Raw genomic sequence first — 112,312 nt, 5'->3', positions numbered from 1 at the left:
CGGGGCCGTGCAGACCGGCGCACTTACCGCCGATGCAGCTAAGAACCTGACCGCTGCCGACGATGTACGCGCGGTGCTGGCCGATACAGGGGTCGCCTTGGGGTCCGACGTGGGGCCGGAGGTTCTGGCCGCCGCGCAGCGCTATCGCGGTATGCAATCGACCGGACAATGGCTGATGATTGCGGCTGTGATAGTAATCGCCGTGGCGGGCCTGCTGATCGCGCTGTGGGCGACAACAACAACATTCCGCGCGCGCAATATGGTCGAACGCTTTGTCCTCAGCCTACTGATCCTTGCGGCGTCCTTGGCGATCCTCACGACGGTGGGCATCGTGTTCTCGATGCTGTTTGAATCGATCAACTTCTTTAAACTGCACCCGTGGCAGGATTTCTTCCTCGGCTCGAAATGGGCACCGAATTTCCGCGGTGACAGCGATCTGTCGATCCTGCCGCTGCTATGGGGCACGCTCTATATCTCGATCATTGCGCTGTTGGTGGCTGTGCCCATCGGGTTGTTCGCGGCGATCTATCTGTCGGAATACGCCAACAGCAACGTACGCGCCTTCGCCAAACCGCTGCTTGAGATCCTCGCCGGTATTCCAACCATTGTTTACGGTCTTTTCGCGCTGCTGACGGTGGGGCCGTTTCTGGTCAAACTGTTTGGCCGTGGCGAGGATGGCTACCTGGGGCTGGATTGGATGAGCGGCGCCACATCGGTGCTGACTGCCGGTTTGGTGATGGGCATCATGCTGATCCCGTTCGTATCCTCCCTCAGCGACGATATCATTAACGCCGTCCCTCAATCGCTGCGCGACGGGTCATTCGGGCTGGGTGCGACCCATTCCGAAACCATCCGTCAGGTCGTGCTGCCAGCGGCGCTGCCGGGCATTGTGGGCGCGATCTTGTTGGCGGCCAGCCGCGCGATTGGCGAAACCATGATCGTGGTGTTGGGGGCAGGGGCCATTGCCCGCGTATCGCCAAACCCGCTCGAGGCGATGACGACCATTACCACCCGCATTGTCAGCCAGTTGACCGGCGATACCGACTTTGCCAGCCCTGAAACCCTTGTTGCCTTTGCCCTTGGCCTGACACTGTTCGTGCTGACGCTGGGGCTGAATGTGCTGGCGCTTTATATCGTGCGCAAATACCGGGAGCAGTACGAATGACCGACATGTCAAATTCGACCACGCCGCCAAATTCACTGCTGCGCCAGGATGCGCGTACCACCAAACGCAACCGCGCCGAAACCCGGTTCAAGGCTTACGGCATCGCGGCGATTACGGTGGGCCTGCTGATGCTGGTGATCTTGCTGGTCACGATCATTGGCCGTGGCGCGGGCGCGTTTCAACAGACCTTCCTGACGCTGGATGTCCAATTGCTTGAGGCAAAGCTGGACAAAAAGGGCAACCGCGATCTGGCCGATATCAAAAAGGTATCAACCTTTGGATACGCCCCGCTGATGGCCGCCGCACTTGAGAAGAAGGTCGCAGACAGCGGTGTGACCACCGATCTGAAGCCCAAAGCAATGGCCGCTATCCTATCCAAAGACGCCGCCGCGCAATTGCGTAACTTTGTGCTGGCGAACACGGATCTGATCGGCACGTCGGTTGAGTTTAGGTTCCTGACCAACAGCCGTGTGGATGGTTATCTCAAAGGCCGCGTAACCCGCGCCAGCATCGCCAACGACAAAAACATCAGCGCTGAACAGCTTGATCTGGTCGATGCGCTGATTGCCGATGGATCGCTCGAAAAGCGCTTTAACCTTGCGTTCATCACAGGTGCGGACGCGTCCGATGCCCGACCAGAAGCCGCCGGTATGGGCGTGTCGATGATCGGATCGCTTTTCATGATGCTGGTGGTGCTGGCGCTGGCGCTGCCCATTGGGGTCGCCGCGTCGATCTACCTTGAGGAATTCGCCCCCAAGAACTGGATCACCGACGTGATCGAGGTCAACATCTCGAACCTAGCCGCTGTGCCGTCTATCGTGTTCGGTATCTTGGGTCTGGCCGTCTTCATCAACTACATGCATTTGCCAAACTCGGCCCCGCTGGTGGGTGGTTTGGTGCTGACGCTGATGACCTTGCCAACGATTATCATCTCGACCCGAGCCTCGCTCAAATCTGTGCCGCCCAGCATCCGTGATGCGGCGTTGGGGGTTGGGGCGTCCAAGATGCAGTCGGTGTTCCACCACGTGCTGCCCTTGGCCGCGCCGGGTATTCTGACGGGCACAATCATCGGTCTGGCACAGGCCTTGGGTGAAACCGCGCCGTTGCTGTTGATCGGTATGGTCGGCTTTATCGCGTCAAACCCGCCTGACGGGATCGCGTCGGGGTTGATGGACCCGAACTCGGCCATGCCTGCGCAGATCTACGAATGGGCCAAACGCGCCGACCCGGCATTCTATGAACGGGCTTGGGGTGGTATCATTATCCTGCTGGTGTTCCTGATCACCATGAATGCCATCGCTGTCATGCTGCGGCGCAGGTTCGAGCGGCGCTGGTAAGAATGGACGGTAAGGCAATGAAAGATCATATTATTTCGGAGATGGACGTGACCACAGATAAGATCAAAATCTCGGCCCGTAACGTGCAGGTCTATTACGGTGACAACCACGCGATCAAGGATGTCTCGGTCGAAATCCAAGACAAAACCGTCACCGCCTTTATCGGGCCGTCGGGCTGTGGCAAATCAACTTTCTTGCGTTGTATCAATAGGATGAACGACACAATTGATATCTGCCGCGTCGAAGGGGACATCCTGATTGACGGCGAAGACATCTATGACAGCAGCGTTGATCCTGTACAGTTGCGCGCCAAGGTCGGGATGGTGTTTCAAAAGCCGAACCCGTTCCCGAAATCGATTTATGACAACGTTGCCTATGGCCCGCGCATCCACGGGTTGTCCCGCAACAAAAGCGAGCTGGACGATATTGTTGAGCGTGCGCTGAAACGTGCCGCGATCTGGAACGAGGTCAAGGACCGCCTGAATGCCCCCGGCACAGGCCTGTCGGGGGGCCAGCAGCAACGTTTGTGTATTGCCCGCGCCATTGCGACCGAACCCGAAGTGCTGCTGATGGACGAACCCTGTTCCGCGCTTGATCCGATCGCCACCGCGCAGGTCGAAGAGCTGATCGACGAGTTGCGTCAGGATTATTCGGTCGTGATCGTCACACACTCCATGCAGCAGGCCGCGCGGGTCAGCCAGAAAACCGCGTTTTTCCACTTGGGCAACTTGGTTGAATACGGCGAAACAGACAAGATTTTCACGTCGCCCGAGGACCCTCGGACGGAAAGCTATATCACAGGCCGGATTGGATAATATCATGTCAGATCAACATATTGCATCAGCTTTTGACCGTGATCTGGAAAGCGTTCAGGCGCAGATCATGAAAATGGGTGGGATGGTCGAAGACGCCATTCGCCTTGCCGCGCAATCCCTTGAGGCCCGCGATGAAGAACTGGCCGCACAGGTGCGTGACGGCGACAAGGCGATTGATGCGCTGGAAGAACTGATTAACGAACGCGCTGCTCGCGTCATCGCATTGCGTGCGCCAACGGCAATTGATTTGCGTCTGATCCTAAGTGTGATCAAGATCAGCGCCAGCCTGGAACGCATTGGCGACTATGCGAAAAATATGGCCAAGCGGAACACCGTACTGGCCCAGCTGCCCGAGGTTAGCGACAGCACGGGCGCGATCCGGCGGATGTGCAAAACCGTCGAGGCGATGCTCAAGGACGCATTGGACAGCTATGTGCAGCGCGACGCCGAGCTGGCAATGGACGTCATCGCCCGCGACAAAGACGTAGACCAAATGTACAACGCGCTGTTCCGCGAATTCCTGACCTTTATGATGGAAGACCCGCGCAACATTACATCCTGTATGCACCTGCATTTCATTGCAAAAAACGTGGAACGCATGGGTGATCTGGTGACGTCGATTGCCGAACAGGTCGTGTATCTGGTCACCGGCACGCAACCGGACGAGGACAGGCCCAAGGCCGACGATACCTCGACCAAGCTAAAGGGGTAAACGCATGTCTGTGGCGCATCCTCAGATATTGTTGGTTGAAGACGAACCGGCACAGCGTGAAATTCTGGCCTATAACCTGACATCCGAAGGGTTCGAGGTGCGGCGTGCCGAAAACGGCGAAGAAGCGATGCTGCTGGTCGCCGAAGCCTTGCCCGATCTGGTGATCCTGGACTGGATGATGCCGCTGCTGAGCGGGATCGAAGTGTGCCGCCAGTTGAAAACCCGCGAGGACACGCGCCATATCCCCGTGATCATGCTGTCCGCCCGGTCCGAGGAGGTCGACACCGTGCGCGGCCTTGAAACCGGCGCAGATGACTATGTGGTCAAGCCGTATTCCATGCGTGAATTGATGGCCCGTGTCCGCACCCAACTGCGCCGCGTGCGCCCGGCAAGCGGGGGCACGTCGCTTAGCTTTGATGACATTACTCTTGATCCCGAAACCCACCGTGTGAACCGCGCCAAGCAGGCGTTGAAGCTGGGGCCGACGGAATACCGGTTGCTGGTGACATTGCTGGAACGTCCGGGCCGTGTGTTCAGCCGCGATCAGTTGCTCGATCACGTTTGGGGCCGCGACATCTATGTCGACACCCGCACCGTTGACGTCCACATCGCACGTCTGCGCAAAGCGTTGACCCAGCATGGTGGCGAAGATCCGATCCGTACGGTCCGCGGTGCAGGTTATGCATTAGGTTAGTGGCTTATAGCGTTGATTTTAAACTAAAATAACTGATATCGAGAGCCATGTTGAAAGTTGATGTGTAGCATCATCTTTGCGCTTCAAGTGATTGAAATATAACAATATATCTGTTTTCTTCGGCGCGGGCCAAACCACAGCCCCTCCGACTTGATCCCGATCAACTCCGATGCCCACCATCACACGTACCCTGCGGATATATACGTATTAGAGGAGATTGATGATGATCGGACTCATTAGAATTTTGACGGCCTGCGCCGCGATGGTGATGGCGAGCCAAACAATGGCAGAGACCACAGATCGCACGTTTGGCGGTGATATATTCCGGGCAGGCGAAAGCACGACACCGTTCCAGGCGGGGCGCGACGTGTTCGCAACGGGCGCAACCGTCACCTTGCAGGGCGAGATTGCCGAGGACGCACATGCCGTCGGGTTTGACGTGGACGCGGATGCCGCAACGGGTGGCGATCTGTATCTCATGGGCTTTTCCGTCAGCCTACGGGGCAGTGTCGCGGGCGATTTAACCGCATCGGGTTTCAGCGTCAGGACCGCCCCCGACGCCGAGGTTGCTGGCAATGCGCGTTTGACCGGGGCGAAGGTCACGATAGAAGGGCCAGTCGGCGGCGCGGTTATGGCTGTCGGCGGTACGGTAACGCTGGATGCGCAGGTCGATGGCGACGTTTTCCTGACGGGAGAGACCTTGGTGTTCGGCAAGGATGCCCGCATCGGCGGCGCGCTGACCTATTCCGCACCGACCCGCATGGACATTCCCGAAAGCGTGGTATCGGCCGACCGCATTAAATTCGAACCCTATCACCGCAGCGATGTGATGAAAGACGCGCAAGAGATGTGGTCTGATTGGGAATACCCGGTTCTGCCGACCTTTATGTCGGTGCTTGGGGCGTTTCTGGTCACCGTGGGCTTCTTTGTGGTGATCGGTGCGCTGTTTCTGGCGCTTGTGCCCAACCGCGTACGGCATCTGCGCCGCAAGATCGAAGCACGACCGGGCAAGGCGCTGCTGTTTGGCGCCATGGGGCTGTCTATCTTGTTCGGGCTGGTCCCGATCAGCGCCTTGACGGTGATTGGTCTGCCGCTCGTGCCGATTGTGCTGCTTGGTTTGGTGGCGATCTGGACGCTGGGTTACATTTTGGGGGCTTATGCGTTGACGATGCGCGTCTTGCACAGCTTTGGATCAGACGAGAACCCGAAAATCTGGGTGCGGCTGGTGGCGCTTGTGATCGGCGTTACGGTGGCGTCACTGTTGAACTTCATTCCCGTGCTGGGGTGGATGGCCAACTTTGCACTCGTGTTGCTGGGGATCGGCGGCATGTCGATGGCGCTATTCGACCGGATGAACAGCGATGCCGGCCCGGTTCTGGATACGCCGCAGTGATAGGGGGCTGGCGCTGATTGCCGCCCGCAAAAAGCGAATGACCGCTGACTAAGCTGTCAGCGGTCATTACGGATAGGATCGGGAAATATGGGGGCAGGAGGGTCTTAGTCGTCGGTTTGTGACGCATCCAGCAGCGCTTCCATATCCAGGACCAGCACGGTTTGAGGTGTCTCAAGCGAGATGATCCCATCCTTGCGCAGAATGCTGAACGTGCGGCTGACCGTTTCAACGGTGAGGCCTAGGAAATCGGCGATGTCAGCGCGGCTCATGGGTAGGGAAAACGTGGTGAAGTTGCCACGTGGTGATCCGGTCCGGTTGGAAATCGCCAAAAGGAAAGACGCGACTTTCTCGGATGCGGATTTACGGGCAAGCATCATGAAATGGTCTTGCATGGCGCTGATTTCGCGCAGCGCCGCGTGCAAAAGACGTTGATGTGTCTCGGGGTCGCCTGCGCCGGTTTCCAAGGTCGACCGGCGGTGTGCCACGATCTCGGCTGTGGCGACCACGTCGCAATCTGTGTGATGCGCATCGCCGTTGGGAAAACCGATGATATCGCCGGGCAAGCCAAAGGCGATAACCTGCCGGCGGCCGTTCTCAAGCACCCGTGTCAGGCGCAAAACCCCTGTTTTTACTTCGTAGACGTGGTTGGCTGTGTCGCCCTCGTGAAACAGGTGCGTGCCGGTTGCATAGCTTCTTTGCTGCTGCTGTGGTGCTGGTGCCTGAAATACTAGGCTAGGTGCCAATGTCTGATTTGCCGCAGTAGATTCGCTTGAAAGTGTTACGTACATGTTGCATTCCCCAATTTGCTTAGGGGTACTTTCTCAAGTATTGGTCGCAGCAAGACGCGCATCACTGTATCAAATTGTAACTGATTGTATCCTGACGCGGCTTCCACTTATGCGGGTGGAAATTTATGACGCTGTCAGTATGATCGTCGTAGGAGATGATTGGAGCCATGGCGCAGCAAAGAATCCTTGTCGTCGATGACGATGCCAAAATTCGTACGCTCCTTCGGCGCTGTCTGGAGGGGGACGGATATATTGTGGACGAGGCGATGACATCGCAAGACGTTCGCGATGCCTTTGCAACCGACATGCCCGATCTGGTGACCCTTGATCTGAACCTCGGCGACGAAGACGGCCTGAACGTCGCCCGGGAAATACGCCGCGATCACGAAGTTCCGATTATTATGGTGACAGGAAAGGACGACGTGATTGATCGCGTTGTCGGGTTGGAGCTGGGCGCCGATGACTATCTGACCAAACCGTTTCACGTGCGCGAAGTGTTGGCGCGGGTGCATTCGGTTTTACGCCGCGCTGAACGGCACGCGCCTGTGGCGGTTGAACCTGCCCCTAAAACAACGTCAAACGACGGGTTGCTTGATCTGGACGGTTTGAAAATCGGGCTGGACCAGATGCTATTGATCGACCGGACGGGGCAGCATTGCGAGCTGACGACCGCCGATTTCAAACTGTTGGCGGCCTTTTTGGACAATCCGCAAAAACCGCTGTCACGTGACAGGCTGATGGATTTGATCGGCGGGCATGACTGGGCACCGTTGGATCGGACCATCGACAATCAGGTGGCCCGCCTGCGCAAAAAGATCGAACGCGACGTGTCGCGGCCGGTGCTGATTAAAACAGTGCGCGGGATCGGCTATATGCTGACAGCGCGCGCGGTTGATCAGGGTTGCGTGTCTTCAAACACCGCCTGAAGCGCTTGGGCCAGTTCGGCCTGACGGTAGGGTTTGCGCAGGATCGCGGTTTCGGCACCGATGTCTTCCGCGCGCAGCACGCCCTCGAAAAAACCTGATGTCATCAACACCCGCAGATCCGGCTTTTCCGCAGCGATCCGCTGGGCAAGGTCATGGCCGGTCATTTTCCCGGGCATGACCAAATCGGTGAACACCAGATCGATATCGTCGCGCTCTTGCAAGATGGCCCATGCCGCATCGGCGGTTTCGGCCGTGACACACCGGAAGCCAAAGGCCAGCAGGCGGGCCTTGGACAGACGCATCACCCGAACATCGTCCTCGACCAAGAGGATCAGCCGGTCCGCACCGATACCTTCATAGGCTTGGTCGTTGTCTTTATTGGCGACCTCTTTGGTATCGGCATCCATTGAGGCGGGGAAATACAGGCTGATTGTGGTGCCTTGGCCCAGCTCGCTGTAAATCGTGACGTGACCTGCGGATTGTTTGACGAAACCATAGACCATCGACAGCCCAAGACCGGTGCCTTCGCCGGTTGGTTTCGTGGTAAAGAACGGCTCCATCGCGCGGTTGCGGGTTTCGGGCGACATGCCTTCGCCGGTGTCGCTGACAGACAGGCGAACATAGCTGCCGGTTTCGATGCCGATCTCCTGCGCGATATAGGAATCGTCCAGCACGACATTCCGGGTCTCGAAAAACACCTTGCCGCCCTCGGGCATCGCATCCTGCGCATTCAAGGCCATGTTCAGAACGGCGGTTTGCAGCTGTGTCGCATCGGCGCGGGTGTGCCATAAATCGCTGGCCAGCGCGGCCTCGACACTCACATGTGCCCCGATTGTCCGCCTGAGCATGGAAACTGCTTTGGACACTTCATCGTTCATCGCGATGGTCTCAAGCTTGAGACTGGTGGTGCGGGCAAAGACCATCAGCCGTGATGTCAGGTCTGCGCCCAGCTCTGCCGCCTCAAGGGCGTCGGTGATCATGGCGCGGCTTTTCTCGCGGGTTTCGTCCATCTCTAGCAGCTCGAGGTTGCCGATCACAACGGCCAGCAAGTTATTGAAATCATGTGCAATACCGCCGGTCATTTGCCCGATTGCGTCCATGCGTTGGGATCGTGCGGCGGCTTCCTCGGCGGCGCGTCTGCGCGATTGGTCATGCAGAATACCGACAAAGGCAACTTCGCCCGCGATATCCGCGCGCCCGACTGACAGATGCAGCGGAAAGGTGGTGCCGTCCGCGCGTATCCCTTCGACATCGCGGCCCAGCCCGATGATCCGTTTTTCGCCCGTCTCAAGGTGGTGACGCAGGAAACCGTCATGTCGCACGGCCATGTCCTGCGGCATCAGGACCTTCACATTCTGACCAGTCAGGTCTTCGACCGTATGACCGAACAGGTTCGCAGCGGCCTTGTTCAGGCGCAAAATTTTGCCCGATTGATCCGAGATCAGAATGGCGTCAACTGCCGCATCAAGTAGTGCAAGCAGGACAGCGCCGTCGTCCTCAATTTCCATCTGTTCACTTCCGCGTCAAAAACATGGGCCGATTATATCCGAAAATACCGGACCAGTTTTTCACACATATGCGGGGTGCGCTACCTAATATCCCGCGAAACGTTCAACAGGGCCATCATATTTGAAAGCGTGATCACCCCGACAAGCCCATGCGCCCCCACAACCAGAAATTTGCGCCGTCCGGTTTTCTGGATCAGCTTGATCAAATCCAAGGCCATCATATCATAGGGCACCGTGTTTTCTTGCGATGTCGGCTCTACCACGTCTTCGACGATGGTGGTGGTCCAGTGTTCGCGATCGATCTTGTGGACAATCTGCGTATCGACGTACCCCAACAGCGTGCCGCTTTCGACAACCGGGGCAAAGCTGATCGAATGCTTGAGGAAAACCCGGTTTACCAGTTCCGAAAGGGACAGGCTGGGGTCAGCGGTCCATGGGTCTTGGGTCATCAGGCTGGCCACTGTGCGGCCGTCCAAGGCGATGTTGGTTTCAACCTGGGTGAGCGTCGCACGTGACGTTGCAAGCAAGAACAGCGCGATCAGGACGGGCCAGAGCCCCGAGACCGCCGAGCCCGAAAACACAGCATAAAGGCCAAGCGCCATAAGCCCGTAGGCAAAAAAGGTCGAGATCGTGACCGCCGTGCGGGTCGAGGCCAGCAAATCGCCAGACCGCGCCCAAAGCCACGCGCGCAAGACGCGACCGCCGTCCATGGGAAAGGCGGGCAACAGATTAAACAGCGCAAGGACCAAGTTTATGATGGCCAGATAGGACAGGACCGATTGCACCGTATCCGGTAGCCCGACGAAAAATGCCAACAGCTCGGTAAACCAAAAGGCCAGTGCAATGGCGACGCTGGCCGCGGGACCGGCGATGGCGATCCAGAATTCCGTATTGCCACTTAGGGGCTCTGTCTGCATCTCTGCAACGCCGCCGAAGAGAAACAAGGTGATCCCCGACACCCGAACGCCGAACCGCCGGGCAACGACGGCATGGGCCAATTCATGCAGCAGTAACGAGCCAAACAGCCCCAGCATCGCGATGACCGAGATGGTCAATACCGTCGGTTGGTCGACGTCGGGCAATTGGCTGGGGAAATAACTCGTTGAAAGGCTCCAGACCATCAACGCGGCGATCAGCACCCAACTGGCGTCGATCTTGATATCAAACCCGCGCAGTTGCGCGATCTTTATGGCGTTACCCCACATAAATTTTCCCGTCGGACTTTTGGTTTCGGTCACGCATGAACCGGCCAGCCGCAGCGTGTTTCGTGCTTATGGTCGCACCGCTTGATCGCTGTTTGCGCCTTGTGCTTTTGGTCATGCTGCCGTCCTCCTCGCATTGTTTCCCCCTTTGCTAGTTTGATTTCTCAAAAACGGGTTGATGAAGATCAATGCGACGGTGGTTACCAGCCAACGCACGCGAAAATGTGATCAGGCATAGGGGCATAGCGGGCAGGGGGCGTGAGATACGAGCCGCTTATAGAATGGGGGCGGGGTTCGTGGCATGTGCCATCAGTTGTGCCATGGCGGCGGACGCGATGCGGGACAACACGCCATCCGCGCGGCTGGTCAGGATGATTGGAACGCGTGCGCCCACCACGACCCCGCCTGCATCTGCCCCGGCCAGATAGATCAACTGCTTTGCAATCATGTTTCCGGAATTCAGATCAGGCACAATCAGCACATTGGCCTGTCCAGCGACATCGGAAATGATCCCCTTGGCCTCTGCAGCGGCTTTGGAAATGGCATTATCGAATGCAAGCGGCCCGTCCAGCAACCCGCCGGTAATCTGGCCTCGATCCGCCATCTTGCACAAGGCCGCCGCGTCGACGGTCGAGGGTAGGCTGGAGGTCACAGTCTCGACCGCTGACAGCAGGGCGACTTTGGGCAGGTCAATGCCCAGTGCAATGGCAAGGTCGATTGCATTTTGGACGATGTCGCGTTTGGCCGACAGATCGGGAAATATATTGATCGCCGCGTCGCTGATCAGCAAAAGCTTGGGATAGGTCGGCACATCCAGCGCGAAAATATGGCTCATCCGGCGTTCGGTACGCAGACCTGTCACCTTGTCCAAGGCGGGTTTCAGCAGCTCATCTGTGTGGATCTTACCCTTCATCAACATATCAACTTTGCCGGCGCGGGCCAGCGCCACGGCCTGTTCGGCGGCGGCATGGCTGTGGGGCACGTCGATGATTTCAATACCGGTCAAGTCGCAGCCCGCATCCTGTGCTGCCGCTTCGATCTTGGCTTGAGGCCCCACCAGAACCGGGATGATGATACCTTTCTCTCCTGCCTCAAGCGCGCCTTTCAAAGACGCGGCATCACAGGGGTGAACAACGGCAGTACGCACCGGCGCAAGCGAAGATGTTGCTTTGATCAGGTCCGCAAACCTGCTTCCGCGCTCGTGCAGATGCACCTCTGGCAGCACAACGCGGGGGCGGCGGACTTTGGCGGTGGGGGCCACGACGATTGCTTCACCCTCGATCACGGTTTCGCCGTTTTGATTGGTGCACAGGCAGGCCAGCGTCACGTGATGCTGCGCGGCGTCTTTCGCCGTAACTGTCACGCGGATCGTCACGGTGTCACCCAGCCCGACGGGGCGCAGGAATTTCAAATTCTGGTTAAGGTAGATGGTTCCCGGGCCAGGCAGTTCCGTGCCTAAAACCGCAGAAATCAGCGCGCCGCCCCACATCCCATGCGCGATGACTTTGTGGAACATGTCGGAATGGGCGTACTCCTGATCCACATGCGCAGGGTTCACATCGCCCGACATGACCGCAAACAGTTCGATATCCGCAGGCTTCAGCGTCCGGGTCAATTTGGCGCTTTCCCCCAGCTTGATCTCGTCGAAGGTGCGGTTTTCGATAAACTGCATCAAAGCGTCCCTTTGGGGGCTGTCATTCGCATCGGGTATTACTCCTGAAAAACATAGGTGCCGGGGGCGTCGCACAGGGCGGTATAGCTGCCGTCGGGGGTGCCCATCGGGGGCGGCGGTACCGGATCGCCGGATTTGTCGCCCAGCCACGTCACAAGTGCGGGCCACCACGATCCGTCCACAACATCGGCCTCGGCATACCACCGGTCAGGGTCGTGATAGGGCGCGTCCTTGTGTTTGGCGCGCATGCGGTAGTGGCGGTGCGGGTGGCCGGGTTCGGATACGATGCCCGCGTTATGCCCGCCATTGGTCAGAACAAAAGTAACATCGGTATCGGACAGAAGATTGAATTTATAAACCGAATGCCAAGGCGCGACATGATCGCGTTCAGTACCCACCATAAAGACCGGTGCGCGAATGTCCGTAATCGCAACGTTATTACCACCGGCCAGAAACCGCCCCTCTGCCAGGTCGTTGTTGAGAAACAGTTGGCGTAGGTATTGCGAATGCATCTTGTACGGCATGCGCGTCGCATCCGCATTCCACGCCATCAGATCGTTCATCTCGGACCGGCCGCCCATCAGATAGTCATGGATCACCCGCGACCAGATCAAATCGTTCGAGCGTAAAAGCTGGAATGCACCGGCCATCTGTTTGGTATCAAGATAGCCTTTGTCCCACATCATATCATCAAGATAGGCCAGTTGGCTGTCATTGATGAACAGCGTCAATTCACCTGCTTGGGTGAAATCAACCTGCGCTGCCAAAAGCGTGAGGCTTTTTAGCCGCGCATCATTGTCACGTGCCATCGCCGCCGCCGCAATCGACAAGAGCGTGCCACCCAGACAATACCCGACGGCATGAATGTGCTCGCCGCCCGTTATGGTATCGACCGCATTAACGGCCTCCATCACACCGCTGGACAGGTAATCATCCATGCCCAGATCGCGATCAGCGCCATCAGGGTTGCGCCACGAGATCATGAAAACCGTGAACCCCTGCGCCGTCAGATAGCGGACAAAGGAGTTTTCCGCGCTTAGATCAAGGATGTAGTATTTCATGATCCACGCAGGGACGATCAGAATGGGTTCTGGCCGGACCTTATCGGTTGTCGGGGCATATTGGATCAGTTCGATCAGCCGGTTGCGGTACACGACTTTTCCGGGGGAGGTCGCCAAATTCTCACCGACCTTAAAGTCCTCAAGGCCCACAGGCTTTTCGCCGCTGTTGGCCCGCGTCGCATCCTCAAGGAAATTCTGCCAGCCGCGCACCAGGTTCATCCCGCCTTCGCTTGCGGTTTTTGCCAGCACCTCGGGGTTGGTCAGGGCAAAGTTCGAGGGGGAGAAAACATCGAGAATCTGGCGCGTGACAAAGGTCACCACGTCTTCATGCTGGCGGGTGACCCCGGCCACGCCAGTTGTCGCGTTCTGCCACCATTGTTGGTTCAGCAAAAACCCCTGCGAGATCATGTTGAACGGCCATTGTTGCCACGCTTCGTCCTTGAACCGTTTGTCCTGCGGCAGCGGCGTGATGCAGGTTTCGGTGGTATTGGGGTTCTGGGCGCAACGGGCGGCGTGGGTGGTGAAACGCCATATTTTCTTGCCGGCTTTCTCAAGCAGCTCAAGCTGTTTGCCGGGGGCCGAGGACAGATGCAAAGCCCAGTCTGCATATGCAGCAGCAAGCGCGATAGGGGATATGCCGCCGGTAAAGCGCGCCTGAGCGGCCTTTAGCCCCTTGTCCAACGCTTGTTCCATCGTCGTGTGGATATGCGAGCGGCGCTCCAAATCCGGATCGGAATAGGAGGTCGGCTCCGTCCGGGGGCTGGGGCGCGGTGCCACGGGTGTTTCATTATGAAGTGCGGCGACATTTGCCATCTTCCTGCCCTTTCCAACCAACGTGAACCTGTCAGTCGAATACACCTGATCCGCCGGTATGAAATTGACCTGCGTCAATCCTCAACGCGTTATTTTGCCGGCTTAGGAAAGGGTCGGGTCAGGGGGCGTGATGCGCAAGGCCCGCAGGGCATTCAGAATAACGGCCACGTCAATCACCTCTTGGATCAGCGCGCCTTGGACGGGTGTCAGATATCCAAAGGCCGCAGCGATCATGCCGATGACCGATAGTCCGATCCCCGCAACCACGCTTTGCAGGGCAATGCCACGGGACCGGCCCGCGATATCCATCCCCATGGCCAACCGATCCACACGGTCGATCAGCAGCACCACATCCGCCGCCTCGGCCGAGGCGGCAGCCCCGCGCGCGCCCATGGCCACGCCCACATCAGCGGCGGCAAGGGCAGGGGCGTCGTTCACGCCGTCGCCAACCATCATCACCGGCCCGTTCTTGCGTTCGGTCAGCACCAGCAGCACTTTTTGTTCAGGTGTGAGATCGGCCCTAATCGCGTCGAGCCCCAAATCCTTGGTCACTTGTTCCGCCACTGCGGCCCGGTCGCCAGTGGCAAGCATGATCCGGCCAACCCCGATCCGGCGCAGGCTGGCTAGCATGGCCGCAATGCCCTCGCGCAGCGGGTCGGCCATCACCAGATGCCCCGCCATCGCGCCGTCCACGGCCACAGCAACGACAACCGATCCCGCCGTGCGTGACAGGTCGCTGCTGCTTGTTGCGCCCACCTGATGCGTCACAAACCCGTCGCCACCGACGATGACATCGCGCCCGTCGATACGGCCCGAAAGGCCTTCGCCCGGTACCTCAATCACCTGTGACGGAAAGGGGAGCGTGAGGTTGCGTGCTTTTGCAGCGGCAACGATGGCCTGCGCCACGGGATGGGTCGAGGTCTGGTCAAGCGCTGCGGCAAGGCCGAGTATGTCATCCTCGGAAATGTCGGTGTGGGTTTGAATGGCGACGATGCGGGGCCGCCCGTCGGTCAAGGTGCCGGTTTTATCCAAGATCAGCGTTTGAATGCGCGCCATCTTTTCCAGCACGCCGGACCCTTTGATTAGAACCCCGAAATGCGCGGCGCGTGACAGCCCCGCGACCAATGCCACCGGCACAGCAAGGATCAGCGGGCAGGGCGTCGCGATCACCAGCACGGCCACGGCGCGGATCGGATCACCGGTGAACCACCACGCGGCAAAGGCGATTGCGACCGTCACCACCAGAAAGCCAAGCGACCAACGATCAGCCAGCCGCGCCATGGGCGCTTTGGATCGTTGGGCTTCCTCTACCAGCCGCATGATGCCTGCATAGGTGCTTTCGCTGGCGCGGTGTGTCGCTGTCAGCTCGAACGGTTCGCCCGCGTTGGTGGACCCGCTGAGCGCCGGATCGCCGCGCGACAGTTTTGCTGGCAAGGACTCCCCAGTAAGGGCGGATGTGTCGACAAAAGCGACATCAGAGGCGACCGTGCCGTCGACCGCCACCGTGTCGCCCTTGCGGATCAGCAGCAGATCACCCGGTTCGATTTCATCCAAAGGAATTTCTTCGAGGTTGCCGTTTTTATGGCGCGTGGCCGTGCGCGGGACCCGCGACAGCAGGTCGTGCATCTCGCGGCGCGCACGGCCTTGAGCGAAGATTTCCAGAAAGGTGCCGCCGGAATACATCACCGCGACAACAGCCGCCGCGAGGGTTTCGCCAAAAGCGAGGGCGGCGGACATCGACAGCGCCGCGACAATGTCCAGCCCGACGTCACCGCGTGACAAGCTGCGCAAAATCTCGACCAACAGGGCGACCAGAACCGGCACCACACCGATGACCCAAAACAGCGTCGCCAAATCGCTTTTGCCAAACAGATAAAAGGCAATGCCCAAGACGAGCCCCGAAACAGCGCAGACCAGCAACGCAATTTTCACGAGGTCATCGGTTGCGCGTTTCATATTGCTCTGGTCCTTGGTCAAAGTAATCGGTCGGTACAGCAAAACGGGGTGCCGGACTGAATATACTCCGCCACCCCGATCGGGCATACTGTTATCGTATGGCCCCAGTTGATTGAGGCCAAGCGGTTCAGGTTTTCCGGTGCTTTTTCAACGCGTCCTTGAAGGCCGCTTGGGCCTTTGCATTGGCGGCATCAAACGCCGACCGAGATTCATTCAAAGCGGAGCGTAAGGCGGCCCATGATGCTTTGCCCGCATCGCCCATGTTCTCAAGCTTGGCCCCGGCGTTCTGGGCAATATGATCCGCTTTGGCGACGGCTGCGTCGACCTCGGCATCGCGTTCTGCCTTGAAATCGGCAGCGGCTTGCTTGATCCGCTCTGCGGCATCGCTCCAGGCTTTTTGCTGGGCTTCGGCCTGTGCTTTAAAGGTGTCTTCGATGGCCTCCGTCTTTTCGCCCACGTTCTTCCAATAGGCCTCTACGTCGTCCTCAAACGCTTCCCATTCGGCTTCAAGCTTCGCGCTGGTTTGATCCCATGTTTTCGCGTCGTCTTTGTACTCTGCCTTCAGCTTTTTCTTAAACGCATCGCGGTGTTTTTTCATGTCCTTTATCGCCTGTTCGGCGGTCTTGCGGGTGTCTTTTTTGACGTCTTCGGCAGTGTTTTCAAAGACTTTCAACACCGCTTCCATCTCGTCGAGGCGGCTTTTGACCCATTCTTCATAGGGGAAAATGTCGTTCTTCTTTTTCATGTCACTCTCCTAGAGCATGCCTTGGAATTACTTGCCGTGGGCAGAAACCTGATGTCCAAGGCGGGTTGATATTCTGACAGATCGGTTGGCCCGACTTAAGTGAGATCGCCAAAGGCCTTGCTGACCGCGATGGGGATCATCACCAGAGTCCAGCCCGAGATCATGATGCTGATCCCGGCAAGCGTGCCCAAAGCCCAAAGTGCGGCGGACGGCATCTGCCAAATCAGTACGGCCCCCAAAACGGCGGTGATCAGACCGTCAAACAAAAGCCATCCCCAGCCTGAAAGCGGCCGCATGCGAAAGGAAAGGACAGTCTTGATGACCCCTTCGGCCAGAAACATGGCCGCAAGGATGATTGTGAGGACAAACACCCCTTCGAGAGGGAAGAGCAGCAAATACAAACCGGCGATCAGCCACACCGCAGCGATGAGAAGGCCAAGGATGACCCCGCTCCATTTGGGATAGCTGAACGCGCCTATGGTTTGTGCGATGCTGGCAATAATCAGCATAGTGGCGGTCATCCAGACAACACCCAAGGTACTGATCAAGGGAAAGACGATGGCCGCAAAGCCCACCAGTATCATCACGACACCAAGGGCAATCATCACGTTGCGACCGCGTTTGATGCCGTCAGCGAATGGGAGGTCGTCGGCAGAGTTCATAGTCATGGAAAGTCTCCAAAGTTGCACGTGGGGGCATTTGCGCTATCGCAACCGGGACAGCGGAACGGCCCTTCGGAAATTGGTTAGGGGTTGGGTCGGTACGCTTTGGCACCCAAGTTAACAGGTATCCGATTCGTGCTACTTCAGATTGATGCACATCAATCGTCGGCGGCGTGACTTGACGCCGATCAAGTCGGGGCTGGTGCCGGCGCGGTAGTTTGGGCCAATCTTAAGCAAAGGAAACACCATGCCGCCTGAAAATCCCCGTCCGCCGTCCGACACGCCGCCGAAAGAAGTACCTGCGCCGAATGATCCTGAACCGGCGGCAGAACCGCCGCAGCCTACAGGGCCACAAGATCCAGATCAAAACCCGACCCCGACCGAGGTGCCGCAGCCAGATACGCCGGCCGAGGACCCGGAATATGATCCCTTTGATAACGGAAACTTCCCCGTCTAGGGATCGAGAACGGGATGATCTAGAAACCGACTAAAAGCGGGCCGCTATAGTTTTTGCGGCCCGCTTTGACGGTCTTGGGGGATGCGTCGTCTAAACGGCTTAATGCGCCAAAAATACCGGCAGGTCGGTCTGTTCGATCATCGACCGTGTTGTGCCACCCAGAACGGCCTGAACCATCCGCGCGTGGCCATAGGCCCCCATGACCACAAGGTCGGCCCCGAATTCCTGTGCGCGGTCCTGGATGCATTTCTCAACCGACAGCTTACCGTTTGGGTACTGCGAAACGGTGACGTTGCAGCCATGGTGGCTAAGCCATGCGGCGACATCTGTGCCGGGGTCTTGGCCGTCTCCTTGGGCGGTCATCAGCGGGTCGATGCTGGCAATCACGACTTCTTTTGCGGCCATCAGATAGGGCAGGGCCGCATGCACGGCACTTGCCGCCGCTTCGCTGTCATCCCATGCCACGAAAACACGCGCGATCTTGTCGGCGGTGGACCCGTTGATGCGAAGCCCGATTGGCGAATGGAACAAGACGCCCGATGCCGCCTCACGCAGGAAGTCTGGCGTGTCGCGCAGGTTTGCGGCCAGATAGGCCTCGTCACATACCCTTGCGACCCGTGCGACGGCGTGTTTTGCGTCCGCTGTGGCACAGATCACCGATTGGACATCGCCCGGTACGTTGCTTTTGGCCAGCAGCGCTTCGACTTCTTGCACGCGGTCTTGTTGCGTTTGCTGCACCTCGGCGACCAGTTCGGCCCAATTGTCCGGAACGGCACCGGCACCGTACGGGGATACATAAACCGGAATGAACGGCGATGCGCCCAAGATCAGGCAGATCAAACGGTTGTCTTGCACGGCGGCGGCTTCGGCGGCCTCGGTGATCAGGGTGTCGGGGGTGTTGATATCCATCACATATAATATCGTGCGGCGCTTCATATTATTCTCCATCCATAAAATGCGCCCGGGCAAGGGGCGGGGGCAGTGATCTATAGGCTAACATCAGCCGAAGCGGGTAAAATGACACAGATCAAACGGTGACCGAAATTTCATGACACTATAAAATCCAAAGCTATCAATTGGACGATTGGCAAATGGAATTCAAAGATTACTACAAGGTGCTTGGCGTCGAGCGCAGCGCAACGGATGACGAGATCAAAAAGGCGTTCCGCAAGGGGGCGCGCAAATACCACCCTGATATCAATCCCGATGCGGAATCCGAGGCAAAGTTTAAGGACGTGAACGAGGCCTATGAGGTTTTGAAAGACCCCGAACGCCGCGCGGCCTATGACCAACTGGGCAAAGAGCCACCGCAATCGCAAGGCCGCTATCAGCCGCCCCCCGGTTGGGACAACGATTTCGAGTTTTCTGGCGGCGGCCCGCAGAGCGACGAAGGGTTCAGCGATTTCTTTGAAAACCTATTTCGCAGGGGCTCTGGCCCAGCGGGCGGCATGGGTATGGGATCGGGTCGGGGTGCAGACAGCCACGGACGTATCGAAATCTCGATCGAGGATGCCTATAGCGGTGCCGATCGTACATTGAGCCTGAGATCGCCGGTTGTCGGGCCGAACGGAACTGTGACCATGCAGGACCGCAAAATCTCGGTGCATGTGCCCAAGGGGATTTCAGCAGGGGAGCATATTCGGCTGGCCGGCCAAGGGTCGCCGGGTGCAAAGGCGGCAGGTGATCTGTTTCTTGAGGTCGCCTTTGCACCGCATCCGATTTTCCGGGCCGATGGCAAAGACCTGTACCTTGATCTGCCCATCGCCCCATGGGAGGCCGCATTGGGCGGTCACGTGGTCATGCCCACCCCCGGCGGCAAGGTCGATTTGCGCATCCCCAAAAACGCACGATCCGGCCAGAAAATGCGGCTGAAGGGCAAGGGTCTGCCCGGCACCCCGGCGGGCAACATCTATGCCACTTTGAAAATCGTAAATCCAAAGGTTGAAACGGAAGAGGCGCGCGCGTTCTTCGAGAAAATGGCCAAAGAGATGGCCTTTGATCCGCGGGCCGGTCTTGGAGGGAAATGAAATGAAAAAGACAACAATGAAGCCTGATGTTGTTGATGCGCTGTCATTGCCTGACCTATGTCGATTTTGTCAGGCTGACGAAACCTGGGTGATTGAACTGGTCGAACATGGGGTGATTGACCCCATGGGCAGCAGCAGCGGGAACTGGCGCTTTGTCGGGGCAAGCATTGCCCGTGCGAAAAAGGCCAGACGGCTAAATCGTGACTTGGGTATCAATATTGCAGGGGTCGCGTTGGTGCTGGATCTGCTTGAGGAACGCGACGCGATCATGCGTCGCCTTGCACGGCACGAGCCGATTTGATTGGTATTGGTCACCGGGTGACATCGTACTCTTGTGCTCTATGTCCCCGTGTGACCGGGGCGACCGCCGCCCGATTAGCAATCAATCCAAAGCCAGACGAAAGCCGCACATGACCAATCCCGAAAACGAAATCCCCGTTTTTGAAATGACGGATCAGCATTGGCAGTCGCTTGGCAAATCGGGGGCAGGGCACAAGCATCGCTATGGTCACGGCGCTGTCGTTTCCGGCCCCTTTGGCCAAGGTGGGGCCGCTCGGTTGGCCGCGCGCGGGGCATTGCGGATCGGGGCGGGGCTGGTCAGTATCGTGTGTCGCGCTGATGCGGTGGCGGAACATGTGGCACAGCTAAACGCGATTATGGTTAAACCCTATGCAGATGACGCCGGTTTTCAGGATCATCTGAGCGCGATCAAGCCGCAAGCGATCTGCATCGGCCCCAATTTCGGCCTGTCATCTGCCAGCAAAACGCTACTGGGGCAGGCGCTGACCCTGGGGCTGCCGATGTGCATCGATGCCGACGCGATTACACTGATATCCGACACCTCAAATCCGCTGCCCGAGATTTCGAACCGGCAAAGCGTTATGACCCCGCACGAGGGCGAGCTGCGCCGTTTCATCCCCAATGCGTTCGACGAAACATCCAACCGCGTGACCCTCGCGCAACGCGCCGCTGAAAAAGCCGGTTGTGTGGTGTTGTTCAAAGGGCCGGATACTGTCATCGCGGCACCAGATCATGCGCCCGTCATCGTATCGTCCGCGCCGTTTCAACACAGCAGCTGGCTGGCAACCGCCGGATCGGGGGATGTGTTGGCGGGGTTTATCACTGGTTTGCTGGCCCGTGGCTTTGACGCGTTTGACGCGGCCTGCATCGCCGCCGCGCTGCATTTTCGTTGTGCTGAGGCATTTGGCCCCGGTTTGATTGCGGAAGACCTGCCTGAAATGCTGCCTAAACTGCTGCGTTGACCTAGATCAATCCGCGCTGTGCTTCGTCGTCTAATCTGATCGAAACACAGGTGATGTAATATGGTGATAACACACGAATGGCGCGCGGCATTTCCGGATTTGGCGGGCATCTCTGACCATGTGTCGGCCCAGCTAGACCGCCATGCCCATATGATACGGCGGCCCTCTGGGGCGGCGCTATCGGGCGCGGATGACGCTGGCGAAAACCTGCTGCTTGTTGTGACGGGTACCGTTCGGGTGCAGCTGTATTCTGACGCGGGTCGGGAAACTGTATCCTATCACATTCAGGCCGGCGAAAGCTGCGTTCTGACGACGGCCTGTTTGCTGGCCTATCGTGGAAATTCCGCCCATGCTATCGCCGAAACCGATGTCGAGGCGGTCCTGATCCCCAGCCGTATCTTTGACGCGCTGATGTCAGAGTCCAAGGCATTCAGGGCCTTTGTTTTCGCGTCATATTCCCGACGTATGACAGACCTGATGGTGCGAAAGCACGACCGCCCCGTCAGAGATCGACCAACCCACATCCACTAACCCCCTTAGAAATGGAGAGTATCATGAACGCCAATCTTGGAAATCTGGACCGTGTCATCAGGATCATTCTTGGTCTTGCGCTGATCGTTGCGCCGCTTTTGAACATCCCCGCCGTCTGGAGCAGTACAGTGCTTTCATACGGCAGCATGGCCGTTGGGCTTGTTCTCGTTGTCACCGGGCTTTTCCGGTTCTGCCCGCTTTACCGTATCTTTGGCATCTCTACCTGCAAGCTATAGCAGGGGTGCGGCGGCCACATTAACGGCGCCCGTAAAAGGGTGATCACATACATATCGAGGATGAAACATGCTTGACCACGCTCATTACGCCCGCTTGATCAAGGCGCGCCTGCAAGAATTAGATGCCCGTATGCACGAGGTCGATGACGAGCTGGGAGAGCCCAAATCGCCGGATATGAACGACCAATCGATCGACCTTGAGGATGACGAGGTGCTGGAAGGCATCGGGATGGCGGCACAAAAGGAAGTTGCGCTGCTCAACCTCGCTTTGGAGCGGATCAAAGACGGCAGCTATGGCATTTGCAAGGAATGCGGCGCGCAGATTTCGGAGGCGCGCTTGGCCGCTGTTCTGTATGCGCCGCTTTGCAAGGACTGCGCTGCAAATCACTAGCCGTTCGGCACCCGGTCACATAGTCAATTGCATCGGCCTGTCTGCGCTTTGTTCCAAAGAATGCTTGCGGAGCAAAGCGAAAAGACATGGCACCCGTCACCACGATAACTTAGGGTTAATGCTATGACTGAACCCGCCGACGCGCCTGTGAAAACGATCAGCAGCTCGATCTCCGAGGGGACATTGACCCTTTCGGGGCGCTTGCTGATCGACACAATGCTTCAGCTTAAGGGTTACAGCTCAAGCGCGATGCCTGAATCGGTTCATTACATTGATATTACGGAGCTATCCCAGCTTGATACCGCTGGTGCATGGTTTCTGCTGGACCACAAGAAACGGGCGGCCCAGCATAACATATCGCTTGAGATTACGGGCGCGTCCGATGCGCAGGCGCAATTGATCAAGACGGTTGAAAAGAACATGCCGCCGGATGATTTGGCACCGGCAAAACCCATTACAATTGCCGATCGGTTCGAGGCGTATGGCCGTAAGGTCGTGCGCGCCTTGCGCATGACGGTCGAGCTGATCTCGTTTCTGGGGCAGGTCATTGCGACATTGGGCGGCATCATCCGGCACCCCAGCCGCCTGCGTCTGACATCGGTGGTGCATCACTGTCAGGAAATCGGCGTAAGCGCGGTGCCCATCGTGGCGTTGATGGCATTTCTGATCGGGGTCGTGCTGGCCTTTCAGGGGTCGGCACAGCTGCGCCAATTCGGTGCCGAGGTGTTTGTCGTTGATCTGATTGCCATTTCGATCCTGCGTGAACTTGGCATTCTGTTAACCGCGATCATTGTGGCGGGCCGGTCCGGGTCGGCGTTCACGGCGTCGATTGGTTCGATGAAAATGCGCGAAGAGATCGATGCCATGCGCACCCTTGGCCTTGATCCGGTGACGATCCTTGTGGTGCCGCGCGTGCTGGCGCTGATGCTGATGCTGCCGGCATTGGGGTTCATCGCAGATATCTCTGGCCTGATCGGGGGCGCGCTGATGTCATGGATCGAGTTGGGCGTGTCGCCTGCGGTTTTCCAGACGCGTTTGGTCAACAACACCGACGTCTGGCATTTTAGCGTCGGCATGATCAAAGCGCCGTTTTTTGCGCTGATCATCGGCATTATCGGCTGTTACGAGGGCATGAAAGTGGGCGGCGACGCGGAATCACTGGGGCGGCTGACGTCGGCTTCGGTGGTGCTTTCGATCTTTATGGTTATCGTGATGGACGCGTTATTTTCGGTCTTTTTCGCGGTGGTGGGTGTATGATGGATACGGTGAACGATCCAATTATCAGCGTGCGCGGACTGGTGACGCGGTTCGGAACGCATACGGTGCATGACGGTCTGGACCTGGATGTGAAACAGGGCGAGATCATTGGCGTTGTGGGCGGGTCTGGTACCGGTAAATCCGTGCTGCTGCGGGCCATCGTCGGGTTGTTGGAACCCAACGCGGGCCAGATCGAGGTGTTCGGCCAAAGCGTGCGATCAACCTCTGACGCAGAGTTCCGTGCCTTGCGTCGTCGGTGGGGCGTGATGTTTCAGGACGGGGCGTTGTTTTCGTCGCTGACCGTGCGCCAGAATGTCGAGGCACCGATGCGCGAACAGCTGGCCTTGCCGGATGACGTGCGTGAAACCTTGGCCGGTATCAAGGTCCGCATGGTCGGGTTGCCCGAAAACGCGATGGCGAAATACCCGTCAGAGCTGTCGGGCGGGATGCGCAAACGTGCCGGTTTTGCGCGCGCCATCGCCATGGACCCTGAAATTGTCTTTCTGGATGAACCCACCGCAGGGCTTGACCCGATTGGGGCGGCGGCCTTTGATATCTTGATCAAACAATTGCAGGCCTCGCTGGGGCTGACGGTGTTTTTGGTGACGCATGATTTGGACAGTTTGCATGCGATCTGTGACCGCATCGCTGTATTGGCCGATCAAAAAGTACTGGCCGTAGGAACAATGGAAGAAATGATGCAGGTTGATCACCCTTGGGTGCATGAATATTTCCACGGTCCGCGCGCGCGGGCGGCTTTGTCTTCTGCCCAGAAAGAAGGGGCACACTGATGGAAACCCGCGCGAATTATATCCTGATCGGGATATTCACCCTGCTTTCGATCCTTGGCACCTTGGCGTTTTTCGTCTGGTTGGCCAGTGTTCAAATCAACAAGCAATACCAAACCTACGGCATTCTGTTCGACAACGTGTCGGGGCTGGATGCGTCGGGCGACGTTCTGTTCAACGGTATCTCGGTCGGCAAGGTCGTCGGTTTGCAGATAGCCGCACAGGACCCTTCCAAGGTGTTCACCACCATCGAGATCGAAGGCGACGTGCCGATCCGGTCTGATACGGTGGCGCAACTGCAATCGCAGGGGGTCACAGGTGTCGCTTATATCTCGCTTTCGGGGGGGACACCCACGGCACCGCCGCTTGTCGCCAATGCGGATGGTTGGTTGATGATCCCCTCGCGCCGGTCCACCGTGCAAACGCTGGTGGAAGACGGGCCCGATCTTTTGGTCGAGGCGAAGAAGTTGCTAGAGCAGTTTCAAAACCTCGCCGGTCCGGAAAACCAAGAGCATGTGACCAACATCCTGCGCAATATCGACACTTCGTCTGGCCGTCTGGATCAGGCGCTAGGCGATTTTTCACAGATCACCGGCACCGTGCGCGATGCGACCGACCAGATCACCCAATTCACCAACCGCCTTGATACCATCGGTGCCGCCGTCACGACCACGCTTGAGCAAGCCGACAGCACGCTTGAGGCAGCCACAGTTGCGTTTGGCACGGCGGATAAGGCGCTGACGGGGTCGGTGGGGGCCATCGACAGCGCCAAAGAAACCTTTGATCAGGCCAAAGCCATTCTGACGCAGCAGGTTCCCGAAATCCTGGCACTGGTGTCTGAGGCAACAGCGCAGGCGAATGCAGCGATTGCGGATGTGCAGCAACGCACGGGCACCACGCTCGACGGGTTTTCCGAGACCGCAGCCCTTTTGAACGCGCGGCTGGTCGAGCTTGAGGCCTCGCTTGAAGGGGCCAATACTGCCTTTACCGCCGTGACCGAAGCATCAAACAGTTTTGATCATCTTGTGGATGGCGATGGGACGCAGCTGGTGGCCGAGGCGCGGGTGGTGCTGGCCGATGCAAAAACTGCCATCGACGGGATAAACGCGGTAATTGCGAATGATGTGCCGGTGATCACGGCCGATATCCGCAGCGGCGTTGCCACGGCGAACCAAGCCATCGAAGACCTTGCCGCGCAGTTGACCGGCTTTACCGACCGATTGGGCCCGATGGCCGATGATGTGCAGGCGGCGATCCGGACTGCCAACACGCTGTTCACCCAAGCGCAAACGAGCCTGACCAATCTGGATACGACGCTTGGCGTCGCCAATGGCGCGCTTGGATCGGCGCAAACAACCTTTGACGCGGCGACGGTGGTTTTGAACACCGATCTGGAACCGATGATGACCGACATCCGGACGGCGGCGGATGAGATCAGCCGCGCCGTAACGGACGTGACCCGCGACATGCCCGCCATCACATCCGAGCTGCGTGCGCTGATTGCCCGCAGCGATGCGGTGGCCCGCCAGATACAGACCGCCGTGGCAAACGCCACCCCCGGCATCGGCGATTTTGCCAATAAAGGTCTGCCGGAACTCACAAGGCTCGCCAGCGAGGCGCGCACGTTAATCGACACATTGGGCAGTCTTGCGCGCCGCATTGAACGCGATCCAGCCCGCTTTATCTTGGACGGCCGTGTCCCTGAATACAGGAGATAGATCTATGCAAACCATGACCCGCCGCGCCGCCCTGTTCGGGGCGCTGTCCACGCTAAGCGGCTGTGCTGCAATATCGTCGATCAACAGCGCTGCCGCACCGCTGGATACCTATGACCTGCGCCCCGCCGCCGGATCAACAAGCGGTGGCCGCAGATCACGCACTTTATTGGTGGCCAAGCCGCAAGCGTCTGCGGCGCTGGCCACGGACCGTATCATGATCAAACCCGACGCGGTGTCGGTCACCTATCTGCCCGATGCCCGTTGGGTCGATGAAGTACCGGCTGTTGTGCAATCCTTGTTGATCCGCAGCATATCTGAAACGGGCCGCATCGCATATGTCGGGCGCAGCGACGCGGGGCCGATCCCGGACAAAGCGTTGCTGGTGCGCATCGACGCTTTCGAGGTCAACGCATTGGAAAACGGTGTGTTTAGCGTCACTGTTGACCTTGATCTGACGTTGATCAACGACAGCAATCAACGTGTTGTCGCATCGCGTCGGTTCTCGCAGACGGATTTGGTTGCCTCTGACGAGGTCACTGAAATTGTGGCTGCATTTCAGAACGTGCTGAACGATCTTTTGCCAGAGATGTCGGATTGGGCAATCGCGAGGACTTGAGCGGACTGCCGCTGAGGTCTGCGCAGGGTAGGGGTGCCGCCCACCTGCGCGCGTGGTTGATATGGATCAATGTTGTACAGAAAATCGCCGTCTAGATTGAACTCAAATCCAGCATTGCGCAGAAGGACAAGTTCATGACCGCGACCAAAGACGCAGATCACCACACCACCGTCATCAAAATCCCCGAGGCTGTTGGCGTTTTCGACAGTTTTGAAGACCTGCAAAAGGCATTCTATGATCTGAGGATGGTTGGGTTCAGCCGATACGACATCAGCCTGCTTGGCGCAGAGGACACATTGAAGGAAAAGCTGGGCACCGCCTATTGGCGCTCGCCCGAGTTGGAGGACGACCCCGACGCCCCCCGCGCGGCATTCGTATCCGAGGAAGCAATCGGCGAGCTTGAGGGCGGTATCGCCGGCGGGTTTTTCTTTCTAGGATCATATGTCGCCATGGCGGCGATGCTCACGGCGGCCAGTACTTTGGCGGCGTCCATCGCTGCAATCGCCATTGGCGGCGTCCCTGCTGCTATCGTCGGCGCGCTGCTGGCCCGGCGTGTGGGACAGCACCACAAAGACTATTACGCGAAACAGATCGAACACGGCGGTATCTTGTTGTGGGTTCGGGTAAAAGACAAAGAGCACGAGGAGCTGGCCACCAAGATCATGAAAGAACATTCCGGACGGGATGTGCATGTTCACGGGTGGAGCGAGTAAACTTCCGGCGGAAAGCTCTCCGATCTTAGGTGTGCTACGCTATCTCGCACGTCATCTATGCCGGTCCCAGTTGCATCTGTACCATAGCTGCATTCGCGCTATGCTGGGGCAGGGATTTGGGGACCGTCCGGGAAAATGCGTTTAGAAAAGCCTTCGTGGGTCGATAAGCTGGTGGCGGAGGAAACGGCACGCCAAGAGTTGACGGCAGTGTTAAATGCCAAGGGTAATGTGCAGCAATTCACCCTTGGGGATGCCCTGAAATGTAGCCAGAAAAGCTGGGTTTTTCGGGCCAAGATTAACGGCGAAGAAGCGGTTATAAAACGCTTCTTTGACAGTGACGCGCCACAAACCATCCGTCGGCTTAAAGACGAGCTGGATTTTCTTGAGCGGTCATTCGACGACATCCGCTATCAGGCGAACCGATGTCTATATGCTTGGCCGCAGGACGGCATTGCAGTGCTTAGCTTTGCCCCCGGGAAACGGCTGGGCGACCAGATTGCGCAGGCGTCTGGTGAGGAGCGGCGACAGCTGGTGAAGCAGAGCGGTAAGTGGCTCCGCCGGTATTGTTCGCTCCGCCAAAGGGACAGCCGTTTCGGACCTGCATTCTGGGTGAAAAAGCTAGCGTCGGTTAAGACAGATCGCATTGCGTCACCACCGGATCGACTGCTTTTGGACCGGTTGCTTGCGTCCATTCGGCGCCAGGTTGACGGGGTCAGAGGGGTACCGGTTGTTCAGGCAGCTACCCATGGCGATTTCGTCGGCATAAACGCGCATTATCATCAGGGAACGATCTATGGCGTTGATATTCAAGGGGAAAGCTGGCTAGCTGTGGCTAAGGACGTGGCGCGGTTTCTGGTCTGGTTGCAAATTCACGCGCCCAGTCCGGCGGGTGGGCATCGTTATGGCATATCATTGGACTTTATTGATCCGTTTCAGGAAAGCGGTGTTTTGAACGTGAATGAATACGAAACGACGCTGCCGTTCCTGATTGGCGAACAATTATATGGCCGCTTTGTCGAAGGGTATGAGCACCAAGATATTCGCGACAAGACGCGCGCCGCGATTGAGATGTATTTGGAGCGATAACGGCGCTGCATTCTGAACATTCTTTGTGTCGACGATGGATTAGATTGACAACTGGTATGACCAGATACTAGTCATGAGAAATGTCTAGAGAAATCAACACCCCCAGCCGTGAAGGCATGCGCTTATCTGCTGATAAACTGCTTGTGGCGTGGTATGCGGACGACTTCACTGGTGCCGCGGCGACGATGGAAGTGTTGAACTTTGCCGGTATCAAAACGGCGCTGTTTCTGGAGGTGCCGACGGTCCAGCAACTTGACCAATTTCCGGGTCTTCAGGGCTTTGGTGTCGCGTCAACGGCGCGGGCGCAAACACCAGATTGGATGGATCGGCATCTGCCTTTGGCCTTTGACCGGATCAAGGCGTTAGAGCCCGAGATTGTTCACTACAAGGTCTGTTCAACACTGGATTCCGCACCGCATATCGGATCGATTGGCAAAGCCATTGAACTGGGCGCGGCGTGTTTCGATAGCCGGTCGATCCCCGTGCTTGTCGCGGCCCCGAAAATGCGCAGGTACCAGTGTTTCGGGCAGCTTTTCGCGGGGATGGGCGATCAGACGTTTCGTCTGGATCAGCACCCGGTCATGGCCCGCCATCCCGTCTCACCAATGCAAGAACCCGATGTTGCTGCACATATTCTAATGCAGTCGGATCGTCTGAACGCAGAGCTGATACCGTTCAATGAGATGACTGCGTCATTGACTTATGCGCCCCAAAAGCGCGGACAGGCGGACGGGTCGACGCTTGTTTCAATTGACAGCGTGAACGACGACACGGATGCTGCTGCGGGGCGGATAATCTGGGAAAACCGCCGTGCGATGCCGTTCGTCGTTGGATCCCAAGGGATCGAATATGCGCTGGTCGAGCACTGGCAGCGAACGGGAGTTCTTGAACCGATTGCGCCGCCGTCGGGCATTGGGAAAGCCGCTGCAATGATGTGTGTGTCAGGCTCGGTCTCGCCCACCACGGCCAGTCAGATTGAATGGTCCAAACAGAACGGGTTTGAATGCATCGCCCTTGATGCGACGCAGCTGTGTTACGATGAGGCTGCAACCGACCGCGAGATTGCGCGTGTGATAAAGGCGTCTAAACACGCCCTGTCCCAAGGGCGTGATCCGTTGGTCTATTCTGCGGCAGGTCCGGATGATCCGATGGTGGGTCAGCTGATCGAAGCCGTATCACAATCGCGCCTGAGTATGAGCGACGTTAACCAGAAGATCGGCAAAACCTTGGGCCGTATCCTCAAGCAGGTCTTAACAGATTGCGGCGTTCGACGGGCTGTTGTGTCGGGCGGCGATACCTCGGGCAGTGTGACGCAGCAGCTTGGTATCTTCGCGCTGACAGCACTGGCCCCGACCATTCCGGGGGCATCAATTTGCCGGGTGCATTCAACCAATGCATTCGACGGGTTAGAGCTGGCGTTGAAGGGCGGGCAAATGGGATCGGAAGACTATTTCGGATGGGTCCGCGATGGCGGGGGGCCGCGGCAGTGAATAACCAAGGGCCGAGGATATGATGAACAGCGACTGGATCCACGTCACCTACCGGCTTGAAACCTCGGGCGATGTTGGTGCTCTGGCCGAGAAAATCGCGTCAGATCAGTCCACTGGCACCTTTACGGAGCTTCCGGGAGAGACCGAGGCCGTGCGCAAACGCTGTGCTGCTCGGGTGGTGAAACTGACCCCGCTGGAATCTGCTGAACAGCCGTCGCTGCCAGATGCACCGGGGCAGGGGCCTTATAACCGCGCGGATGCGGTGATCGCCTATCCGCTCGAGGCCGTCTCAACGGATATCGCCGCGCTGATGACGATCACCATTGGCGGTGTCTTTGCCGTGCGGGGGTTAAGCGGCGTCCGGGTGATGGATATCGATCTGCCCCAAGCATGGGATTGTCATCCAGGACCGCAGTTCGGGATTGCCGGGTCCCGCCGTTTGACCGGCGTTGAAAAAGGGCCGATTATCGCGTCGATTATCAAGCCGTCGCTCGGGCTGCTGCCGACCGAGACTGCGCAGGTGGTGCAATTGCTCTGTGACGCGGGTGTCGATTTTATCAAAGACGATGAAAAGCTGATGAACCCCGGCTATTCCTCTGTCGCGGATCGGGTAAAGGCGATTATGCCGGTCATCAAAAACCACCAGCAAAAGACCGGTAAGAAGGTCATGTATGCCTTTGGAATCTCGGCTGCGGACCCTGATACAATGATGCGAAATCATGATCTGGTGCTTGACGCCGGTGGCAACGCGGCGGTGATCAACATCAACTCCATCGGCTATGGCGGGATGTCATTTCTGCGCAAACGATCGCAGCTTTGTCTGCACGCGCACCGCAACGGTTGGGATATTCTGACCCGCCACCCCGGCTTGGGGATGGAGTTTCGGGCCTATCAGAAAATATGGCGCTTGCTGGGGGTCGATCAGTTTCAAATCAATGGCATAGGTGCCAAATATTGGGAGCCGGACGAGAGTTTCGTAAAGTCCTTTGACGACGTTACAACGCCGATTTTCCGCGAGGAGGATTGCGCGCTGCCAGTTGTTTGTTCGGGCCAATGGGGCGGGCAGGCGGTTGAGACCTACCGGCGCACCGGGCGGAGCCTTGATCTGATGTATCTGGGCGGCGGCGGCATCCATGGGCACCCCATGGGCGCAGCTGCAGGTGTCAAAGCGATCAAGCAGGCTTGGCAAGCCGCCGAGCAAGACGTCGCGCTTGATACCTATGCGAAAGACCACCCCGAACTTGCCGCAGCGCTTGCCAAATGGGGCTGATCGGTCGGGCGGGTTTGGCCTGTTATACGCCTTTGAGCGACCATTGTTGTGCGGGACGTGACCGAGTGCTGTCAGATTCCTTGCATTGATCGAGAAAGCATAATAATTATGTGGTCATACCAGTTGAATCAGTCTGCTGGGACCGGAGAACACATAAATGAAATGGGTCGGCACCAGTTGGAAGATGAACAAGACGCTGCCCGAGGCAGTGGCTTTCGCATCAAAGCTTGGTCAGGCCGACATTGATGCAGATCCAGCCATCCAGCGCTTTGTCATCCCGCCGTTCACCACGCTGCGCGAGGTCAGGCGCGTCTTGGAAGGGACATCGGTCAAGGTCGGCGCGCAAAATATGCATTGGGCGGATAAAGGCGCGTGGACCGGTGAAATTTCGCCGCCGATGTTGAGGGATTGCGGGGCGGATATGGTCGAGCTGGGCCATTCAGAGCGCCGCAGCTTCTTTGGCGAAACGGATGAATTCGTGGGTCGCAAGACTGCCGCTGCGGTGAAAAATGACCTTATCCCATTGATTTGTATTGGGGAAACGCTGGACCAGCGCAATGCGGGGGAGGGGCCTGAGGTCCTTGAACATCAGGTCCGTGCGGCATTGGGCCTTATCCCCGAAGCCAAGAAGAATGCGACCATCCTTTTTGCCTATGAACCTGTTTGGGCGATCGGAGAAAACGGAATTCCCGCCAGCGCGGCATATGCGAACGACCGCCATGCCGAGATCATTGCCGTCGCCGAAAACGTATTGGGCCGCAGGGTCCCGTGTTTATACGGCGGGTCGGTTAACCCGGATAACTGCGTCGAACTGCTGAAATGCCCCAATATCGACGGGTTGTTCATCGGTCGTTCCGCTTGGGATGTCGATGGATATCTGGACATTCTGCAACGCTGCGCTGCTGCGCAACATAGTTAGGAGAGACGTCATGAAAATTGCAGTCGCGGGTGACAGCGCTGGTGAACCACTGGCCATTGCCTTGGCCGAATATCTGTCAGACCGTTTCGAGGTGTCCGAGATTTCGCGTACTGAGAGCGGGCCAGACGACTATTATGCGAACCTTGCGGCGCGGGTTGCGTCGCAGGTGGTCAATGGAACCTATGACCGGGCGATCCTGTGCTGTGGCACCGGTATCGGCGTTTGTATCGCGGCGAACAAGGTGCCGGGCATCCGCGCGGCCTTGGTCAGCGATAGCTATTCGGCCGCGAAAGCCGCTACGTCGAATAACGCACAGATCATAACGCTGGGCGCACGCACGGTCGCCGTTGAATTGGCCAAGACAATCGTCGATGCGTATCTTGAGAAAGAGTTCGATCCCGCAGGGGCATCTGCGCAAAATGTCGAAGCAATCAACGCGCTTGGCGCGCAATACACAGCCGGTTGAAACAAGAGTTAGGGCGCGGCTTAAGGATATATACGTAATACTTATAATTGGTATTATGTAATATATTGATGCGCTGTGATCGCGCTAGCGACGTGATGCTATACATCTACATCCGATCTGAACTGCCTGATATTGTTTGCAAAATTCCCGGCGCACCGTTTCAGCTTTGGAACCGTTCGACACAATCAACCGCGGCTATTACCACGCCCCGTCTTTACCTATCTTGATCTGCTGCCCATAGTTCACAGTAACAGCGCCAATCCAATCTTCCATCCGTATTGGTGCATTTAAGGATATATGGCAGCCGTCTTGAAAGGACTTGAAATGGTCACGTTGAAAATGTCGTCGGCGCAGATGGTACAGGCTGCGCGCGCCCGGATTAAGGAGGTCGAAACCCCCGATCTGATTGCCATGTTAGAGGATCCTGGCGTTGTGATCGTTGATTTGCGCGACATCCGCGAACGCCAGCGCAGCGGTTATATTCCGGGCAGTTTTCATGCGCCGCGCGGTATGATCGAATTCTGGATCGACCCCGACAGCCCCTATTTCAAACCGATCTTCGGCGAGGATAAGGCGTTTGTGTTTCACTGCGCCTCGGGCTGGCGGTCGGCCATCACCACGGCGACTTTGCAAGACATGGGGTTTGAGGCCGCGCATCTGAAAGAAGGGTTTTCAACCTGGAAGGATCACGGCGGGCCTGTCGAGTTCCCTGAAAAGAAAGACTAAACAGGCATTGGCGGCTGTGCTAGACCAGCGGGACCACGACAAAAGGCACGGTATATGACATCTATTTTGATCCTGAACGGACCGAATTTGAACCTTTTAGGCACGCGCCAGCCCGAGGTTTACGGGGCAACGACCTTGGCGGATGTCGAAGCGCTGTGCCGCAGCCATGCTGATACACTGGGCCTGAAGATCGGGTTTGAGCAGTCAAACCACGAGGGTGCGATGATCGATCACATCCATGCGGCCAAGGGCAGCCATGCGGGCATTATCCTGAACGCGGGTGCCTATACCCATACGTCGATTGCGCTGATGGATGCGATTTCATCGGTTGAACTGCCCGTGGTCGAAGTGCACCTGAGCAATATTCACGCCAGAGAAGCATATCGGCACAAATCCTATATCGCACCTGTAGCGGTGGGTCAGATTTGCGGATTTGGCGCGCAGGGGTATGTGCTGGCACTTGATGCTATCAAGGCGCATCTAAGCAGCTAAGTCACTAATTTAAAATGAAAAAGGCGGAAACGCATCCGCGCCCCGCCCCTAGATCTTGCTATTGGATCGCTTAGCCTTTGGCGGCTTTTGCAACTTCAGCAGCAAAGTCTTCTTTGACGACTTCGATGCCTTCGCCAACTTCCAAACGTACGAAACCGGTGATGGTTGCGCCGGCTTCTTTTGCAGCGGCACCCACGGTCAGGTCTGGGTTCACAACAAACGCTTGGTTCAGCAATGTCACTTCGGACATGTACTTTTGCATGCGGCCAACGATCATTTTCTCGATCACGGCGTCAGGCTTGCCGGATTCGCGTGCGATATCCATTTGAACCTGCTTTTCTTTCTCGACCACGGCTGGGTCAAGATCGGCTTCGGACAGGGCTGCTGGGTTGATCGCTGCGATGTGCATTGCGATCTGTTTGCCAAGCGCTTCGTCGCCGCCGGTCATTGCGACCAGAACACCGATTTTGCCCATGCCAGGTGCCGCTGCGTTGTGCACATAGGATACAACGATATCGCCATCCAGGGACTGCATGCGGCGTACCGACATGTTTTCACCGATTGTCGCGATTGCGTCTGTGATAACGGTCGAAACGGGCTTGCCGCCCATGTCGGCTGCGTTCAGCGCGTCGATGTCGGACACGTTTACAGCGACGTCGGCAATGCCGGAAACCATTTTCTGGAAGTCGGCGTTCTTGCCAACAAAATCGGTCTCGGAGTTTACTTCGACTGCAACACCGTGGCCGCCTTCGACTTTAACTGCGACCAGACCTTCTGCGGCGGTACGACCGGATTTTTTGGCGGCTTTGGCCAGACCTTTGGTGCGCAGCCAGTCAACGGCGGCTTCCATGTCACCGTCGTTTTCCGTCAGCGCCTTTTTGGCGTCCATCATGCCGGCACCGGTGGTGTCGCGCAGTTCTTTGACCATGGATGCTGTGATTGCCATCGCTTTGGTTCTCCTTGAATTGGGATGATATGAGGGGCAGGTTTAGCCTGCACTCATGTCTCAAAAATGTAACGGTTTGACGACAGGCAGGGGTATGTCCCCTGCCCGCCTTTTAGCTTTGCCGCTTAGGACTTTGCCGCTTCGACAGTTTCCTGCTTGGATTCGATATCCAAAGGTGCGTCGGCGCTCATTGCGTCGTTGGAAACAGTTTCGGTGGATGCTGCGCCAACTTCAACGCCGCCACCGATCAATGCTTCTTCCTCGGGTGCTTCTTCCATTGCACCAAGGTCAACACCGGCTGCACCAAGCTGAGCGGACATGCCGTCAAGTGCTGCACGTGCTGCAAGGTCGCAATACAGGCCGATGGCGCGTGCCGCGTCGTCGTTGCCCGGGATGATGTAGTCGATGCCATCTGGCGAGCAGTTGGTGTCAACAACGGCGATCACAGGGATCCCCAGTTTGTTGGCTTCGGCGACTGCCAGTGCTTCTTTTTTCACGTCGATGACAAAGATCAGGTCAGGACGGCCGCCCATTTCGCGGATACCACCAAGGGATGCTTCCAGTTTGAACTGGTCACGCTCCATGCCAAGACGCTCTTTCTTGGTCAGGCCGGTAAAGCCGTTTTCGGATTGCTCGTCGATGGATTTCAGACGCTGGATCGACTTGGAAACAGTCTGCCAGTTGGTCAATGTGCCACCCAACCAACGGTGGTTCATGTAATACTGTGCGCATTTCTCAGCGGCATCGGCGATAGGCTGTGCGGCCTGACGCTTGGTACCAACGAAAAGAATGCTGCCGCCTTTGGCGACGGTGTCACGGATGACTTGCAGGGCCTGGTCCAGCATTGGAACAGTCTGTGTCAAATCCATGATGTGGATGCCGTTACGCGCGCCATAGATGTATGGACCCATACGTGGGTTCCAACGCTGCGTTTGGTGGCCGAAGTGTACGCCTGCTTCAAGCAGTTGGCGCATGGAGAACTCTGGAAGAGCCATGTCTTTATACCTTTCCGGTTTTGCCTCGTCGGGGGTCTCGATCCCGTGTTGGGACCAACCGGCGGACATTCAAGGATTTCTCCCTCAAAGGCCCAACCCCGACTGCGGGTTTAAGTAGCGCGCGTATAGGACGGATTTTCAGGATGTACAAGGGGTGTTTCTGACCGACCCACCGTCAATAACCGGCCATCCTGTCGAAAAAAGGGAAATCGATAAAAACCCTCTCGCAGAAGTTGATGCGCGATAATGTTTGCTGTTATGGGGTCATTATTGCGCCACTTCACCGCCTGATTTTGCCATCCATATTGCTAAGGGAGCTTATTTCTTTTGGACGATCCCATCCCGCTATCTTTTCGCGAGACCGCTGCATCCAAAACGGAGCCGATGATCGAGGCGTTCGCCCGTGATGTTCAAAATATCCTTGGAGAGCAAGGGTATTTGATCAATGATCGACTGCAAATGCTGCTGGTTGCGGCACGCGATGCCCTGCGCATGGAAGATGTCTGCATTACACAAATCAAGAAAAAGCGGGTGCGCATTCTGTGCGCCACGCCGTCGGATATTTGGCCACAATCTGTGCCGCTCAAGGAAATTGACCTTTATGCGACGGGTCAGATGATCCGGCAAAGAACGCTGATCGCGGCCGAGGCTGACAAAGCGACCCCGATTACAAAAGCAGTCGACCTAAGCGGCCGCCCCCCCGCGCGCTATATCGGGGTGCCGATTTTGTTTGATGGCACGGTTTGGGGCACGGTCGAAATGTCAGGCAGTGCGCAGCCCGATGGTTTCAAGCCGGACGAAATCACAGCAGCCGTTTTTCTGGCGGCCGTTCTGTCGGTGCCGCTGGCGCTGTTGTCTTAGGCGTTGCTGCCCAACAGATCGGTCTGATGCCCCTCGCGGACAATGCGTTCGCAGGTCAGGGCAAGCGTTTTGCGATCCGCAAAGTCAGACACCTTGAGCGGCGGATGATAGCGCGTGATCACCATGCCGTGGTCCTTGGCCGCGAGGGTCGCCAGCAGATGCGCGCCAAAGGACATGTCACCCCACCAGCCATAGAACCGGTCGTCTGATCCATCCGGCGTGCTATAGGTCACGCTGACCGGCTGTATCCAGATTACATCGCGCAGTTGTGGTGCCATGAAGGCTTGAAACAACGTTGTTTTAAAGGGCAGAACCCGCTGCCCGTCGGTGCTGGTGCCTTCTGGGAAGAACAGCAAACGGTGATTGTGCAAAAGCCGCTGTTGAAACAATTCGGTTTGTTCGCGCGCGCGCTTTGGGTTGCGTTCAATGAAAACCGTGCCGGTGGCGCGGGCCAACCAGCCGATACCGGGCCAGCCGGCCACTTCGGATTTGGCCACGAAATAGATACGCTGGCTGGCGTTGAGCGAAAAAATATCCAGCCAGCTGGCGTGGTTTGCGACCACGGCACCGGGGTGCTGCATAGCGGTGCCGATGCGGCGGCGGCGCAACCCGATGATCCAGAACGCCGTGCGGCAGACCGCTTGGGTAATATGGGGCGATACCGGCCTGCCCTGCCCACACAAGGGCCGTTCAATCAGCCGGATCAGCATCAAGATGATCAAGCCGATGGCGACAAGCAGCGCGAGCGCCACACCGCGCACCAACACGCGCAGCCAGCCCACCGGGCCGATGCGGTGCACCATCAACGTCTCCGAGCCGTCCCAACGGGGGTTCATTTGATTGCTCCGCTATAAATGCGCGCTTGGCGGTCGTTCAGCTTGGCGGTGTCCATGATCAGGCAGACATCTGTGGTGTTAAACGCGTGATCAATAAACGCGCCGTCCCCGACGCAACCCCCAAGGCGCAAATATGCTTTGATCAGGCCGGGCACCTGGACCATGGCGCTGCGGCGGTCCAGCTCTTCGGCGGGTATGATGTTCATGTTCTGATAGGCATCCTGACGGGCGCGCACCCGTAATTCGGGCGGCGCAAGGTGGTTTCGATGCAGCAGCGACAACGGTTGCGCCAGCGCTGAAATATCTGTCCCGTGAAAGCTGGCCACCCCGAACAATATCTCGATCTGATGCTGCGCGACATAGGTAGCAAGCCCGGACCACAGATGATGCAGGGCCATCCCGCGGCGGTAATCCGGATGCAAACACGAGCGCCCCAATTCCAGCAACCGCCGGCCCGAGCGTTTGAGCAGGGTCAGGTCATATTCCGTCTCGGAATAGAAACCCCCTGCCCTTTCTGCCGCCTCGGCCTGCAAAAGCCGGTAAACGCCCACAACCCGATCGGTTTTCTTGCACGTCAGGATCAGGTGATCGACAAAGCCGTCAAACTCGTCTTTCTCAAGCTGTTGATCATGGTCAACCATGGCCCCGCTGGCCCCTAGCTCCGCCACAAATACATCATAACGCAAGCGCTGCGCCGCGCGCAGATCAGCCGGTGTTTGGGCCAGCTTCAGCTCAAAATCTGCGGCGGTTCCAAAGGTCAATGGGGCTTCCTTGGTCGTGGTTGATGGCGGGGATCGGACAGAGTGGTTTCCGGCGGGGTCAGATGCTGTTAACCTTTTGCTAACCTGGAACTGTCACCAAAGACAGGCGTCAAACCGACCCGGAAACTATCTATGACCATTTTGCCTTCGCTGCGAAAGTTAACTGTCACTTTGCCAGCTATGTTACTTTGGACCTGTCCGACACCCCAGTTTGGATGTTCCGGGTGCCGTACCAACATGCCGGGCGTCAAAATGGCATTCAGATCATCCATGGGGTTTCCTTTAGCAGGGGTGGCAACGCATGCCTAATTCAGAGATCGAGCTTGCAGCATTGGTGGGCAGCCGCATTTGTCATGATTTGATATCGCCCATTGGCGCGGTCAACAATGGGCTGGAACTGCTTTCGATGGCCGCTGACGGATCAACCGCGGAAATGGAGCTGATTGACGAGAGCGTTTGCAGTGCCAGCGCGCGCATCCGGTTTTTTCGGGTGGCGTTCGGGGTGGCCGGAAATCAGACGATTGGTGTGTCTGAGGCCAAAGGTATTTTGGACGACTATCATCAAACCACCCGTTGGGATGTGATCTGGACCCTAAACGAGGCGCAACAGCGTCCGGATATACGGATGTGTTTTCTGGCGCTGCTGTGCATGGAAACGGGCATGCCCTATGGCGGCACCGTTACGGTCAGGTCGTCAGGCAGCAAATGGGTTCTGACCGGACAGGCTGAAAAGCTTAACATTGATGCAGAATTATGGTCGGTGCTGGCCACCGGGCAATCGGCGATCAAGCTGCGGCCCTCGCAGGTCCAATTTGGCTTGCTGCCCATCATCGCGCGCGAAGCGGGCAAGCAGGTGACCTCACAAATCCTCGAAAACGAGATTACATTGTCGTTCTAAACCACCCCCGTTTCAGGGTGCCTTAGCTGCGAACGGTACCATCCCCGCGCACGAGGTATTTAAAGCTGGTCAGCTGCTCGGCCCCGACAGGGCCGCGCGCGTGCATTTTACCTGTGGCAATCCCGATCTCGGCCCCCATGCCAAATTCCCCGCCATCAGCAAACTGCGTGGACGCGTTATGCATCAAAATGGCTGAATCCAAACGGGTCATGAATTTGGTCGCCACCGCATCGTCTTCGGTGATGATACAGTCCGTGTGGTTGGAGCCGAATTCACGGATATGCGCGATGGCCCCGTCGACATCTGGTACGGTTTTCGCGGCGATGATCATGTCCAGATACTCGTGACCCCAGTCGTCATCGGTGGCGGGCACTGTGCCCTCAATCTCGGACAGGGGTGCGGCGGCGCGGACTTCGACACCGGCGTCGATCAACGCTTTGATCACGCCCTTGCCAATGGTACGCGCGACTTTTTCGTGGATCAGCAGACATTCAGCCGATCCGCAAATACCGGTCCGGCGGGTTTTTGCGTTCAACACGACCTTTAGAACCTTTTCGGGATCGGCAGCCTCGTCGATATAGATGTGCACGATCCCTTCGAGATGGGCAAAAACCGGCACGCGGGCCTCGCGCTGGACAAGGCCGACCAGCCCCTTGCCACCACGGGGGACGATCACGTCAATCGTGTCGGTCATGGTCAACATTTCGCTTACAGCGGCACGGTTACGGGTTGGGACAAGCTGGATCGCATCCTTGGGCAGGCCAGCGGCCTCAAGCCCTTGTTGCAAGGCCGCGTGAATAGCGCGCGAGGAATGAAAGCTTTCCGAGCCGCCGCGCAGAATGACGGCATTCCCGGCCTTGAGGCACAAGGCACCGGCGTCAGCGGTCACATTGGGGCGCGATTCATAGATCACGCCGATCACACCCAAAGGCGTGCGCACACGTTGAATGTGCAGGCCCGAGGGTTGGTCCCATTCTGTCAGAACCTCGCCAACTGGGTCTTTTTGCGCCGCAATACTGCGCAAGCTGTCGGTGATCGCTTTGATCCGTCCCTCGTCCAGCAAAAGACGGTCCATCATCGCGTCAGACAGGCCCTTGTCCCGGCCAAATTCCATGTCTTGCGCGTTGGCGGCCAAGATATCAGCGCGCGCGTCCCACATGGCATCGGCGGCGTTTTCAAGGGCGGTTTGTTTCTGCTCGGCGGTGGCAAAGCCAAGGGTCGCGGCGGCTGCTTTGGCACGTTGGCCAATGTCTGCCATCAACGCGGGAATGTCAGATGTCTGTGTCATGTCCAAGGTCATTATTTCAGATCACTTTTATTAAATTCGGTTACAGCACTACCTAAAGCCTTCGGCGAGGATTTTAAACCATTTGGAACTCAAGAGAGTGCTAGATCATCCCGGTGGATCAGGGCTGCGCGGCCCGGAGAGCCCAAAAGCTCTTCTATTTCAGTGCTTTGGTGGCCTTTGATAATCTGCGCCTCGTGAGAGGAATAACGCGTAAGCCCGTATCCAATGGTGTGCCCGTCCGGCGTTAGGATCGAAATGCTATCGCCCCGCGCAAAGGGGCCCTGCACCGACGTGACGCCAGCGGGCAGCAGGGATTTGCCCCGTGACATGGCGGCCACGGCACCGGCATCAAGGGTCACACTGCCGCGCGGTTTCATCGCGGTGATCCAAAGCTTGCGGGCGGTTTGCGGGTCGGACTGCGCGGTAAACCATGTGGCATTCGCACCGTTTTCCAACGCAAATAACGGCCGCAGGGGCGACCCTTCGGAGATGGCCATGGCGCAGCCCGCGGCGGTCGCGGTTTTGGCGGCCATCAGCTTGGTTTTCATACCGCCCTTGGACAGACCTGATCCTGCATCGCCGGCCTGCGCCTCGATCTCGGGGGTGATTGTCGTGACGGTTTCATAGCGGATGGCGGTCGGGTCGTCGTTGGGGTTTGCCGAATAGAACCCATCCACATCCGACAGCAAGATCAGCTGGTCGGCCCCCACGGTCACCGCGATTTGCGCGGCAAGGCGGTCGTTATCACCAAAGCGGATTTCGTCGGTGGCGACAGTATCGTTTTCATTGACGATGGGCACGGCACCAAGGGACAGCAGTTGCTCCAGCGTGGCGCGGCTGTTCAGATAGCGGCGACGATCGGCGCTGTCTTCGAGGGTGACCAACACCTGTGCTGTGGTTATGCCGTGGGGTTCAAGCGCCTCTTCATAGGCGCGGGCAAGGCGGATCTGGCCAACGGCGGCGGCCGCTTGGGATTGTTCCAGCGCCAGCGTGGTTGCGGGCAGGCCCAGCACACCGCGCCCCAACGCGATGGAGCCTGAGGAGACCAGCACGACGTCTTTGCCCTGCCCCTTGAGCCATGCCACGTCCTGGGCCAGCGAGCGTAACCAATCGGCGCGAAGCTTGCCTGTTGCCCGGTCCACCAATAGGGCCGAGCCGATTTTAACAACAATACGTTTGCCGTCGCTTAGGGAGCCCAAGGCGCTTCTTCCTCGACGGGGCGGAACCGCAGGCGGTCATCGTCGATCTGTCCGCGCAAGGCACGCAACACATCGGTCACGCCTTCGCGGGCAACGCCGGACATCATCATCACGTCGCCACCGCAGGCTTCTTCCAATTCAGCACGGGCGGCTTCACGTTCTTCTTCGTCCAAGGCGTCGATCTTGTTCAGCACGGTCACACGCGGTTTGTTGGCCAGATCACCGCCGTATTTTTCAAGCTCGGTGATGATGGTTTGGTAATCCTCGGCAATGGTGGCAGAGGTGCCGTCGATCAAATGCAGCAGCACGGCGCAGCGTTCCACGTGGCCCAAGAACAGATCACCAAGGCCGCGTCCTTCGGAGGCCCCTTCGATCAGGCCGGGGATGTCGGCGACCACAAATTCGGTGTTATCCACGCCCACAACGCCCAAATTCGGGTGCAGGGTCGTAAACGGATAGTCGGCGATTTTCGGACGCGCGTTTGAGGTTGCAGCCAGAAACGTGGATTTGCCCGCGTTCGGCAGGCCCAGCAGGCCCACATCGGCGATCAGTTTCAGGCGTAGCCAGATCGTGCGTTCAACGCCTTCTTGGCCGGGGTTGGCGCGACGGGGGGCTTGGTTGGTCGCGGATTTGAAGTGCAGGTTGCCCCAGCCGCCATTGCCGCCACGGGCCAGTTCAACGCGCTGGCCCAGTTCGGTCATGTCGGCGAGAACGGTTTCTTGGTCTTCGTCCAGCAATTCAGTGCCGACGGGGACGCGCAGGATGATATCATCGCCGTCTTTGCCGGTGCGTTGTTTGCCCATGCCGGGCTGGCCGTTGCGGGCAAAAAAGTGCTGCTGATAGCGAAAATCGATCAGCGTGTTCAGACCATCCACAGCTTCGGCCCAGACAGAACCGCCGCCGCCGCCGTCACCGCCATCAGGGCCACCATATTCGATGTATTTCTCGCGGCGGAACGACACACAACCGCCCCCGCCTGCGCCAGAGCGGATGTAAACTTTGCACAGGTCGAGAAACTTCATTTCAGGGGCCTTTCCGGGGCGCGGCAGATCACAGTTTGATGCTATATGTCCATGTAGGTACGCAGGTCTCGCGTGCCAGACAATAGCTTTCGGCAGTCCCAAGATAGCGGAAACCTGCATTGGTTAATACTTTGGCCGAGGCCGGGTTGTCACGAAAAACAGAGGCAAACATGTTGGTGTTACCAAGCGGGTTGGCCTGAACCAGCGCTTGCACGGCCTCGGACGCCAGATGGGTGTTCCAGAACGCGGGCGCCACCCAATAGCCGACCTCGGATTGGTCGCGGTCCATTTTAACAAGAGAAATGATCCCCATCACTTCGGAGCCGCCGGTTTTCAGCCCGTCCATAACCCACACGTCTTCGACACGCTCATCGCTGGTGGCGCGTTTGATATAGGCCTCGATCACGCCGGGGGGCAGCGGATGCGGGATGGACACGGTGTTCATCGCCACACGCGGATCGCTGGCGTAAAGTTCGATCAGACCCAGATCAGAGCGGCGCACAGGGCGCAGGTCAAAGCGTTCCGTTTCAATTACGGGCTGTGCGGGTAGTTTTAGAATTTCCACCGTCATGTTCCTCCTCCGAACAATACGAATAGGACGGATGCAACCGTTAACGCGGCCAAGGTCCACATCAGGTATTTTTCCCAGATGGTGCCGGCGACGGTCTTTGCAATACCTGCCCCGGCAAGTGTCCAAAGCGGATGCAAGACGACCTGACAGCATAGCAACACGGCGGCGACTGTCGCGGTGGCAGCCAAGGTCGGCGTGCCGGGGGTAACAAATGCGGTAAAGCTGCCGACGATCATCGCCCATGCTTTGGGGTTGAGGGGATGAACAATCAGTCCGGCGGCAAATCCGGGGGCGCTGGCCGTCTCGTGCCCCTGCCCCAACCGCAGGTTCGCGACTTTCCATGCCAGCCAGATGATATAGGCGGCCGAGGCGAATTTCAGCAGCGTAAACAACATTGGCGCACGTTCGGCCAGTTGCATCAGGCCAAAGCCGATGGGCCAGATGATCAGTTGTTTGCCCAACACCACGCCTGCGACGAACGGCAGCGCCGCGCGAAAGCCAAAGCGCGCACCGGTGGCCATCATCGCCATATTGGCGGGGCCCGGTGTGCCCACCTGACTGACGGCAAATACCGCCAGTGATGCGATTGCGACGCTCATGAGGACGCCCCAACCGATATATCTGTCGCACGCGCCGCGATGCCAATGATCCGGGAAGAGCGTTGTGGCAGTGTCATCTGGGCCCTTCCTTTCTGGACAGGTAAATTAAACAATTGATTAACAGCAAAAAAGGACCGGCGTTTCCGCCGATCCCTGAATTTTTTCAAAACCCTTGTAGGTACGGCTTACTCTGCGGCTTCTGCCACTGGCAGGACCGAGATAAACGTGCGGTTTTTCAGACCCTTGTGGAACTGAACCTTACCGTCGACCTTGGCAAAGATGGTGTGATCTTTGCCCATGCCAACGCCTTCAGCTGGCCAGAATTTTGTGCCGCGCTGACGCACCAGAATGTTGCCGGGAATAACAGCTTCGCCGCCGTATTTCTTTACGCCAAGACGACGCCCTGCGGAGTCGCGACCGTTACGGGATGAACCGCCTGCTTTTTTATGTGCCATTGGTGTCTCTCCTTAGCCTTTTGCCAGTTCTTTGGCCTGTGCGATCCAGTCTTCACGACCCACACGACCTTTGAACGACAGTTTCTCTTCAATCGCTTCTACGTCTGCATCTGTCCACGCTGCGATTTGTGCAAATGTGGTGACGCCTTCGCCGTTCAGCTTGCCAACGATAACGGGGCCAACGCCTGAGATCTTGCTCAGATCGTCTGCGCCTTCAGCTGCTGCCGCTTTTTTGGCTGGCTTTGCTTTGGCTGCCTTCGCGGGCTTTTCAGCAGCAGGTGCTGCCTCTTTTTTCTCTGCCTTGGTTTTCTTCGCAGGCTTGGCTGCGTCAAACTTGGCGGCTGCGTTGGATTCGATGGCTGCAACGGCTGCTGCGCTTACCGAACCTGTGCCGATGGCTGCTTTTGCGCCGGACTTGCCTGCGCCAGATGCCATGATCTCGCCGATTTTAACCAGCGTCAGTTTTTGACGGTGGCCTTTGGTGCGCTTGGAGGAGTGCTTCCGGCGGCGCTTGACGAAGTGGATGACTTTCTCGCCCTTGATCTGGTCAACAACTTCGGCTTGAACGCCGGCATCGTCTACCATGGGGGAGCCAACAACAGGGCTGTCGCCGCCCAGCATCAGAACTTCGTTGAATTGGACTGTTTCGCCCGCGTCAGCAGCCAAACGTTCTACCCGAAGCATATCGCCGGATTGAACTTTGTACTGCTTGCCGCCTGTCTTGATGACCGCAAACATGCGTATTCCTTTTTCGCTTTCGCGTCCTGTGGTCCCCAGATCGGGAGTTTTCGGGCCTAAGCCCACCTCGGACAGCGCACCCCATTTCGGGATGATCATAAAATAATAAAGGCATCCGATACGGATACCTTTGGGTTGAGAGCTGCCAAATGCACCACCGCCGCCTTTATGTCAAGCGGCGAACCGGGGTTTTAGGGGCTAAAGCTCCTCTGCGACCATATTCAACGCGACAGCCCGACCCAAGGCATATGAAATCTCGGCGTAGGCCGCGCCATAGCCGTCAAACAGTGCCCGGTTCAGTGCCATACCAGCCTTGGTCTGCGCAAAGGTTATATAGTGGTCCAGTGCGTTATCCTCCAGCGGTGAATAGGCCATGAGCAAATAACCGTACAGCCAGCCGGTGGTGTCCTCGGCAATCTCGTCTTGTTGGCCCCCCACCTCGGCCAGCATTTCCTCTTGGGTCATATCCATGGCCCCGCCATCGGCCAGCCCGCGCAGGAACTGGTAGTTCGAATTCATCGCCGCGGTCACATTGCGGTCGATCATGTCGCCAGCCTCAATCAGCGCTGTAATTTGGGCCAAACGCGGATCATTACTGCCCTCAAGCTCGGCAAACCGGGTGCGGGCGGCGTTTTCAATCTCTTGATCTGTGATCGCGGCGCGGGCGGCATTTTCCAGCGCGATGATCTGTGCGCCTACGCCTGAGGCTAGAAAATCGATCGTCTGCTCGCGCATATCACCTTGCAGTTCGGCCTCAAGATAGCCGCGCAGCGTTTCGGTAATCCGCTGGGGGTTGTAAATTGCATCGACCTGCAACTGCCAGCCCGCACCGCCCTGCCCGCCTAACATGTCTTGGTTCAGGGTCTGGGCATAGTCCAACCCTTCGGCCTGCAATATCCGCGCAACCTCATCGACCTTGAGGACATCCATCAACACCTGCGCCCGCGCGTCCGCCCAAAGCGGTGCCGCCAACAGCCACAGCAGCGGCAGCCATAGCAGCGGCGTGATAAACAGCAGGCGCATCAAAGGTCCTGACTGGGCTGCATGCCCGCCAAACGCGCGGCGACCGCCTCGAACCGGTTGGCCATGATCTCATATTGCACGGCATTCATCAGGGCATAGACCTCTTGCATCTTGGGATGCTCCAGCGCCTGCGCATAGGCCAGCACCTCCTCGTCAGAGAACGCCTGATACGTATAGGCCGATGTTTCCAGAGTATTTTGCTGGATCGATGCGCGCATCTCGGCTTCTTGGCTGCGCAAAACCTCGCGCAGGTCTGGTTCTTCCATCTGCAAGCGGATCACCCCTGCCCCCGCTGCGGCCATCAAAAACCTGATCTGCACCTCCTGGATCGCCCGGATTGAACTGTCCTCGACATCGCTTGCCGCGTTCAATTGCTGCAACAACGCGACACGGTCCGGATTAACCCGCTGTAACCCCTCAAGGATCGCGCTGCCGTCCTCCGCCTTGGCCACGCTATCGTCATTCATATGCGATGCGTTTTCCGCCGCCACCAACCGTTGCCCCAGATCCGACGCATAAAACCCCGCCGCATGTTCCAACGCATCATCGCTTAGCGTTTGCGTGAGGATGTCAGAGCCCATCTGCAACATGACATCCGTATCAAACACCTCGCGCACCAGTCGCGACCATTCGGACCCGAAAGCATCGGCATCAATGCCCAGCATTTCAGGCGCGGAGTCCGCCGACAGCCGAATGCTTTCCAGCGCCACGCCGAATCCGGTCACCTCAAGAAACGCATCGACACGCTCCCGCTCTGCGGCATTTGCGGGGCCTGTAAAACCGGTCGTCCAGACGATGGCCGCCATGATCACCAAGTGACAAATTCTCTCAAGCGCCCGCATCACATGATCCTTGTGTTATTTTGCGCCTTTAATCTTAGGACAATTCAGACCGGCGGCAATGAAAATCCCCGTGACCCAGAATTATACCGCCGCCCCCCTTGTCACCCCGCCAAATCAGGACTAAACGAGCGCACCACACCGATGCGGAGAGGTGCCGGAGTGGTCGAACGGGGCGGTCTCGAAAACCGTTGAGCCTTCACGGGTTCCCAGGGTTCGAATCCCTGTCTCTCCGCCATTCACCCCTTTTTCCAAATGCCCTCTTATGGCGCTAACCTGCGTTCAGCAGATTTTGCAGCGCCAGCAGTTCGGGTTGGCGCAGGTCATGGCCGCCGTTGTGGACTTCGGTGTCAACTTGCGCGTCTTGGGCGGTGAACCAGTCAATCAAGCGTTGGCTTAGCGGCCATGGGCAGATGGGGTCGCGTTTGCCAGCGGTGATCAAAACCCGTTTCCCAGCAAGGCCCGCTGTGGCCGCAGGTTCCCACGGGATCAGCGGGTGCAGCAATCCGATCCGGTCGAACAAATCAGGTTGCACCATGGCGACCGAGGCGAGGATATTCGCGCCGTTCGAATAGCCAAAGCCATAGACCGGCGTGCCGGGGTGTTTTGCCTTATGGGCCGCGACATAGGCCGCCATGGCCTTGGTCCGCTGGGCCAGATCGTCCATGTCATAGACGCCCTCGCCCGTACGCCGAAAGAAACGTGCGGCACCCCCTTCGGACACATCCCCCCGGGGCGACACGACCCCTGCCCCCGGCACGATTGATTGGGCCAGATCAAAGAACTGGTGTTCGTCGCCGCCGGTGCCGTGGAAGGCAAAGATCAGCGGCGCACCAGCTGCGGGGGATTTTGTCAGTGCGTGATAGGTGTCGATGGACATGGCGCTCTCCTTATCCGTCAATCGCGGGCAGCAGGCTTTCGATCTGGGCGCGGTGCCCTTCGTAGCGGTCGGGCAGTTTCAGCGCCTGACCCAAGTGCGCGGTATCCTCGTCACGGTCAAAGCCGGGTTCGTTGGTGGCCACCTCGAACAGCACGCCGCCGGGGGTACGGAAGTAGATCGCCCAGAAATAATCGCGGTCGATCACCGGCGTCACCTGATAACCGGTGTCCATCAGCGCCTTGCGCACCTCAAGCTGTGCCGCGCGGTTTTCGACGGCAAAGGCGATGTGGTGGACGGACCCGGCACCCTGCCCCGCGGTTTTGGCCCCACGCAGTTCTTCGACGTCGATGGTATCGGCGGCGTTGCCGCCCTCGATCCGGTAACGTGTCACGCCGTCTGCGGTCTCGTCTTTTTGGTAGCCCATAAAGCTGAGCAGCTCACCGGTCGCTGCCGCATCGCGCAGGGTGAAACGCGCACCGTGAAAGCCCAATATCCCCGCGTCCTCCGGCACATCTGCACCTGTCCAGGGCGTGCGGTCACGCGTGTCGCTTTCCACCAGTGCAAAGCCATCGCCATCGGGCCCGTCAAACTGCAACCGGCTTTCGCCAAGGAATTTGTTTTCAGCCAGACCGCTGACGCCGTGGTTGCCCAACCGTTCTTTCCAGAATGGCAGCGCGCCCTTTGGTACGGCAAATTCGGTCGTGCCCACCTCGCCCGTGCCGCGACGCCCGCGGGGCATCTGGCCAAAGGGGAAATAGGTCATCACAGAGCCGGGCGTGCCGACCTCGTCACCGTAATACAGGTGATAGACGTCAGGCTGGTCGAAATTCACGGTCTTTTTCACGCGGCGCAGGCCAAGGGTTTGCGTGAAGAATCTGTTATTCTCTGCCGCGTCGGCCGCCATTGACGTGACGTGGTGCAGACCTTTGATTTGATTGATCATGGTATCGCCTTTCAAGTCGTCCATTTAACTTGCCCCAGATATAGCGTGGCCCATAATTATTATGAATGGATATTTTCTTGCATTCACTGTTGTGGATAATGCAATAATCGCGGATGCAAGATATCAAACCAATCCGCGTTTTTTTGAAGGTGGCCGAACTAAGCAGCTTTGCCGCTGCCGCCCGCAGCCTGAACATGACGCCCGCGTCGGTCACCCGCATCGTTGCCAAGCTTGAGGCGGATTTGGGTCAACAGCTTTTGGTGCGCACGACACGGCAAGTGGCGCTGACCAGCGCGGGGGCGATGGTGGCCGCGCGGTTTGGCCCCGTGATCGACAGCTTTGATCAGGTCGCAAGAGAGATCACAGGTGCGGTGCGGCCGGATCGGGGGCGGCTGTCAATCAATGTGCCGCTGTCACTGGGGATGCGGTTGCTGCCAGCGGTGATTGATCGGTTTCGTCTGGCCTATCCCAATATCATGGTGGACGTGACGCTGACCGACCGGCTGGTGGATGTGGTGCAGGAAAACTGTGACCTTGCCATTCGGGTGTCCGGCCCGCCCGGCGATAAATCTACGATCTGGCGCAAAATCTGCGAGGTGCCCCGCCACGCGGTCGCGGCGCCCAGCTTGCTTGAGCGGATGCAGCGGCCCGAGATGCCGGAGGACCTGAACCCTGATTTCTGTATGTCCTATTCCGCCTCTGGTAAGGCCGAAGAGTGGACGTTTCATAAGGACGGGCGGAAAAAGACCGTAACGGCGGGCACTGCCATTGCATCGAACAACGGGGATTTTTTGTATTCGCTCGCGAAATTGGGAAACGGCGTGACTGTCCTGCCGGATTTCATCGTCAATGACGGGATCAACGCTGGCGAAGTCGTTCCCTTGTTGTCCGATTGGGTGATCACGCCCCTTTGGTTGACGCTTTTTTACCCGCCCTATGATGTGCTGCCGCCTTTGGTGGCGACTTTTACGGATTTCTTCGAGGCACATCTGAGCGAAGCGCAAGAGTTCAGCTTTAGCAACGCGTGATTGGGCCGTGCCCAAGGTGGCTGACCGTCTTCCCCAATAGTGGGCTAGGAGCGGGTGACGCGGTTCTTGGCTGCAGGGGTAACACAAGGCTGTGATGCAGTCTTAGAATTGCCAATATCCTCATTTATGAACTGACTTGATGGTGAGAAAAGCGCTTGGAATTTTCCAGCATGTTAGCGCTTGCGGTACTGAGGAAACACTACCATAAGGCGAATTCTGCCGCCCCGATTCTTTGAGTATAAGAGGCTATAATGACCCGTATTACGGTAACGCATTTTACATCATCCACCGCCCCGGTGACTGCCCTATGCTAAAGCCCCCGGTCCCCGAAAATGAAACCGAAAGACTGGCCTATCTACACGGCTTGGGTCTTGATCTGTCGCTGCCCTTCGACGAAATCAATGGCCTGTGCAAAGTCGCGTCAACTTTGGCGGGGGCCCCTGTGGCTTTGGTGACGTTGATTGACGATGTTCACCAAAATATTCTGGCCGGGACCGGCCTTGGCGATGTTAAGCAAACCAGCAGAGATGTGTCTTTTTGCGCCCATGCGATCATGAACAGCGAACAGTTCGAGATCACCGACGCCACGGCCGATCCGCGGTTTTCCGACAATCCCTTTGTCGCGGGGCAACCGGGGTTCCGGTCTTATCTAGGGACCGTGCTTGAGCCCGAAGATGACATGCGTCTTGGTACATTATGCGTGCTGGATGTTGAGCCGAAAACCTATTCCGACGAGGTGAAAGAAGGCCTGTCGAAAATCGGCAAAGCGATCACCGCATTGATCGTATCCTACCGCGAGAAAATGGACGTCATTAACTACGCCCAAGAGCTCGCGACCCGAAATTCGGAAATGACCGACCTGACAACCTCGCTTCGCAGTTCGATGGAAAAACTGCTCGCTGCGGAAAATACCAAGAATGAATTCGTGTCGATCATTAGCCACGAATTGCGTACGCCGCTTACCTCGATCAAGGGGGCGCTTGGCTTGATGCGGAATGATCCGGATCAGACATGTTCCCCCAAAACCCAGCGTCTGATCAAGATCGCCAGCGAGAACAGCGACCGCTTGCTTGCATTGGTTGATGACATTCTAAAGCTGCAAAAGCAGGAGTTCGGCACGTCCCACTCCAGTTTCGCGCCCGTTAACCTAAGCGAGCTGATCGAAACCTCGGCAGAGGCGTATCGCAACTATGCCGCAGACCGGAACGTGACCTTGACCATGTCAGGCACCGGCCCGTCCTGTATTGTCAGCGGTGATCGACACCAGCTGGACCGTGTGTTGGCCAATATCCTGTCGAACGCATTCAAATTCTCAAAACCCGGCGGCAATGTCGAAATCAGCCTGCACTGCGATGCGGATGGCCCGCGGATTATGGTCAAAGACGACGGTATGGGCATTCCCGACGGGGCCAAGGAAAAGGTGTTCGGCCTGTTCACCCAAGTCGACGGTTCCGACACACGCTCGCAAAGTGGGACCGGGCTGGGGATGCATATTTGCAAGCAGATTTTAACCCAGCACAACGCGACCATCGACTATGAAAGCGAGCTTGGCGTTGGAACGGTGTTTGTGATCCGTTTTCCTGTACCGGAAAAGCAGGATCTGGCCGGATAAGCGGTTTCTATCCGCCCTCAAAAAGGCGTGATTGGAGCCACAGCAGCGACGGGTAAGACGCGATCCAGAACCATAAAAAGCGGTTCAATCCAAACAGCAACGCATTTGCCAAGTGGAATGTCGCGGCGACGGCCAGCGCTGCGATGAGGACCGTCGGGTTAATAAAGCTTAACGGAAACAGCACCTCAAAAAGCATGACAGCCCATGATGCCGCCCAGAGCAGCCGTGGACAGCCCGCCAAGCTGCGCAAGTTCTCAGCCGCAGGATAGGCCGAAAAGCTGAAAACATCCGCCAGCGCACGACCGCTGCGCCATTCGGGGTTCACGATCTTGACCTGCCCCGAGATGAAATAGGACAGGATGACCTGTATGCCCAGATAGCCAAATGCGGACTGCGCGGGTAATCCGTCGGGCAACCAACGCGACAGGCAAAGACAGTACAGGATCAACAATCCCATACGGTCACTGCCGCCGTTATATGGCCCCTGAAAGCGATTCAAAATCAAAAGGCTGTGGATGCAAAGCGCCATCAGCACCCCCGGGCTGTGGCAACCAGCAAGCAATGCAATGCTTAGCACCGCGCGGGGTAGAAACAGCAGCGGTGCCGCGTGCGCGCCAAATATATGTTCCGCCGATTGCTGCAAAAACGCGATGGCCAACAGGATTTCTGTCGCCCGCAACGCAAGTTCAAACGTCATCGCGCCACAAGACCGGCGGTTGGAAACGGGTCGGATTGAAACAGGATATCTTGGCAGATGCCCGTTTTATCGCGAGAGATGAAAACCAGGCGAAATTGGGCAGCGCTTGCGACATTGCCTTCTGCCCCGTGCGTGAGGTCCTCCAGAATCCGGCGGGTAATCTCATTGATGCTATGGGCGGTGGGGTTTTCCGTAATCCGTTCCGCGCAGCTGACCACGAACAGCGCGTCATTTCGGGATGCGTTCCAAAACAGCCGGACCAGCATCTGACGCGCGGTCACGGACTTGGGGCGCGGGCGAAGTTCCTGCCAATCGCCCACGGCGGCACCGCCCTTTGACAGCAAGGCCCATTGCACCCTTGGTGAGGGTTCGATCGTTTGGAAAAACCGCCATGATGGCAGCAAAACAGGCAAAATAAGCGACAGTGTTTTCAGCATGATCAGAGTTAACGGCCCGGCCATTAACATCACGTGAATTCGATCAACCGAGGTGAGGCCGCGCTTAGTGCACCGTTTCGGCCGTCAAGATCCGCGCTTCATGGGCGCGTAGCAACCGGCGGGCTGCGACATATTTGGACAGGCCGTCGGGTTTTTTAAGCTCGGGAAACAGGGCCACGATTTCATCGCGCTGATCTGCCAGAATACCGGCCATCGAATGCTCACCGGGTTGAAAGCTTTCTGCCCAAGCCCCATCGGCCAGCACGACCTCGTGATGGTCAAACAAGACGTGGATATAGCTGACCCGCTCGGGGCGGGTGCGTTCGACCCCGTCCAACCCGACCAGATGTTTGGCGGCCACCAACACTTCGCGTTCGCTAAACATCACCTCGGTCAGGTTTGAACTGACCAACATGCGGTGGTTCGGGCTGACCACCATATCCCATTGCGGCAGGCCGTTGCCCAAGGCCCCTGCCCGGATCAAAACCGGGTGAAAGTCGGGCTTTGCCGTAAGATCGGCACGGTTCAGGTTGCGGCGGCCGACCCAGCGGACCGGCTGAAAGCCGTTGTCGCGGGTGATCGCCTGATCGTCGATCTTGAGTTGCTGCACCGGAATTTCGCCGCGACGGGTCGCGATGCGGGTGCCGGGGGTAAAGCAGATCACGACCTCTTCGATCTCGGAATAAGTTGTGGTGCCCGTGCTATTGCCATGGGCATCGCGAAATTCGATCCTGCCGGATTCCGGCCCGTCTTTGATCAGCGTATAGCGCGACTTGTCGAGCCCGGTCAGATTAAGCACATCGTTATCAAGGCCATCAGAATCTTCGCCGCCGACAATCGTGTGGTTGCCGCCTGAGGTAAAGTTGATCAGGTCGGACCCCTGCCCGCCGTCAGCCAGATCATTGCCGCCGCCGACGGTCAGCGTGTCTTGGCCTTCGCCGCCAGACATCTGATCGCTGCCCGCGCCGCCGTCCAGACTGTCATCGCCGCCTTGACCCAGCAACGTGTCATCGCCCAAACCGCCCAAAAGCGTGTCATCACCGGCCTCGATCGGCACTTCGACCGGTTCATCAATCAGATCACCCGACAGGGTAAAGCCTGACCGTGTTGTGCGTGTTTCGAGGGTGAATTCAATGAACTCGCGGTTTTCAAACCGGCCGGAAAACCACGAATCCTGATCGTTCGGGTCGTTCTCTTGAGTGCCGGCCGCGGTGACGTTGCCGTTTTGGGTCGTCACGGTAAGCGCGGAATCGTCGCTGGTTGCAAAGGCGGTGAAACTGTCCGCATCCAGCGTCACGGATTCCTGATCGCCGGGGCTGTTTCTGTCCAGATCGTTGAATGTCGCGGTCGAGTTCAAGGCAACGGGCGATCCCGTTGCCGGGTCAAAGAATTCCAGCCGGAATGTCGCCGTTTCGCCGCCATAGCGGGTGCTGGACCCATTACCGGTGTTCAAGGCGATTTCGAACCCTTCGCCCCCGCTTAGGGTGACGGGCATGTCGGCGTTGGATGTGCGCACCAGAACCACGCGGGCCGACACCGATGTGCCGTCTGCCAACGTGGCGACATCACGGTACACGACATTATCGCCCGGCTTGGCAAAGCCGCTGGAATCGGTTTCCCGCTTGTCGAATGACAGCGTGACGGGCGTTGCGTCACTGCCGGGTGCCGTGCCGATGCCCCCATCGCCGAACAGCACGTCATTACCCGCCCCGCCGTCAATCAGGTCGTTTGCACCCTCACCGGACACGCGGTCATCGCCGCCACCAGTTTGTATCTGGTCGTCGTCAGCCGTGCCCTGAATCGTGTCAGAGCCCGACGTCCCATTTATCGTTGCCATCAAAGCAGCCTTTAAGTGTCGTAGCGTCATGAAAGGTTCAGCAGCGAACCCAGTTTTAAACGCAGTAGAATTTGACGGTTACCTACCTACAAAAACACGAGAGCAACACCCGGTTAGCGGAATTGTGACCACAATATGGCGGTCGCCAGCGTTGAGTGACGTAACGATTTTACTATTCAGGATGGTTTTCAGGCAGGATTTTGCCGACCCTCAACCGACGCGGGTTACACGGGGTAAAAGTATGCGCGCCAGATTCCCACAAACATCAAGATGCTGCCGATGTTCACCCATAGATGCCAGATGGCATAGCGCATCGGCATGGTCTTGCGCGCATAAAACGCCGTCCCCACCACATAGGCACCCGCCCCAGCGATAACGCACCAAAGCGTTTCAATTGGCACGTTTTCCATATCGGGCACCGCACAAAGGCCGATGGCCCCCAGCCCAAGATAGGATGCTGTCGACCAGCGTGATTTCACCTGCTTGTTGGTGATCTTGTTCCAAATGGCGACGACCGTCAGGCCCCAGCACAGACACAAAAGAAAGATCGTCCAGGGCGTGCCCGCCTGGACGAAAAACGGGGTAAAGGTGCCCGAGATGCTGGGATAAATGGCGGCGTGATCAATGCGGCGCAACTGTACGCGCTGCGCGTGCCACGGCAAAAAGTGATAGGCCCAAGAGGCCAGATTGGACGCCAAAGCGCTGAGCACGTAAACCCACACGGCAATGATCGGGGCGATGCCCAGTTCGGCTGTGGACTTGCTGATCAAGGCACCACCTGCCCCCAGAACCAGCACCAAGCCAAAGGCGTGCACAGCCATATCGGCGCGCCGGTGGAGCGGGTTGGAGCTGGGGAAAGTTGTTTCTGTCATGGGCGTCTCTGGCAAAGCTTGCAACGTCGTTAGCTGCCGCCTCGCCCAAAGTCTACCACGCCGGCACGTCAGCTTGGGCCCTTTTACGGTGCTGGCGCGGGTTTGCCTGCTAAAATGGCTTCGATCAGGATTTGAACGCGCAGCGCCTCGGCCAAGGTGGCCAGACGGTTTGGTTTGCCATCGATCAGCAGCACCAGATCATCCAATTGCGCGCGCAGGCTGGTTGCGCGCGGGTCGGCATATTCCTCGACTACGGGGGTGAAAGCGCCCCCCGTCGACACGTCATCAAGGTAGAATTCCGAAATGCGGCGGCTGGCCTTGGTCCCCTTGATGGTCAATTCCTGACGGTCTGGCTGTGCGCCGCCGACGCTGCCCATGATGGTGACGGGTGCACCAGTCGCCGATACCAATCGTGCGGCGACATGGGTTTCACATAATTCGCCACCCGCCGGATAATCAGGCTGCGCCCAGACCAGTTCGAGCGGCCCCAAGATGCGTTCGGAAAAGAACAGAAAATGCGAGATTACTTCGCGGGTCATACCGCCTTCGGCCCGAAAGCGCAGCCAATCGGCCGCCTGCTGCCACGCGCGGGGCCATGCGGCATAGGTCACGATGATATCGGCACCCGCCAATGCGCCCAGATCGCCCGCCTTGGCAGCGGCGTGCACATCGGTCAGCGCCGCACCGGCCGCTTGGGTGAAATTCACCGCAGCGGGCACCCCAAAGGCATCAATCTTAGCAACCAGATCGCGGCTTTCCGCGATGTCGATACCAAGGGGCTTTTCCAGAAACACAGCCTTGCCAGCCTCGGCGGCGGCCAAGGCATATGCTTTGCGCGGTACCGGCGGACAGGCAAGATAAACCAGATCGGCAGCGGCAATTGCGTCTTCGGCGGTTGCGGCCAGCGTCACATCGGGTGCGGCGGCCTTGGCCTTGCTGGTGGCCTCATCGCTTGGGTCCCAAACGGCGACAACCGAATAGGCGGGATGTTGTTGCATGTGTTCCAGCATGCGCTGACCCATAATGCCCAGACCGATGATTGCTGTTTTGATTGTCATGTCGTCCCTCGAAATTCAGATGCCCGTGCGCCCAATTCCTGTTGGGCTGTCAACGGCTTGTGTTGCCTTGCCTTAGCACAGGACCATCCCGATCCGCGAGGCGAAAACCCACCCCTTAAAATATGAAACCCCCGCATAGCGCCGGGCTATGCGGGGGTGAAATCTCTGGGGGTGTTCTATGCGCGGATTAGCGCAGAACGACGGCCTGTGCGGCAATATGGCGAATTTCGCCGCGCGCAATGCCGATATCGGCCAGGTCGCGGTCGCTCATTGCGGCCAGTTCGTTATATGTTTGACGTTCGGCGCGCTTTTGTGCGCGGTTGGCGCGAAAGCCTTCGATCAGGCCGTGCATTTTTGCAGCGACGTCAAAGCTTGGTGTGGTTGCTGTTGTATATGTATAGCTCATTTTTTCTTCTCATCTTCGGATTACGGTGGCCTATCCACCGCAACGGGTTGGTATCGCGTTTTGTTCCCAGTCTTAACGTAGGGACAAGTCGCATGAATTACGCAGGGATCGCCCCACGTGGTGTTTTCGCAAACAGACCGCGCAGTTTGGCGGATGCTTTGGTGGCGAGCGATGCGATGAACGCGCTGCGTTCTGCATTGGCACGCGCAAGGATCCGGTCAACTTCTGACGGTGTGGCGGTACGGTATGTGACGTTGGTAGTCATTTTCAGCTTTCCATTTCTGGGCTTCGTTGCCCGTGGACTGCATATGTGCCTGACCATGCAAAGGTGCAAACCATAGTCGATATGCAGTTTTTGCATGGCTTGCCGGGCGGCGGAATATTGCCGGATTTGGCCAGTGTTTAAGGCACAGAATGGCCACATACATGCCTTGGGATGGACAGAGTGGCACGGCTTGATTAAGCGGCCCGCGAGATGAAACTTCGCACCCTAATGGAGCAGTTAAATGGCCCAAAGCATCCCCACCCCCGTCAAGGCGGCACCCGCGCCCGCAAAACCCGTACAGCCGCAAACAACGCAGCCGGTTTTCACAGATTACGCCAGCATCTGATCTGTAATCTGATAGGTGACAGCGGATGTGGGACGCGGTAAACTTCACCACATGTCCGAACCCGTTTCCTCAATCCGTAATCTTGGCCCCGCTTTTGAGCAAAGCTTGGCCAAGGTTGGTGTACATACCGCCGACCAACTGCGCGATCTTGGCGCGGATGCAGCTTATGAAATGTTGCTGCGTGCCGGTCATCGCCCCCACTTTATCGGCTATTACGTGTTGGTAATGGGCCTACAGGGCCGTCCTTGGAATGATTGCAAAGGGGCCGAAAAGAAAGCCCTGCGCGTAAAGTTCGACGCGATGAAAGCGCGGGCCTTTGATCCCGCCCAGTCAGAGTTTGAACGCATGATGGATCAGATCGGCGTCAGAGAGCACAGCCCCTAGAATACTGCCACCACAGGAACCGGATTACCCCTTAACGCGTTGTCTTAGATAAACGAACGCTTACGAGGGCTCCTATGCCACTACATCCCACCACGGAAAATGATCTGGACCGCCTGCACAGGCTGGCCCGCCGGATGGATTATGCGTTTCGCATCCCGCTGCTTGGCGTACGTTTGGGGTGGGATTCAATCTTGGGTCTGGTACCCGGTGTCGGCGACGTTCTGGCCGTGGCCCCTGCCGGTTACATCATAAAAGAGGCACGCCGCATGGGGGCCAGCGCCCCGGTGTTGGGTCGGATGGGCGCGAATGTCGGGATCGACATGGTGATCGGTGCGATCCCGCTGGTCGGTGACCTGTTCGACATCGGGTGGAAAGCCAACACCCGCAACGTGGCTTTGCTGCGCGATCATCTGGCGGATCGAAGCTTGTTGGCAGCGGATGTCGAGGGGCAGCTGTCGTCCCATCACCCCACCATGCGGGGTTAAACAGCTGACACGAAAAAGGGTCGCAGTTTCCTGCGACCCTTTAAACAGCATCTCAAATGCAGGTGGGCTTAGCCGACCAGTTCAAGACCCGAGAAGAAGTAAGCGATTTCAACTTCGGCTGTCTCAGGTGCGTCCGACCCGTGAACCGAGTTTTCGCCAACTGATTCAGCAAATTCTGCGCGGATGGTGCCGGCCGCTGCGTCTGCAGGGTTGGTTGCGCCCATAACTTCGCGGTTTTTCGCGATGGCGTTTTCGCCTTCCAGAACTTGGGCAACGATTGGCGCAGAGGCCATGAATTCGCACAGTTCGTCATAGAAAGGACGCTCGGCGTGTACTTTGTAGAACTCGCCTGCTTGCGCTTTCGACAGGTGAATACGTTTGCTGGCAACAACGCGCAGGCCTGCGTCTTCGAATTTTTTAACGATTGCGCCGGTCAGGTTGCGGCGTGTTGCATCTGGTTTGATGATCGAGAATGTGCGCTCAAGGGCCATGATAGCTCTCCTATAGGGGTTAAATTGAGCGCTCCCTAACATGGGGATTGCCGCGTGAAAAGGCGCGATTGACGCCAAGGATCAGGTGAGCCGTTTACCACCGTGATATAGGTTCTTTCTTATAAGAGAAGGTCTAGTATCTGTTTCAATCCTTATCGAAAACCCAGCGACGATCAACTCAACAGCTTTAACCTCTTGGAAAACCAATACTTCATTTGTCACTAGGTGCTTTTTGTCTCCAAACTTCGGATCACCCAGTACAAAATGGCCATTCTTTTTTGCGGCAGGCCACTCTTTGCCTTTGTGTTTTCTATATATCATCAAATTCACCTCTAAAAATTCTGTCTATCCTTAGATACAGTTGACGACACCCCTTCAATAGTTCATCCGCAGCCCATGTTACGCATTTCAGAAATCAACTATTCCGTCGAAGGCCGCCCCTTGTTTGAGGAAGCCAGCGCTGTCATCCCCGAAGGTCATAAAGTGGGCCTCGTCGGCCGCAATGGCGCGGGAAAAACCACCTTGTTTCGCATTATTCGCGGGGAATTGGGGCTGGACGCGGGCGATATTTCGCTGCCGTCCCGCGCCAAGATCGGCGGCGTCGCGCAAGAGGTGCCATCGTCCGATGTGTCGCTGATTGACACGGTGCTTGCCGCGGATGTTGAACGCGCAGCCCTGATCGCAGAATCCGAGACGACCACAGACCCCGCCCGCATCGCCGAGGTGCAAACCCGCCTTGCCGACATCGATGCATGGTCCGCCGAAGGGCGCGCCGCCTCGATCCTCAAGGGGCTTGGTTTTGACGATCACGATCAGCAACAGCCCTGCTCCGCCTATTCCGGTGGCTGGCGTATGCGTGTGGCCTTGGCGGGCGTGTTGTTCGCCCAGCCCGATGTGCTGCTGCTTGATGAACCGACCAACTATCTCGACCTTGAAGGGGCGTTGTGGCTGGAAAACTATCTGGCCAAATACCCCCACACGGTGATCATCATTAGCCACGACCGTGGATTGCTGAACCGCGCCGTGGGCGGCATCTTGCACCTCGAAGACCGCAAGCTGACCTATTACCAAGGCAACTACGATCAATTCGCCAAAATGCGCGCCGAAAAACGCGCGCAACTGTCTGCCGCCGCGAAAAAGCAGCAGGCGCATAAGGCGCATATGCAGGCCTTTGTGGATCGCTTTAAGGCCAAGGCATCCAAGGCCAAGCAGGCGCAATCGCGGATGAAAGCCATCGAAAAGATGGTGACTATTACGCCGCCCGAGGAAGCCGCGCGCAAGGTCTTTACCTTCCCGCAGCCCGATGAATTGTCCCCGCCGATCATCAGCATCGAAGGTGGCTCTACCGGCTATACCGAAGGCAACCCTGTGTTGTCGCGCCTGAACCTGCGCATCGACCAAGATGACCGCATCGCGCTGTTGGGCCGGAACGGTCAGGGCAAATCGACCCTGTCGAAACTGCTCTCCAACCGTTTGGTGTTGTTCGAAGGCAAAGCGGTCAATTCGAACAAACTGCGCATCGGCTTCTTTGCCCAGCATCAGGTGGATGAGCTGATCATCAACGAAACGCCGTTGCAGCACATGATCACCGCGCGTCCCGGCGTGATGCAGTCGAAATTGCGTGCTCAGCTGGCAGGTTTCGGCCTTGGCCCCGACCAAGCCGATACCGAGGTTGGCCGCCTGTCCGGTGGTCAAAAGGCACGGCTTTCGCTGCTGCTTGCCACACTCGACGCGCCGCATCTGCTGATCCTCGATGAACCGACCAACCACCTTGATATCGAATCCCGCGAGGCGCTGGTAGAGGCGCTGACGCGCTATTCCGGCGCTGTGATCCTTGTCAGCCACGACATGCACCTGCTGTCGATGGTCGCGGATCGTCTGTGGCTGGTGTCCGATGGCACGGTCAAACCCTACGAAGACGACCTCGAGGCGTATCGCAAGATGCTGCTGACGGTCGAAAAGCCCGTGAGCAAGAACGCCAAGCCCGTCAAAGAGGCCCCAAAACCCAAGCGGGCCAACCGCGAAGACATCCTTGCCCTGCGGTCCGAAGTCCGCACAGCCGAGGCCCGCGTGACCAAAATTAACGACATGCGCGACAAGCTGGCCAAGAAACTTGCCGACCCTGCCCTTTACGAAAAGGAAAAAGTCGGCGAACTTGAAGTCTGGAACAAGAAATACGCCGAAGTCATGGCCGCACTTGAACGGGCGGAGTCGATCTGGATGGCTGCACTGGAAAAACTAGAAACCGCCTCAGCCTGACACTTAGATCCATTTTAGCCTAGCTTCTCTGGCTCAAAAATATCCCGGGGGTCCGGGGGCTGGCCCCCGGGAATACATATGATGACACTCGACATTGCCTTTATGATCACGGCGTTTGCCACGATGATCGTCATCATCGACCCCTTCGCGATCGGGCCGATGTTTCTGGCCCTGACCCCCGGCCTGTCCCATGCGCAACGCCGCCGTATCGCATGGCGTGGCGTGTTCATCGCCGGGCTGATCCTGCTGATCTTCGCAGCCTTCGGGGAGGCTGTGCTGGGTTTCATCGGCATCTCAATGCCCGCGTTTCGCGTGGCGGGTGGGATTTTGCTGTTCCTGACGGCGCTTGAAATGTTGTTTGACCGCCGCACAAAACGGCGCGAGAAAGCCACGACAGATCCTGACCACGAGGCCGACGATCATGACGATCCGTCGGTTTTCCCGCTGGCGATCCCATTGATTGCGGGCCCGGGTTCAATTGCGTCGGTCATCCTTCTGACCGGTGAAAAACCCGGCCTCGAAGGGTTCGTGACCGTGATGGGCATCACCTTTGCGGTGCTGGTCCTCATGGGGATCACGATGCAGGCCAGCGGCCATCTGGAACGCGTGTTGGGCAAGGTCGGGATCAACGTCATTACCCGGCTGCTGGGCATGCTGTTGGCCGCACTTTCGGTGCAATTCGTGCTTGAAGGTCTCAGCGCCTTTGGATTTGGGCCGGGTGCGGGCTGACAAACCCCGTCACACGCCCCATATTCCACCCAAGGAACAACGGAGCGTCCAATGGCAGAGTTTGAAACCGGTCGTCTGATCTATCTTTTGGTGCTTCTTGCGATGGTCGCAGGCTGGTTCTTTATGCAAGGCCGTGGCGAAGGGTTTAACAAAACCCTGCAACAGGCCGCGGTTTGGGGCATGATTTTTGTTGGTGCCGCGGCGGGCTATGGGCTGTGGGGCGACATCACCCGCAATTCAGGTGCGCCGCAACAAAGCTATGCAGGCGGCATCGGCACCGTCACCCTGCCCCGTGCCCGCGATGGTCATTATTACCTGACAGTCCAGATCAACGGCTCGCCGATCCGCTTTGTTGTCGACACCGGTGCCAGCGACATGGTGCTGACCCGCGAGGATGCACAGCGCGTCGGGCTGTCGCCTGATACGCTCAGCTACCTTGGCCGCGCCAATACCGCGAATGGCGAGGTGCGCACCGCCTTTGTGCGCCTGAACGAAGTGCAATTGGGCGATGTGCGTGATTTCGATGTCCCTGCCGTGGTGAATGACGGCGACATGCGGCAATCCCTGTTGGGGATGGGCTATCTACAACGCTGGGGCCGGATCGAGATTTCGAATAACGAACTGATCTTGACACGTTAAGGCCGGTCAGTAACCCACTCAGGTTTCTGCCTTTTTCTCCCAACGGCCGCTTTCTTCCGACCAGTATTGCGCCGACGCACCTGCTTCCTTTAGCGTCTTCCACTGCCCGCGTGCCTTGTTCAGGGCAAGCTCGTCCAGCCCGTCAAACAATATGCAAACCCGGTCGAGGGTTGAGACTTCTGCCGCCGTCACATCAGCGCCGTGGATCGAAAACACGCAAGTGGCCCCGTTTGGCGCTTCCGTTAGGGTGGTCAGCAAGACCGGCTGTTCCGCATCATGTGGGCCACCTGCCAATCCGTGCGGCAGGAACCCGTCATCGGGGCCTTGCCACAGGGCGGCATCCATTTGTGCCAATAAATCGGGGTCCGTGCCACGCACTGCCACGCGCCACCCTGCCCCTTGGGCTTTGCCCAACAGCATGGTTAACGTCTCGACCAAAGGTCGCTGTGTCAGATGATAGAAATACGCAGCACCCATCGGGTTACTCGCCCTCAAAATTGTCCGAAATCAACCGGTTCAACGATGCAACGCCCCAGCCTGTGGCCCCGATGGGCGACAAAGTTGTCTCGGTTTTCAGGGATGCCACACCGGCAATATCAAGGTGGATCCAAGGGGTCTCGTCTTTAACAAAACGCCCCAAAAACTGCGCCGCTGAAATGGCACCGCCGTCACGCCCGCCAATGTTTTTCATGTCGGCAATCCGGCTTTTCAGCAGCTTGTCATAGCCGGGGCCCATGGGCATGTGCCAAGCCCCTTCATTTTCTGCTGCGGCGGCCTTGAGAAATGCATTGCACAGCGTGTCATTGTTCGAAAACACACCTGCGTTTTCATGGCCAAGGCCAATCACAATGGCGCCTGTCAGTGTGGCCAGATCGATCATGCCAGCGGGTTTAAAGCGGTCCTGCGCGTACCACAGCACATCACAAAGCACCAAACGCCCCTCGGCGTCGGTGTTAATCACCTCGACGGTGTCGCCCTTCATGGTTTTGATCACATCGCCGGGGCGCGTCGCGGTGCCCGACGGCATGTTTTCAACGATACCGACAAGGCCGACAACATTGGCCTTTGCCTTGCGCAAGGCGACAGACCGCATGACCCCAGCCACCACACCGGCACCGCCCATATCCATGGTCATGTCTTCCATGCCAAGGCCGGGTTTCAGGCTAATACCGCCGGTGTCAAAGACCACGCCCTTGCCGACCAGCGCCAGCGGGGCTGCGTCTTTTTCGCCGCCGTTCCATTTCATAACAACAACATAGGACGGGCTGGCCGACCCTTGTCCAACGGACAGCAGCGTGCGCATCCCCAGTTTTTCCAGCGCGGCATCGTCCAGCACTTCGACTTCAAGCCCGATGTTTTCCATCTCGGCCAGACGGTTTGCAAATTCTGTTGTGGTCAGCACGTTGGCCGGTTCATTGGTCAGATCACGGGTCATAAAGGCCCCGTCGGCGATCGCCAGAAGCGGCTCAGCAGCCTCTTTTACATCGTCGGGGTTGCTGGCCATAATCGTGACCGTTCCCTTGCGCGGTTTCCCGTCGCTTTTGTTATCCTCAAAGCTGTAGTCGCGCATGGCAAGGCCAAAGCACAGTTCCGCCGATTTGCGCAGCCCACCTGTCAGCACCAGCAGATCCGCGTTTCCGCGCAGCTTGGCAAGGCTGGCCCCCGCTTTGCGCAGATCCGGAATATTGGCGTTGTTTGCCAGTTGGATCACGTCAACGGCCTCGGCGGTCATGCCGGTGGGATAGCCCATGCTCAGCACCTCACCGGGTTTCAGATCGGCGAATTTGGTCGTTTGGATCAGACGCTCCAGCGCGCCCTTGGTCAGTTTGTTGATCCGGCGGGCACCTGGGTTCATCTTGCCTTCGGCATCAATGGCGACGGCAACACGACCCGCGTGTCCCGCAATCTGGTCAATGTCAGTTTGGGCAAAGCTGATTGGGGTCAATGCGGTCATGATCGGCGTCCTTTTGATATGAATTACCCCAAGACCTAGCGCGCAGCCGCCGGTAAGGCCAGATAGCAGTTTTCGCCGACGAAAATTTGTTTTATCCTGCGTGCATAATATCAGCGAAAAAATGTCTAAGGGACGCAGTTTGTCTAAGTTTGACCGCTATATGTTGTCCCAGTTCCTGATCTTGTTCAGTTTCTTTGCGCTGATCCTGGTCGCGATTTTCTGGATCAACCGTGCAGTGATCTTGTTTGATCGCCTGATTGGCGACGGCCAGACGGCTTTGGTGTTTCTGGAATTCACCGTGTTGGGCCTGCCCAAGCTGATCACGACCGTGTTTCCCATCGCGGCATTCGCCGGGTCTGTCTATGTGATCAACCGCATGACCAGCGAATCCGAATTGACGGTGTTGCAGGCCACAGGCAGCGGACCATGGCGGTTGGCGCGGCCTGTGTTTGTCTACGGTATCTGTGTTGCGGTGATGTTATCGGTGCTAACCCATTTTCTGGTGCCCATGGCCAAAGCGCAGCTGACCCAACGCGAGGTCGAGATTTCGCAAAACGTATCAGCGCGGTTGCTGACCGAAGGTGAATTCCTGCATCCGTCATCCAAGGTGACGTTCTACACCCGGTTGATCGGGACGGATGGCGTGTTGCGTGATGTGTTTCTGTCAGACCGTCGCAACCCCGAAGAAGGCATGATCTATTCCGCATCCGAGGCCTATCTTGTGCGCAATGGCGATGGGACGACCTTGATCATGGTCGACGGTCTGGCGCAGCGGCTAAGCAGCGAGACCAACCAGCTTTCAACGGCGAAGTTTCGGGATTTCTCCTTTGATATCTCGGCCTTGGTCAGCAATAGCACCGAAGAATATACATCCGTCGATAGTATGGTGACCCCTGCGCTGTTTACCGATTGGACCGCCCTTGGTGATCGCGTCGATGTAACCCTAGGGACGATCGCCGAAGAATTCCACGCGCGGTTCGCCGCCCCGCTGTTTTGCATTGTGGCAGCGATGATCGGCTATGCCACATTGATCTTGGGCGGGTTTTCGCGGTTTGGGGTCTGGCGCGAGATCGTGATCGCCTTTGGTCTGCTTATCGCCATTGACGGTATTCGTGGCACGTTGGAAGGCGTGGTGCGCAGTGACCCCAGCCGCTGGCCGCTGATTTACCTGCCCAGTTTGATCGGTCTGATTTTGGTGCTGGCGATGATTTGGCAAACTGCGCATCCCGGCTGGCTGCGCCGGTTGCGTCGGGCAAAGGTGGCCGCATGATCCTGCATTTCTACTTCGCGCGCCGCTTTCTGACCGGCATTTTGTTGATTTCCACGGTGTTGTTTGCGCTGTTGGTGCTGGTCGACTTGGTCGAACAGACGCGCAAATTCAGCGGCTATGACATCGGTTGGGAACGCATTTTGGGGCTGACGTTGCTGAACACCCCCGAAACCATGAACCTGATCTTACCCTTGATTATGATCTTGGCGACGGTGGTTTTGTTTCTGTCGCTTGCGCGGTCATCGGAACTGGTTGTGACCCGTGCGTCGGGGCGGTCGGCGTTGACGGCATTGCAGGCCCCGGTCGTGGTGGCGTTTATCATAGGCGTCATGGCTGTTGGGATGTTGAACCCCATCGTGGCTGCAACGGCGAAACGCTATTTGCAGCTGTCTGAAAACATCCGCGCCGGTGGTGCCTCTGCCCTGTCGATCAGTGACGAAGGGTTGTGGTTGCGTCAGGGCGGCGAGATGGGGCAAACCGTGATCCGCGCGTGGCGGTCGAATGCCGATGCGTCGGTGCTGTATGATGTGACGTTTATTTCCTACGCCCCCGAAGGTGGCCCCGTTCGCCGGATCGAGGCATCAAGCGCCGCGCTCGAAGAAAATGCCTGGGTGCTAAGCGGTGCAAAATCATGGCCGCTTGAGGTTGGGGTGAACGCCGAGGGAAATGCTGAGTTTTTCGAGACCCTGACCTTGCCGTCGAACCTGACGCTGGACCGTATCCGCGAAAGCATCAGCGATCCGGGTGCCGTGTCGATCTATGATCTGCCCAAATTTATCAACCAGCTTGAACAGGCAGGGTTTTCGCCCCGCCGTCACAAGGTTTGGTTGCAGACCGAATTGGCGCGGCCGTTTTTCCTTATTGCGATGGTTCTGGTTGCGAGCGCATTCACCATGCGCCATACGAGGTTCGGAGGCACAGGCGTTGCCGTGTTGGCATCTGTTCTGTTGGGGTTCGGTTTGTATTTCATTCGCAGCTTTGCACAGATTTTGGGGGAAAACGGGCAAATTCCGGTTCTTCTGGCGGCTTGGGCACCACCGGTCGCGTCGATCCTATTGGCGCTCGGATTACTGCTCCATGCGGAGGATGGCTGAGATGCGGCGGTTTCTCTTGGCGCTTTGCTTGCTGCTGCCCCTCCCTGCCACTGCGCAAAATCCCGGTGAACGCCCTGCGGTTCTGGTGGCGGATGATCTGTTGATCACGCGCGATCGGGTGCTGATCGCACGCGGCAACGTCGAGGCGTTCCAAGGCAACACTCGTATTCAGGCCAAATCAATCAGCTATGATGAACAAACCGGCGCGCTGACTATCGAGGGGCCGATTGTGCTGACCGATGGCGGGGAAACCGTGATCTTGGCCGACGCAGCCCAATTGGATAGTGGTTTGCAAAACGGCTTGCTGACCGGCGCGCGTATGGTGATGAACCAACAGGTGCAATTGGCCGCGGTGCAGATTGATCGCGTCGATGGCCGCTATAGCCAGCTTTACAAAACGGCCGTAACCTCTTGTAAAATATGCGAAGATGGCGATGTTCCCCTGTGGCAAATTCGGGCGCGCAGGGTCATCCACGACGAGGTCGAACAACAGCTGTATTTTGATGATGCAACGTTTCACATCAGAAGCGTGCCGGTGTTTTATCTGCCCCGTTTGCGGATGCCCGACCCGACGCTAGACCGTGCAACCGGATTTTTGATGCCGTCGATACGCACGACCTCGCAGCTGGGCACCGGCCTGAAAATCCCCTATTTCATCAAGCTCGGCGATAGCCGTGATTTGACCCTGACCCCCTATCTGTCGTCTGCCACGCGGACCCTTGAATTCCGCTACCGGCAGGCGTTCGTCGGTGGATATATTTCGTTCGAAGGGGCTTATACCCGCGATGATGAACTCCCCGATACAGAGCGCGGCTATTTCGATTGGCAAGGCAGGTTTGATCTGCGGCGCGACTACCAGCTAAGCTTTGACATCAAGGTGGTCAGCGACGAGGGGTATTTCACCGAATACGGCTATCTGGACGAGGACCGGTTGCGCAGTGATATCACCGTCAGCCGGGCGCGGCGCGACAGCTATGTCCGGGCGAGCCTCTATAACTTTGAAACCCTGCGCGACGGCGAGATTAATTCGACCCTGCCAACCCTTGTGATTGACGGGGAATTTGAACGCCGCTTCTTTCCAAAATCCGTGGGCGGCGAGGTTCGCCTGTCGTTAGAAGCGCACAGCCATCAACGCAGCTCCACCGCTGATGTGATTGGCCGCGACGTGGCGCGGATCAACGGCAAGCTGGAGTATCTGCGCCGGTTCACCCACCAAAGCGGGCTGGTAACGAATGCCAGTGCTGGCTTGGGCTTTAACGCCTTTGACGTGACCCAAGACTCGAATTATTCGCAAAACCACACCGATCTGGTGCCAACCGCCTCTGTTGGTCTAAGCTATCCTATGATGCGGGCCGGGGCTGGCGGCGTGACGCAAATGTTGACGCCGCTGGCGCAGGTCGGTTGGACGGGCGGCGATCGTCTGGATATCCCGAACGAGGAAAGCACACGGGTCGAATTCGATCAGGGCAACCTGCTCTCCCTGTCGCGCTTTCCCAGCCCGGACCGGCAGGAACGCGGAACTGTCACGGCGGTGGGGTTGAATTGGTCGCGCTTTGATCCGCAAGGATGGGATACCCATATCGCCGCAGGTCAGGTGTTTCGATCAATCTTTGATAGTGATTTTACCAATACGTCGGGCCTGTCTGGCACCAAGTCGAATGTCCTGCTGGCCGGACAAATCCGCAACCAAGCGGGCATGTCGCTGACCGCGCGTACCTTGATCGATAATGATTTTGAGGTCTCCAAAGCCGAAGTGCGCGGCGATTGGGGGCTTGGAAACCTCACCCTTGGCGGCACCTATGTCTGGCTTGAAACCGATGCTGCCGAAGACCGGACCGAACCCGTGTCAGAGATATCGCTCGATGGGTCCTATGATTTTCGTAATCAATGGACCGCCAGCGCCGATTTCCGCTATGACGTTGAAAACAACCGCGCTGCGACGGCGGGCTTGGGCCTGACCTATAACAATGAATGCGTCAGCGTCGACCTTTCGGTGCGCCGGCGCTATACCTCATCAACAAGTGTTGAGCCCTCGACGGATATCGGGTTTAACATCGGCCTGCGGGGCTTTTCGGCCTCCAACGGAAAAGAAAGATATGTGCGATCATGTGGGATGTAACTAAGATGAACCTGAACCGTCTGACACACCGCGTTGCGATTGTTGGCCTCGCGGTTATGACCGCCGCTCCCGCGCTTGCGCAAGGTCTGTATGCGCCTGTGGCCAAGGTGAACCAATCCGTTGTGACCGAATATGAGGTCCAGCAGCGGCAACGGTTTTTGCAGCTTTTGAATGCGCCGGGGGCCACCCGCGAAGGGGTCATCGACGCCTTGATCGACGAACGTGTGCGCAACGAGGCCGTGGCCGACGCAGGCATCGAACTGACCCCCGAGGGGATCGATGAGAGCCTTGCGGAATTTGCAGGTCGCGCCAACCTAAGCACCGAGGAATTCACCAAAGCGCTTGGCCAATCCGGCGTGTCGCGTGAGACATTTCGCGACTTTGTGGTGAATTCCATCGGCTGGCGTGAACTGGTGCGGGCGCGTTATTCATCGCGGGTGCAGATCACCGATGCGGAAATCGACCGCGCGCTTGGCACCGCAAACAGCAGTGGCGTGCGTGTGCTCCTGTCCGAGATTATTATCCCGGCCCCACCCGAAAACGCCGCGCGTGTAACAGCGCTTGCTGAACAAATCTCGCAATCGCAATCAACGGCAGAGTTTTCTAACTATGCCACGCAATACTCTGCAACCGCCTCGCGCGGTCGTGGGGGTCGTCTGGGCTGGCAAGATCTGTCCTTGCTGCCGCCGACCTTGCAGCCGCTGATCCTTTCCCTTGCCCCGGGCGAAGTGACAGCACCCCTGCCGATCCCGAATGCCGTTGCCCTGTTCCAATTGCGCGATATCCAGGAAACCAGCAGCCCGACCAGCAGCTATTCGTCGATTGAATATGCCGCCTATTATCTGCCCGGCGGTCGTAGCCCCGAAACCTTGGCCCAAGCGGCCAAAATTCAGGCCCGCGTCGACACCTGCAACGACCTGTACGGAGAGGCCCTGGGCCAGCCCGAAGACGTGCTGGAACGCGCCACCAAGGCCCCCGGTGAAATCCCCCAAGACATCGCGATTGAGCTGTCCAAGCTTGATCCGGGCGAAGTGTCCACGGCGCTGACCCGTTCTGACGGTCAAACGCTGATGTTCCTGATGATGTGCAGCCGCACGGCCACCGCGAACCAAGAAGCAAGCCGCGAGGCCGTGATTAATGCGCTGCGTCAGGAACGTCTGGTGGGCTATGCGGATCAACTGCTTGATCAGCTCAAAGCCGACGCGCGTATCGTGCGCAAATGACCGGCGTACGGCCTGTCGTCATCTCGTGCGGTGAACCGGCAGGCATCGGGCCCGAAGTCGCCGCCCGCGCTTGGGCTGTGCTGGCGGGCGAAGTACCCATGGTCTGGCTCGGTGATCCGCGCCATTTGCCCGGCGACATTCCACACCGTGTGATCGAAAGCTGCGATCAGGCGCTGGAGGTATCCAGCGACGCGCTGCCCGTGCTGGCACATCCCTTTCCTGCGGATAACGTGCTGGGGCAAGCCAACCCCGCCAATGCCCAAGCCGTGATTGACGTGATTGCACGTGGCGTTGATTTGGTGCGCGCGGGCGACGCCTGCGCTCTGACAACGGCCCCCATCCACAAAAAAGCCCTGAAAGACGGCGCGAATTTCGCCTATCCGGGCCATACGGAATACCTTGCCGCCCTAGCCGGTGTCGATGACGTGGTGATGATGCTGGCCTCGGATCAGCTGCGCGTCGTGCCTGCGACGATCCACATCGCACTGGATCAGGTGCCGCATGTTCTGACGCCTGCCCACCTGCGCCGGGTGATCGAAATCACGGCGGCGGGTCTGAAAACCCAATTCGGCATCGCACAACCCAAAATCGCCATCTCCGGCCTAAACCCCCACGCGGGCGAAGGCGGCGCAATGGGCCGTCAGGAGGTCGACTGGATGAATGATCTGGTCGCTACCATGCAAGGCGAAGGCTACGACCTGCTTGGCCCCCTGCCCGCTGACACCATGTTCCACGCTGCCGCCCGTGCCCGCTACGACGCGGCGATTGCGATGTACCATGATCAGGCGCTGATCCCGATCAAGACACTTGATTTTGACCGCGGCGTAAATGTGACGCTGGGCCTGCCCTTCATCCGCACCTCGCCCGATCACGGCACCGCCTTTGACATTGCCGGCAAAGGCATCGCAAACCCCCCCAGCATGGTGGAGGCGATCCGCTTGGCCCATAAAATGGCGACGTCCTAATGCTTCTCTGGCTTTTAAATATCCTCGCCGAAGGCGAAATCACAACATGACCACAATCGATATGCTTCCGCCCCTGCGCGACGTCATCAACACCCATGATCTCAAGGCGCGTAAATCGCTGGGGCAGAACTTCCTGCTTGATCTCAACCTGACCGCCAAAATCGCGCGCCAAGCGGGTGATATGTCCGGCTGCGATGTGCTCGAGATCGGGCCCGGCCCCGGCGGGCTGACCCGCGGCCTGCTGGCCGAAGGGGCGCGGCGGGTGCTCGCCATCGAAAAAGACAAACGCTGCCTACCCGCCCTGAACGAGATCGCAGAGGCCTATCCCGGCCGTCTGACCGTGATCGAAGGCGACGCGCTCGAGATTGACCCGCTGGCCTATCTGACCCCGCCCATCCGGATCGCGGCGAACCTGCCCTATAATGTCGGCACGGAACTTTTGGTGCGCTGGCTGACCCCTGCTGAATGGCCGCCGTTCTGGGACAGCCTGACCTTGATGTTCCAACGCGAAGTGGCCGAACGGATCGTGGCCAAGCCCGGATCCAAAGCCTATGGCCGGTTGGCCTTGCTGGCGCAGTGGCGGGCGGACGCGCGGATCGTGATGAACCTCCCGCCCGAGGCTTTTACCCCGCCGCCAAAGGTCTCCTCTGCCGTGGTGCATTTAACCGCGCTTCCCGAGCCCCGCTTTCCCGCCGATCCCGCCGTGCTAAGCCGCGTTGTCGCGATGGCGTTTAACCAACGCCGCAAAATGTTGCGCTCGGCGCTCAAGGCGGCGGCGCCGGATATCGAGGATCGCCTGATCGCCGCTGGCATCAAACCAACCGAGCGGGCCGAACAAGTATCGCTAGAAGCTTTCTGCGCATTGGCCCGCGAGCTCGCCAAGCCTTAAACCCGCACAGCTGTCGCCCAAACGCAAAAGGCCCCGCAGAATGCGAGGCCTTTTTTTAATATACGTCAACCCGTTTATTCAGCCGCTTCGGTATGATCGCCACCCTCGGGTGCCTGACCGGATGTATCATCCGATTTTGCCTGGGGCTTGCGCCGGGGCGCGCGGCGTGGCTTGGGCTTGTTCTCGGGTGTTTCAACCAGATTGCTGCCGTCGTCCCCGCCCTGAGCCGCGCCGTCACCCTCAAGAAGGTCCGGCTGCTTTGCAGTGCGGTTGTTGCGGCGGCGTTTGGGCTGCTGGTCTTGGCTGTCTTGACCGTGCTGCTGGGACTGGTCATTGCCGCCCGTGTTTTGATTGCCGGCCTCGGCATCACCGTCATTGGATGGCACACCATTGGCCGCATCGCGTTCCTGACGCTCTGCCCGTTCGCGGTCGCGCTCGGCTTGGCGTTCGCGGTTCTGGCGCTCCTGCTCTTCCTGACGCTCGCGCTGCTGGCGTTCTTGCTCTTCGCGGCGCTGGTCCATTTCGCGCTGTGCCTCGGATAGCATGCGCAGGTAATGTTCTGCGTGCTGCTGAAAGTTTTCGGCGGCAACACGGTCATTGCTCAGCTGTGCGTCACGGGCCAACTGGTTATATTTTTCAATAACCTGCTGCGGCGTGCCGCGCACTTTGCCTTCTGGGCCAGAGCTGTCGAACACGCGGTTTACGACGTTGCCGCCACCTTGTGGTTGACGGTTGCGACTGTTCTTGGATCTGGAACGTGATCTTGAAGATTTCATGTAATTCGTTCAGCCTTGTTGTGCTGTGCTTCGAGAAAGCCGCCGGATGCATCTACATCCTTCAAAAGCGCGCCATACGATTTGTTGGGCTTAACGCCGCGCGGGACCGCCAATAAGCATCCACCGCTGCAACATGATTGAATAAGCACGGCTGTCAGGCGCGATCAAGCACAAACTGTCAAGAATGCGTGAGATCGCGTTTATTTTGCAGTTTCACGCCGGTGTGTCGGCCCAAAGAACACGGTCACGCCCATCCAGATCAGGCAAAATCCGCACCCGTCCCCATCCGGCGGCTTTGAAAATCTCTGCTACATCCGGCCCTTGCTGCCAGCCAATTTCGGCCAGCACGCGGCCTGTGGCGGTCAGATACCCTTGCGCTTGGGATGCAATCACGCGGTAGGCGCTTAACCCGTCCAGCCCGTCTGTCAGCGCCATTTCAGGCTCGTGCAGGCGCAATTCCGGCGATACCGCTGCCATCTCCGATTTTGCCAGATAGGGCGGGTTTGCCACGATCAGATCAAACCGGCCGTTCGCCGCCTCGAACCAATCGGATTGGCGAATGTCGGCCCGCGCGTGAACCCCATGCAGCACCGCATTGGCGCTGGCCTGCAAACAGGCCGATTCCGACAGGTCCAACCCGACGCCAGTTGCGTCCGGCCGCTCAGCCAGCAATGTCACCAGAATGCAGCCCGACCCGGTGCCAAGGTCCAGCACAGTGTCAAAAGGTTCAGACAAAGCCAGTTCGATCAGCGTTTCGGTTTCGGGTCGTGGATCCAATACATCACGGCTGACCTTGAAATCCCGACCGTAAAAAGCGCGCTGCCCGACCAGATGCGACACAGGCACACGCACCGCCCGTAACGCGATCAGGTTCTCATAGCGCTCTGCGATCTCCGGCGCGATCTCTTCTGGGGCAATCAAGGTGACGCGCGATGCGTCCACCGATGCCGCGTGGGCCAGCAACAGCCGTGCATCGCGGGCCGGATCGGGCACACCCGCTGCACGCAACCGTGCCGCCGCCGATGCCATGGCTTGCGCCGCCGTTGGTGCGCTCACTGACCCATCTCCGCCATCATTCGTGCTTGCGCATCCGCCGTCAGCGCGTCGATAATCTCGTCCAGATCGCCCTGCATAATGGCATCCAACCGGTACAGCGTCAGATTGATCCGGTGATCGGTCATCCGCCCTTGCGGGAAATTATACGTCCTGATCCGTTCCGACCGATCGCCTGATCCGACTTGAGCGGCCCGATCCGCCGACCGCGCGCTGTCCACGCGCTGACGCTCCGCATCATAAAGCCGCGCTTTTAGCACCTGCATCGCGATCTCGCGGTTGCGGTGCTGTGATTTCTCGGAAGAGGTCACAACAATGCCGGTCGGGATATGGGTGATCCGGACAGCGGAATCGGTGGTGTTGACGTGCTGGCCCCCTGCCCCCGAACTGCGCATCGTGTCGATCCGCAAGTCATTGGCGTCGATGTGAATATCCACATCTTCCGCCTCAGGCAGCACGGCGACCGTGGCCGCCGAGGTATGAATACGCCCGCCGCTTTCGGTCGTCGGCACCCGCTGCACGCGGTGCACGCCGGATTCGTATTTCAAACGGGCAAAGACGTTCTGCCCCTTGATATGGGCGACGACTTCCTTGACGCCCCCCAGCTCGGTCATCTGCTCTTCGATCAGATCGAATTTCCAACCCTGCGCCTCGGCATAGCGCTGGTACATCCGCAACAGATCGGCAGCAAACAGCGCGGCCTCGTCCCCGCCGGTGCCGGGGCGTATCTCAAGCATCGCAGGCTTGGCATCCGCTGCGTCCTTGGGCAGCAACGCCAATTGCAGGGCGTCTTCGGCCTTGGGCAGCGCGGCCTTCAGGCGTGGCAGCTCTTCCTCGGCCAGTTCCGCCATTTCGGGGTCTTTCAGCATGGCACGCGCGTCGTCCATGTCTTGCAGCAACTGACGGTATTCTTCGATCTGCTCGACCACGGGGCGCAGGTCGGCGTATTCCTTGGCCAGCTTGGCAAAATCGGCCCCGTCTGACCCAGAGGACATTGACGCCTCCAGAAACTGGAAACGTTGGGTGATTTGGGCAAGGCGGTCCATGGGGATCATCGGGTTTCTGTCGCTGATGATAGCGCTTTGGTCAAGGGCCGCTATGTGTTAATATGAAGGCTCATGAAACAGATTGCTCTGATATCGGGGCTGTTGTTCGGCCTGACGGCACAATCGGCACCCGCGCAAGCGACCTATCCCAGCGGTAAGGCGGTTGATTGCTACTGCACCAACGCCCAAGGCCGCCGCGTCGAGCTGGGCCAAACCATTTGCATGCAAATCGGCGACCGCTTGTTTCAGGCGCAATGCCAGATGTCGCTGAACGTGCCCATGTGGCGCGAGGTCGGGCAAGGCTGCCAGAGCTCAAGCTTAGACAGCGATGCCGATGGTGCCTAATATCTCGCGCAGCCGTTTGCCGTTCACACCCATATCGGACTTACCAAACCGCAATCGGCTATAGAATGTCGCACGGGTTTGATCGTCCGACAGCGCGGCAGTTGTGTAATCTGGAAACCCCCAAAGCAACGACCGCGTGACATAAATCTGCTGCCCGTCGGCCTGACCCAGCTTTTGCGTGCGCGGCTGCGCCATCATGGCCGTGTCAAAGGCCCCCAAAAGGGCATCCGTGTCGCCATCAACCTTTGCGACAACCTTGAACCCACCCTCCTTGGGGTATGTTCCGGGCGCATCTGCATTGGCATCCACCGTCCAGTTTGCAGCGTCACTTGGGACAAAGCGGATATAGGCCTGCAACCCTACGAACACCAAAACCACGGCCCAAAAGAAACTCATCATTCGCTTTGCTTTCATTTTGCCTTTTAAACTCCCCGCGGAGCGTCCGCCGGATCAGCGGTATGCAACACCGGGCAGGATGCACATTATTTCATACAGGATATTCGCGCCTGTCAGCGCTGTGTTGCCGCTCGTGTCATAGGGCGGTGATACCTCAACCAGATCGGCCCCAACGACGTTCAAACCTTTCAAAGCACGGATCAGTTCCAGCGCTTGCGGGGTGGTCAAACCGCCGATTTCGGGCGTGCCCGTCCCCGGTGCATAGGCGGGATCAAGGCTGTCGATATCATAGGTGACATAGACAGGCGCATCGCCAATATCACGTCTGATTTCAGCACCCAACGGTGACAGGCTGCGATGCCAGAGCTCTTGTGCGGGAAATTGTTGGAAGCCCCAACCCGTCGCTTCGGTGAAATCATCCGCGCCATATCCTGTGCCGCGCAAACCGATTTGATAGGTTTTATGGGGGTTTATAAGCCCTTCTTCATAGGCGCGGCGAAATACCGTGCCGTGGGTTTCACGTTCGCCGAACATGTCCTCGTTCACGTCAGCATGGGCATCCACATGCACCAGCGCCAAAGGCCCGTGCCGTTTGGCCATTGCGCGCAGGATTGGCAGCGTGATCGAATGATCCCCGCCGATGGCCAAGGGCATCGCGTCCGACCTTAAGATTTCGGTGTAACTGTCTTGAATAATTGACAAACTATCAGACAGCGAAAACGTATTAATGGCCAGATCACCGATATCCGCGACCTGAAGTGAATCAAACGGCGCCGCCCCGGTGCCCAGATTATAGGGCCGCAGCATCGCGCTTTCTGCGCGGACCTGTTTGGGGCCAAAGCGCGTGCCAGATCGCCACGACGTGCCAATATCCAGTGGAATACCCAAAACCGCGACGTCTAACCCCTTGAGGTCACTGGCAGAAGGCAGACGCATAAAAGTGTTGGGGCCTGAAAAACGGGCCAGATCATTGCCGCTGATAGGTTGATTTTTTACGCTCATTTGTTCCGCATTCTCCATCCCAGCAGGCAAAGGATCTCGGTCGCCACATGGGCACCTGCAATGGCTGTGGCCCCGGTTGTATCAAAAGGGGGTGACACTTCGACGATATCACCGCCGACGATATTGATCCCGGCCAGATCGCGCAACATGATGGCACATTGCGCGGATGTCAGGCCGCCCCAAACCGGTGTGCCGGTGCCGGGCGCAAAGGCCGGATCCAGCGCATCAATGTCAAAGGTTAGATAGCAAGGGCGGTCCCCAAGTATCTGTTTTATCTTGGCAACGGCGGCTTGGGGCCCCTTCTCGTGGACCTCGCGCGCGTCAATGGTGGTGACGCCCAGTGTGTCGGGGTTCGTGGTTCTGATCCCCACCTGCACGGATGTCGCCGGATCAACGATTCCGGATTTCACTGCCTTATAAAACATCGTGCCGTGGTCGATCCGGTCCATATCGTCGTCGGGCCATGTGTCGGAATGCGCATCGAATTGCAGCAGACTGATCGGTCCGTATTTTTCGGCGTAGGCTTTAAGGATCGGAAAGCTGATATAGTGATCGCCCCCCAGCACCACACTTGCCGCGCCTGCGTCCAATATCCCCTTGATATGGTTGGTCAAAGTGGCGGGGAACTGGCTGGTGTGGCCATAGTCAAACGCCATATCGCCATAGTCCGCGATGGCACATTCGCTCAATACATCGAAATCCCAGCCATAGGGCGGATCATAGGGTTGCAGGCTGGATGCCTCGCGGATCGCGCGGGGGCCAAGCCGCGTACCTGTGCGGTTGGTCACGGCCTGATCGAACGGCACGCCTGTCACGGCGATATCGACCCCTGTCAGGTCTTTGGTATAGCGGCGGCGCAGAAATGATGTCGCGCCACCAAACGCGTTTTCAAAGCTGGGCCCCTTTAGATCATCGCGGGTAAAGGCCTGATCTACCTGGGTTTTTGCGTCTTCGAGCGCCATTATTTACCCGCCGCCGGTTGTAGCTGTTCGACCAGTTGCACAAAGAACGATGCGCCCACGGGGGCCACATCATCGTTGAAGTTGAATTTGGGGTGGTGCAATCCGGCACCCTCGCCCGCGCCGAGGAAAAGATAGGCACCGGGGCGTTCTTCGAGCATATAGGCAAAGTCTTCGGCACCTGCGACACGGGGGAATTCGGCGTCGACACTTGCGTCGCCTGCAACGGTGCGCGCCACATCGGCGGCCAGCGCTGTCTGTTCGGGGGCGTTTTGCGTGCTGGGGTATCCAACCTCGTAATCCAGCGTGGCGGTCACGCCATAGCTTGCCGCTTGGCCTTGGATAATTTCTTCCATTCGGCTGCGGATCAGCGTCTGCACGTCCTTGTCAAAGGTCCGCACGGTGCCGTTGATCATTGCCGTGTCGGGGATGATATTGCTGGCCGACCCGGTGTGGATTTGCGTGACCGAAATCACCATTTCCTGCGCCGATGGCACATTGCGGCTGGTGATGGTCTGGATCGCTTGGACAATGCCGCAGGCGGCAACGACCGGATCGGCGGTTTCGTGCGGCATGGCACCATGGCCCCCGCGCCCGTTGATCTGGATGGTAAAGGAATCAACCGCCGCCATGATCGGCCCCGGCGTGGTAAAGAACGACCCGAACTCGGCCCCTGGCATATTGTGGATGCCGTAGACCTGCGCGATGTCGAAACGGTCCATCATGCCTTCGGCGCACATGACTTGGGCACCGCCGCCGTCTTCTTCGGCGGGTTGGAAAATCAGCGCCACGCGGCCCGCGAAATTGCGCGTCTCGGCCAGATATTTTGCGGCCCCCAGCAGCATGGCCGTGTGCCCGTCATGGCCACAAGCGTGCATTTTTCCGGGGTGTGTCGATGCATAGTCAACGCCGGTTTCTTCAAGGATCGGCAGCGCGTCAAAATCTGCGCGCAGGCCGATTGTCGGGCCATCGCTGCTGCCATTGATGATCGCCACAATGCCAGTTTGCGCGATGCCGTCGTGAATTTCGTCAGCGCCCAGTTCCTGCAACCGCTCTTTGATGAAGGCCGCTGTTTTGGGGCAGTCAAAGCCCAGTTCGGGTATCGTGTGCAGATGTCTGCGCCATTCGGTCATCAAGGGGGCAAAATCCGCGATACGGTTCACGACGGGCATTGGGTGGACTCCTGCATATATCTTGGTCAGGTTGCATCTGACACCAGACACACGGGGGCTGCAATGGCCGAGACATCGAAAGATGCACTGATCTTTGATCAAAGCGCAGGGATTGAGCGGCTTTTAGAAATCATGCGCCGCTTGCGTAATCCTGAAACCGGTTGCCCATGGGATATCGAACAGGATTTCGCCAGCATCGCGCCCTACACCATCGAAGAGGCCTATGAAGTCGCCGATGCGATTGAACGCGGCGACTGGCCCGAGTTGGAGGGCGAGTTGGGCGATCTGTTGCTGCAAACCGTCTATCACACGGCCATGGGCGAAGAAGACGGGCATTTCACCTTTCAATCGGTGGTGCGCCATATCAGCGACAAGATGGTCGCGCGGCATCCGCATGTCTTTGGCGATGAGTCGCGTGATAAATCGGCGGATCAGCAAACCGCCGACTGGGAAAAGATCAAAGCAGCCGAGCGTGCGGGCAAGGCTCAAGGTGGTGCGCTGGATGGGGTGGCCGTTGGCCTGCCGGCATTACTGCGCGCCTATAAGCTGCAAAAACGTGCGGCGCGTGTGGGGTTCGACTGGCCTGATACTGGCGATGTGGTCGCCAAGATAGCCGAGGAAGCCGCCGAACTGGTCGAAGCCCGCGATACCTTGACCCAAGCAGAGGTCGAGGAGGAATTCGGCGATCTGCTGTTTGTGATGGCCAATCTGGGCCGGCATCTGGGCCTTGATCCGGAGGCCGCCCTGCGCAGCGCCAACGCCAAATTCATCCGCCGTTTCGAGGGCGTCGAGACGCAGCTGGCGCAGATCGGCAAAACACCTGAGCAAAGCGATCTGGCCGAGATGGACGCGCTGTGGGATGCGGTAAAACAGGCGGAACGCAGCTAGATCAAGCGCTTGCACTGGACAAGCCCCGTCGCATCCGGCAAGGCTCGGACAACATGAAAGACAGGAGACACGCCATGACACCGCGCAAGATTATCATCGACACCGACCCCGGTCAGGACGATGCGGTGGCGATTTTGCTCGCACTGGCCAGCCCCGAAGACATCGAGGTTTTGGGGATCACCTGTGTCGCGGGCAATGTGCCGCTGGATCTGACCGTGCGAAATGCCCGGATTGTCTGCGAATTGGCGGGTAAGACCGACGTGAAAATCTTTGCCGGATGCGACCGCCCGCTGGGCCGTGAACTGGTCACGGCGGAACATGTGCATGGCAAAACCGGCCTTGATGGCCCCGTCCTGCCCGAACCGACGATGCCTATCGCCGACGGCCATGCGGTGGATTTCATTATCGATATGTTGCGCGAACACGCGCCCGGTACCGTAACCCTTTGCCCGCTGGGGCCGCTCACAAACATCGCGACAGCGCTGCAAAAGGCCCCTGATATCGCCAACCGTATTGCGAAAATTGTGCTGATGGGCGGCGGCTATTTCGAGGGCGGTAATATCACACCTGCAGCCGAGTTTAACATTTACGTCGACCCGCAAGCTGCTGATATTGTGTTTAAATCCGGCGCGCCGATTGTGGTCATGCCTCTGGATGTCACCCACAAGGCGCTGGTCACAACTGCCCGCAACGACGCGTTTCGCAACATCGGCAGCCCTGTGGGGATCGCCGTGGCCGAGATGACCGAATTCTTTGAACGCTTCGACAAGGAAAAATACGGCTCCGAAGGGGCACCGCTGCATGATCCCTGCGTGACCGCCTATCTGATCCGCCCCGATCTGTTCAAAGGCCGTCATATCAATGTCGAGATCGAGACAGAGTCAGAGCTGACCATGGGCATGACCGTCGCCGATTGGTGGGGAGTCACCGACCGCGCCGCGAACGCGACTTTCATGGGTGATCTGGATGCAGACGGGTTTTTCGGCCTGCTCACCGAACGTCTGGCCCGGTTGTGAGCGCCGCCTTTACCCTTGCCAAGCCCGAACATCTTGAGCAGTTGATCGGTTTGGTTGCGGCCTTTCACGCCGAGGCGGGGATCGAACAATCGGACGAGGACCGGCACAATGGCATTGCGCCGCTGCTCGACGGTATCCCCCATGGCATCGCCTATCTGATCGGCCCGCCCCGTGCGCCCATCGGATATGTCATCATCACCCTTGGCTGGTCGGTTGAATTTGGCGGGTTGGACGCCATCATTGACGAAATTTACGTGCGCCCCGGTGTGCGTGGTCGCGGCATCGCGTCCGAGGCGCTGTTGGCCCTGCCCAATGCCTTGTCCGGTGGTGGTGTAAAGGCCGTGCATCTTGAGGTCGACAAAGAGAACCTGATTGCACAGAAGCTGTACAGCCGCGCAGGGTTTCGGCCGCGCGATAACTATATGTTCATGACACGAAAGCTGTGATCGCACTGGCAAAGCGGCTTTTGATGGCTATATCTAAACCATGACATTCAGCGCCCCCTTCGATAACAGTTTTGCCGCGTTGCCGGCCGGCTTTTATACCCGCATCACCCCGACTCCTGTGGCCGACCCCAAGCTGTTGGCCTTTAACGCTGACTTGGCGAAAACGCTCGGGTTGGGCGATGCGGGGGAAGAGGATCTCGCCTTTACCTTTGGCGGGAATGAACTGCCGCAGGGCGCGGACCCGTTGGCGCAGCTTTATGCGGGTCACCAGTTTGGCAACTATAACCCCCAGCTTGGCGATGGCCGTGCGATTTTGTTGGGCGAGGTTGTGGACAGCACTGGAACCCGCCGCGATATCCAGCTTAAGGGCTCTGGCCCCACGCCCTATTCGCGGGGCGGTGACGGGCGTGCGTGGCTGGGCCCTGTGCTGCGCGAATATGTGGTGTCCGAGGCGATGCATGCCCTTGGCATTCCCACCACCCGCGCCCTTGCCGCCGTTGCCACGGGCGAAGACATCTACCGCGAAACCGCCCTGCCCGGCGCTGTGCTGACCCGCGTTGCCGCCAGCCATCTGCGCGTCGGCACCTTTCAGGTCTTTGCCCATCGTGGCGAGGTTGATAACCTGCGCACCCTTACCGAATACGCAATTCAGCGGCATTATCCGAACGCCAACGGCCCCATGGGGTTGCTGCGCGCGGTTTGCGCGGCGCAGGCCGAACTGATCGCGGCTTGGATGTCCGTCGGGTTCATTCACGGCGTGATGAATACCGATAATTGTTCGATCTCGGGCGAGACGATTGATTATGGCCCTTGCGCCTTTATGGATGCGTTTCATGCCAATCGGGTGTTCAGTTCAATTGACCGTAAGGGCCGCTATGCGTTCTCGAACCAGCCGCAAATGGCGGTGTGGAACATGGCGCAGCTTGCCACCGCGCTGATCCAGCAGTTGGATGATCCGGACGCTTCCGTCGCGGAGGCGACCGAGATTGTGCACGCCATGCCCGCGCTGATCGAGGGGGCTTGGCTGAAACGCTTTGGTGCGAAAATTGGCATCGCTGATCCGGTGGCCGGTGACGCGGCGCTGATCGATGATCTGCTGGCACTGATGCAGCAAGACGGTGCCGACTTTACCAACGCGTTCCACGCATTGTCGGGCGATGCCCCGCAGGATCAGTTCCTCGACCAAGACGCCTTTGCCGCATGGCAGGCCAGATGGCAGGCGCGGATCGCGGCCGAGGCTGATCCGGTGGCCGTGATGAATGCCGCCAACCCCGTGATCATTCCGCGCAATCACCGGATTGAACAGATGATCCAAGCCGCTGTCGCTGGCGATATGGCACCTTTTGAACGCTTGATGAAAGCGCTGGCAACGCCCTATCAGACCACCGATACAGACCTGCAGCGCCCGCCGACAGACAGCGAAATCGTACCGGCGACATTCTGCGGGACCTAATGGGCCACGCGCGGTTTGCGGTTGATCAGGTAAATCCCGAGGGCGACCAATATCAGCGCGGCCCAAACCGACAGGGCCACCTCTTCGGACAGCAGCAGCCAGCCCAAGATCACTGAAAACACCGGTGACAGAAAGCTGAAGGACGCGACGGTTGAGGCCGGATATACCGACATCAGCCAGAACCACGCCAGAAAGCCGAGGCTGGCAACGGCGATGATCTGAAAGCCCAATCCGGCCAGATGGATCATCTGCACGTCGCGGATCAGTGGACCGAACAGCGGGGCGATCAGCACCAGAATGGGCCCCGAGATCGCAACCTGGCACATCAACTGCTGCGCAGGCGGCACCTTTTCCAGCGGGGTCACCCGCACCAACAGCGCAATGCCCGCCCAACACAGCGCTGCGGCCAAGGCCAGCAGGTCGCCCATCCAACTGACATGCCCACCGCTGCGCTCGCTTAGCGCCACAGCAACGCCCGCCATGGCGAGCGTAAGGCCAATGATCTTGAGCTTGGTCAGTCGTTCATCGGGCAGCAGGAAATTGACGGCAATCGTCAGCCATACCGGCATGGAATAGAATATCACCGACGCGCGGCTGACAGTTGTCGTGTCTAACGCGATGAAAAGGCATGTAAATTCAAACGTGAACAGCAATCCCGACACCACGGCCCAGCCCCATGTCGGCCTTGGAAAGGAAAAGCTGACCCCGCGCGCCTTCATCCAGATCGTCAGGATAACAATCGCCCCCAGCGACCGCAGGCCCGCCGCGAACACTGGATTAAAGCCCCCGTTCGTGACTTTGATTACGACTTGATTAAAGGCAAGGTTCAGCGCAAAGGCGATCAGCGCCAGCGCGCCAAACATGTCAATTTGAGTTTTACGTTCCATGCCTCACAGACCCGCGTTACGGGCATGTTGTCAATCGCAATAAAACGCCGAACGACTTGGGGTTGATCGCTATCTGGTTGTGTCCGTCGCAGTTTTACAACACACTCCGTGCATAATTTACAAACGGGGAAGTCACCGAAATGAGCTTGATGAAAACACTGGCCAAAGTGGCCATCGGCGTCGCTGTGGCCAAAGGTGCCAGCGCGATGATGAAGAAAAGCGGCAGCAGCACCAATGCGGGCAGCGCCGGCGGGCTTGGCGGCTTGCTGGGTGGTTTGACTGGCGGGTCGTCAGGTGGTGCCGGATCATCGGCAGGCAGCTTGCAGGATATGCTGGGCGGCCTGATGGGCGGCAGTGCCGGATCGGCTGGCGGCTTGGGCGGCTTGCTCAACCAGCTTGGCGGCGGCGCTGGTGCCTCTGGCGGCTTGGGTGGTTTGTTGAACCAGTTGGGCGGCGCTGGCGGGGCCAGCGCGTCGGGTGGCGGTCTGGGTGGATTGCTGGGCGGTTTGGCTGGTGCTGCGGGCGCTGGCGGCTTGATGGCTGGCCTTGGCGGGTCAACCAGCGGCAAGCCCGAACGCGAAGAAGCAGATTTTGGCGCGGTGTTGAATTCGCAGTTTGATGCGAACCCGACCCCTGCGATCCAGCCGTCCCAAGACCAAGAGGTGTTGGCCGCTCTGATGATCGCCGCGATGATCCAAGCGGCGAAATCCGATGGCACCTTTGATCAGGCAGAGCGTGAAAAACTGCTCAGCCATCTTGGCGATGTGGATGCCGAGGAAGCGGCGTTTGTAAACGCCCGCATGGACGCGCCGGTCGATGTCGATGGCTTGGTTGCGCAGACGCCCGAGGGCATGGGAGCGCAGGTTTACGCGATGTCCCTGCTGGCCATTGATCTGGACACCCAAGACGAGGCGCAATATCTGCACCAGCTTGCCAAGGGATACGGGATGAAACCTGCGGCGGTGAATGACATTCACGAACAAATGGGTGTGCCGTCGCTATACACCTGATGCCGACCGTCTGAATGACAGCGTGAAAGCCTGGGCCTCAAACGGCTCAGGCTTTTGCTTTTTTGGCCTGCTTTTCCTTGGCGATAACATGTTCGGCCAGATCGCGGGCAATGGCAAAGGCGCCTTTGATCTTGTCCGTATCCGTCGCCCAATCGCGCTTCACGACGATCTTGTTGTCTTTGACCTTGGCCAATCCACGTTGGTCTTGGATAAAGGTCACCAGCCCCTCGGGCGAGGCGAATTTATCGTTGTGGAACTGGATCGTCACACCTTTTGGACCGCCGTCCAGCTTGGCGATCCCTGCCCGTTTGCACATCGCCTTGATACGGATCACGAGGATCAGCGTGTTCACCTCGCGCGGCAGCTTGCCAAAGCGGTCGATCATCTCGGCGGCAAAGCCTTCAAGTTCGACCTTGGTGGTCAGGCTCGACAGGCGGCGGTACAGACCCAGGCGCACGTCAAGGTCGGGCACATAGGTTTCGGGGATCAGCACAGGCACGCCCAGATTGATCTGCGGCGCCCATTGGCCATCGTCGTCGATCACGCCTTCCAACTCGCCCGCCTTGATCTTGGCAATCGCGTCTTCCAGCATGGATTGGTACAGTTCGAACCCGACGTCGCGCATCTGGCCGGATTGTTCTTCGCCAAGCAGGTTGCCCGCGCCGCGAATGTCCAGATCCTGCGAGGCCAGCGTGAACCCTGCCCCCAGCGTGTCCAGACTGCCCAACACGCGCAGACGCTTTTCGGCAGTCGCCGTCAGTTTGGCGCGCGGTTTGGTGGTCAGATAGGCATAGGCGCGGGTCTTTGACCGGCCCACACGTCCGCGAATTTGATAAAGTTGCGCCAGACCGAACATATCGGCGCGGTGCACGATCATTGTGTTGGCGGTTGGAATATCCAGACCGGATTCAACAATCGTCGTGGCCAGTAGGATGTCGTATTTGCCGTCATAGAATGCGTTCATACGATCATCGAGCTCGCCCGCCGCCATCTGGCCATGGGCGACCAGATAGGTCAGTTCGGGCAGCTGTTCCTTCAGGAACGCTTCGATCTCGGGCAGGTCCGAAATGCGCGGCACGACATAAAAGGACTGCCCCCCGCGATAATGTTCGCGCAGCAAGGCCTCGCGCAGGGTGACGCTGTCGAATTCGCTGACATAGGTGCGGATCGCCAGACGGTCGACGGGCGGTGTGCCGATGATCGACAGATCGCGCACGCCCGTCAGGCTTAGCTGCAAGGTCCGTGGGATCGGCGTCGCGGTCAGGGTTAGGACGTGAATATCGGTGCGCATCGCTTTCAGGCGTTCTTTGTGGCCGACGCCGAAATGCTGTTCTTCGTCGATGATCAGCAGACCTAGGTTGTTGAATTTGATCGATTTTGCCAGCAAGGCATGGGTGCCGATAACGACGTCTACGGTGCCTTTGGTAATCCCCTCGCGGGTGGTGTTTGCGTCTTTTGCAGATACGAAGCGCGACAGTTGACGCACCTCAAGCGGGAAGCCCCGGAACCGTTCGGCAAAGGATTTATAGTGCTGGCGCGCCAGCAACGTCGTCGGGGCAATCACCGCGACTTGAAGGCCCGACATGGCCGCCACGAATGCGGCGCGCATGGCGACTTCGGTCTTGCCAAATCCGACATCGCCGCAAATCAGACGGTCCATCGGTTTGCCGCTGGTCAGATCGTCGATCACATCGTTGATCGCCGACATCTGATCGTCGGTTTCGGTATAGGGGAAGCGCGCGGAAAACGCGTCCCACATGCCCGGAGGCGGATCCATGACCGGCGCGCGGCGCAGGGCGCGTTCGGCGGCGATACGGATCAGTTTATCCGCCATCTCGCGGATACGTTCCTTGAGCTTGGCTTTTTTCGACTGCCACGCCCCGCCGCCCAGCTTGTCCAGCAGACCCTCGTCATGGCCGTATTTCGACAGCAGTTCGATGTTCTCGACCGGTAGGTATAGCTTTGAATTTTCGGCATATTCCAGCAGCAGGCATTCATGGGCAGCGCCAGCGGCGGTGATGACTTCCATGCCCAGATAGCGGCCGATGCCGTGGTCCACGTGCACGACCAGATCGCCGGGCGTCAGGGATTGTGTTTCGGTCAGGAAGTTTTCAGCACGGCGTTTGCGTTTGGGGCCGCGGATCAGGCGGTCGCCCAAGATATCCTGTTCGGAGATAACGGTCAGCTTTTGCCCATCGCTGGTTAAAGGTGCCTCGAACCCATGCTCCAGCGCCCACACCGCCTGATACAGGCCACGTTTGCCGATACGTGTACCATTGGGAATGGCGATGGTTTCGCCCATGCCTTCGTCTTCGATCAATCCGGTCAGCCGCTCGCGCGCGCCTTCGGAATAGCTGGCGATAACAACGGGGCCTTCGTTCAGTTTCACCTTAAGATGGGTCGCTAAGGCACCGAAAAGGCTAATGGATTCCTGCTGGCGTTCCGGTGCGAAATCACGCCCGATACGCCCGCCAGCGTCCAGAACATTGGGGCCTGTGGGCTGCGGCAAGGGTTTGAACTGGATCACCCGCTTGCCGATCAACGCCTGTTCCCAAGCGGTATCGGTCAGGTACAGCCCTTCGGGCGGCGCGGGTTTATATACGCTGTCCATCTTGGACCGGTTCGCCATAGCCAATCGGCGCGTTTCATATTGGTCGGCGATGCTGTCCCACCGCGACAGGCGCTGCGCAGTGACTTGGTCGTCCAGCGTCACGGTGGCCTTGGGCAGATAGTCAAAGATGGTTTCCAGCTTTTCGTGAAAGAACGACATCCAATGTTCGGCACCTTGGTGTTTGCGCCCCGCGCTGATCGCCTCGTAGAGCGGATCGTCGGTGCCCGCGGCCCCGAATTCGATACGGTAGTTCTGGCGGAAACGGGTGATCGCCGCCTCGTCCAGAATAACCTCGCTCACCGGGGCGAGTTCGACCAGATCAAGCTTTTCTGTGGTGCGTTGGGTCAGCGGATCAAAGCGGCGCGCGCCATCCAATGTGTCGCCAAACAGATCCAACCGCACAGGGCCCAGATCGCCCGGCGGGTAAATGTCGATAATCCCGCCCCGGATCGCATAATCACCGGGTTCGGTCACCGTCGGGCTTTGCACAAACCCCATACGCACCAGAAAATTCCGCAATGCGGCCTCGTCAATGCGGTCGCCCACACGGGCGGAAAACGCGGCATCGCGCAGCACGGCGCGTGCGGGCACACGCTGGGTCGCCGCGTTAAGCGTTGTCAGCAGAATGAACTGGTCGGGCATCCCATGCACCAACCCCGCCAGCGTCGCCATGCGCTGCGCCGAAATATCGGCATTGGGCGACACGCGGTCATAGGGCAGACAATCCCACCCCGGAAAGGTGATTACCGGTACATCGGGCGCAAAGAAGCGGCAGGCCGCCTGCATCGCCGCCATGCGTTTGTCATCGCGCGCCACATGGATCACGGGGCGCTTGTTTTTGGTCAGCTCGTCCAGCAAGGCGCGGGCATCAAAGCCCTCGGGCACGCCGGACAGCGTTATTTGTGTGGAATTCGACATGAAGTGTCAGTTGTTCCTTGGTGCCGGTTTGTCAACCGCCGAACGGACCAACATAGAGGTTTTGATACATGCCCCAGATCGAGGTGACAAAAATCGAGATGATCCCGATGATCTGCGTATAGAGCCGATGGCGCGAAAGCCGCTTGTAGAGCAGTTCGCCTTTGGCGGATTCTTCGAATATCTGCTGGGCGGTTGACACATTCAGCATGGCGATGATCGACAAGGGAAACGCCAGAAACAGCACCGCTTGGGCAAATTCGACGTTGTAAAACATGGCCAATATAAACAGCACCGTCAGAACAAAACTGACAAAGGCCAAGATCAATATGCCCGACACTTGCGCGATATAAAGGGTACGATTCACATTGATGCGGACCAGGTCTTCCAGATCGACCTGGGTTTGCTCTCCGTAGCGGCGCGCACGCAGGACCAGATCATAAGGAACGCCCAAGACCCAGTGGCTTGCCGATGACCAAACGACGGCCAACACGATCCAGTACCAGAGGTTTGAGAACGACCGCATGTCGATCACTTCTAAGATTGTCTGGTACAAGTCCAAGGAACGCCTGTCTTTGATCTTAAAATTAGCCATCTGCGGCAATTCTTACCGCGCTTATGCCCTCATAGCGGCGCTTGCCCCTAATTCCTAGCCTTGAGCCGTGCAAAAATAAATGCAAAGCCTTGTGATGAAACATCTAAGGTATTTTGCATGAGACCCCAACAAGCCGCCTATCCCGCGACACGACTGCGCCGCACCCGTCAATCTGCTGGCATCCGTGCGTTGGTGCGTGAAAACACGCTGGAGCTGGGGGATCTGATCTGGCCTGTATTCGTCCGATCCGGCGAAGGGATCGAGGAACCTGTTCCATCTATGCCCGGCGTGTTCCGCCGCAGTGTGGACAAAGTGGTCGAGGCCGCGCGCGAGGCGGCTGATCTGGGTATCGGTGCGATGTGCATCTTTCCCTATACGGGGATCGAGGACAGGACAGAGGATTGCGCCGGCGCGTGGGACCCGCAGAACAATGCGAACCGTGCCATTCGGGCGATCCGCGCCGCGGTGCCAGAAATGGTGATCATGACGGATGTGGCGCTGGATACCTATAATATCAACGGCCATGACGGCTTTGTGGAAGACGGGATCATCGTCAATGACCGCACGGTCGAGGCGTTGGTAAAGATGTCACTGGCCCAAGCCGAGGCGGGCGCGAACATCATCGGACCGTCTGACATGATGGACGGGCGCGTGGCGGCCATTCGCGCAGGTCTGGAAAATGCGGGCCATAGCGATGTTATGATCATGAGCTATTCTGCCAAATACGCCTCTGCCTATTACGGGCCGTTTCGCGATGCGGTTGGCGCATCAGGCGCGCTGACAGGCGACAAAAAGACCTATCAGATGGATTACGCCAACAGCGACGAGGCCCTGCGTCTGATTGAGCGCGATCTGCGCGAGGGGGCGGATATGGTGATGGTCAAACCCGGCCAGCCCTATTTGGATATTTGCCACCGCGTCAAAACCACCTTTGGCGCGCCGACTTTTGCCTATCAGGTGTCCGGCGAATACAGCATGATCAAGGCCGCCGGCCAAAACGGCTGGATCGACGAAGAGCGCGTGATGATGGAAAGCCTGATGGGCTTCAAACGCGCGGGCTGTGACGGTGTGTTAACCTATTTCGCGCCGGATGTGGCCCGTTTGATGGCGCGCGGGCGCTAAATCAGCGCAAAAACCGCGTAGCAAAGGCAGTTCACCGCCGATTCGTGGCCTAAAAAGGTGACAGCATCGATTTTTCGGCATAAGGTCGCGCATAAGTCGGGACAAACCGGCACAGGCAATTACAGGCATATTAAAATGAGCAATTCTTCTATTTCGCGCCGCGCGTTTGCGTTGGGCGCGTTGGCAACTGCAGGGGCCGTCGCGGCATGTGGCAATGGGGTTGGCAGCCGCGGCAGCGGTCAGATCGATGCACGCGTCGATGCAACCTTGCAAGAAATGTACCGCCAGTTCCCGAACACCCAACAGCTGGCCGCGAAATCAAACGGTATGCTGATCATGCCATTGGTAACCGAGGCAGGCTTGGGCCTGGGCGGCGGTTACGGGCGCGGCGCGCTGCGGGTCAACAACATCTCGGTTGATTATTATTCGATGACCAAGGCGACAGGCGGTTTGCAAATCGGCGCGCAGCAATATGCGCATGTTCTGTTTTTCATGACCGAAGACGCGCTGAACAATTTCCGCCGCTCCCCCGGTTGGGCGGCAGGTGCGAACGTTGAATATGTGATTGATAATGTCGGCGACAGCGTCAACGCGGATACGACCACATCGCTTTCGCCGGTTCTGGCGGCTGTCTTTGGCCGCGCCGGTCTGCGCATCGGTGCCACGCTTGAAGGCAGCAAATACACGCGGATCATTCCATAAGCGAAAAGCGCGGCCCGCAGCATTTGCGGGCCGCGCTTTTGGTTTAGCCGACGGCGTTCAAACGTTTGATCAGGCTTGAGGTGTCCCAACGGCCACCGCCCAGTTTCTGCACATCTTTATAGAACTGATCGACCAGCGCGGTCACAGGCAGGCTTGCCTGAATCTCGTCTGCGGTATCCAGACAAATACCCAGATCCTTGCGCATCCAGTCGACCGCGAAACCGTGGTTGAATTCATCGTCCAGCATTGTCTCGAACCGGTTGGACATCTGCCAGCTGCCTGCGGCGCCTTGGCTGATCACCTCGACCACGTCGCGACCATCAAGCCCGGCTTTCTGTGCGAAATGCAGCGCCTCTGACAGGCCCTGAACCAAACCGGCAATCGCAATCTGGTTGCACATCTTGGTCATCTGGCCGGCACCACTGTCGCCCAAACGGCGGCAAATCTTGGAATAAATCTCCATGATCGGCAAAGCGCGGTCAAACGCGCCCGCATCGCCGCCACACATGATCGACAGTTGGCCGTTTTCCGCCCCTGCCTGCCCGCCCGAAATCGGCGCGTCGACAAAGCTGATTTGCGCCGCATTTGCAGCGTCATACAGCTCGCGGGTCACTGCGGCGGAAACGGTTGTGTGATCGACAAAAATCGTCCCCTCGGCCATGCCCGCAAAGGCCCCGTCGTCGCCCACGCAGACAGACCGCAGATCATCATCATTGCCCACGCAGGAAAATACGATATCGGCCCCCTGCGCCGCTTCACGCGGGGTTTGCGCCATGTCGCCGCCATAGGTTTCCGTCCATTGGCGGGCTTTCTCTGTTGTGCGGTTATATACGGTGACCGTGTGGCCGGCTTTCTGTAGATGTCCGGCCATCGGCCCGCCCATCACTCCCAGTCCCAGAAATGCGAGTTTTGCCATCGTCTTTTCCTTATCTATTAGTTGCGCTATTGGCTGGTATAACATCTAACAGCCCACAGAGTTTGGTCAATCAACTGAGGGGTTTATTCAGGAGCACCCAATGGCAGTGGTATTTAAGTGGCTTATGCGTCTGGCCACCTTGTTGATTGTCTTAACGGTGGTCGCGGTCGTCGGCATTTACTGGCTCGCGTCGCGGTCTTTGCCTGAATATGACGACACGGTCGTGGTGCCAAATCTGCGTGCCGAGGTCGAGATCGTGCGCGATAATGCCAATGTCCCGCACATCTTTGGTCAGAATGATCAGGACGTGTTCTACGGCCTTGGTTTTGCCCATGCGCAGGACCGTCTGTGGCAAATGATCACCATGCGCCGCACCGTTCAGGGCCGCCTGTCTGAGGTGTTCGGCCCTGCGACAATCGACATTGACCGCCTGTTGCGCCGGCTTGATCTATATCCCCTTGCCGTTAGGTCCGTTGACACCCTTGACCCCAAAACCCGCGCCGCGCTCGAGGCGTATTCCGCAGGCGTGAACGCCCGTCTTGACCAGATCAATACCGAAGCATTGGGCCGTGGCGCGCCTGAAATGCTGATGTTTGATGTGCCTGTCGCCCCGTGGCGCCCGGCAGATTCGGTGGCGATGTTGAAACTGATGTCGCTGCAGCTCTCTGGCCATCTGGATGCCGAGGTGAAGCGCGCGCGCACGTCGCTTGCCCTGCCCGATCAGAAACGTCTGCTGGATATTTTACCTGATGCACCGGGCAGCGGCATCGCCGCCCTGCCGGAATACGCTGCCCTTGTTCCCGGCGGGCTGCCGCAATTCGCCGAAAACACCCCCCTTGATCCCAATCCGCTGTCGCCTTTCAAACCCTTTGACCTTGCCGGGGCGTCCAACGCATGGGCTGCGGCGCGCGATCGGTCTGCATCCGGCGGGACGCTGATTGCCAATGATCCGCATCTTGGCTTTACCGCGCCCAGCATCTGGTATCTGGCGCGATTGGAACTGCAATCGGGCGGCGTGATCGGCGGCACCATTCCGGGCCTTCCCGTGGTGCTGACCGGCCGCTCCGCCGCCTTGGGATGGGGCATCACATCGTCCTATGCCGATGACCAAGACGTCTATGTAGAAGAGCTGAACCCAGACAACCCCGAAGAATACCGCACGCCGGACGGGTTCAAACCCTTTGCCAAACGTGCGTCGATTATCACGGTCAAGGACGCCGATCCCATCACCCTGACCCTGCGGTGGACGGTTAACGGCCCCGTGCTGCCCGGCAGACACTACAACCTTGCCGCCATCACTCCGCCCGGCCATGTGGCCACGGTGAGTTGGACAGCCCTCAGCCCCGCCGACACCTCCCTCGCCGCCGCCATGGCATTGATGGAGGCAAAATCGGTCGAAGCAGGCCTTGCCGCCACCGCCGATTACATTGCGCCGTCGCAAAACCTGACGCTGGTGGACGCAGACACGATTGCGTTGAAAACCATCGGTGCATTGCCCGCCCGCGATCCGGCCCACCAAAGCCAGGGCCGCATGCCCACCGTTGGCTGGAACGCCGCCAACCGCTGGCAGGGGGTGCTGCCCTATGCGTCCAACCCCGAATTTGTGGCCCCGCTGGGCGGCATTCTGGGCAACACTAATAACAAGACGCTGGACCGCCCCTTCCCCAACCATGTGTCGTTTCTATGGGGCGATACGCAACGCATTCAGCGTTGGCGCAACCTGATGCAACGCCGCCAAGTCCACACCCGCGACAGCTTTATCGAAGCGCAGCTTGATACGGTCAGCTTTACCGCGCGCACCTTGCTGCCGCTGATCGGGGCCGAGCTGTGGTTCACCGGAGAGGCCGCCGCCGAAGGCACCGCCGCGCGTCAACGCGAACGCGCTTTGATCTTGCTCGCGGGCTGGTCAGGCGAAATGAACGAACATCTGCCCGAACCGCTGATCTATGCCGCGTGGCTGCGCGCCCTGCAGGACCGACTGATCCAGGACGAGCTTGGCCCGCTGGCGGAGGAGTTCGACCATGTCGAGCCGCTGTTCATCGAACGGGTGTTCCGCGATGTCGATGGTGCCGCTGTCTGGTGCGACGTGCTGCAATCGGCACCTGTTGAAACCTGTCCTGACATGGCGCGGCTCGCCTTGGATGACGCGCTGATCTGGATCAACGAAACTTGGGGCAGCCAGCTTGAATCCCTGCGGTGGGGCGATGCGCACCAAGCCACCCATGACCATCCGACGCTGGGCGAGGTGCCTATCCTGCGCTACTTCGTCAACATCCGCCAATCGACCTCGGGCGGCGATAACACCCTGCTGCGCGGCCGGACTAAGGGCACCAGCCCCGATCCCTTCTTTAACGTGCATGGTGCCGGATACAGGGGCGTCTATGATTTCGCAGATCCGGATTCGTCGGTGTTTATCACCTCAACCGGCCAGTCCGGGCATTTCCTGTCACGCTACTATGACAACCTCGCCCAGCTGTGGCGACGCGGCGAATATATCCCCATGTCGCTGGACGAGGATCTGGCCCGCGCCGCATCCGTGGGCGTGACCAAACTGATCCCGGCACAGCCATGAACCGCGTGATCCTGTTCAACAAACCCTTCGGGGTGCTGTCGCAATTCACCGACAAAGGCACCGAAGGATCCCCGCGCCCAACCCTGTCTGCCTATATTGACGAAAAGGGTTTCTACCCCGCTGGCCGCCTTGACCGCGACAGCGAAGGCTTGATGGTGCTTACCGACAGCGGTCCACTCCAAGCCCGGATATCACACCCGAAATACAAGCTGGCGAAAACCTACTGGGTTCAGGTCGAAGGGACCCCCGATGACGCGGCCCTGAATGCACTGCGCAGCGGCGTTACCCTCAAAGACGGCAAAACCGCCCCCGCCAAAGTCAGCCAGATCGACACGCCCGCAGCGCTGTGGGACCGCGACCCACCCGTACGGTTTCGCAAATCAGTGCCCGATGCATGGCTCTCCATCACCATTACCGAAGGCCGCAACCGCCAAGTCCGCCGGATGACTGCTCATGTGGGCCTACCGACGCTGCGCCTCATCCGCGCCCAAGTCGGCGACTGGCAGCTCAACAACATGCAACCGGGCACATGGCGCTTCTCTTCAGAAACAGGCCGCTAATTCCAAATGGACGAAAATCCCGGGGGGCGGCCAAAGGCCGGGGGGCTGGCCCCCCAAATCACTCCGCAGTTCAGACAAACACCCGCGTCACCCAAACCCCAACAGTTGCCGAAACACCCGTCAACACCACGCCCCATGAATAATCAGTGGCGACCATCTGCGGCGTCCAGTCTTTGAGCGTCGCAAGATTGGTAAATTCATAGGTGCCATAGCCCAACGCGCCAATAAGCGCCGCGTTTGCAAAGACCCAAAGCAAGCTCTTGTCCTGCAGAACCGCGGGCCAGGATACGAAATACAACAACACGGCGATGTAGAACGCATAAAAGGCCAAGGCCGGTATCATGCGAAACCGATCCAGCAACAGCGGGTCAATGTAGCGCGAAAAGACGGGTTTGACCAAATAGGTCAGCCCCAGAACATCCAAGCCCAGAAAAACCGCGAAGGTCAGCACGTATAGAATGATCAGCGTCATAAGGGCCCTCCCGCCGTGATGCAGACTACCATATGAACCGCGCAGCGGAAAATTCGAATTTTCCGGCCAAAATTTTTCGAAAAAATTTTATTGCGAGCGCAGCGGCCAGCTACAGCCGCTGAAACTGGGCTTCTTGCTCGGCCGACCAGCGGACCTTGAGGGCAAAACCCTCCTCGGTCTGCTCTTCGTCCAAAACCACCTCTTGAGCAAAGAGCCAGGCCCGCTTTTTACCTTCCGCAAACCCAAGCACCAGATCAGCCTCACGCACAGCCCCTTGCAGGGCCTCTGCGATCACCGACTGGAATTCCTCCAGCCCTTCGCCCGTCAATGACGAGATTGCCAAGACGTTTTCGTCGCGGGCCGCACGGGCGCGCACGGCATCGGCGCGGTCCGGGCTAAGCAGGTCGATCTTGTTCCAAATCTCAAAGCTGCGGGTTTCCTTGGGCACCCCCAAAGACGCCAGAATATCGCGGACATTCTGGGCCTGCTCTTCGGTCTCGGCATGGGAAATATCGCGCACGTGGCAGATGATGTCGGCGGCCAGCACCTCTTCGAGGGTTGCACGAAACGCGGCAACCAGCTCGGTCGGCAGGTCAGAGATAAATCCAACCGTGTCGCTTAGAATAATCTCGGGTCCGTCGGGCAGCACAAGGCTGCGCATGGTCGGGTCAAGCGTGGCAAACAGCATGTCTTTCGCCATCACATCCGCACCGGTCAACCGGTTGAAAAGGGTCGATTTTCCGGCGTTGGTATAGCCAACCAAGGCGACAATCGGGAACGGCACCTTGGCGCGGGCGGCACGGTGCAGCGCGCGGGTTTTCACTACCTTGTCCAACTGGCGGCGCAAGCGCACCAATTGTTCGTCAATGGCGCGTCTGTCCGATTCAATCTGGGTTTCGCCGGGACCGCCAACAAACCCCAATCCGCCACGCTGGCGTTCAAGGTGGGTCCAAGCGCGCACCAGCCGCGTGCGCTGATAGTTCAGCGCGGCCATTTCAACCTGCAACACACCTTCGCGGGTGGCGGCGCGGTCGCTGAAAATTTCAAGGATCAACCCGGTGCGATCCAGCAGCTTCACGCCCCATGCTTTTTCAAGGTTGCGTTGCTGGACCGGCGTCACATGCCCGTCGACCAAGACCAGATCGACCTCGGCGTCCTCCATGCGGCGCTTTAATTCTTCGATCTTGCCGGACCCGAACATCATACCCGCGTTCACGGTGCGCAGGATAACAACCTCTTCCCCCACGACTTCCAAATGAGGAAGCGCTTCGGCCAAGGCGACAGCTTCGGCCAAGGCCGGTTCCGCGATTCGGCGGTTGTTGTCGGTTTTAATGTCAGGGTGCAGCACCCAAGCCCGGGTTACTTTCGGGCCTGCTGTGTCGTCGATCTGGAAGGGAGGGCGCGTCAATTCGCGTCTTCACCCTCGTAAAGCGAGATTGGCTGGCTTGGCATTATGGTCGAGATCGCGTGCTTATACACGAGCTGCGACTGGCCATCCCTGCGCAAAAGCACACAAAAGTTGTCAAACCAGGTGATCACACCTTGCAGTTTCACACCGTTGATCAAAAAGATCGTTACTGGAACTTTGGTTTTGCGCACATGGTTCAGGAATGCGTCCTGAAGGTTTTGTCTGTCAGACGCCATAATGGTCTCGCCTTTATTCTTGCTGTTTTTCTTGCTGATGCTCGCGGACCGAGCTCCGATTTAGAATGAGTATGTAGATGCCGGTCAGGAGTTTCCACCCCAAATGTCACACAGCACAGTACGGCAGATGGTAATTCGTGTCACGCACGCCACAGGTCTGGGGTCAGCAAGGCGATGATGGCAAGGGTTTCCAGCCGTCCCAGCACCATGGCACCGATCAGGATTATCTTGGCCGGATCCCCCAGTTCGATCAGGGAAATGGGCGCGTCTGCGGCGAATTCGATCAACGGTCCGGTGGTGGACAGGCTGGCAACAGACATCACCAGCGCATCCTCGAACGGGGCCCCGACAAAGGTCAGAAGCAGCGTGACAGCAGCCAGTGACAGGGCAAATAGCATGAAAAAGATCCATGCGATAAAGGCCCCGTTGCTTTGCAGGCGTCTGCCCGTGGTCCCTGCCCCCGACACCGAATGCGGATGCACCAGCCGTTCGAGTTCCCGCGCGCCGTTGCGGTAAAGCGCAAACACCCGCAGTAATTTCACGCCACCTGCGGTGGTGGCCACCCCGCCCCCGATCAACGCCAGCCCCATCAGGATCAGCCCCGGCGTTTCCAGCCCGGACCAGCTTTGCGCCTCGGCCCAAGACGAACTGACAAACCCCGTGGTCGTCAAAAATGATGTGACGGTAAAAATCGCGCCCCACAGCGCGCTGCCGCTTTCATAGGCCTCGCCGCTGGCAGACACGTCAAAAGCCCCCAAAAAATGCCGCGCAAATAGAATCAGCGGCACCCCGATGATCAACGCCAGACCCATGCGAAATTCGGGGTCGGTGCGCAGGCCGCCTTGGGTGGCTGTGACCGTATCTTTGGAAAAGGTCAGCCGCGACAGCGAGAACAGCATGAACAGCATCATCACTGCCTCGGCACCAAAGCTGACGCCAGTATCATGGGTGCCGCCCAAGGGCGAAATGCCCGACGTCGCCATGACCGACATGGCGTGGCACAGCGCCACCAGCGACCGATCCCCATTGGCCAGCAGCAAAACCCATAAAAACAGCGTCAGCGCCAGATAGGTAGGTGCCAGCGCCGCTGCTGAACGCAGCAAACGCAAGCGTGGGTTGATCGGTGCGGATGCCGTGGTGCGCCTGTCATCTGGGTTGCCGGGTTCGGCTTGGGATGTAACCTCGAACCCGCCAAGATGCAGGGGTGCCAGAATGGCCGAGGCCGCGATCCACATCAGCAAGCCACCCATCCACGCGACCTGCGCGCGCCACAGATGCAGCGTGTCGCTTAGCCGTCCGGGATCGTCAAACAGGCTGGCCCCTGTCGTGGTGATCGAACTGACCATATCGAAATAAGCGTTTATAAAACGCGTGGTCGGCAAGGCCTCAAGAAACGGGATCGCAAGGATCGCGGGCAAGATCACAAAGCTGGAAAACAGCGACAGCAGCGGCCCCAACGACCCGTGCCGCGCCTTGCGGCCCGAATGGGCGATTGCGATCATGGTGAACACGACGACACCCAGCAGACAGGAATAGAAAAACGCCCGCGATGCGAGCAGATCATCCGTGACCACCGCAAAGAACGCAGGAATGATCATCGAGGCGCTAAAGACGCCAAAAATCAGCAAAAACAGCGGTAGATCAAGGATTTCCCGGCGAATATAGCTTTTGCGTCTCATGATGGGGCATCCCGATGTGACATCAGAAAAAGTCGATCGATACCTGCATCAACTGTTCGACCTGCGGCACGTCTTTGGCCAGACAGAAAACAGCGATCACATCGCCTTCGTCAATGCGGGTGCTGCCCAAGGGGCGGATCACCTGATCGCCCTTTTGGACCATGCCGACCAGCACCCCTTCGGGGAAATCAATGTCGGTAATGCGTTTGCCAGCCAGCGGTGACGTTGACAGCACTTCGGCCTCGATCACTTCTGCCTCTGCATCGCCGATGGAATAGACGGACCGCACACGGCCATGGCGGATATGGCGCAGGATCGAGCTAACGGTCGTCGCCCGCGGGTTGATATAGGCGTCAATGCCCAGCGGTTGCATCAAGGGGACCAAGGTCGGATCGTTGATCAAGGCAATGACAAAGGGGCAGCCTTCGGCCTTGGCGCGCACACAGGCCAGCATATTGGTTTTGTCATCGTCGGTGATGGCCATCATCGCATCGGCGCGGTTGATCCCCGCCTCGGCCAGCAGGGCCGCATCCAGACCGTCGCCATTTAGAACAATCGTGCGTTCCAACGCCTCGGCGGCGCGTTCGGCGATGGCACGGTTTTTCTCGATCATCTTGGTGCGGACGCGCTTTCCCTTGCTTTCAAGGTTTTGCGCGACGGCCAGACCAACATTGCCGCCACCCACCAACACAACACGCTCCAGCTTGCTGGTTTTCTTGCCAAAAATATCAAGGGTGCGCGGGATGTCATCGCGGTGGGTAAAGACATAGCAGGCATCGCCCACAAACAGCTGGTCCTTGCTTTCGGGGGCGAACAGCGTGCCATCACGGCGCACACCCACGACAACCGCGCGCAGGGTCGAGAACAGATCAGACAGCTGGCGCAGGGGGGTGTTAATGACCGGGCAGCCCTCTTCGATCTGGATACCGATCAGATGGGCCATGCCATCCATAAAGGTTTCCGTGTCAAACGCAGCCGGTGCCGAAAGACGCTGAAGGGCAGCAGCGGCGACTTCCTTTTCCGGGCTGATCACCACATCGATGGGCATGTGATCGCGGCGGTAAAGGTCGGAATAAATCGCGGTCAGATAGGATTGGCTGCGCAAACGGGCGATCTTGCGGTTGATACCGAAAACCGAATGGGCCACCTGACAGGTGACCATATTCACCTCGTCCGAATGGGTGGCGGCGATGATCATTTCCGCGTCGCGCGCGCCTGCACGGTCCAACACATCGGGATAGCTGGCAAAGCCTGCAATGCCCTGAACATCCAGCGTATCCGTGGCACGGCGTACCAGATCGGCGTTGCTGTCCACGATGGTCACATCGTTGCGTTCGCCCGACAAGTGGCGCGCAATTTGCCAGCCGACCTGACCTGCACCGCAAATAATCACTTTCATGAAAGGTTCCTTTGGTGTTGCGCCTGATGACGGGGCAAGGCGGAAACCACCCGCTTGATCGCTGATTTGAATGACAGATGGCTTTGCAAGGGTCAATTCAAATGTCTACATGAGGATAACGGCAAAATGGGAGCGGTGCGATGAAACATGTGACAATGACTGTGGCGGTGATGATCGGCCTTGGGGCCTGCGCACCGCTGAAAACCTATTACAAACCCGGTGCCGATATTACAGCCGTGCAGCGCCAGACCACCGCCTGCGAGGTCGAAGCGCTGGCCAAGGTACCGGTTTCAACCCAAATCCGCCGCGCGCCGCCCCGCTTTATCCCGCCGCGCGAGATATGCAACAGCGCGGGCCGGTGCCGCGTTTTGCCGGGGTATTATGAGCCGGGTGCGGTCTATACCGTCGATCCCAATGTTGATCTTCGCAACCGGGTAGAGTCACAATGCATGGCCGATCAAGGCTTTGTGCCGGTGTCGATCCCCGCCTGCCCCAGTGCCGTGGCCCAAGCGGCCCCACAACGGGCCACAACCACCCTGCCCCCGCTGAATGACAAATCCTGCGTGATCCGCAACGACGATGGCAGTTTTCAGATCGTTACACGGGGTTAACTGTCGGCTTCGGCATCCTCGTCTACATGGGCGATGCGGGTGCCGGATTTCGCCGATGTCACCACGCCCAAGCTTTTGAGCTTGCGGTGCAACGCAGACCGTTCCATGCCGACGAAATTGGCGGTGCGGCTGATGTTGCCGCCAAAACGGTTGATCTGCGTCAGCAAATATTCACGCTCGAACGCCTCGCGGGCCTCGCGCAGCGGCAAGGTGGCCAAGGCACCTGACAGCACAACGCGGCCGTCTTCGTCGGCGTTGTCATCCTCGCCCGGCAGTTCACGTGCCTCGATTGGGCCGGTGCCATCGCCAAGGATCAGCACCCGTTCGACAAGGTTTTTCAACTGACGCACGTTGCCCGGCCAGATCATGGTTTGCAGCAAGGCCACGGCATCGTCGGAAAACTTGCGCAGCGGCAGCCCTTGGCTGCTGTTAAACTCGGCAATGAAATGCTCGGCAAGCACGGGAATATCCTCGCGGCGGTCTTCCAGCGACGGGACGGAAATCGGCACGACGTTCAGGCGGTGATACAGTTCCTCGCGGAATGTTTCGGCCTTGATCGCGGCATCAAGATCCTTGTTCGTGCTGGACACCACGCGCAGATCGACACGCACCTTGTCATGGCCACCAACGCGGGTGAATTGCTGGTCAACCAACACACGCAGGATTTTTGATTGGGTGCCAAGCGGCAGATCCGCGACCTCGTCAAAAAAGATCACGCCACCGTGGGCCTGTTCCAGCAAGCCGGGCTCAACCCCGCGGTCGGCGCTTTCAGTACCGAACAGCACTTCTTCCATCCGCTCGGGCGCGACGCTGGCACAATTGACGGTCACAAAGGGGGCGGATGCACGGGCGGAGTTATTGTGGATATAGCGCGCGGCGATTTCCTTGCCCGATCCCGCAGGCCCGCGCAGCATCACGCGGCCATTGGATTTGGTGACCTTATCCAACTGCGCCATCAGCATTTTGAACGCCGTCGATGATCCGATCATATCGGCATTCGTTACATCACGACGTTTCAGCGACAGGTTCTCGCGGCGCAAACGGGATGTTTCCATCGCGCGCCGGATCACCACCAGCAACTGATCAATATTGAACGGCTTTTCAATGAAATCATACGCACCCTGCTTGATCGCGGCGACCGCGATTTCGATGTTCCCATGGCCCGAAATAATCACGACCGGCACATCGGGGTTGTCCCGTTTCACCGCCTTGAGGATATCAATCCCGTCCATCTGGCTGTCTTTGAGCCATATGTCCAAGATCATCAGCGCGGGTGGTTCTGCGTTAATGGCGGCCACCGCTTCGTCTGAGTTACCGGCCAGACGTGTGGCAAAACCTTCGTCTTCGAGAATGTCAGAAATCAGTTCGCGAATATCGCGTTCATCGTCCACGATCAGGATGTCACTCATCTTGGGTCTCCAATGCGGTTGTCTTTAGGGAGGGTGCCAGCGGCAATGTAATGATTGCCATGGCACCGAAATGGGATTGGCCGTCGAACACAGGTGCGTTTTCCAGCACCAAGGTTCCGCCATGTTCTTCGATTATCTTTTTCACGATCGGCAAGCCGAGGCCTGTTCCTTCGCTGCGGGTGGTTACATAGGGTTCAAATAGCCGCGCGCGGTCTTCTGGCAACCCGATGCCGTTGTCCGCGATTGAAATTTGCAGCGTGGTTTTTTGGACGGTTAACGAAACCTCGATACGTCGTTCGAAACCGTCAGGCGCGCCGCTTTTTACCAAACTTTCAATAGCTTCGCCTGCGTTCTTAATCAGGTTGGTTAAGGCCTGCGACAGCATGGTTGCATCCACCTGCGCCAGAACGGGGCCGTCAGGTAACGTGGCGTGAATGGTCACATCGGGCTGGCCGCTTTGCTGTAGGACCACGGCATCGCGCACCAGTTGGCCGATATCCTGCTCCGATGTTTCAGGCTCTGGCATCCGCGCGAACTTTGAGAATTCATCCACGATGCGGCGCAAATCACCCGTCTGGCGGATAATCACGCCCGTCATCTGCTCAAGTGCTGCGGCATCGTCGGGCAGCTTGCGGGCAAATTTGCGTTGGATGCGTTCAGCGCTAAGCTGGATCGGGGTTAGCGGGTTCTTGATCTCGTGGGCAATGCGGCGGGCCACGTCGCCCCACGCCGCCATGCGCTGCGCACTGACCAGATCGGTGACATCGTCGAAGGCAACAACATAGCCTTCAAGGCGACCATCTTCGCTGCGCCGGGTGGCGACGCGAACCAACAGGTTCTCCATATTGCCGTGACGCGATACTTTGACCTCGCCTTGAGCAACCTCGCCCTGACCGGAAACCACGGTATCGAAGAGCGGCCCGAACTCGGGGACAGCGACTGAGATCGCCAGCGATTGCTGGTCTTCCGCCCAATCCAGCAGCCGCATGGCCGATTTATTCACAAAGGCCACCCGCCCTTCAGGGTCCAGACCAACAACCCCCGACGTGACCGAGCTAAGCACGGAATCAAACAGCCTGCGCCGGCGTTCGATCTGGCGGGTGTTGTCCAACAGCGCCTCGCGCTGCGCCTTCAGTTGCTTGGTCATCTGGTTAAAATATCGGCCCAACATGGCGATTTCATCGTCGCCCGATGCCTCGCGCACCTGCACCTCAAGATCGCCCGCACCGACCTGTTGCGCCGCACCGGTAAGCCGCCCCACGGGGCCGGACAGCCGTTCGGCAAACCATAGGCCCAGCCAGACCGCCGCCAAAATAAGGATCAGCGCAAAGCCGACGTAAAGAAGGCCGAACTCAAACAGCAACTTGCCACGGTCGTTTTCCAACTGCTGATACAGGCGTACCGTTTCTTTGGTATCGTCCAGCAAAGACAGGATTTCACCGTCAACATCGCGGCTGATGTATAAAAACCGGTCCAGATAGGAATCGAGGGCGACAAGCGCGCGAAATTCATTGTTGGGCCAATCCTCGATCACCAAAGGTTGGCCGTTGTTCTCTTGGGCGCTTCTCAACTGTGCCGCGTCCGGTGCCTCGTAGTTGAACAAATACGACCGATCGCCACGGGTCCTGATTTGCGCGGTGCCATCGATCAAATACGCCTCGCGCAGGCCGCGCTGAATTTGCAACTGCCCCTCGGCCAATAATTGAGAGTCAGCCAGCGGCAAATTTTGATCGCGGGCACGGTCGATCCCACGGGCCAGCGTCAGCGCATCTTCGATCAGATCATCGCGCTGTTCGGATTCGTAGGCCTGCGCGGCAGCTAGCGAGTTGCCGACCACACCGCGCACACGGTCGGAAAACCATCCCTCAAGCCCGACATTGATCGTAAGCCCCGCGAAAACTGCAACACTGACGGTGGGAATAAGCGCCATAAGCGCGAACACACCGGTCAGCCGCAGGTGAAGCCGTGACCCTGCTGATTTCGCGCGGCGCGCGGCAATCAATCGGGCGACTTGAATGAAAACGAGGGCGGCGACCAACAGGATATAGACGAGGTCGGTCAGTAGGATCAGCCGCAAGCTGGGCGTATTGCTGCCCTGCCCCAATGGCCCCAACACCAGATAGGTGATGATCGCCAAGACAGGCCCCAAGGCCACAAGCCCAAGGGTCGCCAAGTTGCGATACCGCCGAACCCGGCGCAGTCGCTCAAGACGTAACAGATAATAACTGCGTGACCGGGTTAGCACCCGCAATCCTCACCGATGATGTGATGCATAAATGCATCCACTGCCTATTAATGTGGTCCTGATCGGGCTGTGAGGCCCGATGGCCACGGTTATGTGGCTCTTTTACATCATCTTACGACCGCGTGTCACCTCAATATCGAGGTCCGTGATCTTTTTTCTCAAGGTATTGCGGTTGATTCCCAGTAAATCGGCACATTTAGCCTGATTTCCTGCGGTTGCGGCCAGCGCGATTTCGATCAGCGGGGCCTCAATCTCGCGCAGTATCCGCGCATACAGGCCCGGAGGCGGCAACATTGACCCGTGTTGATCGAAATACCGCCGCAGATGGCGTTCGACCGACGCGCCCAGTTTTTCGGTATTGGCTTGCGCCCGCAAAGGTTCGGGATCGGGCTGCGCACCCAAGACCTGTTCGGCCTCAACCTGGGTGATTTCCGGCGCGCGGCTGGTCAGGGCCAGTTGACGCATGGCATGTTCCAACTGGCGGACGTTTCCGGGCCATTGATAGTTGGCAAAGACTTTGGCCGCACCTTCGGACAGCGCGCGCGGCACGGTGTTGCCGGTTTCAGAGCGTTCGAGGAAATGGGCGGCCAGCAGGCTGATGTCTTCGACCCGGTCGCGCAATGCAGGCACGTGCAAGGTGGCACCCGACAGGCGGTAATATAGATCACGGCGCAAGGTTCCTGCCTTCATCGCGGCAGCCAGATCGGACTGGCTGGTGGCCAGAAAACGCGGTGCGTGATCGCCGGGCGTGTCCATCATACGTGCGATACGGGCTTGAATTTCCTCGGAAAAATCACCGATTTCATCGATCAGCAATGTCCCGCCGCGCACCCGTGCCAACACGCGCGCCGGCCCTTCGATGTCTTGCAGATCGGCGGATGTCACTGTGACGAACGGCAGATTACGCCGGTCGGAAAAGTCGTGAATGGCCTTGCCGATCAGGGATTTACCGGTGCCGGATTCGCCCCAGATCAACACGGGCAAATCGGTGTTCATCACCCGCGCCACCACGCGGTACAGCGATTGCATCACCGGGGTGCGCCCGACCAACGGCAGATCGTCGCGGTCGCCCGCATCATTGGTTTGCACAGCGCGCCGTGGTGCCCCGTTGCGTTCCAATGCCCGCGCCGTGCGCTTCATCAGGTCAGGCAAATCAAACGGTTTGGGCAGGTAATCATAGGCTTCGGCCTCGGCGGCCTTGATCGCGGTCATGATGGTGTTTTGCGCCGAAATAACAATCACTGGCAGGCCGGGCCGGTCCTTGGCGATCTTTGGCAGCATCTCAAGCCCGTTGCCGTCGGGCATCACAACGTCCGAGATGACCACATCGCCTTTGCCCTCGCCGACCCACCGCATGAGCGTGGTCAGGCTGGAGGTCGCATGCACTTTGCACCCGGCGCGGGTCAGCGCCTGCGTTAAGACGGTGCGGATTGTGCGGTCGTCGTCGGCGACCAGAACTGTGCCATCCATTTTTATGTCTCCTGTTCGGGTGCGAGGGTTGCCAGCATCGCCTTGTCGGCGCGTGGCAGTGAAATACGAAATACGGTTTTGCCGGGCGCGGAATTGACCGAAATCCAGCCGCCGTGGTCGGAAATGATCTTGCTAACCAGCGCCAGCCCCAGCCCCGTGCCGTTTTCACGGCCCGACACAAAGGGTTCAAATACATCATCCTGAATGGATTGCGGCAGGCCGGGGCCGTCATCGATCACTTCGATCTGCAAGGGCAGCGATTGGCCACTGCCATCCGCGCGGCGCAGACGGAAGGAATGTTCGTAAAAGCTGTGCAACCGAATGGTGCCGCCGGTCTCTCCTGCGGCTTCGGATGCGTTTTTGACAAGGTTCAAAACGACTTGGAGCAGTTGATCCTTGTCTCCCAAGGCCAGCGGCAAGGACGGATCATAGTCTTCAACGATGGTCATGCGCGCACCAAAACCCAGCAGCGCGGACCTGCGGGCGCGGTCCAGCACGTCATGCAGGTTCACGGCCCCCAGCTCGGGCGGCATCAGGTTGCCGAACTGTTCGACCTGTTCCAACAGCTTTACGATCCGGCGCGATTCCGCGACGATCAAATCGGTCAGCTCAAGGTCTTCGGCATTCAGGTTCATGCTAAGCAGTTGCGCCGCACCGGTGATCCCCGCGAGCGGGTTCTTGATCTCGTGGGCCAGCATTTCGGCCATGCCAATCGCGGATTTCGCGGCGGATTTCACCTGATTGTTGTGGCTCATCCTGCCGACAAATTCACGCGGGGTGATCATCAACAGCATATGGCCCGGCATGCCGTTCAGCGGGGCCAGATGCAGATCGGACAGTGCTGGCGGGCGCTGGCCGCTGCCCACATCAACATCATTTACGAACAACGGCGTGTCATGTTTGCGTGCGCGGCCAAATGCCTCCTCCAGCGGGGCATTTACGGCGATGAGATCCCAGACGGGTATGCCTTTGGCCGATTTGGCCGAGGTGTTCAGGAACCCTTCGGCGGCGGAGTTCAGATCGACGATTTTATCATCAGGCCCGATCAACACCGCGGGCACCGGCAGCGAGTTAAACACCGCGTCCATGCTCATCATGCTGCTGCCTTTGCGGGGGGGTGCGCGACCATGGCGTCATCAATCAGGCTGTGCACGGTTTGCGGCTCGGGGGCTGTCAGAATGGCGCGGCGCAGGTCGGTCGGCGTGGCGCAGGTGTCCATGTACCAACCCAGATGTTTGCGCGCGGCGCGCAAGCCTATGGTGGTGCCGTAAAAGCGGATGATCTCTTCGTAGTGGTCGGCCACCATGCGGGTGAAATCCGCGCCCTGCGGCACAAGCGGCGCGGGCGTTCCATACAGCTGATGCGCGATCTGCGCCAAGATCCACGGTTGCCCCTGCGATCCGCGCCCGACCATCACCCCATCCGCGCCGGATTGTTTCAAAGCCGTCCGCGCGGTGGTGCTGTCAATGATATCGCCATTTGCGATCACAGGGATCGATACGGCGTCTTTCACCTTGGCGATGGCGGCCCAATCGGCAGCGCCTTTGTAGAATTGGCAGCGTGTCCGCCCGTGGATCGTAATCATGGTGATGCCCGCGTTTTCCGCCGCCGCGGCGATGTGCGGCGCGTTCAGCATCGCGTCATCCCAGCCAAGGCGGGTTTTCAGGGTCACTGGCACCGATACGGCATTCACCACCGCCTCGATCAGCGTCAGCGCGTAATCAGGGGTGCGCATCAGCGCGGAACCGGAATAACCTTGGGTGACCTTTTTGGCGGGGCAGCCCATGTTGATATCGATCACCCGCGCGCCTTGCGCTTCGACCATGCGGGCGGCCTCTGCCAGCGGGGCGGCTTCGCGGCCGGCAAGCTGCACGGCGGTGCCTTCGATCCCCAGACCCAGTTCGGCTTTCTCGCGGGTGCCGGGACGTGCGTTAATCATATCTTCCGATGCCACCATTTCAGATACCACCAGCCCTGCCCCAAAGGACGCGACCAGATTTCTGTAGGGTAGGTCCGTAATCCCGGCCATGGGTGCAAGTAAAACAGGCGGGTTTAGGGAAAATGGCAGATCGGTAAGACCCAAATGATTAATCCTTGTGCATTTCCATTGGGTGTAGCGACAGCCTTGCCTGAACTCAAGAAACGCTGGTGCTTTATGGCAGATATATGCATAGCGCTGCCTAATTTTTAAGCAGATGCGCCAAGAGATTGCGCCGCAGTCCTGCTTTGCCTAAAACCACGCTAACACTTCAAGGGGCCGCCGATGTCATCACCGCCAAGAATTGCCGCCATTATCGTCGCCGCAGGGCGTGGCACGCGTGCGGGTGGTGCTGTGCCTAAACAGTGGCAGGCGCTGTGCGGCAAGCGGGTGATCGACCACACGGTGGCGGCGTTTCAAAACCACGACAGGATCGACACAATCGTGGTTGTCCTGAACGACAGCGACATGGATCAGGCCGACGGGTTCCGCGCCAGCGGTTGCCTGATCGCCACGGGTGGTGCCGACCGCGCGGCGTCGGTGCGCAATGGTCTGGCGTTGGTAGACGGCACCGATCAGGTGTTGATCCATGACGCGGCCCGGCCCTGCGTCTCCCGTGCGGTGATTGACGGTGTGCTCGATGCCTTGGTGGATGGCCCTGCTGCCGCGCCGGGGGTGCCGATCACCGATGCCCTATGGCTGGGCGAGGATGGCGAGGTTGCGGGCACCCAAGACCGCACAGCGCTTTATGCAGCCCAAACGCCGCAAGGTTTTGACACCGCCGCCATTCGCGCCGCCCATGCCGCGTTCGAAGGGACAGCCGCCGATGATGTCGAAGTGGCGCGCGCCGCCGGATTGCCCGTTGCCATCACCCCCGGCAGCGCCGATAACCTGAAAATAACCATGCCCGGCGATTTGACCCGGGCCGCCCGTATATTGGAGAGCCAGATGGACATTCGCACCGGCAACGGCTTTGACGTACATGCCTTTGGCCCTGGCGATCATGTGATTCTGTGCGGGGTGAAAATTGATCACGATCAGGGGCTTGTGGGCCATTCTGATGCGGATGTGGGCATGCATACCGTTACGGATGCGATTTATGGCGCGCTTGCCATGGGCGATATCGGGCAGCATTTCCCGCCCTCTGATCCGCAATGGAAAGGCGCGCAAAGCCACATCTTTCTAACCCATGCCGCCGATCTGGCGCGGTCCCACGGGTTTATCCTGACCCATGTTGATTGCACGCTGATCTGCGAGCATCCCAAGGTCGGCCCCCATGCTGCTGCCATGCGCGATGTGATGGCAATGTATCTGGGCATCGACGCGGATCGTGTGTCGGTCAAAGCGACCACATCAGAACGTCTGGGCTTTACCGGTCGCGGCGAAGGCATCGCCTGCATGGCCACAGCAACATTGGTGAAATTATGAAACTTGCGAAACTGATCGGCACCGTTTTGGGTGTCGGATATATCCGCCCTGCCCCCGGCACCTGGGGGTCGCTTGTCGCCCTGCCGTGGGGATGGTTGCTGCATGTGATCGGCGGGTTCCCCTTGCTGGTGATCGGCATCGTCGTGGCCTTTGCCGGTGGTTGGTGGGCAACCGCGAAAATGACAGCGGGCAGCGATGACCATGACCCGTCGGAGATCGTGATAGACGAGGTCGCAGGCCAGTGGATCGCGCTTTTACCGCTGAGCTATGCGGCGTGGTCGATGGGGTTGAACATCCTTGTGATGTGGCCGGGCTGGATCGCAGCATTCGCACTGTTTCGCCTGTTCGACATCTGGAAGCCGTTGTTGGTGGGCTGGGCCGACCGGCGCGGCGACGCGCTTGGCGTGATGCTTGACGATGTGATCGCCGGTATTTTTGCGCTGATCTGCGTGATTGCCTTGGCGGGGCTGTATCATGGGGTTCTCTGACGCGGCTGCATTGCTGGAACGCGCCATCGCGCGCGGCGTCATGATCACCTGCGCCGAAAGCTGCACAGGGGGCATGGTCGCGGCGGCGCTGACCGATTTGCCCGGATCATCCGCGATGTTTGACCGTGGATTTGTGACATATACCAATGACGCAAAAATCGATCTGCTGGGCGTATCGCCTGAAACGCTAGATCAATTCGGTGCCGTATCCGAACAGGTCGCCCGCGAAATGGCCCAAGGCGCACTGGCGCATTCCAAGGCGGATGTCGCCGTGTCCATTACCGGAATCGCAGGCCCCGGCGGATCAGAGCATAAGCCCGAGGGCCGCGTGTGCTTTGCCATCGCCACGGCGGATCGCGTGGATGCCCACACCCAAGAATTCGGTCCCTTGGGGCGCGGCAAGGTCCGTTTGGCGGCCCGTGACCATGCGCTGAGCCTGCTTTTGGCTGCAGTTTCAAACTGATTATATATTAGGCGTGCCGCCTGATATAACGCCCATCATTTATGCACTTGCATAAATGCACGATTAAATGGCGGTTCTGCCTGCTTTTTAACTTTCACTGCGCAGCCCCATCCGCTTTGCCACCCTCCAAGTAAAATTAATGGGGGGATTTCACCAATGAGTGCTGCTGATACAGCCTGGATCATGACCGCGACGGCCTTGGTTCTGTTTATGACATTGCCGGGGCTTGCTTTGTTTTACGGCGGCCTTGTCCGAGGGCGCAACGTGCTGAGCGTTTTCATGCACTGCTATGCGATTGCATGTCTCATGAGCGTGCTTTGGTTCTTCGTCGGCTATTCCATCGCTTTCGGGCCCGGCACATCCGGGTTTTGGGGCGGCTTGGATAAACTGGGCCTTAGCGGAGTGACGGCAGACAGCCTGTCAGGCACCCTGCCCGAGATCTTGTTTTTCGCGTTTCAGATGACATTCGCCATCATCACCCCCGCGCTGATCGTTGGGGCCTATGTTGAACGGATCGGTTTTGGCTTTGTCATGCTGTTTTCGGGGCTGTGGATGCTGATCTGCTATGCGCCGGTCGTGCATTGGGTCTGGGGCGGCGGTTTTCTGGCCGATGGCGGCATCTTTGGCGATGTTGGCGTGCGTGATTTTGCGGGCGGCATCGTTGTGCATGAAACCGCAGGTATTGCCGCGTTGATCATCGCCTATTTCTTGGGCGCACGCAAAAACCACAACACTCCGCCGCATAACCCCGGCTATGTGATGATCGGTGCCGCGATGCTGTGGGTCGGTTGGTTCGGCTTCAATGGTGGTTCGCAACTGGCCGCAGACGGTGGTGCGGCCATGGCGATCACGGTCACCCATATTTCTGCCGCGACGGCGTCGCTGTCCTGGGCGCTGTGGGAACGTGTCAAATTTGGGAAGTCATCCATGGTCGGCATCGTCACCGGCACCATCGCCGGTCTGGCCTCGATCACCCCCGCATCCGGTTTCGTCGGCCCGTGGGAGGCGCTGATCATCGGTGCCGTGGCTGGTGTGCTGTGCCAAGAGGCCGTCGTGCTGATCCGCAACAAGGCCAAGATTGACGACACGCTGGACGTCTTTGCCGTACACGGCGTGGGCGGTATTTTCGGCACGATCATGATCGCCGCCTTTGGTGCCGGTTCATGGGCCGCACAGCTTGGGTCACTGGCGATTGTGGGCGTCTACACCACGGTCGTAACCGTGGCACTGCTGTTCATCTGCAAAGCGATCACCCCGCTGCGTGTCTCGGAAGAAGACGAGATCACCGGCCTTGATCTGGCCGTACACGGCGAACGCGCCTACGAGCTGACCAGCTAAACACATCAGGGGCCTGCGGCGGATTGAGATGCCCGCAGGCCTTTGTTGGAAGTGTTTTTCGGGGATGTTCGAGGGGGTGGTGTTTGTCTGCATTGCGGGACAAAGCGGGCTTTCTTTGCGGCTGTGCCAATGCCTGCAGTCAACTTGTAGCGAAGATGATCTGCTCGGCACCAAATCTCTCTAATCGTTCAACCTCCACCATTCCTAGTTTCATCAATAAACGACATGAAGCGGAATTGGCGCTTTGTGTTTCTGCAATGATCCGTTCCAAATCAGTTTCATCTAGAGCATGGCTGATTACGGCCCGAACGGCCTCATTTGCAAAGCCCTTACCCCAAAAGGTTGGGCTAAACTGGTACGAAATTTCGTAGTCTTGTCCGTCTTTATGAGGTCCAAGTTCAACCAACCCAATGGGCTGATTGCGTTCTACCTCACTAACCACCCAAACCCCGACGAAATCCGGTGCAGCCAAATATCGCCTGAAGCGTGGAAACCGTTGGCTCCAGGGAACAGGTCCGCCCAGAAAACGCCTGACGCGCTTGTTGCCTAAGAGCCTGTAGAACAACCAAAGATTTCGTTTTCGCAGCCGAAGCAATAACAGTCGTTCAGTTTGGATTTGTTCGGCAAACTTCATGACCTCACACTAAACGCGTTAGGCAAAGTTGCATAGCCGCCGTTCTCGAACTTCGCAGCGCCGATCAAAGTGGGCTCTTTGCAGACCTTCGCTGCGACATCGCCCTACGACATTGCTGTAACACCCTCACATCCCAGCCCGCTAAGCCGACGCCCCATACAAGTCCGCCGCGCGTTTCTCAAAAGCGCGGACCACGCGTTGCATGGCCTCGTTAAACACCACGCCGATGATCTTTTGCAGCACAAGGTTCTTGAACTCGAAATCGACAAAGAAATGCACCTTGCAGGCACCCTGCCCCGCGTCCTCGAAATGCCAGTTGGATTTCATGAACTTGAACGGCCCGTCCAGATATTCGGTGTCGATCTTCTTCGCCTCGGGCCACAGCACCACGCGGCTGGTGAACCGTTCGCGGAACACTTTGAAACTGATCACCAGATCGGCGTCCATCACCTCGTGATCGCCTCTGTCGTCGCGGCTTTTGATGCGCGCGGCGGCTGTCCAAGGCAGGAATTCGGGGTAAGACGCCACATCGGCCACCAGATCATACATCTGTTGCGCGGTGTAGGGCAGTTCGCGGGTCTCTGAATGGGTAGGCATTGATTTCCATCTGTCTAGAAGTTAGCCCTTATGAAATCTTAAATGCCCCTTTTTCAAGGTTAAACCCATGACAGCGCGTTCTTATGTTATCGATGAAATGATTTCTGCCAAATCGATCGCCGCGCGGATCGAGAGTTTGTGCCGCGAAATTCAGGCGGAATTCGAAGGCACCGAGAAGCTGGTCGTGGTCGGTTTGCTGCGCGGATCG

At 58.3% G+C, this 112,312-nt stretch carries 116 protein-coding genes and 1 tRNA gene (2 of these 117 running past the window's edge); 58 read left to right on the top strand and 59 right to left on the bottom strand.

Annotation, left to right across the window (positions count from 1 at the left end; genetic code table 11):
• The 6 genes from pstC to AADJ11_RS14500 form a co-directional block, all read left to right on the top strand.
• A protein-coding gene (gene pstC, locus AADJ11_RS14525; RefSeq protein ID WP_341235525.1) for a phosphate ABC transporter permease subunit PstC crosses the window boundary here: on the top strand, positions 1-1,165 show its 3' portion. 314 nt of this gene lie to the left of the window's left edge; 1,165 of the gene's 1,479 nt are visible here — the last part of the coding sequence; its start codon lies off the left edge, out of view; the stop codon is at positions 1,163-1,165.
• Positions 1,162-2,502 (top strand): phosphate ABC transporter permease PstA, encoded by a 1,341-nt coding sequence (gene pstA / locus AADJ11_RS14520; RefSeq protein ID WP_341235235.1) that lies wholly within the window; start codon positions 1,162-1,164, stop codon positions 2,500-2,502. Before pstC ends, pstA begins: the two co-directional genes overlap by 4 nt.
• A 17-nt stretch (positions 2,503-2,519) precedes the next feature.
• Positions 2,520-3,317 carry a phosphate ABC transporter ATP-binding protein PstB gene (gene pstB / locus AADJ11_RS14515; RefSeq protein ID WP_341235234.1) on the top strand — a complete coding sequence of 266 codons (798 nt, stop codon included), beginning with the start codon at positions 2,520-2,522 and terminating at the stop codon, positions 3,315-3,317.
• Positions 3,318-3,321: 4 nt separating this feature from the next.
• Positions 3,322-4,029, top strand: coding sequence for a phosphate signaling complex protein PhoU (gene phoU, locus AADJ11_RS14510; RefSeq protein WP_341235233.1), 708 nt, complete (start codon positions 3,322-3,324; stop codon positions 4,027-4,029).
• Positions 4,030-4,033: 4 nt separating this feature from the next.
• Positions 4,034-4,723, top strand: a complete 690-nt coding sequence (gene phoB, locus AADJ11_RS14505) for a phosphate regulon transcriptional regulator PhoB (RefSeq protein WP_341235232.1) — start codon at positions 4,034-4,036, stop codon at positions 4,721-4,723.
• 220 nt (positions 4,724-4,943) lie between these two features.
• Positions 4,944-6,116: a hypothetical protein gene (locus tag AADJ11_RS14500; RefSeq protein WP_341235231.1), complete on the top strand. Its 1,173-nt coding sequence runs from the start codon at positions 4,944-4,946 to the stop codon at positions 6,114-6,116.
• A gap of 104 nt (positions 6,117-6,220) precedes the next feature.
• On the opposite strand, the gene AADJ11_RS14495 is transcribed toward AADJ11_RS14500, so the two are convergent.
• Positions 6,221-6,904, bottom strand: coding sequence for a helix-turn-helix domain-containing protein (locus AADJ11_RS14495; RefSeq protein WP_341235230.1), 684 nt, complete (start codon positions 6,902-6,904; stop codon positions 6,221-6,223).
• A 167-nt stretch (positions 6,905-7,071) separates the two neighbouring features.
• Between AADJ11_RS14495 and AADJ11_RS14490 the strand changes: the two genes are divergently transcribed.
• A complete protein-coding gene (locus tag AADJ11_RS14490) occupies positions 7,072-7,830 on the top strand; it encodes a response regulator (RefSeq protein WP_341235229.1) in 759 nt (252 codons plus the stop codon).
• Here AADJ11_RS14490 and AADJ11_RS14485 read toward each other — a convergent pair.
• From AADJ11_RS14485 to AADJ11_RS14455, 7 genes are all read right to left on the bottom strand, one after another.
• A complete protein-coding gene (locus tag AADJ11_RS14485) occupies positions 7,800-9,338 on the bottom strand; it encodes an ATP-binding protein (protein ID WP_341235228.1) in 1,539 nt (512 codons plus the stop codon). The genes AADJ11_RS14490 and AADJ11_RS14485 overlap by 31 nt on opposite strands.
• A gap of 80 nt (positions 9,339-9,418) precedes the next feature.
• On the bottom strand, positions 9,419-10,543 hold the full coding sequence (locus tag AADJ11_RS14480) for a site-2 protease family protein (RefSeq protein WP_341235227.1): 1,125 nt from the start codon (positions 10,541-10,543) through the stop codon (positions 9,419-9,421).
• A gap of 271 nt (positions 10,544-10,814) precedes the next feature.
• Positions 10,815-12,212: a bifunctional enoyl-CoA hydratase/phosphate acetyltransferase gene (locus AADJ11_RS14475; RefSeq protein WP_341235226.1), complete on the bottom strand. Its 1,398-nt coding sequence runs from the start codon at positions 12,210-12,212 to the stop codon at positions 10,815-10,817.
• Positions 12,213-12,250: 38 nt separating this feature from the next.
• The gene (locus tag AADJ11_RS14470; protein ID WP_341235524.1) at positions 12,251-13,966 is read right to left on the bottom strand and encodes an alpha/beta fold hydrolase; all 1,716 of its coding nucleotides are present in this window, start codon (positions 13,964-13,966) and stop codon (positions 12,251-12,253) included.
• A 222-nt stretch (positions 13,967-14,188) separates the two neighbouring features.
• A complete protein-coding gene (locus AADJ11_RS14465) occupies positions 14,189-16,042 on the bottom strand; it encodes a heavy metal translocating P-type ATPase (RefSeq protein WP_341235225.1) in 1,854 nt (617 codons plus the stop codon).
• Positions 16,043-16,169: 127 nt separating this feature from the next.
• Complete coding sequence (locus AADJ11_RS14460) at positions 16,170-16,787, bottom strand: hypothetical protein (RefSeq protein ID WP_341235224.1); 618 nt, start codon at positions 16,785-16,787, stop codon at positions 16,170-16,172.
• Between the two features lie 95 nt (positions 16,788-16,882).
• On the bottom strand, positions 16,883-17,455 hold the full coding sequence (locus AADJ11_RS14455) for an HdeD family acid-resistance protein (RefSeq protein WP_341235223.1): 573 nt from the start codon (positions 17,453-17,455) through the stop codon (positions 16,883-16,885).
• Between the two features lie 241 nt (positions 17,456-17,696).
• On the opposite strand from AADJ11_RS14455, the gene AADJ11_RS14450 reads away from it, so the two are divergent.
• Entirely contained in the window at positions 17,697-17,906 is a 210-nt protein-coding gene (locus AADJ11_RS14450) for a hypothetical protein (protein ID WP_341235222.1), read from the top strand.
• Between the two features lie 99 nt (positions 17,907-18,005).
• Here AADJ11_RS14450 and AADJ11_RS14445 read toward each other — a convergent pair whose 3' ends face one another.
• Positions 18,006-18,842 (bottom strand): universal stress protein, encoded by an 837-nt coding sequence (locus AADJ11_RS14445; protein ID WP_341235221.1) that lies wholly within the window; start codon positions 18,840-18,842, stop codon positions 18,006-18,008.
• 155 nt (positions 18,843-18,997) lie between these two features.
• On the opposite strand from AADJ11_RS14445, the gene AADJ11_RS14440 reads away from it, so the two are divergent.
• The 18 genes from AADJ11_RS14440 to aroQ all read left to right on the top strand — a co-directional run bounded on the left by AADJ11_RS14440 (position 18,998) and on the right by aroQ (position 33,894).
• Complete coding sequence (locus tag AADJ11_RS14440; RefSeq protein ID WP_341235220.1) at positions 18,998-19,933, top strand: DnaJ C-terminal domain-containing protein; 936 nt, start codon at positions 18,998-19,000, stop codon at positions 19,931-19,933.
• Position 19,934: 1 nt separating this feature from the next.
• Entirely contained in the window at positions 19,935-20,234 is a 300-nt protein-coding gene (locus AADJ11_RS14435) for a chaperone modulator CbpM (protein WP_341235219.1), read from the top strand.
• 109 nt (positions 20,235-20,343) lie between these two features.
• Complete coding sequence (locus AADJ11_RS14430) at positions 20,344-21,195, top strand: NAD(P)H-hydrate dehydratase (protein WP_341235218.1); 852 nt, start codon at positions 20,344-20,346, stop codon at positions 21,193-21,195.
• 60 nt (positions 21,196-21,255) lie between these two features.
• On the top strand, positions 21,256-21,726 hold the full coding sequence (locus tag AADJ11_RS14425; RefSeq protein WP_341235217.1) for a Crp/Fnr family transcriptional regulator: 471 nt from the start codon (positions 21,256-21,258) through the stop codon (positions 21,724-21,726).
• Between the two features lie 23 nt (positions 21,727-21,749).
• On the top strand, positions 21,750-21,962 hold the full coding sequence (locus tag AADJ11_RS14420; RefSeq protein ID WP_341235216.1) for a DUF2892 domain-containing protein: 213 nt from the start codon (positions 21,750-21,752) through the stop codon (positions 21,960-21,962).
• Positions 21,963-22,029: 67 nt separating this feature from the next.
• Positions 22,030-22,353 carry a TraR/DksA family transcriptional regulator gene (locus AADJ11_RS14415; protein WP_341235215.1) on the top strand — a complete coding sequence of 108 codons (324 nt, stop codon included), beginning with the start codon at positions 22,030-22,032 and terminating at the stop codon, positions 22,351-22,353.
• Positions 22,354-22,476: 123 nt separating this feature from the next.
• Entirely contained in the window at positions 22,477-23,610 is a 1,134-nt protein-coding gene (locus tag AADJ11_RS14410; protein WP_341235214.1) for an MlaE family lipid ABC transporter permease subunit, read from the top strand.
• Complete coding sequence (locus AADJ11_RS14405; RefSeq protein ID WP_341235523.1) at positions 23,610-24,401, top strand: ABC transporter ATP-binding protein; 792 nt, start codon at positions 23,610-23,612, stop codon at positions 24,399-24,401. The genes AADJ11_RS14410 and AADJ11_RS14405 overlap by 1 nt, the downstream gene beginning before the upstream one ends.
• Positions 24,401-26,116, top strand: a complete 1,716-nt coding sequence (locus AADJ11_RS14400; RefSeq protein WP_341235213.1) for an MlaD family protein — start codon at positions 24,401-24,403, stop codon at positions 26,114-26,116. The genes AADJ11_RS14405 and AADJ11_RS14400 overlap by 1 nt, the downstream gene beginning before the upstream one ends.
• 4 nt (positions 26,117-26,120) lie before the next feature.
• Positions 26,121-26,732, top strand: a complete 612-nt coding sequence (locus AADJ11_RS14395) for an ABC-type transport auxiliary lipoprotein family protein (RefSeq protein ID WP_341235212.1) — start codon at positions 26,121-26,123, stop codon at positions 26,730-26,732.
• A gap of 134 nt (positions 26,733-26,866) precedes the next feature.
• Complete coding sequence (locus AADJ11_RS14390) at positions 26,867-27,445, top strand: hypothetical protein (RefSeq protein WP_341235211.1); 579 nt, start codon at positions 26,867-26,869, stop codon at positions 27,443-27,445.
• 135 nt (positions 27,446-27,580) lie between these two features.
• Entirely contained in the window at positions 27,581-28,531 is a 951-nt protein-coding gene (locus AADJ11_RS14385; protein WP_341235210.1) for a hypothetical protein, read from the top strand.
• Between the two features lie 80 nt (positions 28,532-28,611).
• Entirely contained in the window at positions 28,612-30,021 is a 1,410-nt protein-coding gene (locus tag AADJ11_RS14380) for a four-carbon acid sugar kinase family protein (protein WP_341235209.1), read from the top strand.
• A gap of 19 nt (positions 30,022-30,040) precedes the next feature.
• Positions 30,041-31,291, top strand: a complete 1,251-nt coding sequence (oiaX, locus tag AADJ11_RS14375; RefSeq protein WP_341235208.1) for a 3-oxo-isoapionate-4-phosphate decarboxylase OiaX — start codon at positions 30,041-30,043, stop codon at positions 31,289-31,291.
• Positions 31,292-31,448: 157 nt separating this feature from the next.
• Positions 31,449-32,210: a triose-phosphate isomerase gene (locus tag AADJ11_RS14370; protein WP_341235207.1), complete on the top strand. Its 762-nt coding sequence runs from the start codon at positions 31,449-31,451 to the stop codon at positions 32,208-32,210.
• Between the two features lie 10 nt (positions 32,211-32,220).
• Entirely contained in the window at positions 32,221-32,676 is a 456-nt protein-coding gene (locus AADJ11_RS14365; protein WP_341235206.1) for an RpiB/LacA/LacB family sugar-phosphate isomerase, read from the top strand.
• Positions 32,677-33,000: 324 nt separating this feature from the next.
• On the top strand, positions 33,001-33,402 hold the full coding sequence (locus tag AADJ11_RS14360; protein WP_341235205.1) for a rhodanese-like domain-containing protein: 402 nt from the start codon (positions 33,001-33,003) through the stop codon (positions 33,400-33,402).
• A 54-nt stretch (positions 33,403-33,456) separates the two neighbouring features.
• Complete coding sequence (aroQ, locus tag AADJ11_RS14355) at positions 33,457-33,894, top strand: type II 3-dehydroquinate dehydratase (protein WP_341235204.1); 438 nt, start codon at positions 33,457-33,459, stop codon at positions 33,892-33,894.
• Positions 33,895-33,964: 70 nt separating this feature from the next.
• Here the strand turns inward: aroQ and tsf are convergent, their stop codons facing one another.
• The gene (gene tsf / locus AADJ11_RS14350; RefSeq protein WP_341235203.1) at positions 33,965-34,840 is read right to left on the bottom strand and encodes a translation elongation factor Ts; all 876 of its coding nucleotides are present in this window, start codon (positions 34,838-34,840) and stop codon (positions 33,965-33,967) included.
• A gap of 125 nt (positions 34,841-34,965) precedes the next feature.
• Positions 34,966-35,835 carry a 30S ribosomal protein S2 gene (gene rpsB / locus AADJ11_RS14345; protein ID WP_341235522.1) on the bottom strand — a complete coding sequence of 290 codons (870 nt, stop codon included), beginning with the start codon at positions 35,833-35,835 and terminating at the stop codon, positions 34,966-34,968.
• Positions 35,836-36,162: 327 nt separating this feature from the next.
• Here rpsB and AADJ11_RS14340 point away from each other — a divergent pair, with 327 nt between their 5' ends.
• Positions 36,163-36,696 carry a GAF domain-containing protein gene (locus AADJ11_RS14340; RefSeq protein ID WP_341235202.1) on the top strand — a complete coding sequence of 178 codons (534 nt, stop codon included), beginning with the start codon at positions 36,163-36,165 and terminating at the stop codon, positions 36,694-36,696.
• On the opposite strand, the gene AADJ11_RS14335 is transcribed toward AADJ11_RS14340, so the two are convergent.
• From AADJ11_RS14335 to AADJ11_RS14325, 3 genes are all read right to left on the bottom strand, one after another.
• Positions 36,693-37,532, bottom strand: coding sequence for a lysophospholipid acyltransferase family protein (locus AADJ11_RS14335; protein ID WP_341235201.1), 840 nt, complete (start codon positions 37,530-37,532; stop codon positions 36,693-36,695). The two genes, AADJ11_RS14340 and AADJ11_RS14335, sit on opposite strands and share 4 nt — an antisense overlap.
• Positions 37,529-38,293: a GNAT family N-acyltransferase gene (locus AADJ11_RS14330; RefSeq protein WP_341235200.1), complete on the bottom strand. Its 765-nt coding sequence runs from the start codon at positions 38,291-38,293 to the stop codon at positions 37,529-37,531. The genes AADJ11_RS14335 and AADJ11_RS14330 overlap by 4 nt, the downstream gene beginning before the upstream one ends.
• Before the next feature lie 68 nt (positions 38,294-38,361).
• A complete protein-coding gene (locus AADJ11_RS14325; RefSeq protein WP_341235199.1) occupies positions 38,362-38,565 on the bottom strand; it encodes a DUF3553 domain-containing protein in 204 nt (67 codons plus the stop codon).
• A 29-nt stretch (positions 38,566-38,594) separates the two neighbouring features.
• On the opposite strand from AADJ11_RS14325, the gene AADJ11_RS14320 reads away from it, so the two are divergent.
• Positions 38,595-39,191, top strand: coding sequence for a histidine phosphotransferase family protein (locus AADJ11_RS14320; RefSeq protein WP_341235198.1), 597 nt, complete (start codon positions 38,595-38,597; stop codon positions 39,189-39,191).
• 22 nt (positions 39,192-39,213) lie between these two features.
• Here AADJ11_RS14320 and AADJ11_RS14315 read toward each other — a convergent pair whose 3' ends face one another.
• The 9 genes from AADJ11_RS14315 to AADJ11_RS14275 form a co-directional block, all read right to left on the bottom strand.
• Positions 39,214-40,479 (bottom strand): glutamate-5-semialdehyde dehydrogenase, encoded by a 1,266-nt coding sequence (locus AADJ11_RS14315; RefSeq protein ID WP_341235197.1) that lies wholly within the window; start codon positions 40,477-40,479, stop codon positions 39,214-39,216.
• 89 nt (positions 40,480-40,568) lie between these two features.
• On the bottom strand, positions 40,569-41,678 hold the full coding sequence (proB, locus tag AADJ11_RS14310; RefSeq protein ID WP_341235196.1) for a glutamate 5-kinase: 1,110 nt from the start codon (positions 41,676-41,678) through the stop codon (positions 40,569-40,571).
• Positions 41,666-42,700 carry a GTPase ObgE gene (gene obgE / locus AADJ11_RS14305; protein WP_341235195.1) on the bottom strand — a complete coding sequence of 345 codons (1,035 nt, stop codon included), beginning with the start codon at positions 42,698-42,700 and terminating at the stop codon, positions 41,666-41,668. The genes proB and obgE overlap by 13 nt, the downstream gene beginning before the upstream one ends.
• Positions 42,701-42,728: 28 nt before the next feature.
• A complete protein-coding gene (locus AADJ11_RS14300; RefSeq protein WP_341235194.1) occupies positions 42,729-43,271 on the bottom strand; it encodes a GNAT family N-acetyltransferase in 543 nt (180 codons plus the stop codon).
• Positions 43,268-43,870 carry a LysE family translocator gene (locus tag AADJ11_RS14295; protein ID WP_341235193.1) on the bottom strand — a complete coding sequence of 201 codons (603 nt, stop codon included), beginning with the start codon at positions 43,868-43,870 and terminating at the stop codon, positions 43,268-43,270. The genes AADJ11_RS14300 and AADJ11_RS14295 overlap by 4 nt, the downstream gene beginning before the upstream one ends.
• Positions 43,871-44,055: 185 nt before the next feature.
• On the bottom strand, positions 44,056-44,325 hold the full coding sequence (gene rpmA, locus AADJ11_RS14290; protein WP_008225807.1) for a 50S ribosomal protein L27: 270 nt from the start codon (positions 44,323-44,325) through the stop codon (positions 44,056-44,058).
• 12 nt (positions 44,326-44,337) lie between these two features.
• A complete protein-coding gene (locus tag AADJ11_RS14285; RefSeq protein ID WP_341235192.1) occupies positions 44,338-45,063 on the bottom strand; it encodes a 50S ribosomal protein L21 in 726 nt (241 codons plus the stop codon).
• Between the two features lie 198 nt (positions 45,064-45,261).
• Positions 45,262-46,086, bottom strand: a complete 825-nt coding sequence (locus tag AADJ11_RS14280; protein ID WP_341235191.1) for a hypothetical protein — start codon at positions 46,084-46,086, stop codon at positions 45,262-45,264.
• Positions 46,086-46,928 (bottom strand): DUF2059 domain-containing protein, encoded by an 843-nt coding sequence (locus AADJ11_RS14275; RefSeq protein WP_341235190.1) that lies wholly within the window; start codon positions 46,926-46,928, stop codon positions 46,086-46,088. Before AADJ11_RS14275 ends, AADJ11_RS14280 begins: the two co-directional genes overlap by 1 nt.
• 145 nt (positions 46,929-47,073) lie before the next feature.
• Here AADJ11_RS14275 and AADJ11_RS14270 point away from each other — a divergent pair.
• Positions 47,074-47,163 (top strand) — tRNA-Ser (locus AADJ11_RS14270).
• Positions 47,164-47,196: 33 nt separating this feature from the next.
• On the opposite strand, the gene AADJ11_RS14265 is transcribed toward AADJ11_RS14270, so the two are convergent.
• Positions 47,197-47,805 (bottom strand): alpha/beta hydrolase, encoded by a 609-nt coding sequence (locus tag AADJ11_RS14265; protein WP_341235189.1) that lies wholly within the window; start codon positions 47,803-47,805, stop codon positions 47,197-47,199.
• A 10-nt stretch (positions 47,806-47,815) separates the two neighbouring features.
• A complete protein-coding gene (locus AADJ11_RS14260; RefSeq protein WP_341235521.1) occupies positions 47,816-48,748 on the bottom strand; it encodes a VOC family protein in 933 nt (310 codons plus the stop codon).
• Positions 48,749-48,861: 113 nt separating this feature from the next.
• Between AADJ11_RS14260 and AADJ11_RS14255 the strand changes: the two genes are divergently transcribed.
• Positions 48,862-49,776: a LysR family transcriptional regulator gene (locus tag AADJ11_RS14255; protein WP_341235188.1), complete on the top strand. Its 915-nt coding sequence runs from the start codon at positions 48,862-48,864 to the stop codon at positions 49,774-49,776.
• 307 nt (positions 49,777-50,083) lie between these two features.
• On the top strand, positions 50,084-51,388 hold the full coding sequence (locus AADJ11_RS14250; RefSeq protein ID WP_341235187.1) for a GAF domain-containing sensor histidine kinase: 1,305 nt from the start codon (positions 50,084-50,086) through the stop codon (positions 51,386-51,388).
• 7 nt (positions 51,389-51,395) lie between these two features.
• Here AADJ11_RS14250 and AADJ11_RS14245 read toward each other — a convergent pair whose 3' ends face one another.
• From AADJ11_RS14245 to AADJ11_RS14215, 7 genes are all read right to left on the bottom strand, one after another.
• Positions 51,396-52,085 (bottom strand): HTTM domain-containing protein, encoded by a 690-nt coding sequence (locus AADJ11_RS14245; protein WP_341235186.1) that lies wholly within the window; start codon positions 52,083-52,085, stop codon positions 51,396-51,398.
• Positions 52,082-52,555, bottom strand: a complete 474-nt coding sequence (locus tag AADJ11_RS14240; RefSeq protein ID WP_341235185.1) for a hypothetical protein — start codon at positions 52,553-52,555, stop codon at positions 52,082-52,084. Before AADJ11_RS14240 ends, AADJ11_RS14245 begins: the two co-directional genes overlap by 4 nt.
• 31 nt (positions 52,556-52,586) lie before the next feature.
• Positions 52,587-54,359, bottom strand: coding sequence for a Hint domain-containing protein (locus AADJ11_RS14235; RefSeq protein ID WP_341235184.1), 1,773 nt, complete (start codon positions 54,357-54,359; stop codon positions 52,587-52,589).
• A 224-nt stretch (positions 54,360-54,583) separates the two neighbouring features.
• Entirely contained in the window at positions 54,584-55,231 is a 648-nt protein-coding gene (locus tag AADJ11_RS14230) for a hemolysin III family protein (protein ID WP_341235183.1), read from the bottom strand.
• A gap of 83 nt (positions 55,232-55,314) precedes the next feature.
• Complete coding sequence (locus tag AADJ11_RS14225) at positions 55,315-56,289, bottom strand: Gfo/Idh/MocA family oxidoreductase (protein WP_341235182.1); 975 nt, start codon at positions 56,287-56,289, stop codon at positions 55,315-55,317.
• 187 nt (positions 56,290-56,476) lie between these two features.
• Complete coding sequence (locus AADJ11_RS14220; RefSeq protein ID WP_341235181.1) at positions 56,477-56,695, bottom strand: DUF1127 domain-containing protein; 219 nt, start codon at positions 56,693-56,695, stop codon at positions 56,477-56,479.
• Positions 56,696-56,792: 97 nt separating this feature from the next.
• Positions 56,793-56,960 (bottom strand): hypothetical protein, encoded by a 168-nt coding sequence (locus AADJ11_RS14215; RefSeq protein ID WP_341235180.1) that lies wholly within the window; start codon positions 56,958-56,960, stop codon positions 56,793-56,795.
• 397 nt (positions 56,961-57,357) lie between these two features.
• Here AADJ11_RS14215 and AADJ11_RS14210 point away from each other — a divergent pair, with 397 nt between their 5' ends.
• A complete protein-coding gene (locus tag AADJ11_RS14210) occupies positions 57,358-57,690 on the top strand; it encodes a TfoX/Sxy family protein (protein ID WP_341235179.1) in 333 nt (110 codons plus the stop codon).
• Positions 57,691-57,764: 74 nt separating this feature from the next.
• On the top strand, positions 57,765-58,175 hold the full coding sequence (locus AADJ11_RS14205; RefSeq protein ID WP_341235178.1) for a DUF4112 domain-containing protein: 411 nt from the start codon (positions 57,765-57,767) through the stop codon (positions 58,173-58,175).
• Positions 58,176-58,243: 68 nt separating this feature from the next.
• Here the strand turns inward: AADJ11_RS14205 and ndk are convergent, their stop codons facing one another.
• Both ndk and AADJ11_RS14195 read right to left on the bottom strand, forming a co-directional pair.
• A complete protein-coding gene (gene ndk / locus AADJ11_RS14200) occupies positions 58,244-58,666 on the bottom strand; it encodes a nucleoside-diphosphate kinase (protein WP_093915044.1) in 423 nt (140 codons plus the stop codon).
• Positions 58,667-58,747: 81 nt separating this feature from the next.
• Positions 58,748-58,987, bottom strand: coding sequence for a hypothetical protein (locus AADJ11_RS14195; protein WP_341235177.1), 240 nt, complete (start codon positions 58,985-58,987; stop codon positions 58,748-58,750).
• A gap of 75 nt (positions 58,988-59,062) precedes the next feature.
• On the opposite strand from AADJ11_RS14195, the gene AADJ11_RS14190 reads away from it, so the two are divergent.
• From AADJ11_RS14190 to AADJ11_RS14180, 3 genes are all read left to right on the top strand, one after another.
• Positions 59,063-60,925, top strand: a complete 1,863-nt coding sequence (locus AADJ11_RS14190) for an ABC-F family ATP-binding cassette domain-containing protein (protein WP_341235176.1) — start codon at positions 59,063-59,065, stop codon at positions 60,923-60,925.
• 81 nt (positions 60,926-61,006) lie between these two features.
• Positions 61,007-61,654, top strand: coding sequence for a MarC family protein (locus tag AADJ11_RS14185; RefSeq protein ID WP_341235520.1), 648 nt, complete (start codon positions 61,007-61,009; stop codon positions 61,652-61,654).
• A 51-nt stretch (positions 61,655-61,705) separates the two neighbouring features.
• Positions 61,706-62,293 (top strand): TIGR02281 family clan AA aspartic protease, encoded by a 588-nt coding sequence (locus AADJ11_RS14180; RefSeq protein ID WP_341235175.1) that lies wholly within the window; start codon positions 61,706-61,708, stop codon positions 62,291-62,293.
• An 18-nt stretch (positions 62,294-62,311) separates the two neighbouring features.
• Here the strand turns inward: AADJ11_RS14180 and AADJ11_RS14175 are convergent, their stop codons facing one another.
• The gene (locus tag AADJ11_RS14175; protein WP_341235174.1) at positions 62,312-62,770 is read right to left on the bottom strand and encodes a DNA polymerase III subunit chi; all 459 of its coding nucleotides are present in this window, start codon (positions 62,768-62,770) and stop codon (positions 62,312-62,314) included.
• 4 nt (positions 62,771-62,774) lie between these two features.
• On the bottom strand, positions 62,775-64,247 hold the full coding sequence (locus AADJ11_RS14170; RefSeq protein WP_341235173.1) for a leucyl aminopeptidase: 1,473 nt from the start codon (positions 64,245-64,247) through the stop codon (positions 62,775-62,777).
• A 139-nt stretch (positions 64,248-64,386) separates the two neighbouring features.
• Between AADJ11_RS14170 and lptF the strand changes: the two genes are divergently transcribed.
• Genes lptF through rsmA form a run of 6 tightly spaced genes read left to right on the top strand, consistent with a single transcriptional unit; the run spans position 64,387 to position 71,807 of the window.
• Positions 64,387-65,517, top strand: a complete 1,131-nt coding sequence (gene lptF / locus AADJ11_RS14165) for an LPS export ABC transporter permease LptF (protein ID WP_341235172.1) — start codon at positions 64,387-64,389, stop codon at positions 65,515-65,517.
• Positions 65,514-66,611 (top strand): LPS export ABC transporter permease LptG, encoded by a 1,098-nt coding sequence (gene lptG / locus AADJ11_RS14160; RefSeq protein WP_341235171.1) that lies wholly within the window; start codon positions 65,514-65,516, stop codon positions 66,609-66,611. The genes lptF and lptG overlap by 4 nt, the downstream gene beginning before the upstream one ends.
• A 1-nt stretch (position 66,612) precedes the next feature.
• Positions 66,613-68,730 carry an LPS assembly protein LptD gene (gene lptD, locus AADJ11_RS14155; protein WP_341235170.1) on the top strand — a complete coding sequence of 706 codons (2,118 nt, stop codon included), beginning with the start codon at positions 66,613-66,615 and terminating at the stop codon, positions 68,728-68,730.
• Positions 68,718-69,953 (top strand): peptidylprolyl isomerase, encoded by a 1,236-nt coding sequence (locus AADJ11_RS14150; protein WP_341235169.1) that lies wholly within the window; start codon positions 68,718-68,720, stop codon positions 69,951-69,953. Before lptD ends, AADJ11_RS14150 begins: the two co-directional genes overlap by 13 nt.
• The gene (pdxA, locus tag AADJ11_RS14145; protein ID WP_341235168.1) at positions 69,950-70,918 is read left to right on the top strand and encodes a 4-hydroxythreonine-4-phosphate dehydrogenase PdxA; all 969 of its coding nucleotides are present in this window, start codon (positions 69,950-69,952) and stop codon (positions 70,916-70,918) included. The genes AADJ11_RS14150 and pdxA overlap by 4 nt, the downstream gene beginning before the upstream one ends.
• Before the next feature lie 46 nt (positions 70,919-70,964).
• Complete coding sequence (gene rsmA / locus AADJ11_RS14140; RefSeq protein ID WP_341235167.1) at positions 70,965-71,807, top strand: 16S rRNA (adenine(1518)-N(6)/adenine(1519)-N(6))-dimethyltransferase RsmA; 843 nt, start codon at positions 70,965-70,967, stop codon at positions 71,805-71,807.
• A gap of 74 nt (positions 71,808-71,881) precedes the next feature.
• On the opposite strand, the gene AADJ11_RS14135 is transcribed toward rsmA, so the two are convergent.
• The 3 genes from AADJ11_RS14135 to prfA form a co-directional block, all read right to left on the bottom strand.
• On the bottom strand, positions 71,882-72,583 hold the full coding sequence (locus AADJ11_RS14135; RefSeq protein ID WP_341235166.1) for a DUF4167 domain-containing protein: 702 nt from the start codon (positions 72,581-72,583) through the stop codon (positions 71,882-71,884).
• Between the two features lie 213 nt (positions 72,584-72,796).
• The gene (prmC, locus tag AADJ11_RS14130) at positions 72,797-73,639 is read right to left on the bottom strand and encodes a peptide chain release factor N(5)-glutamine methyltransferase (protein ID WP_341235165.1); all 843 of its coding nucleotides are present in this window, start codon (positions 73,637-73,639) and stop codon (positions 72,797-72,799) included.
• Positions 73,636-74,691 carry a peptide chain release factor 1 gene (gene prfA, locus AADJ11_RS14125; protein ID WP_341235164.1) on the bottom strand — a complete coding sequence of 352 codons (1,056 nt, stop codon included), beginning with the start codon at positions 74,689-74,691 and terminating at the stop codon, positions 73,636-73,638. Before prfA ends, prmC begins: the two co-directional genes overlap by 4 nt.
• Before the next feature lie 63 nt (positions 74,692-74,754).
• Here prfA and AADJ11_RS14120 point away from each other — a divergent pair, with 63 nt between their 5' ends.
• Positions 74,755-75,027, top strand: coding sequence for a hypothetical protein (locus tag AADJ11_RS14120; RefSeq protein WP_341235163.1), 273 nt, complete (start codon positions 74,755-74,757; stop codon positions 75,025-75,027).
• On the opposite strand, the gene AADJ11_RS14115 is transcribed toward AADJ11_RS14120, so the two are convergent.
• The 4 genes from AADJ11_RS14115 to AADJ11_RS14100 are packed head-to-tail and all read right to left on the bottom strand — an operon-like array spanning position 75,001 to position 78,556.
• Positions 75,001-75,426 carry a DUF1499 domain-containing protein gene (locus AADJ11_RS14115; RefSeq protein ID WP_341235162.1) on the bottom strand — a complete coding sequence of 142 codons (426 nt, stop codon included), beginning with the start codon at positions 75,424-75,426 and terminating at the stop codon, positions 75,001-75,003. The two genes, AADJ11_RS14120 and AADJ11_RS14115, sit on opposite strands and share 27 nt — an antisense overlap.
• Positions 75,427-75,477: 51 nt before the next feature.
• Positions 75,478-76,425, bottom strand: a complete 948-nt coding sequence (speB, locus tag AADJ11_RS14110) for an agmatinase (protein WP_341235161.1) — start codon at positions 76,423-76,425, stop codon at positions 75,478-75,480.
• The gene (speB, locus tag AADJ11_RS14105; RefSeq protein ID WP_341235160.1) at positions 76,422-77,387 is read right to left on the bottom strand and encodes an agmatinase; all 966 of its coding nucleotides are present in this window, start codon (positions 77,385-77,387) and stop codon (positions 76,422-76,424) included. Before speB (AADJ11_RS14105) ends, speB (AADJ11_RS14110) begins: the two co-directional genes overlap by 4 nt.
• A complete protein-coding gene (locus AADJ11_RS14100) occupies positions 77,387-78,556 on the bottom strand; it encodes a M20 aminoacylase family protein (protein ID WP_341235159.1) in 1,170 nt (389 codons plus the stop codon). The genes speB (AADJ11_RS14105) and AADJ11_RS14100 overlap by 1 nt, the downstream gene beginning before the upstream one ends.
• Before the next feature lie 63 nt (positions 78,557-78,619).
• Between AADJ11_RS14100 and mazG the strand changes: the two genes are divergently transcribed.
• The 4 genes from mazG to AADJ11_RS14080 all read left to right on the top strand — a co-directional run bounded on the left by mazG (position 78,620) and on the right by AADJ11_RS14080 (position 82,359).
• Positions 78,620-79,444 carry a nucleoside triphosphate pyrophosphohydrolase gene (gene mazG / locus AADJ11_RS14095; RefSeq protein ID WP_341235158.1) on the top strand — a complete coding sequence of 275 codons (825 nt, stop codon included), beginning with the start codon at positions 78,620-78,622 and terminating at the stop codon, positions 79,442-79,444.
• Between the two features lie 74 nt (positions 79,445-79,518).
• The gene (locus tag AADJ11_RS14090) at positions 79,519-80,460 is read left to right on the top strand and encodes a nucleoside hydrolase (protein ID WP_341235157.1); all 942 of its coding nucleotides are present in this window, start codon (positions 79,519-79,521) and stop codon (positions 80,458-80,460) included.
• Positions 80,457-80,906 (top strand): GNAT family N-acetyltransferase, encoded by a 450-nt coding sequence (locus AADJ11_RS14085; protein WP_341235156.1) that lies wholly within the window; start codon positions 80,457-80,459, stop codon positions 80,904-80,906. The genes AADJ11_RS14090 and AADJ11_RS14085 overlap by 4 nt, the downstream gene beginning before the upstream one ends.
• 40 nt (positions 80,907-80,946) lie before the next feature.
• Positions 80,947-82,359, top strand: coding sequence for a YdiU family protein (locus AADJ11_RS14080; RefSeq protein ID WP_341235155.1), 1,413 nt, complete (start codon positions 80,947-80,949; stop codon positions 82,357-82,359).
• Here the strand turns inward: AADJ11_RS14080 and AADJ11_RS14075 are convergent.
• Entirely contained in the window at positions 82,356-83,246 is an 891-nt protein-coding gene (locus AADJ11_RS14075) for a DMT family transporter (protein ID WP_341235154.1), read from the bottom strand. The two genes, AADJ11_RS14080 and AADJ11_RS14075, sit on opposite strands and share 4 nt — an antisense overlap.
• 140 nt (positions 83,247-83,386) lie before the next feature.
• On the opposite strand from AADJ11_RS14075, the gene AADJ11_RS14070 reads away from it, so the two are divergent.
• A complete protein-coding gene (locus AADJ11_RS14070) occupies positions 83,387-84,256 on the top strand; it encodes a tellurite resistance TerB family protein (protein ID WP_341235153.1) in 870 nt (289 codons plus the stop codon).
• Positions 84,257-84,302: 46 nt separating this feature from the next.
• Here AADJ11_RS14070 and mfd read toward each other — a convergent pair whose 3' ends face one another.
• Both mfd and AADJ11_RS14060 read right to left on the bottom strand, forming a co-directional pair.
• Positions 84,303-87,785 (bottom strand): transcription-repair coupling factor, encoded by a 3,483-nt coding sequence (gene mfd, locus AADJ11_RS14065; protein ID WP_341235152.1) that lies wholly within the window; start codon positions 87,783-87,785, stop codon positions 84,303-84,305.
• A 31-nt stretch (positions 87,786-87,816) separates the two neighbouring features.
• Entirely contained in the window at positions 87,817-88,344 is a 528-nt protein-coding gene (locus tag AADJ11_RS14060) for a component of SufBCD complex (protein WP_341235519.1), read from the bottom strand.
• 150 nt (positions 88,345-88,494) lie between these two features.
• Here AADJ11_RS14060 and hemB point away from each other — a divergent pair, with 150 nt between their 5' ends.
• A complete protein-coding gene (hemB, locus tag AADJ11_RS14055; protein ID WP_341235151.1) occupies positions 88,495-89,499 on the top strand; it encodes a porphobilinogen synthase in 1,005 nt (334 codons plus the stop codon).
• 135 nt (positions 89,500-89,634) lie between these two features.
• Entirely contained in the window at positions 89,635-90,201 is a 567-nt protein-coding gene (locus AADJ11_RS14050) for a YSC84-related protein (RefSeq protein ID WP_341235150.1), read from the top strand.
• Between the two features lie 43 nt (positions 90,202-90,244).
• Here the strand turns inward: AADJ11_RS14050 and AADJ11_RS14045 are convergent, their stop codons facing one another.
• Positions 90,245-91,162 (bottom strand): NAD(P)-dependent oxidoreductase, encoded by a 918-nt coding sequence (locus AADJ11_RS14045; RefSeq protein ID WP_341235149.1) that lies wholly within the window; start codon positions 91,160-91,162, stop codon positions 90,245-90,247.
• Between the two features lie 55 nt (positions 91,163-91,217).
• Here AADJ11_RS14045 and AADJ11_RS14040 point away from each other — a divergent pair, with 55 nt between their 5' ends.
• Entirely contained in the window at positions 91,218-93,689 is a 2,472-nt protein-coding gene (locus AADJ11_RS14040; RefSeq protein WP_341235148.1) for a penicillin acylase family protein, read from the top strand.
• The gene (locus AADJ11_RS14035) at positions 93,686-94,249 is read left to right on the top strand and encodes a pseudouridine synthase (RefSeq protein WP_341235147.1); all 564 of its coding nucleotides are present in this window, start codon (positions 93,686-93,688) and stop codon (positions 94,247-94,249) included. The genes AADJ11_RS14040 and AADJ11_RS14035 overlap by 4 nt, the downstream gene beginning before the upstream one ends.
• Before the next feature lie 70 nt (positions 94,250-94,319).
• Here AADJ11_RS14035 and AADJ11_RS14030 read toward each other — a convergent pair whose 3' ends face one another.
• From AADJ11_RS14030 to trkA, 5 genes are all read right to left on the bottom strand, one after another.
• Positions 94,320-94,721, bottom strand: coding sequence for a DUF2177 family protein (locus AADJ11_RS14030; RefSeq protein ID WP_341235146.1), 402 nt, complete (start codon positions 94,719-94,721; stop codon positions 94,320-94,322).
• A gap of 109 nt (positions 94,722-94,830) precedes the next feature.
• Entirely contained in the window at positions 94,831-96,129 is a 1,299-nt protein-coding gene (gene hflX / locus AADJ11_RS14025; RefSeq protein ID WP_341235145.1) for a GTPase HflX, read from the bottom strand.
• Positions 96,126-96,365, bottom strand: a complete 240-nt coding sequence (gene hfq, locus AADJ11_RS14020; RefSeq protein WP_093915014.1) for an RNA chaperone Hfq — start codon at positions 96,363-96,365, stop codon at positions 96,126-96,128. The genes hflX and hfq overlap by 4 nt, the downstream gene beginning before the upstream one ends.
• A gap of 140 nt (positions 96,366-96,505) precedes the next feature.
• Positions 96,506-98,044 carry a potassium transporter TrkG gene (locus tag AADJ11_RS14015; RefSeq protein ID WP_341235144.1) on the bottom strand — a complete coding sequence of 513 codons (1,539 nt, stop codon included), beginning with the start codon at positions 98,042-98,044 and terminating at the stop codon, positions 96,506-96,508.
• A gap of 22 nt (positions 98,045-98,066) precedes the next feature.
• Complete coding sequence (gene trkA, locus AADJ11_RS14010; RefSeq protein WP_341235143.1) at positions 98,067-99,443, bottom strand: Trk system potassium transporter TrkA; 1,377 nt, start codon at positions 99,441-99,443, stop codon at positions 98,067-98,069.
• Positions 99,444-99,583: 140 nt separating this feature from the next.
• Here trkA and AADJ11_RS14005 point away from each other — a divergent pair, with 140 nt between their 5' ends.
• Complete coding sequence (locus AADJ11_RS14005; protein ID WP_341235142.1) at positions 99,584-100,054, top strand: hypothetical protein; 471 nt, start codon at positions 99,584-99,586, stop codon at positions 100,052-100,054.
• Here AADJ11_RS14005 and AADJ11_RS14000 read toward each other — a convergent pair.
• The 5 genes from AADJ11_RS14000 to dusB form a co-directional block, all read right to left on the bottom strand.
• Entirely contained in the window at positions 100,051-101,463 is a 1,413-nt protein-coding gene (locus tag AADJ11_RS14000; protein ID WP_341235141.1) for a sigma-54 dependent transcriptional regulator, read from the bottom strand. The genes AADJ11_RS14005 and AADJ11_RS14000 overlap by 4 nt on opposite strands.
• Positions 101,456-103,708 (bottom strand): PAS domain-containing sensor histidine kinase, encoded by a 2,253-nt coding sequence (locus tag AADJ11_RS13995; RefSeq protein WP_341235140.1) that lies wholly within the window; start codon positions 103,706-103,708, stop codon positions 101,456-101,458. The genes AADJ11_RS14000 and AADJ11_RS13995 overlap by 8 nt, the downstream gene beginning before the upstream one ends.
• 102 nt (positions 103,709-103,810) lie before the next feature.
• Positions 103,811-105,178 carry a response regulator gene (locus AADJ11_RS13990; protein WP_341235139.1) on the bottom strand — a complete coding sequence of 456 codons (1,368 nt, stop codon included), beginning with the start codon at positions 105,176-105,178 and terminating at the stop codon, positions 103,811-103,813.
• Between the two features lie 2 nt (positions 105,179-105,180).
• Entirely contained in the window at positions 105,181-106,275 is a 1,095-nt protein-coding gene (locus AADJ11_RS13985; RefSeq protein WP_341235138.1) for an ATP-binding protein, read from the bottom strand.
• On the bottom strand, positions 106,272-107,261 hold the full coding sequence (dusB, locus tag AADJ11_RS13980) for a tRNA dihydrouridine synthase DusB (protein WP_341235137.1): 990 nt from the start codon (positions 107,259-107,261) through the stop codon (positions 106,272-106,274). Before dusB ends, AADJ11_RS13985 begins: the two co-directional genes overlap by 4 nt.
• A gap of 180 nt (positions 107,262-107,441) precedes the next feature.
• On the opposite strand from dusB, the gene AADJ11_RS13975 reads away from it, so the two are divergent.
• From AADJ11_RS13975 to AADJ11_RS13960, 4 genes are all read left to right on the top strand, one after another.
• Positions 107,442-108,584, top strand: a complete 1,143-nt coding sequence (locus tag AADJ11_RS13975) for a bifunctional 2-C-methyl-D-erythritol 4-phosphate cytidylyltransferase/2-C-methyl-D-erythritol 2,4-cyclodiphosphate synthase (RefSeq protein ID WP_341235136.1) — start codon at positions 107,442-107,444, stop codon at positions 108,582-108,584.
• Positions 108,581-109,072 (top strand): phosphatidylglycerophosphatase A, encoded by a 492-nt coding sequence (locus AADJ11_RS13970; RefSeq protein WP_341235135.1) that lies wholly within the window; start codon positions 108,581-108,583, stop codon positions 109,070-109,072. The genes AADJ11_RS13975 and AADJ11_RS13970 overlap by 4 nt, the downstream gene beginning before the upstream one ends.
• Complete coding sequence (locus tag AADJ11_RS13965; protein WP_341235134.1) at positions 109,059-109,535, top strand: CinA family protein; 477 nt, start codon at positions 109,059-109,061, stop codon at positions 109,533-109,535. The genes AADJ11_RS13970 and AADJ11_RS13965 overlap by 14 nt, the downstream gene beginning before the upstream one ends.
• A 156-nt stretch (positions 109,536-109,691) precedes the next feature.
• A complete protein-coding gene (locus AADJ11_RS13960; RefSeq protein WP_341235133.1) occupies positions 109,692-110,873 on the top strand; it encodes an ammonium transporter in 1,182 nt (393 codons plus the stop codon).
• Between the two features lie 139 nt (positions 110,874-111,012).
• Here AADJ11_RS13960 and AADJ11_RS13955 read toward each other — a convergent pair whose 3' ends face one another.
• Both AADJ11_RS13955 and AADJ11_RS13950 read right to left on the bottom strand, forming a co-directional pair.
• A complete protein-coding gene (locus AADJ11_RS13955; RefSeq protein ID WP_341235132.1) occupies positions 111,013-111,507 on the bottom strand; it encodes a GNAT family N-acetyltransferase in 495 nt (164 codons plus the stop codon).
• A 141-nt stretch (positions 111,508-111,648) separates the two neighbouring features.
• Positions 111,649-112,104, bottom strand: coding sequence for a type II toxin-antitoxin system RatA family toxin (locus AADJ11_RS13950; protein WP_341235131.1), 456 nt, complete (start codon positions 112,102-112,104; stop codon positions 111,649-111,651).
• Between the two features lie 67 nt (positions 112,105-112,171).
• On the opposite strand from AADJ11_RS13950, the gene hpt reads away from it, so the two are divergent.
• On the top strand, positions 112,172-112,312 hold the 5' end (the start) of the coding sequence (gene hpt, locus AADJ11_RS13945; protein WP_341235130.1) for a hypoxanthine phosphoribosyltransferase. The gene runs 396 nt beyond the window's last position; only the first 141 of its 537 coding nucleotides appear in the window; its start codon is at positions 112,172-112,174; the stop codon falls past the right edge of the window.

Origin of the sequence: uncultured Sulfitobacter sp., assembly GCF_964021855.1 — a bacterium.
Classification (GTDB): Bacteria; Pseudomonadota; Alphaproteobacteria; order Rhodobacterales; family Rhodobacteraceae; genus Sulfitobacter.
Note: the sequence above shows the minus strand (reverse complement) of the source record. Positions and strands in the feature narration are given on the sequence as shown.

Excerpts from the sequence above, each read along its gene's own strand:
- pstA (WP_341235235.1), top strand. The coding sequence starts at position 1,162 with ATGACCGACATGTCAAATTCGACCACGCCGCCAAATTCACTGCTGCGC.
- pstB (WP_341235234.1), top strand. The coding sequence starts at position 2,520 with ATGAAAGATCATATTATTTCGGAGATGGACGTGACCACAGATAAGATC.
- phoU (WP_341235233.1), top strand. The coding sequence starts at position 3,322 with ATGTCAGATCAACATATTGCATCAGCTTTTGACCGTGATCTGGAAAGC.
- phoB (WP_341235232.1), top strand. The coding sequence starts at position 4,034 with ATGTCTGTGGCGCATCCTCAGATATTGTTGGTTGAAGACGAACCGGCA.
- AADJ11_RS14500 (WP_341235231.1), top strand. The coding sequence starts at position 4,944 with ATGATGATCGGACTCATTAGAATTTTGACGGCCTGCGCCGCGATGGTG.
- AADJ11_RS14495 (WP_341235230.1), bottom strand. The coding sequence starts at position 6,904 with ATGTACGTAACACTTTCAAGCGAATCTACTGCGGCAAATCAGACATTG.
- AADJ11_RS14490 (WP_341235229.1), top strand. The coding sequence starts at position 7,072 with ATGGCGCAGCAAAGAATCCTTGTCGTCGATGACGATGCCAAAATTCGT.
- AADJ11_RS14485 (WP_341235228.1), bottom strand. The coding sequence starts at position 9,338 with ATGGAAATTGAGGACGACGGCGCTGTCCTGCTTGCACTACTTGATGCG.
- AADJ11_RS14480 (WP_341235227.1), bottom strand. The coding sequence starts at position 10,543 with ATGTGGGGTAACGCCATAAAGATCGCGCAACTGCGCGGGTTTGATATC.
- AADJ11_RS14475 (WP_341235226.1), bottom strand. The coding sequence starts at position 12,212 with ATGCAGTTTATCGAAAACCGCACCTTCGACGAGATCAAGCTGGGGGAA.
- AADJ11_RS14470 (WP_341235524.1), bottom strand. The coding sequence starts at position 13,966 with ATGGAACAAGCGTTGGACAAGGGGCTAAAGGCCGCTCAGGCGCGCTTT.
- AADJ11_RS14465 (WP_341235225.1), bottom strand. The coding sequence starts at position 16,042 with ATGAAACGCGCAACCGATGACCTCGTGAAAATTGCGTTGCTGGTCTGC.
- AADJ11_RS14460 (WP_341235224.1), bottom strand. The coding sequence starts at position 16,787 with ATGAAAAAGAAGAACGACATTTTCCCCTATGAAGAATGGGTCAAAAGC.
- AADJ11_RS14455 (WP_341235223.1), bottom strand. The coding sequence starts at position 17,455 with ATGACTATGAACTCTGCCGACGACCTCCCATTCGCTGACGGCATCAAA.
- AADJ11_RS14450 (WP_341235222.1), top strand. The coding sequence starts at position 17,697 with ATGCCGCCTGAAAATCCCCGTCCGCCGTCCGACACGCCGCCGAAAGAA.
- AADJ11_RS14445 (WP_341235221.1), bottom strand. The coding sequence starts at position 18,842 with ATGAAGCGCCGCACGATATTATATGTGATGGATATCAACACCCCCGAC.
- AADJ11_RS14440 (WP_341235220.1), top strand. The coding sequence starts at position 18,998 with ATGGAATTCAAAGATTACTACAAGGTGCTTGGCGTCGAGCGCAGCGCA.
- AADJ11_RS14435 (WP_341235219.1), top strand. The coding sequence starts at position 19,935 with ATGAAAAAGACAACAATGAAGCCTGATGTTGTTGATGCGCTGTCATTG.
- AADJ11_RS14430 (WP_341235218.1), top strand. The coding sequence starts at position 20,344 with ATGACCAATCCCGAAAACGAAATCCCCGTTTTTGAAATGACGGATCAG.
- AADJ11_RS14425 (WP_341235217.1), top strand. The coding sequence starts at position 21,256 with ATGGTGATAACACACGAATGGCGCGCGGCATTTCCGGATTTGGCGGGC.
- AADJ11_RS14420 (WP_341235216.1), top strand. The coding sequence starts at position 21,750 with ATGAACGCCAATCTTGGAAATCTGGACCGTGTCATCAGGATCATTCTT.
- AADJ11_RS14415 (WP_341235215.1), top strand. The coding sequence starts at position 22,030 with ATGCTTGACCACGCTCATTACGCCCGCTTGATCAAGGCGCGCCTGCAA.
- AADJ11_RS14410 (WP_341235214.1), top strand. The coding sequence starts at position 22,477 with ATGACTGAACCCGCCGACGCGCCTGTGAAAACGATCAGCAGCTCGATC.
- AADJ11_RS14405 (WP_341235523.1), top strand. The coding sequence starts at position 23,610 with ATGGATACGGTGAACGATCCAATTATCAGCGTGCGCGGACTGGTGACG.
- AADJ11_RS14400 (WP_341235213.1), top strand. The coding sequence starts at position 24,401 with ATGGAAACCCGCGCGAATTATATCCTGATCGGGATATTCACCCTGCTT.
- AADJ11_RS14395 (WP_341235212.1), top strand. The coding sequence starts at position 26,121 with ATGCAAACCATGACCCGCCGCGCCGCCCTGTTCGGGGCGCTGTCCACG.
- AADJ11_RS14390 (WP_341235211.1), top strand. The coding sequence starts at position 26,867 with ATGACCGCGACCAAAGACGCAGATCACCACACCACCGTCATCAAAATC.
- AADJ11_RS14385 (WP_341235210.1), top strand. The coding sequence starts at position 27,581 with ATGCGTTTAGAAAAGCCTTCGTGGGTCGATAAGCTGGTGGCGGAGGAA.
- AADJ11_RS14380 (WP_341235209.1), top strand. The coding sequence starts at position 28,612 with ATGTCTAGAGAAATCAACACCCCCAGCCGTGAAGGCATGCGCTTATCT.
- oiaX (WP_341235208.1), top strand. The coding sequence starts at position 30,041 with ATGATGAACAGCGACTGGATCCACGTCACCTACCGGCTTGAAACCTCG.
- AADJ11_RS14370 (WP_341235207.1), top strand. The coding sequence starts at position 31,449 with ATGAAATGGGTCGGCACCAGTTGGAAGATGAACAAGACGCTGCCCGAG.
- AADJ11_RS14365 (WP_341235206.1), top strand. The coding sequence starts at position 32,221 with ATGAAAATTGCAGTCGCGGGTGACAGCGCTGGTGAACCACTGGCCATT.
- AADJ11_RS14360 (WP_341235205.1), top strand. The coding sequence starts at position 33,001 with ATGGTCACGTTGAAAATGTCGTCGGCGCAGATGGTACAGGCTGCGCGC.
- aroQ (WP_341235204.1), top strand. The coding sequence starts at position 33,457 with ATGACATCTATTTTGATCCTGAACGGACCGAATTTGAACCTTTTAGGC.
- tsf (WP_341235203.1), bottom strand. The coding sequence starts at position 34,840 with ATGGCAATCACAGCATCCATGGTCAAAGAACTGCGCGACACCACCGGT.
- rpsB (WP_341235522.1), bottom strand. The coding sequence starts at position 35,835 with ATGGCTCTTCCAGAGTTCTCCATGCGCCAACTGCTTGAAGCAGGCGTA.
- AADJ11_RS14335 (WP_341235201.1), bottom strand. The coding sequence starts at position 37,532 with ATGAACCCCCGTTGGGACGGCTCGGAGACGTTGATGGTGCACCGCATC.
- AADJ11_RS14325 (WP_341235199.1), bottom strand. The coding sequence starts at position 38,565 with ATGGATGATCTGAATGCCATTTTGACGCCCGGCATGTTGGTACGGCAC.
- AADJ11_RS14320 (WP_341235198.1), top strand. The coding sequence starts at position 38,595 with ATGCCTAATTCAGAGATCGAGCTTGCAGCATTGGTGGGCAGCCGCATT.
- AADJ11_RS14315 (WP_341235197.1), bottom strand. The coding sequence starts at position 40,479 with ATGACACAGACATCTGACATTCCCGCGTTGATGGCAGACATTGGCCAA.
- obgE (WP_341235195.1), bottom strand. The coding sequence starts at position 42,700 with ATGAAGTTTCTCGACCTGTGCAAAGTTTACATCCGCTCTGGCGCAGGC.
- AADJ11_RS14300 (WP_341235194.1), bottom strand. The coding sequence starts at position 43,271 with ATGACGGTGGAAATTCTAAAACTACCCGCACAGCCCGTAATTGAAACG.
- AADJ11_RS14295 (WP_341235193.1), bottom strand. The coding sequence starts at position 43,870 with ATGAGCGTCGCAATCGCATCACTGGCGGTATTTGCCGTCAGTCAGGTG.
- rpmA (WP_008225807.1), bottom strand. The coding sequence starts at position 44,325 with ATGGCACATAAAAAAGCAGGCGGTTCATCCCGTAACGGTCGCGACTCC.
- AADJ11_RS14285 (WP_341235192.1), bottom strand. The coding sequence starts at position 45,063 with ATGTTTGCGGTCATCAAGACAGGCGGCAAGCAGTACAAAGTTCAATCC.
- AADJ11_RS14280 (WP_341235191.1), bottom strand. The coding sequence starts at position 46,086 with ATGCGCCTGCTGTTTATCACGCCGCTGCTATGGCTGCCGCTGCTGTGG.
- AADJ11_RS14275 (WP_341235190.1), bottom strand. The coding sequence starts at position 46,928 with ATGCGGGCGCTTGAGAGAATTTGTCACTTGGTGATCATGGCGGCCATC.
- AADJ11_RS14265 (WP_341235189.1), bottom strand. The coding sequence starts at position 47,805 with ATGTCCATCGACACCTATCACGCACTGACAAAATCCCCCGCAGCTGGT.
- AADJ11_RS14260 (WP_341235521.1), bottom strand. The coding sequence starts at position 48,748 with ATGATCAATCAAATCAAAGGTCTGCACCACGTCACGTCAATGGCGGCC.
- AADJ11_RS14255 (WP_341235188.1), top strand. The coding sequence starts at position 48,862 with ATGCAAGATATCAAACCAATCCGCGTTTTTTTGAAGGTGGCCGAACTA.
- AADJ11_RS14250 (WP_341235187.1), top strand. The coding sequence starts at position 50,084 with ATGCTAAAGCCCCCGGTCCCCGAAAATGAAACCGAAAGACTGGCCTAT.
- AADJ11_RS14245 (WP_341235186.1), bottom strand. The coding sequence starts at position 52,085 with ATGACGTTTGAACTTGCGTTGCGGGCGACAGAAATCCTGTTGGCCATC.
- AADJ11_RS14235 (WP_341235184.1), bottom strand. The coding sequence starts at position 54,359 with ATGGCAACGATAAATGGGACGTCGGGCTCTGACACGATTCAGGGCACG.
- AADJ11_RS14230 (WP_341235183.1), bottom strand. The coding sequence starts at position 55,231 with ATGACAGAAACAACTTTCCCCAGCTCCAACCCGCTCCACCGGCGCGCC.
- AADJ11_RS14225 (WP_341235182.1), bottom strand. The coding sequence starts at position 56,289 with ATGACAATCAAAACAGCAATCATCGGTCTGGGCATTATGGGTCAGCGC.
- AADJ11_RS14220 (WP_341235181.1), bottom strand. The coding sequence starts at position 56,695 with ATGAGCTATACATATACAACAGCAACCACACCAAGCTTTGACGTCGCT.
- AADJ11_RS14215 (WP_341235180.1), bottom strand. The coding sequence starts at position 56,960 with ATGACTACCAACGTCACATACCGTACCGCCACACCGTCAGAAGTTGAC.
- AADJ11_RS14210 (WP_341235179.1), top strand. The coding sequence starts at position 57,358 with ATGTCCGAACCCGTTTCCTCAATCCGTAATCTTGGCCCCGCTTTTGAG.
- AADJ11_RS14205 (WP_341235178.1), top strand. The coding sequence starts at position 57,765 with ATGCCACTACATCCCACCACGGAAAATGATCTGGACCGCCTGCACAGG.
- ndk (WP_093915044.1), bottom strand. The coding sequence starts at position 58,666 with ATGGCCCTTGAGCGCACATTCTCGATCATCAAACCAGATGCAACACGC.
- AADJ11_RS14195 (WP_341235177.1), bottom strand. The coding sequence starts at position 58,987 with ATGATATATAGAAAACACAAAGGCAAAGAGTGGCCTGCCGCAAAAAAG.
- AADJ11_RS14190 (WP_341235176.1), top strand. The coding sequence starts at position 59,063 with ATGTTACGCATTTCAGAAATCAACTATTCCGTCGAAGGCCGCCCCTTG.
- AADJ11_RS14185 (WP_341235520.1), top strand. The coding sequence starts at position 61,007 with ATGACACTCGACATTGCCTTTATGATCACGGCGTTTGCCACGATGATC.
- AADJ11_RS14180 (WP_341235175.1), top strand. The coding sequence starts at position 61,706 with ATGGCAGAGTTTGAAACCGGTCGTCTGATCTATCTTTTGGTGCTTCTT.
- AADJ11_RS14175 (WP_341235174.1), bottom strand. The coding sequence starts at position 62,770 with ATGGGTGCTGCGTATTTCTATCATCTGACACAGCGACCTTTGGTCGAG.
- AADJ11_RS14170 (WP_341235173.1), bottom strand. The coding sequence starts at position 64,247 with ATGACCGCATTGACCCCAATCAGCTTTGCCCAAACTGACATTGACCAG.
- lptG (WP_341235171.1), top strand. The coding sequence starts at position 65,514 with ATGATCCTGCATTTCTACTTCGCGCGCCGCTTTCTGACCGGCATTTTG.
- lptD (WP_341235170.1), top strand. The coding sequence starts at position 66,613 with ATGCGGCGGTTTCTCTTGGCGCTTTGCTTGCTGCTGCCCCTCCCTGCC.
- AADJ11_RS14150 (WP_341235169.1), top strand. The coding sequence starts at position 68,718 with ATGTGGGATGTAACTAAGATGAACCTGAACCGTCTGACACACCGCGTT.
- pdxA (WP_341235168.1), top strand. The coding sequence starts at position 69,950 with ATGACCGGCGTACGGCCTGTCGTCATCTCGTGCGGTGAACCGGCAGGC.
- rsmA (WP_341235167.1), top strand. The coding sequence starts at position 70,965 with ATGACCACAATCGATATGCTTCCGCCCCTGCGCGACGTCATCAACACC.
- AADJ11_RS14135 (WP_341235166.1), bottom strand. The coding sequence starts at position 72,583 with ATGAAATCTTCAAGATCACGTTCCAGATCCAAGAACAGTCGCAACCGT.
- prfA (WP_341235164.1), bottom strand. The coding sequence starts at position 74,691 with ATGATCCCCATGGACCGCCTTGCCCAAATCACCCAACGTTTCCAGTTT.
- AADJ11_RS14120 (WP_341235163.1), top strand. The coding sequence starts at position 74,755 with ATGAAACAGATTGCTCTGATATCGGGGCTGTTGTTCGGCCTGACGGCA.
- AADJ11_RS14115 (WP_341235162.1), bottom strand. The coding sequence starts at position 75,426 with ATGATGAGTTTCTTTTGGGCCGTGGTTTTGGTGTTCGTAGGGTTGCAG.
- speB (WP_341235161.1), bottom strand. The coding sequence starts at position 76,425 with ATGAGCGTAAAAAATCAACCTATCAGCGGCAATGATCTGGCCCGTTTT.
- speB (WP_341235160.1), bottom strand. The coding sequence starts at position 77,387 with ATGGCGCTCGAAGACGCAAAAACCCAGGTAGATCAGGCCTTTACCCGC.
- AADJ11_RS14100 (WP_341235159.1), bottom strand. The coding sequence starts at position 78,556 with ATGCCCGTCGTGAACCGTATCGCGGATTTTGCCCCCTTGATGACCGAA.
- mazG (WP_341235158.1), top strand. The coding sequence starts at position 78,620 with ATGGCCGAGACATCGAAAGATGCACTGATCTTTGATCAAAGCGCAGGG.
- AADJ11_RS14090 (WP_341235157.1), top strand. The coding sequence starts at position 79,519 with ATGACACCGCGCAAGATTATCATCGACACCGACCCCGGTCAGGACGAT.
- AADJ11_RS14080 (WP_341235155.1), top strand. The coding sequence starts at position 80,947 with ATGACATTCAGCGCCCCCTTCGATAACAGTTTTGCCGCGTTGCCGGCC.
- AADJ11_RS14075 (WP_341235154.1), bottom strand. The coding sequence starts at position 83,246 with ATGGAACGTAAAACTCAAATTGACATGTTTGGCGCGCTGGCGCTGATC.
- AADJ11_RS14070 (WP_341235153.1), top strand. The coding sequence starts at position 83,387 with ATGAGCTTGATGAAAACACTGGCCAAAGTGGCCATCGGCGTCGCTGTG.
- mfd (WP_341235152.1), bottom strand. The coding sequence starts at position 87,785 with ATGTCGAATTCCACACAAATAACGCTGTCCGGCGTGCCCGAGGGCTTT.
- hemB (WP_341235151.1), top strand. The coding sequence starts at position 88,495 with ATGAGACCCCAACAAGCCGCCTATCCCGCGACACGACTGCGCCGCACC.
- AADJ11_RS14050 (WP_341235150.1), top strand. The coding sequence starts at position 89,635 with ATGAGCAATTCTTCTATTTCGCGCCGCGCGTTTGCGTTGGGCGCGTTG.
- AADJ11_RS14045 (WP_341235149.1), bottom strand. The coding sequence starts at position 91,162 with ATGTTATACCAGCCAATAGCGCAACTAATAGATAAGGAAAAGACGATG.
- AADJ11_RS14040 (WP_341235148.1), top strand. The coding sequence starts at position 91,218 with ATGGCAGTGGTATTTAAGTGGCTTATGCGTCTGGCCACCTTGTTGATT.
- AADJ11_RS14035 (WP_341235147.1), top strand. The coding sequence starts at position 93,686 with ATGAACCGCGTGATCCTGTTCAACAAACCCTTCGGGGTGCTGTCGCAA.
- AADJ11_RS14030 (WP_341235146.1), bottom strand. The coding sequence starts at position 94,721 with ATGACGCTGATCATTCTATACGTGCTGACCTTCGCGGTTTTTCTGGGC.
- hfq (WP_093915014.1), bottom strand. The coding sequence starts at position 96,365 with ATGGCGTCTGACAGACAAAACCTTCAGGACGCATTCCTGAACCATGTG.
- AADJ11_RS14015 (WP_341235144.1), bottom strand. The coding sequence starts at position 98,044 with ATGAGACGCAAAAGCTATATTCGCCGGGAAATCCTTGATCTACCGCTG.
- trkA (WP_341235143.1), bottom strand. The coding sequence starts at position 99,443 with ATGAAAGTGATTATTTGCGGTGCAGGTCAGGTCGGCTGGCAAATTGCG.
- AADJ11_RS14005 (WP_341235142.1), top strand. The coding sequence starts at position 99,584 with ATGAAACATGTGACAATGACTGTGGCGGTGATGATCGGCCTTGGGGCC.
- AADJ11_RS14000 (WP_341235141.1), bottom strand. The coding sequence starts at position 101,463 with ATGAGTGACATCCTGATCGTGGACGATGAACGCGATATTCGCGAACTG.
- AADJ11_RS13990 (WP_341235139.1), bottom strand. The coding sequence starts at position 105,178 with ATGGATGGCACAGTTCTGGTCGCCGACGACGACCGCACAATCCGCACC.
- AADJ11_RS13985 (WP_341235138.1), bottom strand. The coding sequence starts at position 106,275 with ATGATGAGCATGGACGCGGTGTTTAACTCGCTGCCGGTGCCCGCGGTG.
- AADJ11_RS13975 (WP_341235136.1), top strand. The coding sequence starts at position 107,442 with ATGTCATCACCGCCAAGAATTGCCGCCATTATCGTCGCCGCAGGGCGT.
- AADJ11_RS13970 (WP_341235135.1), top strand. The coding sequence starts at position 108,581 with ATGAAACTTGCGAAACTGATCGGCACCGTTTTGGGTGTCGGATATATC.
- AADJ11_RS13965 (WP_341235134.1), top strand. The coding sequence starts at position 109,059 with ATGGGGTTCTCTGACGCGGCTGCATTGCTGGAACGCGCCATCGCGCGC.
- AADJ11_RS13960 (WP_341235133.1), top strand. The coding sequence starts at position 109,692 with ATGAGTGCTGCTGATACAGCCTGGATCATGACCGCGACGGCCTTGGTT.
- AADJ11_RS13955 (WP_341235132.1), bottom strand. The coding sequence starts at position 111,507 with ATGAAGTTTGCCGAACAAATCCAAACTGAACGACTGTTATTGCTTCGG.
- AADJ11_RS13950 (WP_341235131.1), bottom strand. The coding sequence starts at position 112,104 with ATGCCTACCCATTCAGAGACCCGCGAACTGCCCTACACCGCGCAACAG.